The sequence below is a fragment of the Nostoc sp. genome, from assembly GCF_036918015.1.
GTDB lineage: Bacteria > Cyanobacteriota > Cyanobacteriia > Cyanobacteriales > Nostocaceae > Nostoc.
Genome location: NZ_JBALEO010000069.1, coordinates 173014 through 263271, shown reverse-complemented (window position 1 = coordinate 263271; position 90258 = coordinate 173014). Strand labels below are relative to the sequence as shown.

Sequence of the window (90258 nt, the reverse complement as noted above, 5' to 3'; positions counted from 1 at the left end):
CTGCTTGATTTCTGATTTTTGAATTTTTTGGCTTTGCTTGTTTTCAACTCAGCTTCCCTGAGTCATTTTCTGCTTTTTAGTCTAAAGTCCAGTCAATAGTGAGATTACGATTATTGATATCGGACTAACGCCACGTCAAATAATCGCTACTAAGCGCGGAATGTTCATTCAATCCTCTCCAGAGTCAGCACAAGCAGCTAAACAATTACCTGAAGAAATACGTCAAAGTTTATCTGCTGAAGAATTAGCATGGTTAGAATCTGGAAAGTTTGTGGAATTGGAATCTTTTACTCCTCAAAGAATAATTAAAGTTCTGCAAAAGGGTATTGCTGGCAGCCAAAATTTAGAAAGTGATGACAGTAGCTTGCTTTTAGTCGGCAATACAGGAAATGATATGTACGTTGTTGAAAGTTTTGGTTAGTATTCAATACAGTTCAGATAAAACCAAAAAACTTGTAGAGACGGCGATTTATCGCGTCTCAAAAACCTATTTAATTTTACAGATTAGATTTATTCAATTTGTTGGTTTAACCAAGCTTCTAAATCAGAAATAGCTGAAAAGTCTAACAAAGCCTCTCCTAACGCCTCCAATTGTTCAATAGATAATCCTTTAACTCGCTCAATAGTAGATGAATCAATCTCACCCAAACGGCGATTTAGTAGACGTATAATTAAACGTTGTTCACCTTGTTGTACAGCTTGTTCCCGATCTTGTTGATAAAGTGGTTTTAATCGCATAATTAACTCCCGATCGTCTTCTTCTGAATTTTGATTAACTTGCAAGTTTTGCCGCAAGTTATAAAGTAATTCTAGCGTTGCTCTGCGAAATGGATGATTTGATGATAGTGCTTCTAATTCATCTATTGCTTGTTTTTGTACTGTTCCTCGACCGAGAATTCTTAACCACAGAGTTTCTTGGGTGCGCGGTAACTGGTGAATCGCAACGATCGCAGTCCGCAAATACTCTGCGATAAAATGTACTCCAGGTAGCCAATCTACCTTTTGAGTAGCACCGAATCCTGACAGCAGCGTTGTAGATGCTGTTGGGGTGAGTATCCATAATTTGGGAAGTTCTAATTCTGGAATGGAAGTTTTATTGCGATTTGCTTGACGTTGTAATCCACCCCTTACTTCTAATAATTTTAACAGACAATCACAAATTTCTTCTTTTGATGCAGGGTTGCGGAAGGGTTCAAAAATGGCTGCTGTAGCGGCAAATCTTCCTAATAATCCTAGTGTTTCTAAATTCGTGCTTTGTTTTGTTAAAGGAGAAAATAAAACATCGATTTCTCGAACTTCTCCCGCCACACGGCTAGAACCTTGCACTTCTCCATAAGGTTTTAATAATTCTTCCAAATAATCTTTTGCAAATTGGTCATGGATAAATCTAGTCATTCAACCAAAAAAGATTTAGGCAATAGTGAAGTATGGTACTTATATTACCGTCAACTTAGAAGTAAGAATATCTCTAATATGTATAATTTGTAATTTATCTTAAACTTCTTTCCATCAGCATTTGAGGTTCGGCATTCTCAACATTAGCGATCGCTTCTAACTGAGAAATCCCAACCGTCGTTAAATTGTAAAATTGCTCCTGCTGGCACGGTGCTGGGTTGATTGTAATGTACTGCATAGTACCCAGGTTTACGAGTGTAAGCTGATGTGCAGCTAAATTGCATAACACGAAAACGTAAAATTATTGTAGTGCGGGCATCTTGCCCGCATCGCATATAGCGTTTCCTAATCACACGAGGTACATCATAGTCCCCTCCTCGCTTGCGGGGAGGGGGTTGGGGGTGGGGTTCTTGTACCTCACTAAACTGATAACCGCTATATACAAATTAAATACGCAACAGCTTAGGATACGATTTCCCAATTCCCAATTTTCAAAACATTTAGGAGATTAAACAATGGTTCAAGTTCGCTATGGTGGACAGAACGGCCAACAGTATGAATTTGCTATCAGTAACGACCACGTTGTAGTGCGTACCGAAAGCCGTAGCACTATTGTTGGTGCCAGATCCTTTGAAGTTGCACCTGTATCACCCATTGCTCGTAGTATCCTCAATCAATTTGAGTTAAAAACACGGTTTCGCCAAGCGGGTGTAGAAATTTTGCAAGCGAAAATTCCAAATCAGGGTGTCGCTTTGCGCGATCGCGCCCGTGAAATTCTCAACAATGAGTCTGAAGTTCAATTTGCCGGACGCGTCTTAATCGATCCAGTATCCCAACAACCTGTAGTCTACACTGAAAACCTTTTTGTTAAATTTGATAGCGAAGAAGAGTCAAGGGTTTGCCAAGAAGTTTTAAGACGTTACAACTTAACAATTAAACGCCAACTTGAATACGCACGAAATGCTTATTTTGTCAGTGCCCCTGCAAATACTGGTATAGCCGTCTTTGACATCGCCGAGAGACTTCTAAATGAGGAATCAGTTGAACTGTGTCATCCCGAACTAGCGCGTGAGTCACGCCAACGTCAGGTTTTCCCGCAACAGTGGCACTTAAAGCAAACAACAATTAATGGTAAGACAATCAACGCCCATGCCAACGTTGAAGCAGCTTGGAAGTTGAGCAATGGCACTGGGACAATTATTGCAATTATTGACGATGGTGTGGATCTCGATCATGAAGAGTTCCGTTCTTCTGGCAAGATTGTCGCCCCGCGTGATATCACACGTAAAACGAACAATCCCAGACCGGGAAATGATAATAACCACGGTACATCGTGTGCAGGAGTAGCTTGTGGAAACGGCAACTTTGGGGCATCTGGTGTAGCACCAGGTGCAAAACTCATGCCGATTCGTTTAGCTTCAGCGTTGGGGTCGCAGGATGAAGCAGATGCTTTTATTTGGGCGGCTCAAAATGGTGCTGATGTTATTTCTTGTAGCTGGGGCCCAGCAGATGGGACTTGGTTTGAGCCAGACGATCCTGCACACAAGCAAAAAGTACCTTTGCCTGATTCCACACGACTTGCTATAGACTTTGCAATCAATAAAGGGCGCAACGGCAAGGGCTGTGTAATTTTATTTGCAGCTGGCAATGGTAACGAAAGCGTTGATAATGACGGCTATGCCAGCTATCAAAAGGTGATTGCGGTGGCAGCTTGTAACGACTACGGCACAAGAAGCGCTTACAGTGACTTTGGTCAGGCGGTTTGGTGTGCCTTCCCCAGCAACAATGGTGACAGTTCTCAAACTACTGGAATTTGGACAACCGATCGCTCTGGTGTACTTGGTTATAATTCCGGTAATCGAAATCTGGGTGAGGCTTTAGGCAATTATACCAACGAATTTGGCGGAACTTCTAGTTCCTGTCCAGGTGCAGCAGGTGTAGCAGCCTTGATTCTTGCCAGAAACCCAAATCTGCGTTGGGATGAAGTGCGAGATATTTTTAAACGCTCGTGCGATCGCATTGATTCAGCCGGAGGTAAATATGATGCCAATGGTCGCAGCCCCTTTTACGGTTACGGTCGAATCAATGCTCTGAAAGCTGTAGAATTAGCCAAGCCCGCGCAAACATCACCCATCAGCAGATTCCAAGCAGTGCAAGATGTGCCAATTAACGATCTACAAACATCAACATTATCGGTGGCGATCGCTAATACCACCCTCCTAAAATCCATCAAAGTTAATGTAGATATCGAGCATACTTATATTGGGGATCTTATAGTTACTCTCCTTCCCCCGGTGCAAATAGGCATACTTCCCATAAATCTGCACGATCGCCAAGGCGGAGCTACAGATAATATTAAAACAACTTATGACGAGGTAAACACCCCTAAACTTGCTGCCTTTAAAGGTAAAAGTCCCCAAGGAACCTGGACTCTGGAAGTTGCAGATAAAGCTGAAGGAGATACAGGAAAGATTCGCAGCTTGACTATTGAAATTGGATTTTAAGTAGGAGGGAAGGGTTTTTGGGTTTCTGCATAGATTCGGGAATCATAACTAATTAGCCAGACTTGATATTACCCCCCTTAATCCCCCCTTATAAAGGGGGGAAACAAGAAAGAAATCTAGTTCCCTCCCCTTTCCAAGGGGAGGGTTAGGGTGGGGTAATTCGATAACTTGTGTGTACACCGTAGCTTGTAAAGGGGGGAAACAAGAAAATCTAGTTCCCTCCCCAATACATACGGGGAGGGTTAGGGTGGGGTATTTTTAATGCTCTGTTAAATAACCACATATTACTGAGCAAAAATCAAAATATTTTTCCCTGTAAGAACTTCCGCTTTGACGTTTCCGTGTTTCGCGCAGCCTGTAGCAGCTTCCGCTTTCCCTGTAGGAACTTCCGCTTTAACGTTTCCGTGTTACGCGCAACCTGTAGCAGCTTCCGCTTTGACGTTTCCGTGTTTTGCGCAGCCTGTAGCAGCTTCCGCTTTGACGTTTCCGTGTTTTGCGCAGCCTGTAGCAGCTTCCACCTTCACGTGAAGCAAAACCATTTTGTCTCATTCCCAGTCTCCGACTGGGAACAAGGTTTTAAAAGAGTTTTAACTTAAAGTTGATACCAGTTACAGCGGTTTTTCGACTTTTGCAAGAGGTCTAATCTGTTAGCTTTGAGTCACCGCCTCTTTCGCCAAGAACTTCTCTAATTCTGTCAGCGCATCAGCATCAACCTTAGTTTGCATCGGGCAGAACTTCGGCCCACACATCGAACAAAACTCAGCAGTTTTATAGATATCTGCTGGCAAGGTTTCATCGTGATATTCCTTAGCTCTTTCTGGATCGAGCGATAATTCAAACTGACGGTTCCAATCGAAGTTGTAACGCGCCTTAGAAAGTTCATCATCTCTATCCCTTGCACCAGGGCGATGTCTAGCAATATCAGCCGCATGAGCCGCTATCTTATAGGCAATCAACCCATTCCGCACATCTTCGGCATCTGGTAAACCTAAATGTTCTTTAGGTGTTACATAACACAACATCGCAGTACCGTACCATCCAGCCATTGCGGCTCCAATGGCTGAAGTGATGTGGTCATAACCGGGAGCAATGTCTGTCACCAATGGCCCCAAAACATAGAAAGGTGCTTCCGAACACTCTTCCATCTGCTTACGGACGTTGAACTCAATTTGATCCATTGGTACGTGTCCAGGCCCTTCCACCATCACCTGTATATCATCTTCCCAGGCTTTGCGAGTTAGCTGTCCGAGGGTTTTCAATTCAGCTAATTGTGCTTCATCTGAGGCATCATGGGTACAACCGGGACGCAGGGAATCTCCTAAACTGAAAGAGACATCATACCTTTTGAAAATCTCAATAATATCTTGGAAGTGAGTATAAAGCGGGTTTTGTTTGTGGTGATGTAGCATCCATCGCGCCAAAATACCGCCGCCGCGAGAGACAATACCAGTGAGCCGGTTTCTCACCAAAGGCAAATGCTCAAGCAAAATCCCAGCGTGGATAGTTTGATAGTCTACTCCTTGCTGGGCGTGCTTTTCGATGATATGGAGAAAATCATCAGCAGTCAGATTCTCGATTGTGCCGTGGACACTTTCTAAAGCTTGGTAAACTGGCACTGTACCAATGGGAACAGGTGAAGCCTTGATGATGGCGGTACGAATTTCATCTAAATTACCGCCGCCTGTGGATAAATCCATCACGGTATCAGCACCATACTTCACCGCGAGATTTAGCTTATCAACTTCTTCCTGAAGATTAGAAGAATTGGGGGAAGCGCCGATATTAGCATTTACCTTACATTTAGAGGCGATGCCAATAGCCATCGGCTCTAGGTTAGTGTGATTAATATTCGCGGGGATAATCATTCGTCCCCGTGCTACTTCCTCACGAATGAGATCGGCCGGGAGATTTTCCCGTTTGGCGACGTAGTGCATTTCTTCGGTGATAACACCTTGGCGGGCGTAGTGCATTTGAGATACATTAACCTGCCCACGTCGTTTAGCAACCCATTCAGTCCGCATATTGTAATTCCTCAATAAACAGCTTCCCTCCGCTGGTATTACCCAGACTCAGGTGTTAAGGGTTTGATCTCAGCCTCGTTATGTAGGCACCCCTAGCATGGATGTAGTGTAGCACCTTGGTTATATCTGGGAGCAAAGGTGTTAACAATTTATGAGGTAATACAATTTTGGATTTTAGGGTTTAGGCGCGAATTTCATTTGCACAAGGACGACCCTGTTCAATATCGGTAATATTAGCAAAAGTTGTTTCGGCAATATTGTAGAGAGCTTCTGCTGTAAAAAAGGCTTGATGTCCGGTAATCAGTACATTGGGGAAGGTTGTCAAACGCTGGAAAACATCATCTTGAATAATTTCCTCAGACAAATCCTCAAAGAACAATTCCGATTCTTGTTCGTAGACATCTACACCAAGATAGCCAATTTTACCAGACTTCAACCCCTCAATCACAGCTTGGGTATCAATCAGCGCTCCTCGGCTAGTATTAATTAGCATCACACCTGGCTTAATCTTTTCTATAGCCTCAGTATTAATTAAGTGATGGGTTTCAGGAGTTAGGGGGCAATGCAGGGAGATAATATCAGAATTGGCAAATAGCTCAGGTAGTTCTACATACTTTCCACCTAGCGCCTCCAATTCTGGATTGCGATAAACATCATAGGCGAGTAGGTTGCAGCCAAACCCCTTCATAATCTGTCCTAAAATCAGACCGATTTTGCCGGTACCGACAATCCCCACTGTGCGCTCATGCAAATTAAATCCCAACAGTCCATCTAAAGAAAAATTGCCTTCTCGGACACGGTTGTAGGCACGATGAATTTTGCGATTTAGGCTTAAAATTAATCCTACGGCGTGTTCTGCAACCCCATAAGGTGAATAGGCGGGAACACGCACAACGGTAATTCCTAAGTCTGCTGCGGCTTGTAAGTCTACATTATTAAACCCTGCACAGCGAAGGACAACCAGACGAGTTCCCCGTGAGGCAAGAAGTTCTAAAGTTGTGGCATCAACCTGATCGTGGACAAATACGCAAACCGCCGGAAATTCGGCAGCCAGGATAGCTGTATCCCGATTTAAACGGGGTTCAAAAAATACTAACTCGTGTTGGATGGGAGAATTTGCAGCTGACAAAAACTGCCGATCGTAGGCTTTTGTACTGAAAACTGCTACTTTCATGCAAAACCTCAGATTTTATGTATGCTGCACGGTGTTCGAGTACATAATACCTTGACGTTTAGAAAAGCGATGTCTACAACGAGCGTAGCTGCGGCATTTTTGAAGCAAGGGATTTCAGAATTAAATCATTAAAGCAAAAATTTAATTCCGAGTTATTTATCTTGGTTGAAGCGGAAAATAAACAGCAATGTTCAGCATTGCATAAGTTTTATGCAGCAGCAAGGGTGTTCACAATTCATCAAGAAGAAATGGGGTCAAAAAATGATGAAGAGAGAGGGCTTATGTAGTCCAGAGGACTTACGCAAAAACTCTCTCTCTTATTTCGTCAGTATTCTCTGTGCCTCTGTGCTTCGTTTTTCTGTTACTTATGCGTAGAACTAGACAACAACGAAATTGGTTGCGCTTAGTGACAACCCAGCGTTTAGTTGCGCGAATTGTACCTGACCAAAGGCACCAGCACTACCATCTTTGTCAAAGAACAGTCCACCTGTACCACTGTTGTAAATAAATCTTTCAGCGCCCGTTGTTGCGGCTGAACCGATGCTAAAGGCACTAGCTGAGAGTGTACCTACTGCTAAGGAGCCGCCGAAACCAGTAGCCGATACCTGAATAAGTTCACCATTAGTGTCGAAGTCATAAAGACTATCAACGCCTTCATTGTAATTATTGAAGGCAAAGCTATCAGTGCCACCATACCCGTACAGAAAATCATTGCCTTTCCCTCCATTCAGGAGATCATTGCCATCGTTCCCATAGAGGTAATCATTGCCATTGCTTCCCACAATACTGTCAGCGTAGGCTGTACCATTGATATCTAATCGTTCAATATTCTTGTAGCTCACTCGATACGTGTCAGCCGTAATCGAGCCTTGCTTAGTAGTTGCATTAAAAGTCGAGGCAATTCCCGCAGTAGCAGAGCCGTAATCGACGGACAAATAATCGTCACCCGTACCTCCATCTACCGTTTGAGTCACTAAAACAGAGGGGGCAGTATATGGGGCGCTCAAATAGAAGGAGTCATTGTCACTACCACCATTTAGGGTATTGTTCCCAGTGCTGTAGCTAGCATAAAATGCATCATTCCCAGAGCCTCCGTCTAAGAGGTTATTCCCAGAAGAATAATAAAGCTGGAAATTATCATTCCCAGTTCCTCCCTTGAGGGTGTTGTTGCCAGTGGTGCTGTAAGCATAAAATGAATTGTTTTCAGAGCCGCCGTCTACGAGGTTATTCCCAGAAGAATAATAAAGCTGGAAATAATCACTCCCAGTTCCTCCCTTGAAGGTGTTGTTGCCAGTGCTGGAGTTAGCATAAAACGAATCATTCCCAGAGCCTCCGTCTAAGAGGTTTTTCCCAGTAGCTAAAGAAATATCTAGAGAATCATCCCCAGTTCCTCCCATAAGGGTGTTGTTGCCAGTGCTGTAGTAAGCATTAAAATAATCATTCTCAGAGCCACCGTCTAAAAGGTTATTTCCAGAAGAAGAAGAAATATTGAAATTATCATCCCCATTTCCTCCTTTGAGGGTGTTGTTGCCAGTGGTGTTGCTAGCATAAAATGAATCATTTCCAGAGCCACCGTCTAAGAGGTTTTTCCCAGTAGCTGAAGAAATATTGAAATTATCATCCCCATTTCCTCCTTTGAGGGTGTTGTTGCCAGTGGTGTTGCTAGCATAAAATGAATCATTCCCAGAGCCACCGTCTAAGAGGTTTTTCCCAGAAGAACCGCTAATATAAAGGACATCGTTACCTACATCACCATATAGGCTATTATCTCCCTCGCCACCGGAGAGGCTGTCATTACCCTCACCACCATAGAGTTTGTCGTTTCCAGCATCTCCAGTGAGAGTATCGTCTCCCTCAAGACCATAAAGGGTGTCATTACCATCTCCCCCAGAAAGGTAATTATTGGCAGTATTGCCTGTAATGATGTTATTTAGCCCATTTCCAATGCCATTTATGGCTGTAGTACCAGTTAGGATCAGGTTTTCGATATAGCTACCCAATGTCCAGTCAACAGAAGATTTAACTGTATCAATACCACCCGCATCGCTGCCTGAGCCATTCCCCTCACTGACAATATCCCCAACGCTATTAACGATGTAAGTATCGTTACCCGCTCCACCTGTCAATGTATTGTTACCAATGCCACCATCTAGTGTGTCGTTACCTGCTCCACCATTGAGGAAGTCATCGCCCTCAAAGCCATAGATGATGTCACTGCTAGCGGTGCCATTGAGGAGGTCATTAAGGTTAGTACCCTTGATAGTTGCCATAAGTTCTGCCTACCTAAATTAATTGTTTTAAAAACTTGAGATATTAACCTGCTGGTATTGCTGTTTTCAGGCACACTAAGTTAGCCGATAGTTGGAACTCTCGGTATAATTTAGACACATTTAGCAAAACTAATTTTTCACTGTAATCACGCTTTTGAGAAGCTTACAAGCGGTGAGCAGCTAGTATAGTTACATAGCAACTTTGGTTAACTTAATCACTGTAATGTTTGTTTAGTTAATTGTCACTACTTTAAGTGTATTTTTTTTTACTTTGGTTTTGTTTATATCTTTATGTATTCTTAAGTATTAAAACTGAGTTCTACTAAGTAATATGCAAAATGTAATTTACGGAGATAAGCGATCGCAATACTCAAAGCGATCCTGGGTTGGGCTACACCTATGCAGCCCTCACATCCTTCAACCAAAAGCTTTTAACGACCAGGTATGACGGGGCGATCGCCTTTCTGAAACCTGCTCCATGATTGTTGTAAAGCAGCAGGAGCAGGATTTTTCGCATCATAAACAACAATCACATTAGTTAATGGGCGTCCGGCGGGGACTAAAATTTTACCGTTAGCAGCAAAAGCTTTCGATGCACCACCATCTAAATTCATTGCTTCATGACAACCGATTGCTTTCATTGCTTGCGCTTCTTGCTGTAAAGTTAATCCACTATCGAAATTGATCAAAAATAGCTTTTTACCGTCAGCAGGAAACCCGATCGCAGTTCGTGCGCCAGTACCTAAAACACCAGGATCTTTGAATCCTTCAACATCCGGCTTCAGCCAAATTTGTCCTTGTCTCAATAGTCGAGGGCCGCAGGTAATAGACAACCAATGTTGATTCCATTCCGGTTTACCGTCAACCCGTGCTGTCACCATTTCCGGTTTATTGCCAACTCGCAACCCCAAAGTAGTGCCAAAATTTTCCCACTGGCTGTATTTGATAAATCTTCCTGCCGCTACCATGTTACCCATCACTGTTTTCTGGCTATTCTTGGCAAAAAAAGTACCATTAGCAACAACAGCAGCGCGATGACGAGCCACTAGATTGTTAAATTCTTCATCACCACTAGTTTTTTGATTAGTATTAGCTAAAGTTGCATTATTCGCTAAACCAATAGTAATAAAGGTTTTGGGGTCAGTGAGGTCAATAATAGTTTGATAAAAAGACAAACCATTTACCTTACCCCTCTTCACTTGTACAGTTTGAGCGGTTGCGGGGAGTGCCAATGTTAATCCTTGTGCCAAGACAGCACCTCCTAAAAACAAGAAAGACCGTCGGCAGATTTTAGAACTTGGCATAATCAACTCTTCACTATATTGTTCTTATTAGGATGCCCAAATTTTTGGATAATTTTGCCCAGTGTGATGGAGAGCAGAGGTGCGGGGGAGCAGGGGAGCAGAGGAGCAGAGGAGCAGGGGAGCAGAGGAGCAGGGGAGCAGAGGAGAAGTTGTAGTAAGTTTTTCTGGTCTGCACCTGTGCCTTTTATACGCAGTGACCAATGACCAATGACCAATGACAAATGACAAATGACCAATCATTATCGATATATTATTTTTTACAAACCATACGGCGTTCTCAGCCAGTTTACAAAAGATGCGCCCACACATAGCACCCTAAAAGATTATATTGATGTGTCTGATGTGTATCCTGTGGGACGCTTAGATTGGGATAGTGAAGGATTGCTGCTGTTAACGAACGATGGACAATTGCAACATCGCCTCGCCCATCCGCGTTTTGGTCATAACCGTACTTACTGGGTACAGGTAGAGCGAATTCCAGATGCAGAAGCTATCAAAAGGTTGCAAACAGGTGTAGAAATTCAAGATTACCGCACTCAACCAGCAGAAGTTAAGCTCTTACCAGAAGAACCAGAGCTACCTGAACGCACTCCACCGATTAGATTTCGCAAAAATGTACCGACAGCTTGGCTGGAAATGACTTTGACAGAGGGAAAAAACCGTCAAGTCCGGCGTATGACTGCGGCTGTTGGGTTTCCGACTTTGCGACTGGTCAGGGTCAGCATCGCTCATCTACAATTAGATGACTTACAATTGGGTCAATGGCGCGACCTCACCGTTTCTGAAATCCATGATTTTAGTAAATCGAAAAGTTTTCCCCCAAAAGCCGCCCCATAAAAGGAATTCGGTAATAATTCCAAATACTCAATACGCTAGGGATTTCCAACATTACTAAATTTCTTTATACCGCGAATTACCAGCCAAGCTCCTCCAGAGGAGATCAATAACAACGGTGTTAACCAATCACCCCAACGCACATATAGAGTTTGTGTCTGTCGCCGATAAATTGTTTCAGCATGAGTTTCGTAGGTATTATATCCAGACATCCACAAGGTTCTGCCATGAGGATCTACAAAGGCTGAATATCCGGTATTAGTTGCCCGTGCTGACCAGCGATCGCTTTCAATTGCCCGCATGATATCCTGTGCATGATGCTGGAATGGCATGGATGCAGTGTAATGGGCATCATTAGAAGAACTGAGGATAAACTGCCCACCCGCCGCCGCTTGACGGCGAAATTGTTCGGGAAAAGCTGATTCATAACATATACTAGCGATCGCACGACCAAAAGGAGTATCAAATATTTGATTTGCTGAACCAGGAACTTGGTGTGCTTCCAAAGGCGACAAGCGTTGAACTATTCCGCCTAAAATCCCTTCAAAGGGAATATATTCTCCCAAAGGTACTAGTTTGGACTTATCGTAGCGGCTGACAATTTCACCTTTACTATTGAAAGTAAACAAGCTAATTGTATAACTGTCTCCCCGTTCGCCAAAAGCCCCAATCCAAGCAACTACGCCTTTTTTCTTCACGGCTGCAACTAAGGCCGTTTCTAGCAAATTACGCTGGAAAATAGGTAAGGCTCCTTCTGGGGTAAGGACTGCATCTACACCTTGGTTTGCTAAAGTTATATACCCACTGGTGTAATTTTCTTGAGCGCGACGAAACCCTTCGGAACTTCGTAAAAGTCGGTTCGGGATATTACCTTGAATAATCCCCACCTTCAAGGCTGCTTCTGGTAACTGGGCGATGGGACGGCTATATAAGATAAAACCGATGAAGTGTAAGGTAATTAATAATCCTGTGGCGATAACCCAATATTTATTAACGAACCGCCTTCGCGCAGCGTCTCGTAGAGAAGGCGCAGAGGACGCAGAGAAAATCTTGGCGTTCTTGGCGTCTTGGCGGTTCGTCCATCCTTCAGCAATTAACCCATTCACAGCAACGATCGCAGCTGTAACAGTATTAGGCCCAGACAGTTGACCCAGATGTACAATTACGAGATTATGCGGACTTTGGGTGTAAGCAAGGGAACTCCACCACAAAGGGCCAGCACTCCATAGACTCTCTAAGCCGCACCAGACGGCTGTACCAATAAGTATACGTAGCCACGGTTTTTGTCCGCCCAAGCGAATCATTACAGCCGCCCAAATACTAACGAATACCCCTCCCAAGACACTGATAAATCCCCAACAAAAAAGCGTGATTGCCAAACTCGGCAACCAAGGAACGCCCAACCAAGTCATCGGATGAATTCCAGTAATCCAGAATAGGGCCACACCGTGAAAACCAATACCCCACAGGAAAGCAGGGGGGAATTTGTTTTTACCCTTGGCTGAAGTGACAACTAGCACCCATAAAGGAACCACGGCAATCCAAGCCAAGAACCATGCACCTACTGGGGCTACAGTTAGCCCCATTAAAATGCCGCTAGCTAAGGCAATCAAGTAAGGCAGTAAAGAGGTTAACCTCTCCCCCTGCCTCCCCTGCCTCCCCTGCTCCCCCTGCTTTTTACTCTGCTTCTTCTGCATCGACAGCATCAGGTGGAACTATTGCTACTCCGGTAATAGCGTCATCTTCGTCTAAACGCTGCACTCTGACTCCAGTTGCCGATCGCGATTGGATAGAAATCGCATTCACTGCTTGACGAATGATAATACCGCGATTTGTCACCATCATGATTTCATCATCATCGTTGTTGACAATGCGTAGGGTTGCTAGCTTGTCTTTGGTTTTGCGGTTTTTGAACTTGGTTGCCATTAAACCCTGACCAGCACGATTTTGCAGCCGGAACTGGGCTACTGGTACACGCTTACCATATCCACCCATTGTAATTACCAACACCCAAGGGCCAACTACGCCACTGCTAGGCACTTCCGCAGATTCTTCAGTAATTTCGGTAATTTCGATATCTTCTGTTTCGATTGTTTCGATATCTTCTGTTTCTGCTTCTGTAACATCCAAAGTTTCCAGAATTGCTGCGGGTAGAATATCCATACCCACGAGTTCATCTTTATTTTTGAGCTTCATGGCTTTTACCCCACGAGTCGCCCTACTTAAAGGACGCAGTTGTTCGTGGTTGCACCGGAAGTTAATCGCCATCCCGTTACGAGAACCAATGATTACGCTGTCCTCTACTTTAGCGCGTCGTACCCAGCGCAGTTGGTCGCCTTCTTCTAAGGAAATGGCAATCAAACCATTGGCGCGAATATGACTAAAGGCTGCCAATTCGGTTTTCTTGATATTGCCGCCCTTAGTGAGCATAACCAAGTATTCTTCGTTGCTAAACTCGTCAACCGGCACAATGGAGGTGATTTTTTCCTCTTTGGGAATCGGTAGCATTTGCACAATTGGTGTGCCGCGACTGGTACGCGAACTCGCTGGAATTTGATAAGCTCTCAGGCAATAAACAACACCACGCTCGCTAAAGAATAAAATACTGTCATGATCGCAGCAAGTCAAAAAATGCTCAATGGTATCATCATCTTTCACCTTGGCTGCGGCTTTGCCTCTGGTAGCACGGCTTTGGGCTTCAAAGGTGTTAACTGGCATCCGTTTGATGTAGCCTTGCTCTGTCACCAGAATTATCGCTTTTTCATTGGCAATGAGGTCGCGATCGTCTAATTCCCCTTCCCCTGGTAAAATCACCGTGCGGCGGGGTGTGGCGAAGTTAGTTTTGAGTTGCCCGACTTCAGTTTCAATGATTTCTAGCACTCTCTCCCGACGTGCCAAAATATCTTGCAAGTCGGTAATCTTCGTTTGTAATTCTTCGTGTTCCAGACGAATTTTATCTGCTTCTAAGGCAGTCAAGCGGCGCAATTGCATCTGCAAAATCGCATCTGCTTGCACTTCTGAGAGTCCGTAAGTTGTGATTAATTCGCCTTTAGCTGTGGGTGCATCGGGCGCATGGCGAATCAAGACAATAATCGGATCTAACTGAGATAGGGCAATTAATAACCCTTGGAGGAGATGATCGCGTTCCTCGGCTTTCCGCAATTCGTAGCGGGTGCGTCTGGCAATGGATTCGATGCGGAAATCCAAGAAGACGGTTAAGAACTGCTTGAGGGTGAGTACTTGGGGTTCGCTATTCACCAACGCCAGCATATTCGCGCCGAAGTTGGCTTGCAGTGGCGTTTGCTTGTAGAGGTTGTTCAGCACGACGCGGGGATAAGCATCACGCTTGAGTTCGATGACAACTCGCATCCCGTCGCGATCGCTTTCATCCCGAATATCTGCAATCCCTTCTAGACGCTTCTCGTTCACCATTTCGGCGATTTTTTCAATCAGCGCCGCTTTGTTGGTTTGATAGGGCAATTCGGTGATAATAATTGCTTCTCTATCTGGGCGTCCCCGTTGTTCAACGGTTTCAATGTTGGCGACACCACGCATGGTGATGGAACCACGCCCGGTGGTGTAAGCTTCTCGAATGGCAGATGTCCCCAAAATTTGCGCCCCAGTCGGAAAGTCTGGGCCGTGGACATACTGCATTAATTCGAGATCGGTGATTTCTGGATTGTGGATTACAGCCACCAAAGCATCGATCAATTCGCCCAAGTTGTGGGGCGGAATGTTGGTAGCCATGCCCACGGCAATCCCAGAGGAACCGTTAAGTAGTAACTGGGGAATCCGTGCTGGTAAAACTGTGGGTTCTTGCTGGGAACCGTCGAAGTTATCGGCAAAGTCTACGGTTTCATACTCAATGTCGTGGAGTAAACCAGCGCTAGTTAAAGCTTGCAACCGACATTCGGTGTACCGCATGGCGGCTGGCGGATCGTTGTCTACCGAACCAAAGTTACCATGCCCGTTAACTAGGGGCGATCGCATGGAAAAATCCTGTGCCATCCGCACCAAGGCATCATACACAGCTGTGTCACCGTGGGGGTGATATTTACCCAATACTTCCCCCACTACACGGGCGCATTTCTTAAAGGGGCGATCGTGGAGCAGACCTAGCTCGTGCATTGCGTAGAGAATGCGACGATGCACAGGTTTTAGACCATCCCTGGCATCTGGCAACGCCCGACCCACTATCACGCTCATGGCGTATTCCAGATAAGACTGCGACATTTCGGTTCGCAAGTCAATCGGGATAATCCTCTCCTGTGAGGTTGTCATAACCTAAAAATCTCCAAAAATCGTAGATTTTAGCTTTTTTACTCAACAAAGCGCAAAATTATTCTAAATTGCTCTTGAATAATTGCTATAATTTGATACAATCTTAGCATATATTGCTTTTTATTGCCTGGGCAGCTAACTCAGCCGCTTGTCAATCCTTTCTAAGTGATACTGAGGAAAATGCCAAGTGGGGGCAATACCCAAATGTGTAATTGCTGCAAACACCAGATAGTTAGGGATCTGCGGGTTAATAATGTCCCAACCAGGCGGGTTTCGACTGCGCTCAACCCTCAGATGTCGAGAGTTGAGCGCAGTCGTACCACTTCGTGGAAGCAAGCTACGCGGAGCGTCTCGTTGGCGCAGCCTCTCGTAGAAAAGAGAAGTGTCGAAACTCAGTTTGTTGGTACTTTATATTCTTTAAAAACTGCACCCTGTATTAATTAGTCATTAGTCATTGTTAATTTCACAAAGGACAAATGACTAATGACTAATGACAAATTAATAAGCTTTTGTTGGCAGTTGTTGCTCTAATTTCAGCAATGCTGCAACTCGCATTTCTGTGGCAGGGTGACTAGAAAATAAGTTACCCAAAAATTGCCCAGAGATGGAATTAATAATTAATAACGGCTCATAAGCTGGATTAGCATTTAAAGGTACTTGCTTTGCTGAAGCTTCTAAGCGTTGCAATGCCCTAGCTAAGGCGCGGGGATTGCCAGTTAATCTCGCAGAACCTGCATCAGCGGAAAATTCTCGTGTGCGCGAAATTGCTAGCTGAATGATTGTCGCAGCCACTGGCGCAAGCATGACTGTCAATAAAACTCCTATTGGATTTCCACCTCTGTTGTCATCTCGCGAACCACCGCCAAACCATAGGCTGTAACTAACCATTTGGGCTAGAAATGAGATCGCACCAGCCACAGTAGCAGCAACGGCTTGTGTCAGGGTGTCACGATTAATAATATGGGTTAGTTCGTGGGCAATAACGCCTTCGAGTTCATCATCTGGCAATATATTTAAAATACCTTCAGTGACAGCCACAGCAGCGTGTTCGGGATCGCGCCCTGTTGCGAAGGCGTTAGCGCCTTGGCTGGGAACAATATAAACTCTAGGCATAGGAATGTTAGCGCGATCGCTCAATCTCTGCACCATCCGATAAAGTCCTGGTGCTTCCCTTTCACTTACAGGTTGCGCTTGGTATACTGCTAGGGCAATTTTATCTGATTGATACCAGGAAAACAGGTTGGTTGCTGCTGCCAAGCCAATGCCGATAATCAAACCACTAGAACCGCCAATTACCCAGTAACTAATTGCTATCAAAAGACCACTTAGTGCAGCAAGCATTGCAGCCGTTTTCAATTGATTTGTCATATTTTTGCTCTCCTGCTAATGCTGTGTAAATGTTTGAGAAAACAGCATTACTTCAGCTACATTTTGATTTTATCCAGCTAAACTTAGATATATGGTACAGAAAACCTATCAGATAAGTACGGTTTTCCTACTTAAGTTTTAGTCATATAATTAATATCTATAGATACTAAAAACGCATCTATCTATAGGAATAAATTGTTTATCTAGGCAGAAATTACAAGTGTGATGCTTAGATTAAGCTATGCCTAACTATTAGTTAAGATCCATTTACTTATAAAGATTCTGAGTCTATTCCTTGTGCTTGATATATTTGTTGGGAAAATAGCTGAAAATCTAATTCGCACGCCTTCAAAGCTTCAGTGGCTTGTGAGTATTTTGGAGTATCAAACAAATCGCGATCGCGGATTTTTGGCAACCAAGAACGCAGTTTCATTAGTTCCGCCTCATTCTCTTCTAGTTCTGCAAAAGTGAGGTTACTTATTTTCCGTTCCTCGCTCAATTCGCTATGGAAATCTTGACATTGCCCCAAAAACTCTTGATATTCTTGGTCTGCCTGCTGTTGAAAACGCTCTATTAACATAGCATTTTGCTCAGGTTCGTCAATGCAAATAGTTAACAAATCTGCTTCACCGCTACCTGCTATAATGTCCGCTTTCAATTCTTCCAAATGGCTCTGCAAGTCTTCTCGCTGTGGTAGCAAGCACACCGACTGCTGTAAGTAAAGTGCGCCCAATCCCTTAAGTTTACGCCAAACATACACCCGCTGCGTTGAAGGCTGTGCGGGTACTTTGTACACTAATAGATTCCAAGATTTTCTATCCATAGAGGTATTGTAACAAGTGTTGCATTCAATTTAAGATTGCTATCTGAGTTTATGAAACATCTGTTGCATTGAGAAAAATAAATTATGAATCTGAACTATAAAGCTGGCAGCATTGACTGGAGTTCGATTATCCAAAAGATGGAACCTCTGGGGAATTGTCACTTACCCACATATCCAGGGGATTTGAAAACTGTTTTACTGAATCATGCTGGTTTGGCTCAACATCCTCAAGGCGAGAAAGCCTATCAGATGGCAAGAGAAATTGCCCGATTGACTACCTTCAGCGATGCAGAAATTACTTATTGGTTCTCAAGAATTATAGAACTGATGTAGTATTTTCAAAAATCTTTGCAGCCAATAAATTTGCTGTAGAAGTGTACATATCTATCACTATCAATATAGATGTAGCAGAAACAAGCAATATGCAGCTACAAGATAAATTCGTCCAGAAAATTCCTCGGACTGTTTGGGTTTTGGGGTTTGTCAGTCTGCTGACAGATATTAGTTCCGAGATGATTAATTCTGTATTGCCTTTATTTCTAGTGTCAGTATTAGGGGCGAATATCTGGACTGTGGGCATCATTGAAGGTATTGCAGAAGCAACAGCTTCAATTTTAAAAGTCTTTTCGGGAGTATTGAGTGATTATTTAGGACATCGTAAAGGATTAGCGGTGTTTGGGTACGGATTATCAACCTTTGTGAAACCTCTATTTGCTGTAGCTACTAGTCCAACTGGGGTGTTAATAGCTCGATTTGGCGATCGCATTGGTAAAGGTATCCGGGTAGCGCCCCGTGATGCTTTAGTTGCCGATTCTACTAACGCAGAGGTACGCGGTGCAGCTTATGGATTGCGTCAATCCCTCGATACTATCGGAGCATTTTTGGGGCCTTTGGCAGCATTTGCCCTGATGGCTGCTTCCCAAAATAACTTCCGCCTGGTTTTTTGGCTAGCACTCATCCCTGGATTCTTCGCGGTGGCTTTATTAGCAGTGGGAGTGCGCGAACCAAAAACAACTAAAACTCAAGGAAACCGAAGCAATCCTCTGCAATGGGAAGCTTTACGCAGTTTGGGTAAAGGATACTGGGTACTTGTAGTAGTGGCGTTGCTATTCAATTTAGGCAACTCCAGCGATGCTTTTTTATTGCTGCGAGCAGAACAAACAGGTATTTCTGCTTCACTCATCCCATTAACATTAGTGGTGATGAACATCGCCTATTCATTCAGCGCCTACCCAATAGGAATACTTTCCGATCGCGTAGGTAAATTTGGGCTACTAGTAGGCGGATTTCTCCTATACGCTCTAGTGTATCTGGGTTTTGCTTTCGTGCAGACACCTTGGCAAGTCTGGGGATTGTTCGCCCTTTATGGTTTGCATTTGGGTATGAGTAAAGGATTGCTGTTGGCGCTAGTGGCAAATAGTATACCTGCAAATTTGCGCGGCACTGCTTTTGGATTCTTCAACTTGGCTGTGGGATTAGCGCTTTTACCCGCTAGTCTGCTAGCCGGTGGATTGTGGCAAACACTGGGAGCAGAAGCAACATTTCTCGCTGGAAGCTTGTTTGCGATCGCTGCTGTCTTATTATTGATAATTAATAGAAAAAAATATTTGCAAATATAACTAGAACTTAGAGGTTGTTTTAAAAGTCATGATTGATGTAAGCTGTTGCGTATTTAATTTGTATATGCGATGCGGGCAAGATGCCCGCGCTACAATAATTTTACGTTTTCGTGTTATACAATTTAGCTGCACATCAGCTTATCAAATATTTTTTACCCCACCCTAACCCTCCCCTTATAAAGGGGAGGGAACCAGATTTTCTTGTTTCCCCCCTTTATAAGGGGGGATTAAGGGGGGTAATAATTCGATTAAAATCACAACATACAACTTTTAAAACAACCTCTTAGATAAGATATCCTTCAAACTCTCATTTCTCTGTGTTCTCTGCGCCTCTGCGGTTAGTTATTCTAATAAAATTTTAATTCTCAACAAGCGGCTTCACCCTGGCTGTAACTCTTAATTTACTAAGTCTTCGCACCAGTAACAGAGCTTGTTGTTTATATAATGCTCTTGGTAACTGTGCAGGCAAATTATGCATCAACTCTCTAGCTGTGCCAATATTACATCCCGATATTATACTTATTTCATTTGCACCATCAAAAATAGCATCTTGAGCTAAAACTTTCTCAACCTGCACTTGCCAATTGCGAGGAAACATTTCACCTCGCTCAATCCGCTGGAGGCTATTGCTATTTGCCAGAACAATCAGGCGATCGCCAACAGCAAGTTGTGTATGATCGGCAGGCATTAACTTAACAGGCGATCGCTTCAGGCTTTGGTATAAAATTGGTACAACTCCATAACCATAAGCAACCTCAGCCAATAGTAATCCATTCAGTGTATCTCCAGCCTCAATCGTGTACTCTACTACCAAAATAGTTTGAGTATCGAAGTTAAACAAACTAAGAATATTTTCTCCAAAAGCCGCAGCAGCAAATACTTCTGCTGAAATAGCAGATGTACAAATAACTTGAGCATAAGGAAACAAGCGTGCGACGTTATCACGAAAGTATTGGTCGTAAGTCCGAATAATCACACGAGTGTTAGGACTCTTAGCGTATGCCATCAAAGCTATTTCCAGATTCTCCATGTCATCATCTGTAACGACAACAACACTTTTACTATTAGCGAGATTCACTTTGCCTAGAGCATCAGCAATATTATCAATAATCAGAGGTATTTTGTTGAGAAAGTCGGCATTTAGTGCTGTGCTGCTAATACCTACCAAAGGTTGCTTGAATTCTTGTAATAAAGCCGCTACTCGCTGACCAACTCGATTTAATCCAATCAGAACAACATGGTCTTTTTGAGGGATTGATGGCTGAAAACTATTGAAAAACTTAAACCTTGAACTTAACAAAGCATCAGTTAGCAATGCATATAAAACCCCAACAAAACCTATACCCGTTAAAGTTAATGCGAGACTAAACAATCGCAACCACCCTGGCATATTTTCCGCCGCCTCTGGTGGCGTTTTAAAATTTACACCGCCAAATATATCTCCGTATCCTCCCAAAAGCAAGACAGCAATAGCATAAAATGCTTCTATTATGTTGCTTTTAGGATAATTTAAGATATAGATAATTGTTCCAAAAAACCAAAGAAAAAGTACTGTAATTCCACAGATAATTGCCACCCGCAAACTCTGATAACGAGAGAATGTTCGCGCTAAATATGCCATTTTATCTTTGAAATTATTCCAAGCTCTGCCTAATACAATTTCTTGCCATAACTGCTGCCAGTTGTATTTACGCACAGTAGCAAGTTCCTTCAAACTTTTAACTTGCTCTGTAACTTCAATATAAATAATCGTATCACCTGGGTATAACGTCGCTTCTGGTTCCCACTGATGAAATTCTTTAGGCAAGGGAGATGAATCATTAGCGTGATTTAATACCCGACGATATAAGGTATTCAGTTCGTGTATACGCCATTTATTGCCCCAGTTATCACTCATTTTAACCTGACGCTTTACTACCCGAAATTGGCGTTCCTCCAGTTGGAAATATCCGAGATTATCATCTCCAAGAGCTGCAACGGCAAAGCCAGAAGCGGAAATTTGATTCGGTTCAAAGGCAATAAAGTTACCAAGGGTTTGACTTAAAAGTTCATTGAGATTTTGTTTGTCAGAACGTACAACCAAGCGAACTTGAGGATTTAAAAGCCTTGCGGCAAAAGCAGCTTCTATATTTACCCGTTCATTACCAGTGACTAAAAGTACAGTTCGGCACTGAGAAATATTTGCCTGTTCTAAAATACTGGTTTGACGGCAATCTCCGATTAATAAATGTTCTAATAAACTTGATAAATTTGATACCTGCAAATTTTTGGGTTGTTCTCGATCGATAGCATTGACAATAGCACCATACTCTTTCAGAACTGCAACACAATGCTGACCCAAACTTCCTAGCCCACAAACTAAAAACCGATCTAGTTTTGTTTGAGAATCTTTAACAGGCTGATAATTAGTTTTTGATGATGGCAGCATATAATACCGCCAATTATACGCATTATTGATCTATATCTTAGAATACCAAAGATATTGACCTAGAGCAAAAATGGTACTATTAATTAGATAATTAACGGCGATGGAGCTCGCCAAAACCGCCTTTCCAGCGCGATGAACTCTCTTCTGGAAGGCTGATGGCTCCTACTTTCCTTGCTGACTGCGGGAGAGTAGGGCTTGGCTAAATGCATTACCTGACTCTCCTGTAGAAAGTATTTGTCTACAAATCGCACTTCAAGGAGTCATGGTATGAAACACTTTCGTCAGTTTGAACCATTTATTGCCTTACCTCATCTAATAAAGTGGTTGCCTATTTCCTTTGTGGTTGGCATTCTTGCTGGAACGGCTTCTGCGGCTCTTTTAGCATCATTAGAATGGGCAACTGATTGGCGGGAATCACATCGGTGGATTATCGCCTTGCTTCCTCTTGGTGGCTTCTTGAGTGGTTGGATTTATCATCAATTTGGTCGGACTGTAGAAGCCGGAAATAATCTTTTACTGGAAGAAATTCATAACCCCAAAAAGGTTATTCCCTTCCGTATGGCTCCCCTTGTTTTACTAGGAACAGACCTCACACATTTTTTTGGTGGTTCAGCCGGTCGTGAAGGTACAGCATTACAAATGGGTGCTTCTTTGGCAGACCAGTTGACTAAAATATTGCATTTTCAAGGAGCTAATCGGCGAATTTTGTTAACAGCAGGTATCAGTGGGGGATTCGCTTCAGTTTTCGGTACTCCCTTAGCTGGAACCGTATTTGGTCTAGAAGTTTTAGCAATTGGTAAAATTCATTATGACGCTCTTTTTCCTTCTTTAATTGCTGCGATCGTTGGAAATCAAGTCACCTTACTATTAGGTTTACATCATACCGCATACCGACACGCTCCGTTAATACCGCCACTCACAATTTGGGGACTAATTTCTGCAATTATTGCAGGTGTAATCTTTGGAATAGTCGCAAGATTTTTTGCTAAAGTAACTCACAAAATCAGCCATTTGTTTAAAGCAAAGATATCTTATCCTCCAATGCGTCCTCTGATAGGTGGTGCGATAATAGCAGCAATTGTTGGATTGAGTGGAACAACCAAGTATATCGGGCTTGGTATCCCAACAATCGTTGATTCTTTCTACAATCAGCTACCTCCTTGGGATTTTGCTGCTAAATTGGGTTTGACTGCTCTAACTTTAGGAGCAGGTTTTAAAGGAGGAGAAGTGACACCTTTATTTTTTATTGGTGCTACTTTAGGTAATGCTTTATCGTTGCTTTTAGCATTACCTGCACCACTGTTAGCAGGAATGGGATTTGTGGGTGTATTTGCGGGTGCAGCAAATACACCTTTGGCATCAACTTTAATGGGAATTGAACTATTTGGTCTGGAATCAGGGGTATTTATTGCTATTGGCTGTGTAGTCAGCTATTTATTTTCAGGACATTCTGGAATTTACTCGGCACAGCGTATTGGGTTGAGTAAATACTCTGCTGTATTTTTAGAAGAAGGGGTGACTTTGGCTAATTATGGGCAACCTAAAATTGATTTACCTGATGATAGTGAAGAAAGAAGAAGTAATTCTCAGGAATAATTTATGGATGCAATTAATGGATACTCATGAATAATCATGGATTTGGCAAACTAGTTACTTTTCTAAATCAATTGGAACAAGAGAAAATTAGTTACACCTTAGCCCATAATATGACTTTCCACATCCCGTGAAAAGTCAGAAAATTGCTACGGACAAGAAACAGACATAAAGTCAAGTATGCAAATGGAGATTGAGAAGCAACGGGCATTATTTTTAAAACAATTGGTAACTTTTCTGGCAGTATTTTGGCAGGGGAAACGCATCTAATTTGTTTTGACAAAATGTAACTTATATGAATGCAGAAAAAGGAAGTATTATTAGGTTGATATCAATGTAATAGTTGCTTATTCTGTCCGTCGGTCATACAACCTAAATTCAAACTAGAGGAATTTGAGGATGCTAGAAATTGTTTCAGTGACGCTGACTCAAACGAATTCACACTCTGCGAGATGGGCTGATAGGTGCATGTTCCAGCTGACAGTAAGGGCGACTATAGCTTAGTGGTGACTCTAAAGCGTGCCCAAGCAAGAACTCTGGGTTGCTCATTACCTGCTGAGTTTTGCCATCATACACGACCTGACCTTGACTCAGAACAATTGTGCGATCGCACAAATCTAAAGCTAAATCTAAATCATGGGTTGCAATCAGTTGTGTTATCGGTAAGGTTTGTAACAATTCAATGAACTGACGACGAGAACGGGGATCTAATTGAGCAGAGGGTTCATCCAACACTAATATCTGTGGGTTCATTGCTAAGACTCCAGCGATCGCAATTCGTTTTTTTTCACCTCCAGATAAATTACCGATATAGCGTTGCCCATACCATTGGGGATCAATATCAACTGCTGCCATCGCTTGCAGAACTCGTTGTGTTAATTCCTCGCCTTGTACACCCAAATTCATCGGGCCAAAAGCAATATCTTCCCAAACTGTTGGCATGAATAACTGATTATCTGGATTCTGGAATACCAACCCCACAAAATTCCGAATATTTCGCAAATTTTCAACAGTTAAAGTCCATTCTCCAATCGTTACCTGTCCTGACTGAGGCCTGAGAATTCCGTTGAGATGTAATAGCAACGTGGATTTTCCCGAACCATTTGCTCCGATTAATGCCACTCGCTCAGTTGCTTTGATAGACAAATTAATTTCCCTCAAAGCTTGAGTTCCGTCAGGGTAGGTATAGTTAAGATTTTGAATTGATATTGGATTATGGTGCATTGAGACAACGTGAACAAAAGTTATTTCCGCCAGTAAATAGCCTGACCCAACAGCGCTAAAATTACAGTCAAACTCAAAGCTACAAAGTCTCGCCGTCCCCCTGAAGAAACTTTTTCCATCATCGGTGGTACTCCTTGATAACCGCGTGACAGCATTGCCTGATAAACTAGATTTCCTCGGTCATAAGTGCGGATAAACAGCGCTCCAATCATGTTGCCAACAATTAAACGGATCGAGCGATTGCTGTTCATCAGGTTTCGGGACTCGGCTGCTCGACGCATAGCATTAAACTCGCCAATCAACACACTGATATAGCGATACATTGATGCCAAAATCGCTACTAATAGTGGTGGAGTTCTTAATTCCAGCAGGGCGTGCAGCAGTGCCGTTACCGAAGTTGTTAAAGTCAGTAAATTCAATATCAGCAGTGATAGTAATGCTTTGAGTGTTACACTACCCAAGATAGTTAGCCCCACTGTCGTAATCTGTAATGGCCCCCAAGACCATAAGACTTCGCCACCACCCCGAAACAAAGTACCCAGGAGAACGACACCAATAAATGTGAACTCAACTGCTAATCGTTTCAGTAGTACTGGTAGGGTAACTCGACTCAGCAATAGCAGACTAAAGAGAGCTAATCCATAAATACCCCAAGTCCACCAATGCCCATTTGGTGTTAGGACAATGGCAAACACGAACAACAATGTACACAGTATCCGAGTCCGGGGAGCAAGTTTGTGCCAAGGAGTAACCTGTTTGCTATCGACATCCAGCACAAATGCCCCAACGTGTAGCAGCATTCTGTTAAGTTCCTATCTGTATTTAACAAATTCTGTGGGTTTAAGGGAACTCCAATTACGAATTACGAATTACGAATTACGAATTACGAATTACGAATTACTTTAATCTGGAGCATCTGAGTCTGAATAAGCATCATGCTGTGTGGAAGGTGAACCAGAACCACGAACAACTAATTTGCCGATTCCCCAAGCTAAACCAAAAGTTACTAAGGTTCCGACTAAACCAGCCAATGGTGTGGCGATCGCTTCTGGTACACCTCTAAGAGCATACTCATCAAAAATACTGTAAAAGGGTAATTTCTGAGCAGGTTTCTGTTCTAGTTCTTTGCTGTCAAACTTCAGGTCTTTTGAGACTCTATCTAGCCCATCGGGATTTTTGCTAGCCAGTGGCGAAAGAAAAATTGCAATCAGCAGAGCAATACCTAAGCCAGCGATGACAAAAGCACGGTTGCGCGATCGCGAGAGGTTGCTACTCATAAAGGTTAAGTCCTGATTCCATAAATATCTTTTAATACCGGGAGATGGGGCGAGAGGCAGGTGATTTTGTCTGACGGGGCGGATCGTAAAATAAGTCAGGTCGAGTCCGCCAAATGAAACTGAGTGCTACTACAGTAATCAGCGCCTCGCCAATGCCGATTAGGATGTGCCAAGAAGCCATCGCTGTTAAAGCCACCGCTAGAGGAATCGTTCCCGACAAAGCAAGTTCCAAAGCACACACAACTGAAGCAACCACTACGCTTGTCCAAGCTGCGATCGCTGCGCCAATTACTACTCCTCGCAAGGTATCGCGCCCAGTAGCAAATCTAACTGCGCGATAGAGATAGTAACCACCAAACGTACCGATCAATCCCATGTTAAAGATGTTGGCCCCTAATACCGTCAGTCCACCATCCTGAAACATAACACCCTGGACGATGAACACTGCAACCATCACTAGTGACCCAGCCCAAGGTCCTAATAAAGCTCCTGCTAGCGTTCCGCCCAAAAGGTGTCCAGAAGTGCCTCCAGGAATCGGAAAATTAATCATTTGTGCTGCAAAGATAAATGCTGCACAAACTCCCATTAAAGGTACAGCTCGTTCTTGGTATTCTGTTTGCGATCGCCTAATAGCTAGTGCAATTAGACCAATGGCGATTATCCAGGTGATCGCGATAACGGGTAAGCTCAAGAAGCCATCTGGAATATGCATAGCTAAGTGCGGCTGTATTACCCAGTACAGCCAGCCGAAGGACGAAATACCTGTGAACGCTACCGTGTTCATATTTAAGAAGTGTCCTTTGCAGCCAAATTATTTAAGGGTCTAGTTGTTCAGTAGACCATGTATTTCGTATAAACTTCAATCCGGTAGGGGGGCATAAAAAGTGTAAATCGATCGTGTTATGCTGCTTTTTGCAACCGCACACAATACTACGTCGTGGCTTCAACTACTGTAAGAATTCAGGAGTCAGAATCCAGGAGCCAGAAGGGTTAAAAAATAAGGAGAAATATTTGATGAATGAATTTACTAATTCTATAGATACTTTATTATTCTGACTTCTGACTCCTGGGTACTGAATTCTTACCAACTACTCGCGTGGATATGACAAATCTGGGCAGTTGGATATAGGATTGCTGTTTGTTTGTTTTTTCGAGTCAGATTTTTGTTCACTATTTTATACTTCTATCAACCTTTTGTTCTACAGAATTAGATGGGAAGAAACTACCATCTTGGACTTTGGACAAAGATCAACAATCATTTCTCAAATTGGTGTCACCTATTCTCCATAAGATGTTTGTAGTTCTCCTTCAGTTTTTAAGATGAGATAGGTGGAGCCAATCAATACATAACCCTGGATTAATGTCAAGGCAACTAGGAGCGATCGCCAATCGAACCAATCCCACATACTGCCGATAAAGTGACCCGCTTCATCCACCTTAATGCCTTCTAAAATGGTGCCCAAGGCAAGTATGTAATTAAATGTACTCTTGTAATTGCTGGGCGAGTGTTGTATTACAGGGGGGAAGCATGATGGTAAAATGGTTGCCATCTAATATTTTTGTGTGAGTTGCGTTGATAGTATATTGACTCCAGTTGGTACGAGGTAATTTAGGTGTGAGTTGTTGTGCAGCCCACCAGATGGAGATTTGAGCTTGGATTTGAGGTGGTTGGTGGTTTTTTAAGAGTTTTTGGTGAATTTCGGTTAGTTCTAGTTGTTTTTGCAATATTTCAATTGATACTTCTGATAGTTCTTTTGAAAGTAAATTTTGTGATTGTCCCCAATTCATCATTAATTGCAGACGTTCAACACAAGTTAAACTTATGAGTTGCTCTCGTAGTTGCTGCTGTTGAACAGTATCTAGCGTCATCAAAGCATCAACAAAAGTACCACCAAACACTAATGCTAATTCATATAAAGGATCGGGTGTAAAAGTTGGTGTACTATCTGGAAATAAGAACGCATCTACAAGTCCCAGAAAATCAACTTTACATCCTTGCTGTTCTAATTCTTTGGTAACACTAACAGCAATGACTCCACCCATAGACCAACCCATGAGATGATAAGCACCATGAGGTTGATGTTGGCGAATGATTTTGGCGTATTCGACAGCCATATTTTCAATGCTATTATGCTCATCAAGTGAGTTGTTGAGAGCGCGAGACTGGAGAGCGTATACAGGTTGATCTGTTCCTAAATAGGTGGCAAGATGTTGATACACCATTACTTGTCCCCCTGTGGGATGAATACAGAATAATGGTGGTTGAGTTCCCTGTAGTTGAATGGGGACTAAAGATACAGGTATTGGGGAAGCGTGATGATTTTGGATGAGAAAATTTCCTAATTCGGCTACCGTTGGATAGTGAAAAAGTGTACTGAGAGGTATACTTGTGTGAAATTTATGATTGATTTTTGAGATTAATTGTAGTGCTAAAAATGAGTGCCCACCTAATGCAAAGAAGTCGTCATAAATGCTGATTTGCGGAAGTTTAAATAATTCCGTCCAAGTTGTAATTAATAGTTCTTCTACTTGGTTACGAGGCGGGGTAAAAGTTTGTGTTAATTCTGGTTGCGTACCTTCAGGAATAGGTAGCGCCTGACGATCCACTTTACCATTTGCTGTGAGCGGGAAAGATGCTAACAATACAAAAGTAGAGGGGATCATGTATGCTGGTAATTTGGTTTGGAGAAAAGAACGTATTTCTTGAGTGGTGATATTTGACTCTAGTTGTGGAACAATATAAGCGATTAGTTGTTGTGTTTTTGGGATTGTTGTAACGACAACTTCTTTAACGCTGAGATGCTGTTTTAATGTTGCTTCAATTTCACCAAGTTCAATGCGATAACCGTTGATTTTGACTTGAAAATCTTCTCTTCCTAAAAATTCAATATTGCCGTCGGGTAAATAACGTCCCAAGTCACCTGTTTTATATAATTTTTCTTTGGTAACTGGATGAATAATGAAACTAGCATTTGTCTTTTCTTCGTCTTGCCAATAACCTTTTGCTAATCCGATACCGCCAATATATAATTCTCCTGTCACCCAAACAGGACATTTTTTCAGAGATGTATTTAAAACATAAATATATTGATTTTTAAGTGGTTTTCCGTAGGGAATACTTTTCCAGTTGGGGTCAAGTTGGGTAATTGGATAATAAATTGACCAGATGGCGGCTTCTGTTGCTCCTCCTAAACTAATGATTTCGGCTTGTGGAGATAATGCTTGGATCTGAGTGGGTAAATTTAGGGGTATCCAATCACCACTCAATAAAACTAGTCTGAGAGTATTAAATGTAACTTTAAAATAATTTAAATTATACTCAATTAACATCTGCATAAAAGCGGGAACTGAGTTCCAAATTGTGATTTGGTGTGTGGTAATTAATTCACTCCAATGAGATGGATCTTTACTGTTTGCAGCATCAGGAATGACTATTGTTCCTCCTGCTGCTAAGATGCCGAAGATGTCGTAAATTGAGAGGTCAAAGCTGAAAGCGGAAATAGCTAAGATGCGATCGCCTGAATTGATCCGAAAGCGTTCGTTGATATCTAAAATCGTGTTGACTGCACTTTCATGCGTAATCATCACACCTTTGGGTGTTCCTGTAGAACCAGAGGTGTAGATGATATAAGCTAAGTCTGTGGGTTTTGGGATTTGCTGGAATGGCTGGTGAGATGCTGAAGTTGGGAATGAATCTATACACAAAGTCGGGATGTTCTCTGGATATTCCAGACTATGAACAAGGCAAGTTTCAGTCAGTACCAGTTTAACTTCTGCTTGTTGTAAACAATACCATATACGTTCCTGTGGTAATCCTGGATCGATGGGGACATAGATACCACCAGCAGCAAGGATAGCCAAAGCAGCAACAACCTGTTTCCAGCCTTTTTCCATAATGATAGCGATCGCCACCTGAGAACGATCGCCTAGTTGTCGTGCTAATTCAGTGACGCGATCGCTTAACTCTTGATAGGTGAGAATGCGATCGCTGCTAATTACAGCTTGTTGTTGTGGACGTTGAGATACTTGTTCAAAAAACAAAGTGTGGAGTAAAGCTGTTTGTGGGATTGGTGGATGAGGATGAATTGGGATTGGTGGTAATAATTCTATGGGTTCTGTCCACAATTCATCTTCTTGGGCTAAACGCTCCAGCAAATTGCAGTAAACTGTAAACATTTCATCCAACATCCCCACAGGGAAGAGTGCTTCTACTGCATCCCAGTTAAAAATTAAGCTTCCATTGTGTTCTGCAACTTGATGTTCTAAGGAAACTTGCGGGGTTTGGCTAATACCATACACTACCTCTCCTAAAAAGTTATATTCTAAATCTCCCTGAGCAAAAGTACCCAAACCTAAAACACTACTAAATACTATAGGCATAGCTGCGGTTAATTCTGTTTGCTTTTGATTGAGCAATTTCCGCAATACTTCTACTCCACTAATATAAATATGATCTAAGTCTTGGAGCAATTGTTGTTGTATTTTTAGAGCTACATTTGTAAATGTATTTGGGGATGAATTGTCTATTGCTAAGAGATTTGTATTGGTAAAATCGCCAATAATTTGATTAATTTGAGGATGGAGGGGTAGACGTTCCAGGACAGTTAAATTGAGAGTGAAGTGAGGATTTTTATTCCACAAAGTTAAAATTTCTGCAAAAGCGGTTAACAAGATGATAGAAGGAGTTAAACCAGCTTTTTGACCTCGCTGTTTTAATTTTTGCCATATATGGGGTTCTAGTTTTCCAGCATAGCGTTTGAATGTATACTCTTTTAATTCACTAGGAAAACAAGCTAGGGGTAGTTCTGGTGCTGGTGCTAGAGTATCTAAACGATTGAACCAGTAAGTTTGCGATCGCTTGACTAATTCTGAGTCTTGGAGAGAATTTTTGGCAATGACGTAATCTCGAAATGATAATTCTAATGGTGGTAATGATAATTCGAGATTTTGATAAAGTTGATTCCATTCGTGAAATAAAATCCGAATACTCGCAGCATCTATCAGTAATAAATCCATGCTGAGATGCAGCCGAATTTGTTCTTGATTTAAATAAGTGGCTCGAATATCAAACCAAGGCCATTGGTGTGAAGGTAAGTTTTGCTGAGATAATTTTTCGCGGATTGCTATTAATTCAGTTTCGAGTTTTGAGGTTTCTGATTCTCGCAAGTCTAAGATGGTAATTTGATAATCGGGAACTTTATCTAAGATTTGTTGCTCTCCTGTGGGTAATACTATCGCCCGTAGCATATCATGACGTTGAATGAGTTTTTGCCAAGCTGCTGTCAGGCGGGATATGTCTAAATTATTAGTTTCAAATTCTATGTAAACATGGTTGCTGACATGGCTTAATTCAAATACTTGATTGCGTCCTAACCAATGTGCTTGTTGGATGTCGGTGAGTGTAAATGGTTGGTGACGTTGCTGAATATTTGGTTTGATGATTGGTAAGGAGGTTGTTTTTATATTGCTGAGATTTAGTAGTTTGATAATTTCTGGTTTATGTTCTTTGAGGGAATCGCGTAGTTCTGGTGTTAATGTTCCTTTTGGTGCTTCGATGTTTAATAGGTCATTTTCTAACCAGAGTTTGATTCCTCGTTTTTCGAGTTCAATTAAAAGTTGGTTTTTGTTCATAATGTTTTTATTCATTTTTGATTAACGAACACCGATGGCACGGATAATAATATAGATGTATTTTGCTTTTTAGCATCCCAACTTTTAAAAAATTCACTTGATCATGCAAAAACCCTTTTAAATTCTCTTAACTTTGCGTACTTTGCGTACTTTGTGGTTCGTTTATTTATAGCGTTTCCTAGTCTGCTGATGTGCAAATCTCTGCGTACCTCTGCGCTTTACTTTGCGTTCCTTTGCGTTTTAAAATATTATCTGTACCTCACGTAACTGGGAATTGCTATAAACCAATAGGGTTCAGTTAAGGCTAAAACTCTTGGTCAAAGTCAATTTTTTGAACGAACCGCAAAGAACGCAAAGGACACAAAGAGAAGAAAGAAAGGCTTAACTCAACTGTATTACGCTATAAACATCAATACACACAAATAAGTAGATCGACATTGAAAAACGTAAAATAGAGTCTTGGCGATTACTTGACTTCACTGCGTTCCGCTCGTAATGACATTTTACGTTTAATTAAGTTAAACTACTTAATACATTCAAATTTGAATTATTTCCTTCTCATCGTCTTGTCCTGTAGATAAAGGTTTTTGTGTAATTTTAGCGATAATTAACTGCTCATCAATTGCTAATGCTAGTTGTTGAATATTTGTTGTTTCCACTAATAGTTGGCGCATGGGAATGTTGACTCGGAGTTGATTTTGTAAGTGATTCTTCAACTGCACGAGTTTGAGCGAATCTATTCCTAATTCAAAGAAATTATTCTGTATTCCCACTACTTCAATTTCCAGTATCTGTTGGACAAACTCAGCGATTGTTTTTTCGGTTTCAGTTTGCGGAGAAACTAAAGTTGCTGATTTGGCTGTTGCGATATTGGGAGTTGGTAAAGCTTTTTTATCTATTTTCCCGTTGGGGGTTAGAGGTAAGGTGTCAATGAGAATATATTCAGCAGGTATCATGTATTGTGGAAGTTTCTGCTGTAGATATTCTCGGAATTTGGTAGAATTTGATTTGGCAGTTTGAGGATTTTTAACTAATGACCATTGCTGAGAATCTGTTTGATCTATTTTCCCACCAACAAAGCTATAAAGGAGAATGTGATTTGCTTCTAGTTTAAATAAATCTTGAATTGGTGGAAATTCTAAATAACCAAGGGGACAAAGACCAATTTCTTGAGTCGGTGCGCTGTTCATGAGTAGTTGTCCGATGTGTCCTGCTTCTAAAAGACAGAAGTCTCTAGCGAATTCTCCATACATCGGTGCGATCGCACTCAGTTTCCCAATCAAATATATCGCAAAAGCAGATTGTTCAAAAAATGGTTGATTCTCAAGGTAAACGCTGCTGTCTATTTCGTTGGTGCTGTGGAGTAAGATTAAATTGTGGTCGCTGGGATGATAATAATATATTCCTGCGGGAAGGGTTTCGATGCTGTTGGGTTTGATGAATAAGTAAGTTTGTACGGGATAAAGACTCCCAGCAGAAGGATAGCGATATTTGGGGATGGGATAATCACCCAGTTGCATTTGCTGGAGACAGTTGAGAAATTTGCTAAATTGTTCTAGGGATATCTGTTGCGGTAGAAATTGTCTGTAACTTTGGCGTTCTAGATAAGGTGTTTGCTCAAGTTCAGATTTGGGTAAGTGAATAGTAATTGGCGATGATTCTGATTTGCGGATTCCTGGTTGCTGGAGTTTAAATTCGATGCGTTCTCCAGCATCGCTTAATACTCCTGGTTGTTGAGTTGGTTGGTAAGCTTCCCCTAAATTGGGAGTTGGTGTATCGCTAATAATATAAGCAACTAATTGTTGTGTTTGTTCTACTGTGGTGACTACTGCTTGTTTGACAGTGGGATGCTGTTTTAATATTTCTTCAATTTCACCAAGTTCAATGCGATAACCGTTGATTTTGACTTGAAAATCTTCTCTTCCTAAAAATTCTATATTCCCATCGGGTAAATAACGTCCCAAGTCACCTGTTTTATATAATTTTTCTTTGGTAACTGGATGAGTAATAAAGCTAGAGTTTGTCTTTTCTGCGTCTTTCCAGTAACCTTTTGCTAAACCGATACCGCTAATATATAGTTGTCCCGTCACCCAAACAGGAGTTTGCTGCAAATTATGATTTAATACATATACTTGTTGATTATCGAGTGGTTTTCCGTAGGGAATACTTTTCCAGTTAGAATCGACTTGGGTAATTGGATAGTAAATTGACCAAATTGAAGCTTCTGTTGCTCCTCCCAAACTCACAACTTGGATATTTGACCACAATTTTTGAATTTGATTTGGTAAATTTAGAGGTAGCCAATCTCCACTCAACAAAGCTAAACGCAGAGATGAAGGTTGTTGTGGTTGGTTGGCGATATATTCTACCAACATTTGCATTAAAGCCGGAACTGAATTCCACAGGGTAATTTGCTGAGATACTATTAACTCTAACCAGTGTGCGGGATCTTTGGTTTTATCTGCTGAGGGAATAACTATTGTTCCTCCCGCCGCTAATATGCCGAAGATGTCGTAAACTGAGAGGTCGAAGTTTAATGCTGATAAAGCTAAGATGCGATCGCCTGATTTAATTCCAAAGCGTCGATTGATATCCAAAATGGTATTCACCGCACCCCGATGAGCGATCATCACGCCTTTGGGTAAACCTGTAGAACCGGAAGTGTAGATAATATAAGCTAAATCATCGGGAGTTTGGACTAGTTTGATATCTTTCCCATCTCCTCTGAGTTGACTTTCCACACATACTTGTTGAACACCTGATGGTAAAGATAGGTGAAGATGAGGTTGAGTGACAATTAATTTAACTTGTCCTTGGGTGAGTAAATACCATTGTCGCTCTGCTGGTAATTCGGGATCGATGGGGAGATAAGCCGCACCAGCGATTAAAATTCCTAGTACAGCGACAACTTGCTCCCAACCTTTTTCCATGACAATAGCGATCGCCTCTGGCACAGCGCTCCGCGCTATCGCATTGTTGCTGGTTGCTCCCAATTCTCGCAGATGAGATGCTAATTGCAGAGCTTGTTGGTACAATTCCTGATAAGTTAGGGTACGCTCTGGGGTGATGACTGCTGGAGAATCAGCTTGGATTTGCACTTGCTTAATAAACAAACTGTGCAAAGTATCCTCAGAAATGGGTGCGGTGGGATAATTTGCAATTGTAGGTTGTTGTAGTTCTTGCTGACTTGCGCTCCAAATGGTATCTGAGGTAATTAATCGTTGAAGCAAATTGCAGTAAGCAGCAAACATCTCATCCAGCAAACCTGCGGGGAAAAGTTCTTCCACCGCATCCCAGTTAAATATTAAAGTTCCGTTCTGCTCTCTCAGTTGATTATCTAACCAAACTTGCGGGGTTTGACTGATACTGTAAACGAGTTCGCCTAACTGACTTAATATTGATGTATCCTGACCAAGTGATTCTAAACCTAGTGTACTAGTAAATATCACTGGCATAAATTGGTAACTTTGACGTTGACGGCTAAGTTCTCGCTGTACCTGCAAACCACTGACATAACCGTGATCTAAATCTTGCCACAGTTGTTGCTGTAATTGTTGAGCGTGGTTGCTAAAGCTTTGAGAAACTGAGCGATCGACTTCCAAAAGTGTCAAAGATGTAAAGTCTCCCATAATCTCATTGACTTGCGGATGTAAAGGTAAACGCTTAAATAGGGTGAGATTAATAGTAAACTTAGGATTTTTGCTCCATTGACTGAGAACTTCTGCAAAAGCAGCTAGTAAAACTCCAGAAGGAGTTAAGTTAAATTGTTGAGCGCGATTTTGTAATTTGCGCCATTGTTCTGGAGACAGTTGAGAACTGCGACGTTGAAACCGAGGATTGGCGATCGCATTGGGATTTTTCGCTAGGGGTAATTCTGGTGCTGGTGGTAAGGTATCTAGTCGGTTAAACCAATATTCTTGAGAACGTTGATATTGGGGTGTATTTTTTAAAGTTGATTCCCCAAGCACATAATCGCGGAAGGAAAGTTCTAAGGGTGGTAATACAAATTCAGGATGATTATATAAATCTAACCACTCCCGCATCAGCATAAACACACTCCAAGCATCAGCAATCAAAGCATCAAAACTCAGGTGGAGTCTGGTTCGCTGTTCATCTATGGGTGTAGCTCGAATTCTAAATAAAGGCCATTGATCCGCAGGTAAGACTTCATGGGACATCTGCTCACGCATCACCTCTAAATCTTGCAAATCCAAAACTTCTATTTCATAAGCCGGTACTGTTGTCAGAATTTGCTGTTGACCATCTGGTAAAATAACAGCACGCAGCATATCGTGACGCAAAATGAGTTTTTGCCAAGCTTGATTTAATCTTGTTAAATTTAGGCGATCGCAATCTAATTCTAAATAACCATGAGCAGCAATATTTCCTAATTCAAAAGCTTCATTGCGTCCTAACCAATAAGCTTGTTGAATATCGGTGAGGGGAAAAGGTTGATATAGCTGTTCTGGATTTGGGACAATTGTTGGTAAATCAACTGAAGATTCTGTCTTTGTAAAAGATGTCAGTGCTTCACTCAATCCAGCCACTGTGGGAGATGTTAACAAAGAGCGTAGCGGTAACTCAATATTTAAGGTTTGTTGTAATCGCGCAATAACTTGAGTCGCAAGTAGGGAATGTCCCCCCAATTCAAAAAAGTTATCGTGAATCCCTACTTGTTTGAGTCCCAAAACAGCAGCGATAATATTAGCGATCGCTTCTTCCGTTGCGGTGCGCGGTGGAACAAACTCTATTTCTCGACTCTGTTCCATATCTGGAATTGGTAAAGCACGCCGATCTACTTTCCCGTTGGGTGTTAAAGGTAAAGTTTCCAGAATGGCGATCGCAGCAGGAATCATATAATCAGGTAACTTCTGTTTGAGAAAGTTACGCAATTCACTAGTTGTTAATGACTGTTGTCCAGAAACAATATATGCAACTATAGATTTATTGTCGGTTTGCAGTTCTCGAAGCATCACCACTGCTGCTTGTACTTGCGGATGACTACTCAAAACAGCTTCAATTTCCCCTAGTTCAATTCGGAAACCCCGAATCTTCACTTGATCGTCAATTCGACCGAGTAATTCAATATTACCGTCAGGAAGATAACGCGCTAAATCTCCCGTTTTGTACAAAATAGGGTTGTGTGGGTAGAAGGAATTAGGGATAAATTTCTCTTTGGTTAAATCGTCCCGATGCAAATAACCTTGAGCTAAACCAGCACCACCAATATATAATTCACCCGCAACCCCAATGGGAACTAATTGCAGATATCGATCTAAAATATAAACTTGCGTGTTCGCAAATGGACGACCAATAGGAACCAACCCACTTCCTAATTTCCCAATCCCCAATTCAAAATACGTGCTATCAATACACGCTTCCGTTACCCCATAGGAATTAATCAAACGTGTCTGTTCGCCACAAAAACGCTGAAATTCTTGATATTCTTGCACATACAAGCTATCTGAACCGACTACCAACAATTTCATAAAGTGGAGATTTTGCTGAGTTCTTTGTAAATACTCAACCAAGTTTCTCAACACAGCTGGAACAAACTCCGCGCTATCAATTTTCTCCACAAGCATCAGTTTATACAGCTTGTCTGGTTCTAACAGCCACTCACGGGGACATAAAACCAACTTAGCACCACTACAAAGAGCGCGAATTACATCCCCTGAAAACACATCAAAAGCAAAACTCGCCATTTGTAGATGACTAGTCAAAGACTGGAGTTGATAAGCTTTTTCCCAAGCGTAAAACGCATTTACTAAACTACGATGAGCGATCGCCACTCCCTTAGATTTACCTGTAGAACCTGATGTGTAAATCACGTAGGCTAAATCTTCAGATGTAGTATTGATTACTAAATTATCTTCACTTTCCTGGGAAATATCTTCCCAATCTCGATCTAAACAAACTACAGCTAATTCCTCAATTGCTAAACTCGCTACTAATTTTTGTTGCGTCAGCAATATCGATACTTGAGAATCACGCAGCATGAAGCTCAAACGTTCTTCGGGATACGCAGGATCTAAAGGTAGATAAGCTCCACCTGCTTTCAGAACTGCCAATAATGCAATAATCATTTCTAGGGAACGTTCCACACAAATTCCCACAAGCTGATTTTTACCTATTCCCAAAGAACGCAGGTAGCGTGCCAGTTGATTGGCTTTGTTGTTTAATTGTTGATAAGTTAGTTGCTGTTCTTGAAATACCACCGCAACAGCGTTTGGTTCCTGCTTCACACAGTTCTCAAACAACTGATGAATGACTCTATCTTGAGGATAATCAACTTGATTGTTGTTCCACTCCCACAACAAATGATTTGCTTCAACTTCCGTTAGCAGAGATAACGAAGCAATTTGCTGTTGGGGATTAGCAATAATTCCTGCGAGTAAAGTTTGAAAATGATTCGCTATCCTGCTAATTGTCGTGGCATCAAATAAATCAATATTGTATCTTAAGATACCAATTAATGATCCAGTCGTTTCCATCATGTCGAAAACTAAATCATTCTGTCCTTCCTGCTGGGGAATCACAAAAGGTTCGAGAGTTAACCCACCCCAATCTTCTCTGGTTTTAGTTTTATCAGATACAGATAATTCATAATCTTGAGCAATTTCACTTACCTTAAACAAATTAAAGGAAACGCGAAACAAACCAGGAAGACTTGGATCGCGGTTGAGTTGCGATCGCTCAATTAGTAAAGTAGAGGGATAATCTTGATGAGCGATCGCATCTAATACAGTTTGGCGGACTTGAGTTAAAAGCTGAGAAAATGTGGGATTACCAGCCAAATTTACCCGCAAAGCCAGCATATTCACGAAAAAACCCACAGTTTCCGCAAATTCCGGCTGACTTCTCCCCTCAATAGGCGCACCCACGATGATATCTTCCTGACCTGACAAGCGGTAAAGTAACACTTGAAAGGCGGTTAACAAAGTCATATAAAGGGTTGCTCCTTGAGCTTTCGCCATTCCTCGCAGCTGAGAAGTCAACTCTTGATTCAACTCAAAAGTATGGGAAGCTCCCCGATAGCTTTGAATTGGTGGTCGCGGTCGATCTGTTGGTAATTTTAAGATGGGTAACTCACCCGCTAATTGTTCGCGCCAGTAATTCCATAGTTCATCGCCCACAGAACTTGCTAAAGTATTTCTCTGCCACTGTACAAAGTCTTGATATTGGTACTTAATAGCAGGTAAAGATATGACTCGACCTGTATTTTCTGCTTCGTAGAGCGATCGCAACTCATCAAGAATAATTCCCAGAGAAAAACCATCAATAACAATATGATGTATTGTTAGTAATATTACATAATTATCTTCAGAACAAGTAAATAAATTTACCCGCAATAAATTACCTTTTTCCAAATTAAATGGACGCTGATATGCTGCTATTACTTGGCTTGTCAACTCATCTTCATTCCAAACTGAAGCGTCAATATTTTCAAAATCAACTTCTTGGTATTCATGAACCTGTTGAAAAGGTTCGCCATCTTTTTGTGCAAATGTTGTGCGGAGAGTTGGATGACGATTTACTAACTTCTGAAACGCTCGTTGTAAAGCCGGAATATTTAAATGAGAGCAGATGCGAGCTGTAAAAGCAACATTATAAGCTGCACTTGTGGGTGCAAGTTTATACAAAAACCATAGACCTTGCTGACCATGAGTCAGGGGATAGGATTTAGAGGTGTGAAAACCTTGGCGCAGCAAATCGATAATTTCTGTTTTATGCTGCTTAATTTGATTTAAAACTGTGGAAGTTAATACTTCTTTACGACCACGATAACGTAGTTTATTATCTTCAACCCACAATTCTATATTCTGTTGCGAGAGTTGTGTGATAAACTCAACTAAATTCATAATTCTCCTTCCAACCACTCATCATCATTTTCTATTTTTGAGTCAGCATTTGCACTCAATTCATTGACTAATATTGCTAAACTTGCAACATTAGTATCCTCTAGAAATTTTACTGCTGGAATATCTAATTCCAAGTCTTTTCTAAACTTATTTCTGAGTTTGACAGCAATTAATGAATCAAGCCCTAAATAATTTAAAGACATTTCCACATCCAATTCAGATGTGTCTATCCCAATTGCTTTAGATATTTCGTCTTGAATATAAGTTGTGAAAAATGCGATTTTAGACATGCTAATTAAGCAAGAAAAGTTGAGTGATTACTATTAATATGGTGATTCGATTTGCTATAGCAATTCTAAATCATTTGTGAAAATTACATATTTCTTTCTTCTTTCTTCCCTTTGAGTCCTTCGCGTCCTTTGCGGTTCGTTTCCTTATCTATATTTTTCACGATTCATTTAGGACTGCTATATTCAATATGGCGATCGTAACTTCATTTTCAGACCAACCACCATTATCATCAAAGGCGTAAAATAGATTAATTCGAGTTAAACTATCCCGGAGAATTTACAATAACTAATTTCACATTACCACTGCAATTACCATCTTTATCATCCCAATAACGACATTTAGTAACTATATACATCATCCCAGATTTTATCCGAATATTAGTAAACTCAATTTCACCCCAAAACTGAGAAGACTGCATAGCACGTCGAAAGGAACTTTCAAAATTCACAATATAGACATCCGGTAGCTGTTTATTCCAATAATCTGCCATAGTCCACGACTTAAATGATGCCATCAGTCCTTCTTTTACAGATTTAGCTATGACATAATACATCATTTGGTTATAGCAAATATTGAACTCCACCGAATTAAAATGACCAGTGTCATCGATATAACATGATTCTAGAATTGAGAATTCGCATCGTCCGATTACACGTCCCCCATGCTGAGGATCGCCCTCTTTAATTACTTCAGCAGATTTAAGATATTGACAATTAGCTTTATAAGGCTTGAGTACTTGTGCCAATAAGATATCATCATTATTGATGTGGATACTATTTTGTTTGACGCTTTGTTGACTTGAATCCTGAAATTTTAACATTATATTTTATCCTGATTAAATGAATGAATAAGGCAAATTATTTTTTACTACACTGTTACCCTTAATTCCCCCTCAAGGGGCTACAGTGTATACACAAGTCGAATTACCCCCCTTAATCCCCCCTTGGAAAGGGGGGAAACAAGAGAATCCAGTTCCCTCCCCTTTACAAGGGGAGGGTTAGGGTGGGGTAAAAATATTTGATACATCAATCGTCACTTTTTAAACATCCTCTTAAACGCAGTGAGAATACAATTGCTCTATATTTGATAAAATGGATAGCTATCGTGCAAGGTCAATCGAAATGTAATCGCTGGTTCTGAATTTCCAGAATAGTGAGCGCAATGGACTAAAGATCGATTATCCCAAATCCGCACATCTCCTAATTCAAATTCATGATGTTCGATTAATGGATATTTAAAACTTTTGTCTAGCTGACCGGAATGAGTCAACAAAGTTTGGAGAATATTTATATCTTGCGGTTTTCCCTCTAAATCATCTATGCGATAAGTAAACCCCTCGGTAATGTAGAGGATGGTTTCTCCTGTAACGGGATGAGTAAAAGTCGTTGGATGCTTTGCGGGAGGTGTGACTCGTTCAATCTCGTCCAATATTTCCGAAATCGGACGATAAACATCTTCAGGACGAATTTTAAAAAAACGTCTGACACTATGATAACAACTCGACTGATTGGCAATGGATTTCAGGTCATCTGGTAAACTTTGATATACTTTGGACATATTAATAAAGTAAGTGCCACGCTCCTTAGTAGGAAGGATCTGAGGATATACCATTGAAAATGCAAATGGCCTCGGCATAAATGCATAATCAGCGTGCCAAAATTTCCCAGTCTTGGGAACTCCCACTTGCTGACCATTGTCAGAAACATTGGAGGAAACAAAAATCTCTTCCCTTTCTGGATGGTGATACATTGGCTGATAGTATTTTTCTACCTCCCCAAGACGATACCCAAAATCGCAATACTCATCAGGTGATAAATCTTGCTCTTTGATTACAACAATTTTGTATTCATATATCAGTTGTTTAAGATCCTCAATATCTCCATCTGAAGCAGTTTTGTAATTAAAGTCATAAATAACGACTCCCATTCGCTGATTGTCTTGATATTGAACTTTCATAGTTTTCTCACTCGCTTCACGGGAAAATTAATAAATCAAACTGGATTTATATAGTTAATTAATCTTACGTACTGATGGATTTGCTGCCAAGCAAAGACTTGTAATTAGCATGATGCTACCCGCAACACTAAACATAATTGTCAGATTTAAATTAACTAAAAAACCAGCTAAAGCAAAGGAAACAGGAGCAACACCAAAAGCAGAAAACATTCCCAAACTCATAACTCTTCCTAACATTTCAGGTTGGGTTTGTTTCTGAATCCAAGTAATTCCTACCACAGTAAAAATACAACTGCAAAATCCCAGCACTGCAATTGTGATACTAGCTAGTGCTATATTGCCAATAAAGCCAAGTAAAAACAAACCAAAGCCTTGAACACTCGCAATAGTCAGCAGTAAAACTCCGATGTTGGGAAGATTTTTGACAAATTGAGGTGTGAGTGTCCCAATTAACCCACCACCACCCCAAGCTGATTGCAATATTCCTAAAGCTACTGCACCACCTGGGAAGCGACTATGAGCTAGTGAAGTCATCCCAACTTGTAATGGCCCAATAAATAGAAAATTGAGGATTACCATTACCAGCAAAAAGATTCTCAGAGGCTGATTGTGCCATGCGTAGTAAAATCCCTCACGCATACCAGCAATCAAATTCATAGTTTTTTTAGTTGAAGCAAAATTTTGATTTAATTCCCCATTCAATGCTGTTGCTTTTGCTTTTGTTCCCTTCATGAGCAAAAGCGTGATAGTTGTGATGGCGAAAGTTATCCCATCAATGACAAATGCTACTTCAATCCCAGCAGTTGCAATCAGTAAACCACCCAAAGCCGGCCCAATTAGCAAAATTAGTTGGGAAGTTCCTTGGCTCAAGGTATTACTTGCTATTAACTGTTCTTTTGATACCAGACTGGGGATAATTGATTTAGATGCAGGTATAAAAAAGCCATCAAATATGCCGAAGCCCGCAGCAAAAAAGTAAATATGCCATAGTTGAGTCATTTTCAACGCAACGATGGTTGCAAATAAAACGACTAGTAACCCACGTAAAGCATTGGAAACCAACATCACTAATCGTGGTGAAAAGCGATCGCTCACCACACCACCAAACAGCATCAAAACAGCACGGGGAATCGCCGCACTCATTAACACTGTACCTAACGTGATCCCAGAGTTAGTTAACTGTATTGTTAACCAAGGCAATGCAACGATATAAAATTGATCGCCTAGAAGTGAAACAGTTTCACCGATGTACAGAAGTAAGAAGTTGCGTACAGTTAGTGGTTTCCAAAGCGGAACTTTAGAATTGGTCATTTGTCATTTGTCATTTGTCATTTGTCATTTGTCATTTGTCATTTCTTCCTCTGCTTTCTCTGCTCCCTTGTCCCCATTTTCAATTCACACGACGTTCATAGCCTTGCCAATATTTCTCCCGAATCTTGGCCTTTTGTAATTTACCACTAGGCGTTCTGGGCAAAGATTCAGTAAATTCAACGCTTCTAGGTAACTTAAAATCAGCAATTTTACCCCGAACAAAATTAATAATATCTAATGCGGTTGCTTTCATTCCTGTTTTTAAAACCACGATCGCTTTGATTGCTTCTCCAAAATCTTCATCTGGAACACCAATGACTGCTACCTCCCTAATTGCTGGATGTTCGTATAAAATATTTTCAATTTCTGCTGGATAGACATTTTCACCACCATAAAGAATCATGTCTTTAAAGCGATCGCAAATGTAAATGTAACCTTCTTCGTCAAAATAACCAGCATCACCAGTATGAATCCAGCCATCTACTAAGGTTTTTGCTGTAGCTTCAGGTAATTTCCAATAACCAATCATATTTGCAGGAGATTTGATACAAACTTCACCCACTTGAGGGCAAGATAGTTCTTTACCTTCACTGTTGATGATGGCTACCGATACACCAGGAAAGGCTTTACCCGCAGCTTTGAGGATGTTTTTATTTGCAGATGTATGAGCTTGTGCAGGTAAAGAGACAGCACAATTACCAGTTTCGGTCATTCCATATATCTGCACAAAATTACAACCAAATGTAGCGATCGCACTTTTGAGTGATGATTCAGCTATGGGAGAACCGCCATAAATAATGTATTCTAGTGATGAAAAATCTGTTTTTTGGCATAATGGTTCGTTCAACAGAGCTTGAATCATGGCTGGAACCATAAATGTCTTAGTGATGCGGTACTTTTCAATCGCTTCGAGAACTTCAACGCCGATAAAATTTTCTAAGACAATATTTTCTGCTCCGGCTGCTAAACCACGAATAGCCCACCAGAGACTCCCGATATGGAATAAAGATAAGGTAAGCAAACTTTTGTCAGTTGCGTTCCAATTTATCCAGGTTTCGCCTCGTTGAGCAAATTCTTTGGCGATCGCAAAAAAACTGTAATGTCCTAGTTGGACACCTTTAGGTCTTCCAGTAGTGCCACTAGTATACATTTGTACGGCTACATCATTGGCTGCAACAGCAACATTTGGTGGAGCGTCACTATGTTCCTGAGACCAGATATCGTAACTCAGGCAATTTCCGTCAATTTTTTCTAAGGCAATAATGGTTTTAACACCATCAATCTCATTTCTAATCGATTCTACTAACTGATAAAATTCAGCCCCAACAAAAAGAATTTCAACATTAGCATCCCTGAGAATATAGCTGATTTCAGTAGCAGCTAAACGCCAATTAATTGGTACAAAAACAGCTTTTATTTTGCAACAAGCAAATAAAATTTCATAACTCTTAAGTGAATCTTTAGCTAAAAATGCTACTCGCGCATCTGGTTGAGATCCTTGGCTTAATAGTGAATTTGCGATCTGATTACTTCGCCGATCTAATTGTATATAGGTAAGTGACTTATCCTTGAATATCAATGCCCTAGTGTCTGGAAGTTGACGTGCTTGCACGCGCGGTAAATCTGCCAACGTTATTATTTCACTGTTATACATCATCGACGTTTCTCAGAAAATTGCTCAGGTTTTTTTGTGCAGTCGTAACAAGCTATGTGAATCTATTACTAGCAGCCATATAAAGTAAAAATTTTGCTTTTTTTATTCAGATACTCAACTAAGTTCCGCAAATCGGCTGGGAGAAATTCTGGATTTTTAACTTTCTTTTACTGCATTATTTTATACATTTTTTGGGGTTTTAAAAAGTTTGTATTACCTATTTTTATGGTTAAGTTTCATCAATTAATTTGAAATACCTTGAAAGTTTTTATTTAAAAAAATAAGTACTAGGGCTTAAGCTAATACAGATTTTAGAGTATTGTCAATCTAAAATCTGCCTGTCTTAATGAGTATAAAATACTACATATTAGCTTTGACTATTTAATTTTTTTTCTTCCAATTAATTAGAAGTTAAAAAATATACTCTCATCAGGTATCAAGTCCAACGCATCTAAAGTATAATAATCCCTTAATAGCAAGGTTTTGTGTGGTTCAAAAATTAGGTTATTTTTTCATCAATATCCTTATCCAGCAAAAGTTTCAGAGATTAAGTGTGTTGTTTATAATCTGTTTTCAAAATTCGATACGTACAAAAAAAACTACAGTAGTAAATGCTACTATTTATTGTTAGCGTATTTATTGACAATTAATCTTATATATTTTTATTTTGCTATAGAATAATTTTGGTATTTGACAATAAGTCAAATTAATCTTAAATGCTTGTTGATTAAGAGTTTTAAAAGTATATCAATCAACTGGTTTCGACCATAAGAATAATTAATCAATCAATCAGTAATTTTCCAGCTATAGGAATCCGGTTTGATTTCTGAAAAAAATTAAGTATTTGTAGGGTGCGTTATGACTTTAGTCTAACGCACCAAACCCTTTAAAATGGTGCGTTACGCTTCGCTATAACACACCCTACGTGTTGTTCAAAAATCAAATAGTAATCCTATAGAACGCGATTTAGAAGTTTGACAGTTTGTCATTTGACACATTTACCACAAAGCCAAACAATTTAGTACATAAATGCTTTAGTCTATTTGCTACTAATAGCTTTGATTTTGTCAACTTTTATTGACAATTTGAGATTACTTTTTTGGTGTGAGGATTAAATGAGGAAACTGTATCTACTGGGAAATTTAGGACTAGCTATCATACTTGCCATATTTATAAATCAACAAGCTTTAGCTGTCACAAAAGAAGATCAAATTCCCCAACTTTCAGATATTAAGCTTCCTCACACAAGTGTCAAGGAGTTGCTAGCTCAACAAGAGCAGTCTAATATTCTAGTAACAGGGATAAAGTTGAATCAGACGGCTAGTGGATTGGAAGTGATTTTAGAAACATCTGCATCTGACAAGCTGCAAGCCACAACTAAAATAGAAGGTAATAGCTTTATTGCAAATATTCCCAATGCACAACTGCGTTTCGCAAGTGGTAATACCTTCCGTCAAGAAAAACCAGTTGCGGGAATTACGGAAGTATTGGCGGCAAACCAGGATGCAAATAGTATCCAGATTACTGTAGTGGGGACAACACAAGCTCCAAAAGTCGAACTATTTGACAGCGATGAAGGTTTAGTTTTAGGGGTGACACCAACAACACCTGAAACTCAACCATCAGCCGATAGCCAAAAACCTAATGAACCAGATATTGAACTAACTGTTACCGCCCAAAAACGACCGGAAAATGCACAGAATGTACCCATTAGTGTTACGGTAATCCCTCGTCAGGAAATAGAAGATGCTCAAATTGGTTCTTTGATTGATATTGCCAATCAAACGCCCAACTTTAACTTTCTTCCCACATCTTCCGGCGGTACAGAGTTTAGTAATTACAGTTTGCGGGGTTTGAACAATCAAAATTTCCTTACCGCTCAGGATAGCGTAGCCTTTTACATCGATGATATTCCCATTGACTATAACGGCTTTCTAGACTTGGCTTTACTCGATCTAGAACAAATAGAAGTGCTAAGAGGCCCTCAAAGTACGCTATACGGCCGAAATAGTTCTGGTGGAGTCGTCAATATCATTTCTAGACAAGCAACGCCAGAACCAGAAACACGAGTTAGTGCAAGTTACGGTAGATATAACAGCCGCGAATTCCAATTCTCTCTCAACGATGCTTTGGTTGACGATAAACTATCACTGCGAATTGCGGGAGCTTACAGAGGACAGGATGGATTTATTAGGAACCTAGCCACAGGTAATGAAATAGGCGAGCGATCGCGCCTAGCTGCAAGAGCGCAACTTTTGTGGACACCTACACCGGATTGGACAGTATCTTTTAATAGCTATAACAGCTTTACAGATGATGGTAATCCAACCTACAACAAGTTAAATCCTTCTGACCCATTCGAGGTTAATTTACAAACTGAAGGATACAATAAGCTAGATACAAATACCCAAGCTTTAAAAATCGGTTACAACGGCGAGGGTTTCCGAGCCACATCCATCACGGCACGTCGTTTTACCCATCAAGAAAACGTTGTTCCAGGAAGCACAGGAGCGGTACAAATTATTGATGGTATTGACTCCACATTATTGACGCAAGAATTACGTTTCCAATCTCCAGAAACGGCAAAGCGTTTTCAATGGTTATTAGGTGGTTACTACGAATCTCGTGACTTTAACGTTGGCGATGCTGAAACCGACTTTCCTGGATTTGGAAGATTTAGACGTACTGGAGACGATTATCGTCAAACCTACGCGGTATTTGGACAAGTAGATTATCAGCTTATAGAACCATTAACTGTATTTGCTGGTTTACGTTACGAATCTAGTGATGCATCTTCAGATAGTACTTATGAGTCAGTAAACGCTGATGGAACGCTAACTCCACTGCGTCCGGCATTTAATAATGAAAAAGTCAGTAATAATGCCTTGATTCCCCGCTTCGGTTTGAAATATCAATTCAATCCTAATTTAATGGGATACGTGACTATTGCCGAAGGTTACAGACCGGGTGGATTGAACTACCGCGCCAATAGCGAAGCAGAACTTCGATTTGGAGAAGAAAAAACCTGGAGTTATGAAGTGGGTTTGAAATCTTCTTGGCTGGATAATCGTTTAATTGCTAACCTATCAATCTTTCACAACGATGTAAATAACTATCAAGTTTTGCAATATGACGCAAGTGGTTTTTTTGGCAGAGTTAACAACATTGACCTTAAAGCCACTGGAGTAGAATTTGAACTGAAAGCCAAACCAGCTAAAGGATTCGATTTAACTGCATCAGTTGGTTATGTAGATAGTATATACAAAAACTACTTCAATTCCGATACAGGTGTAGACTTAAGCAATAATCAAGTTCCCCTTTCCCCACAATTTACCTATAATTTAGCTGCTCAATATCGCAGTCCGGGAGGCTTATTTGCTCGTGCAGAATTGCGTGGTTATGGGATTACTTATTTTGATGATGCGAACCAAATCAAGCAAGAACCTTATGCCTTAGTTAATGCTCGTATCGGTTACGAAGCTGAGAAATATGGCATTTACTTATATGCAAATAACTTGTTTGATACTCGCTACATCACCTCTGGATACTTATTCCCAGTACCAGATGGAACCGCAGGATTTGGCGATCCCGTGACCTATGGCGTGCAAATTAAAGCTAATTTCTAATTTAATTGTTGTAGCGATGTTAAATATAGCGGTTCTCGCGTGGATGCAATACACTCTGACCTCTCTCCAAACCTCTCTCCTAAAAGGAGAGAGGCTTTGAATCTTGCTCCCCTTCCCTTGTAGGGAAGGGGCTGGGGGTTAGGTCTGTATTGGACTCAACCGAGAAGCGCCATAATTCTTAATTCGTAATTCGTAACTAAGTTTTGTAATGGGGATTTAACCCCAACACAAAACTTACTGGTTATAGAACTGGGGGACTTAAACCCACGGAACTTGCTAAAAATTATCTTTACTGTCGCTATTTTTGATTTTTTATCCTCTGCATATTGCTATGCTTGCTAAATTAATCCTGCTCGCCGCACTTTATACTACTCAATTCATTCCGACAACCTTTTTTATCCAAACCGTACCTATTTTTATGCGACAACAAAATATGTCGCTGGATGCTATCGGGTTGTTAAGTTTTCTCATTCTTCCCTCAGCGTTAAAATTTCTGTGGTCGCCTTTTATTGATCGCTACAGTTGGCCAAAGTTAGGACATTATCGCGGTTGGATTATCTGTTTTCAAGTTTTGTTAGCACTTGTAACATTTGGATGTGGATTTATTGATATTCGAGAGAATTTCAATATCTTAGTTTTTTGTATGTTTCTCGCTTTTTTATTCTCTTCCAGCCAAGACATTGCGACTGATGCGTTAGCAGTCAATTTACTCGAACCGCGAGAAAGAGGATTAGGAAACGCTATTCAAGCTGGGGGAAATGTTTTTGGCGCTATTATTGGTGGAGGTGGAGCGCTGATTTTACTAGATAGAATCGGCTGGCGGTATAGCTTGATAATCATGTCAGTTGTAATTTTGCTGACTTTAATTCCAGTACTATTGCATCAAGAAAAAGTTAGTAAGAAATCTCAAAAATCAAAGTTTTTCAAATCTTATTTTCAACCTTTTATCAACTTTCTCTCGCGTCCCAAAGCATTAGCGTGGCTTTTCGTAGTATTGCTATATATGGGAGGCGAAATGATGTCAGGTACAATGCTTCGTCCACTTTTTGTTGATAGAGGTTTGTCGCTCTCAGATATTGGCTTAATGTTGGGTATTGTCAGTTACAGTGTCCGTATTGTTAGTGCTTTGATTGCAGGAGTTTTGATTACCCACTTGGGAAGATTACGTTCTCTAACTCTATTTGGTTTTGCTGCAAGCATGGTGACACTTTTGTATATCATACCTGCAATTGGTATCAGTAGTTTACCTGTGCTGTATGCTGTTAGTATCACAGTCAATGCAGCCCAAAGTATGGCATATACTGCATTACTAAGTGCCATGATGGATAAATGCGAACCTGCAACAGCAGCTACTGATTATACATTTCAGGTGTCAGTAGTATACATTGGTGGAATTGCTGCTTCAGTTCTGAGTGGTGCGATCGCCAGTGCTACGGGATATACGTTTATGTTTATCATTAGTGCAGCCTTGAGTTTATTGAGTGTATTACTAATAACCAACTTGCGGGCATAGAAGCAACACATTCACAAGGTATACAGCCCTCTCGCTACATCGGATTGGTTAAAAACCCTGACCAAAGTCCTACTAATCATGTTCTTTAATATTGTCAGAGGCGATTCTCCCACAAGGGAGACGCTACGCGAAGGTTACGGTATCTTCGATTTTTTTAGTACGGATAACCGTCATTTTTATTCGTGTCAAGCACTTGCAAAAAATATTTACATATTGTTATGTTTAGTTACACAAGCAAGTAAAGGAAAAAAGACATGACAAGCAAAGGCTTTAGCATGAACGAACTCGGTCAACTCAACAACTTTGCAATTGAACCAAAGATTTATGTAGATCAAACCCCAAGAGCAGGTTTTACTGAGTACGCCGAGAAACTCAACGGGCGTTTAGCGATGATTGGTTTTGTCTCACTCATAGCTGTAGAAGTTGTCACAGGACACGGCTTGATTGGATGGCTGACAAACCTGTAACTAAATCTGAATATTTAAGAATTTCACTCAATTAACCGATAGAAAATTACCAGAGGATTGCTATGAAAACTGATTTTGATTTCCCTAAAAAAGATTTAATTGGCCCCGTTGTTTTTCGCCCCGATTTCAACAACTTTGAAACAATTAATGTTAACCAAGCCTGGTCATTATTTTTCAGTGCAGGTCAAGATGATAAAGTACTGGGAGAATCAACTGAATTAGGCAAGTTTTTCACTAACCTTTTAATTGCTGTGGGAGTAACAGGAACCCTTTGGGCAATCTATTTCAGCAATTTGGGATAAAAAATTGGCTTCAGGTTTTAAGTTGAATAAATATATCCGAAGTCTTGGTGGACATAACCAAGACTTCTTTTAAATTGCAGGAATCAATTATTAGTAACTGTGCATTTAGCGGGACTTAAACATTTTTGAGAGAAAAGCAAGCCTCAAACCCATGCAGGGTAAGAGAAATACACCAAATGCTCAAAAATAGCCCAAACCTCAGATCACATTGACCCAACCACGCCGGCGTTGACCAGTAAGATTTTTGCGTTTTCCTCGCCTACCTTGTTCAGCTTCACGAGCTATTTGCTGAAATTCTTTATCGAGAAATTCGTGGGGACGTTCCCAATTGATTAATGCTGCTGTTTGGGGGAAGAAAAATTGCATTGCTTGGGGAAAGTAAGCTTCTAAAATTTCTTTCCACGGACTATCATTATCTGCTCTTTCAAGTTCCTCGGTCATCAGTTGATTGGTAGATGGTGGACTGACAAATGAATTAAGCTTTTTAACAATTTTTGCGTAAGTTATGAAAATGGTCTAAGGAATAATGCCAGCGCTATGTCAGCAAACGCTGGCAACCCGAAAAAGTTTGTTGGGTTGAAAAATTTCTAGAAGAATTGCCCAATAAAAATCCAGAGCAAGCTTTGGTAAAGAATGAGACTTGCCCCGATTAATGACGAATGCCAGTATAGATCGACCATTGATTTTTATGCAAGCAAATCACAGTTGTGTTAGTATTCAGATGAATCTCGGTTCTAGTGGGGAACAGCCGCTAGAGGAAACGGGGAAAGTCCGGTGTAAATCCGGCGCTGTCCCGCAGCTGTAATCAAGGCTTGCCTTGTGAGTCAGAATGCCCGCCGAAGTGAACTGGTAAATTTTGTACATCTGCGAGGCACAGATAAGTATTCTTATGAAGATTTATGCAACTACTCAGCTTTACGTTCTCATAGCTCCACATATCAAGACGCTACAGATTACGGCTTTCTATGAGAGGGTAAGCGATTAATTTCCGGTACAAGTTGTGTCTTGAGATGCAGCGATCGCAATTACTACTCCAGATGAGAGTATCGCTTGCAAATAGTCACAGCAACAACGAAATGCTGTATTACCTAACAGGTGGAAGTTGTTAAAAAACAGGTAGTAAATGGCGTGTATGACGTACATAGTCCTGTTCCACATTACCCATAGAAATTGCTAATTTACTAGACTAATACTTCAGTTAATCATCATGCCGAAATTCTATCTTCACCGAACTGGGAAGATTCCTACTGCTATTCATCCCTTTGTCAAACAAACGGCTCTCCTCCAAGATAAACACAAGCCCAGTCTACTTCAAGGGAAAATTATTCCAGATGTTCAAAATATTGCAATGTCGATGTATCGGATGATTTATATTGCGATTGCCTCTGTGGGGCGGTTACGACATCGCTCGTCTGATTCGGGACGAGCACTAATGAGTAAACCGTTAAATCCACTCAAATAGGTGTATAGGAGCATTCAAAAAAATGTCAACTTTATTATATCCTGTAATTGGTTTTCTTCTGTTTTTAGTAATTGGAATTGCGGCTTATTTCCTAACTGCCCGCAAGTATCAATCCTCATCCACAGTCGCCAATTCTTATGATGAATGGACGCTTGACGGCATCCTAGAATTTTATTGGGGGGAACACATTCACCTCGGTCATTACGGTTCGCCGCCACGAAGTAAGGATTTTTTGGCTGCTAAATCTGATTTTGTCCATGAAATGGTTAAATGGGGTGGAATAGAAAAATTACCTCCTGGTACTACTGTCTTAGATGTTGGCTGTGGGATTGGGGGTAGCAGCCGGATTTTAGCGCGAGATTATGGGTTTGCTGTCACAGGGATTACCATCAGTCCACAGCAGGTGAAACGCGCCCAGGAGTTAACACCCCAAGGGCTAAACGCCCAGTTTGCAGTTGATGATGCAATGGCATTGTCGTTTCCAGATGCCAGTTTTGATGTGGTCTGGTCAATCGAAGCAGGCCCCCACATGCCAGATAAAACCGTTTTTGCTAGAGAATTAATGCGGGTGCTAAAGCCTGGTGGGGTGTTGGTTGTAGCTGACTGGAATCAGAGGGATGACCGCCAAAAGCCGCTAAATTTTTGGGAGAAACCAGTAATGCGGCAACTGCTCGAACAGTGGTCTCATCCAGCTTTTTCCAGCATTGAAGGCTTTTCTGAGCTTTTGGCGGGGACAGAATTAGTTGAGGGGGAGGTAATTACGGCAGACTGGACGCAAGAAACCCTTCCTTCTTGGTTCGATTCGATTTGGCAAGGGATAGCTCGACCAGAGGGATTGGTGCGTTTTGGACTGTCTGGTTTTGTCAAGTCTGTGCGCGAAGTACCGACGCTTTTACTAATGCGTTTGGCGTTTGGTGCAGGGTTGTGTCGATTTGGAATGTTCCGCGCTGTGCGGGGGAACGGGAGTACAGAATTGATGGACAGAAACTTTGTCAACCAAAATCCCTCAAGTTTGGTTAGGTAGCTAATCTGGCATAACTTTAACTAAGTACTACTTTGGGTAAAATCGTGGGAAATTGAGGATTGAAATTTAAACGCAAAGGGACGCAGAGGAAAGCGCAGAGGTACGCAGAGGATTCGCTACGAAGTTGTGAAATCCTGTACTAGGAACGAATTTAAGTTTTGTTGCAGCTAGTTATGAATATTTGGATTTTAACGCTGGCAACATTGCATGATATCTGCGGTTAAAACTTCTTTCTTGTGAAAAGCAAAATTAATCAACAAACGACACACTTTTATATGCAAAAAATTCCCGTCACAGTAATTACAGGATTTCTAGGCGCAGGCAAAACGACGTTAATTCGACATTTACTGCAAAATAATGAGGGACGACGCATTGCTGTTTTGGTGAATGAATTTGGGGAAATCGGAATTGATGGCGAACTTTTGCGTGATTGCCGAGTTTGTGACGATGAAGAAGATTCCAACAGTAATATTGTTGAACTCACCAATGGTTGTCTGTGCTGTACAGTGCAAGAGGAATTTCTCCCAGCGATGCAAGAATTACTGAAGCGACGCGATCGCCTTGACTGTATGTTAATTGAAACCTCTGGACTAGCACTACCAAAACCATTGGTACAAGCATTTCGCTGGCCGGAGATTCGCACAGGCGCGACAGTTGACAGCGTAATTACTGTGGTGGACTGTGAAGCGTTGGCAACTAATCAATATGTAGGCGATTTAGCAGCCCTCTTAGCACAGCGACAAGCCGACTCTAGCATAGAACACGAAACACCCATTGAGGAACTGTTTGAAGATCAGCTGGCTTGTGCTGATCTAGTATTGCTGACTAAGAGCGATCGCGTTGATTTCCCAACACAAGTTAGGGTGCAAGAATGGCTAAAGCAGAACTTATCCCCTGGTGTAAAAGTCATTCCTTGCCAGGATGGTAAAATTAGTGGCGATTTGTTACTCGGTTTCAACGCTGCGGTAGAAGACAACTTGGATAGTCGCCCCAGTCACCACGATACTGAAGAAGAACACGAACATGATGAAGGGATTAATGCAGTACAACTACTCTTAGACCAAGCATTTGAGCCGACTGTCTTAGTAAAACGCTTGCAAACATTGGTGCAACAGCAAGAAATTTATCGAATTAAGGGATTTGTAGCAGTTCCAAACAAAGCTATGCGTCTGGTATTACAGGGTGTTGGTAATCGATTTGACTACTTTTACGATCGTCCTTGGCAACCTCAGGAACCCCGTCAAACGCGATTAGTATTGATTGGACGAGAGCTTGAGCAGGTTCGCATTGAATCATTGGTGTTGGGGGAGGAAGTCAATGCGACCATCTAATAGTGTTTGGCAAGGAAATTTCGGCTACTGGCAAAACAGCTTTATTCATAATAATCTGCTGGTAATCGGTTATACAGGATGGAAAGGATTTCAGTCATTTGGGCGGGGAGTTGTTATTTGTGATGTGGATACTAAAGTTACTCACCCTACAAATACAAGTCTTGATACAGTTCCCTTTACGCTCCAATTTCTACCCTCCGATCTGATTGGGTTTTACTTGCGTTCTTTTCAGGATGGCGCAGCTATATCGCAATCAATCTGCTCATCCATGATTTCATCAATTTTCCCCGCGATCGCAACATACAATCCCCATCAAGATATTCTTCTGGTGCTAAAGGCTGAACCTCAGATTGAGGTTAATTTTTTACACCAACTAAAAATTACTCCACCCGATTGCTACGAACAAGTTTGCAAGCGATGGTCAGAATTTGAACCAAGTTTAATGCCCTAAAACTTACTTTATTCCTCAATGCTCAAGCCAAAATCAAGCAATATTCCAAAACCTACTCGCTACCAAAATGCAGCGATAGATTATTACATGGGACTCACAAATTCTTCACGGGCAATTTTTTAAAGCTATTTATGTTATGAAATCCAACTCTGGCAGTTATTAAAAGGAGTTTAATCGAAATGACCCCAGAAATAAACACCCAAGATTGGCAACAAGCTTTTATCGCTACCAATCTATTAGCAATTGGTTACAACGCTTGGATCGGTTATTTAGGAGGAGAACGTGGTGTCGTAATTTGCAGCACTAATTCTCCGCATTTAAGTATGGCTGGCGAAACATTTAAAGCGCATTTTATCCCGCGTAAAAATCTTGCAGCTTTCTTAAATGCTTGGTTAGTAGCACCCGATACCGTACTGTTACAAAGACACTTCATGAATGCTCATATTCTCGAAGCTGTAGATAAGTATAATCCCCAAAAAGATGTTGTATTTTTATTGGAGTCCGGTCATCAAGCTGGGTTTTTCTATTTAACTAATTTACCAATTACACCACCCCAATGTTACCAAACTGTATGCAAGGAATGGGCAGAATTCCAACCTCAGTATACCATCCCAATAGGAGCAACAATACACTGAAAAAAAGAGCTAAAAATCAACAATAATGTATAGTTACAACACAAATGCCTGTGACATCATCTGTATTCGCTACCGAACGCCTGCTTTTTACCCCCGCAACTCCCAACACAGACGCCATCCCCACCATCTTCGCTTTTCCCAATGATTATACGGTGGGGATAACAAGCCTTGGCTATCAAGTGGTGTGGGCAACTTTAGCGATGCGTTCTGATATGCAGGTGAGTCGCCTGTTTACCGATACCCACGAACAACTTCCGCGAGAACCAGAAATACTCGGCTTTTCCATGTCTTGGGAACTGGATTATGTCAATATTTTGAACTTATTGGAATCTTTAGAAATTCCTATCAGGGCAGCTTACCGTGGCGATCGTCATCCCATAGTTTTTGGTGGCGGTCCCGTACTCACTGCTAACCCCGAACCTTTCGCAGATTTTTTTGATGTCATAATGATGCGCTCTGTGAAAAAAACTGTGCCAGGATTGCGCTTAACATTTGGCTGTAGCACCTTTGTTCCCAAAGCACACACGCCATTTCAGTGGTTTGGAGTCAATCGGCAAGCAGAAAAGCGGTTGCAACTTTTACAGAAACAACTTAAGCCGCAAGGTATAGATTTTCGACCGGAAAGTTATAATTGGTCAATCATTCAAGCTTTGTTATCTAGGGGCGATCGCAGACTATCCCACCTTTTGGAACTTACCCGTAATTATGGCGACTCCTTGGGCAGTTATCGTCGTGCTTTCAAACAACTTAAAGGACAAATACCTAACCTAGATTTCTACGTTCATGATAACTGGTCAACAGATATTGTATTAGCTTGGAATCACTTGCAAGGACCTTTACCACAATCCACACTAATAAAGCATCTGGCTGATGCTACCAGTTATTTCAACTTACCCCAAACAGAACTTCAGCCGCTAGGAGAAAGTTTTATTTAATGGAAACCACAGTGAAAAAGTCGGATTTTGTCCTGACTCCTTACATGAACAGCAGCGACTTGCGGGCAACTTATCAAATCCTGAATACGGTTGTGCCTTATGTGGTTTTATGGTTTTTAGCATACAAAGCAGCTGCTATTTCTTTTTGGTTGCTTGCGCCTACTATAGTTTTGATGACGCTGTTTTCAGCGCGTTGTTTTTCTTTAATGCATGATTGCGGACACTATTCACTCTTTCGTTCAAAAAGGGTTAATCAGATTATCGGTTTTATTCTGGGGGTGATCAACGCGATCCCTCAATATCCGTGGTCAAGAGGACATGCCTATCACCACAAAACCAACGGTGATTGGCAACGCTATCGCGGTCCTAGTGCATTAATCTCTACTGAGGAGTTTGCTCGCCTCAGTCCATCTGCCCAAAGGCGTTATGAACTACTGAGGCACCCATTCATGATCTTTCCGGGAGGTTTTTTCTATGTCGCGATTAAGCCAAGACTCGCCCTGATTGCCGGAACATATGATTTTATCACTCATCTACTGACTTGCTTGCAGCAAGATCCTTTTATGGATTTACCTCGAATCATCTCTTCTCATAAGTCTAGAAATTGGTACACTGCGGCTGAGTTTTGGCATCTGTTGTTCAACAACATTTGTGTAGTCGGCAGCTGGATTTTTCTGGGGTATTTACTTGGATTTGGTTTTTTCGTGAGCGTTTACTCAATCACGCTAACTTGTTCTGCGGCAATCCTCATCTGCGTCTTCTTTGTTCAGCACAACTTTGATGGCTCTTACGCCCACAAAACTGAAGGGTGGGACTATCTCGAAGCAGCAATTAAGGGCAGCAGTTATCTGGAGTTCCCCACCGTTTTAAAGTGGTTTTCCGCCGATATCGGCTACCATAACATTCATCATCTTTGCGACAGAATCCCGAATTACAACCTCCAAGCTTGCCACAATCAAAATATTCACCTGCTTAAGAGTGCAAAAACGCTCCGAATGGTAGATATTCCTGATTGCTTCAAATACATTCTGTGGGATTGTCCCTCCAATCGCCTCACGTCGATAGCATCGTTTCGTGAAGCTGCACAATCCATCGACCTAGAGAGAGCCAACGAGGCGTAAAGAATACCGTTGTTTGAAACAACGGGAGCATTCCAATTTGGCAAAAATAAAAAAATAAAGATTATTCGCGAGTAAACATCGCGAATAATCTGGGGATTCAATCAAGTGGTTCTTCGTTGGAGTTGAAGGTGAGTATCTTTCACCAGCAGAGAAAATCACACCCTGTACAGATAAAAAGACACAGAATGATTCTCAATCAACTAATACTCAATAGTAAAATCCCAAGTTAATCGGTGCTTCTAGAGTAATTTGGGAAAGCTTTGTCCACCCGTTTTTTTAACGGGTGTGAATTTAATTATACTGACTTTCATCAAGCCGAATCTATATTCACTGTATCAGCTTTCATTTACTATCTAAAATCCTTGACATTTTATATTTTCTTGCTTATGATTCTCAATCAGTTATGACTTGATTTACTTCCCGGAAAATCTCTCTAAGTAAATTCAATATTCTCCTCACTATACTGTATGAAATTACGCTGGTTATTGCTGAACTTAATTAGTATTTTACTGCTATCTTCTCCTGCAAGAGCAACTCAATTAGAATCCTGGCACTTTGACCCCAATCAGAATCAGCTTGACCTAACCACTGACTCAGGTATTCAACCGAGAGTTTTTTTAATTGATAACCCTAAAAGACTGGTTATTGACTTATCGGGAACTACTTTGAGCTACCCTACAACCAAACAAAACTTTGGCTCAAAGATTCGAGAAATTCGGGCAGCACAGCTTGACCCCCAGACGACCCGACTTGTAATTGAATTAGCACCCGGTTACACTGTCTCTCCGCAAAGTGTAATAGTCAGAAGAGATTCTAACTTTCATTGGGTCGTAAAACTATCATCAATTGAAAAAATACCTGCGACGGGAATTTTGGAATGGGGAATAGGGGCTGGGGAAGAATCCTCCCAAACACCAATTTCCATTACTCCTAATCTCCAGCAAAAACGCCAAGTTCTCTTATTCCAAAGTAAAGCGCCTTTACAAGATATTGCAACTATTAATAAACTGAGTCCACCAGATATACTCACTAAACCAATAAATGCTTCTATGTTTGCTGGGGTAGTTCCTTTAGGTGAGGAAATACTACAACTAAAATCTCAAATTAATGCATTAATGGCTCGTTACAGTTTCCTTAAACCAGGGATGTTTTTTGTGGATTTAGAGACGGGTAACTATTTGGATATTAGTGGCGACAAAGTATTTCCCGCTGCAAGTACAATTAAGTTCCCAGTTCTGATTGCTTTATTTGAGAGAATAGACGCTGGCACAGTCAAACTAAATGACACCTTGGTAATGCGGCGAGACTTGGTTGCAAGTGGCTCTGGAGACTTGCAGTATCAACGTGTGGGAACCAAGTTGACTGTGCTGCAAACCATAAATAAAATGATTACTATCAGCGATAATACCGCCACAAACATGATTATTGACCGTTTGGGTGGTAAGGCAAAATTAAATCAGCGGTTTCACAGTTGGGGATTGAAAAATACTGTAATTCGTCATTTACTGGGAGATTTTAAGGGAACTAATACAACCAGTCCCGCTGACTTAGTAAAATTGTCAGCATTGATTCAGTATCATAAGTTAATTTCAGATGCGAGTCGCTCCCAGGCAATAGATATTTTAAATCATTGCCATAACAGAAAGTTGCTGGCAGCTGGTTTGGGTTCGGGAGCAATAATTGCTCATAAAACAGGTGATATTGGGTTTGTGATTGGGGATGCAGGTATTATTGAGATGCCCAATGGCAAGCGTTACTTAGCAGGAATTTTTGTGAGAAGACCTTACAACGACACCAGAGGTAGGGATTTTGTTCGTCAAGTTTCTCAGTTGGTATATACATACTTAGACCAACCAAAATTAACTCAGTTACCTTAAAAAATGACGATTAAACGAAATGCAAAACTTCAGTTTTGTAGCCTCCAAAAAAATACGTTAGGAACGTAATACACCTGACGAAATTAAATCTAAAATGTCCGCAAAGTCCCCTTTACTAATAGTTAGGGGATTTACTTTATGCGTGTTAACTGTAGCACAAGTATAATTCTATATCCAGTAATTAATATGGAGAATAAAAATTGTTATCGACTGAATTTACATATACACAATAACTATGGTAATCTGACACATAACTGTCGGTTCTGATGGGGAGCAGCCATCAGGCGCAAGGGGGAAAGTTCGGTGTAAATCCGGCGCTGTCCCGCAGCTGTAAACCGATTTTAGATTTTAGATTTTAGATTTTGGATTGGGAAGCTACCCGATAATCCAAAATCCAAAATCCAAAATCCAAAATTGTCTAAGTCAGAATGCCCGCCGACTCACTCTAGACACAAAACATTTATCTGCGAGGCACAGATGATACATTTGATTAATAGATTTCATGGGTACAGATACTATTTTAAGACAGTACCCTCTACAAGTTTTACTAATTCGCTTCGCTGTTAGTAACGACACTCAATTTTGGGTTGTCCTATAGGAATTTGGGTATCCATAAGGAATACCACAAAGTCTTTTTTGCTATCCAAATAGTATCCACCATGATTTAGGTATGGCAATGCTTTGTAGCAAGCTAATTGAAGCCTAAATCTTAAAAACTCATAGCACAAATAAATACTTGCATTTACTGAAAACGAGGAGTTTCATGTCCACTTCCCGTATAGTTACTTATTGTGAATTTTTCTCACAAATCTTTGTTTTTACCACAATCTATGGGATGATCTGCGGAAGAAATGTAGTGATTGCTAATCAAGTTCCACAAATATCTGAGTTTCCCAAGCACCAAGGTTCAGCCAAAGACTTACAACCAGTTGCACAAGCAACGCCTGAAAATACTCCAGCATCCACAGAAGAACCCGATATTGAATTAACAGTCATCGACAAGCTATTGAATGAACCCGTTTACTCACCCTTTCGCCGCGAGGGGACAGTAAAAGATTCCACCCGCCCGGTTTACGTGATTACGGGTGAAGAGATGGAAGGGCAGGGTGCTAGAACTGTCAGAGAAGCGCTAAAATTTCTTCCAGGTATCTTACCTGATGGTACAGTTGGCACAGAAGTGAACGCCTTAAGCGGTCAATTTATCCGGGGTTCTAACTCTGCACAAGTCTTGATTTTGCTTGATGGTAGACCGATTAACGATTTAGGTTCTGGTGGTTTTGACCTTTCAGAATTTACCACCAATATAGTTGAAAGAGTCGAAGTATTACCAGGTGGTGGTTCTACCCTTTATGGTTCCGATGCAATTGGGGGAGTGATTAACATTATCACTCGTCGTCCCACAGAAAAAGTGACGACACAAGCGGGAGTCACCCTTGGCGCGTATGGGTTAAATCAGCAGACTATCAACAGTAGCGGGAAAGTCGGCGATATTGGTTGGGTTGTAGGTTACAACCGTACCCAAGCCGAAAATAACTATCCTTTTTCTATCCCATCCGCGAACTTCAAGGGAATTAGGGAAAATAATGATGTTCTCTACAATAACTTTAATGTCAAGCTAGAGGCGGATTTAGGAAAACGCAACACCCTAACCCTTTCAACCCTATATTTAGGTAAAGACCAAGGAGTACCAGGAGGAGTCCCCATTCCTGAACCATTGTATGGTCAAGGTTATTTTAACTCATTGACGAATAGCGATCGCAAATACACAGACCAAGTTCTCACTGATTTAACCTGGAACTCAAAATTAGGAGGTGGGGATGATTCACTGCTAACAGCAAGAGTTTACGCAGATTTCCTCAACACTCGTTATGATAGTCGCAATTCATCCCAAGCGCGGTATGATAACGGGCAGACTTCTTATGGATTGCAAACACAACACAGTTGGAAATTTGCTCATAATCAAACCCTAGTTTATGGCTTTGATTATCGCAATGTATCAGCTACTAACAGTACATTCGACTTTTCTGCTAATACAAAAACAGTTACTTACGACGATAGTATTAGTCAAGGAGCGCTATTTGCTAGATATGAAATTAACTTTACCCCTAGTTTCACTGCCAACTTAGGTTTACGCCAGGATTTTAGCAGCTTGACAAATGGCTCTTTTACATCACCGAGCGTAGGAGCAAAATTTGCACTTACAGATTCTACCACTCTCAGAGCTAACTATATCAAGAATTTCCGTGCGCCGAATCTTTTCAGCTTATATGCGAATGGTAGTAGTTACGTTGGTAATCCTAACCTCCGTCCAGAGAAAGGCGATAGTTATGATATCGGAATTGACCAAAAGCTAGGCGATTTTGGTTTATTGCGCTTGACCTATTTCAACAATACAATATCAGATTTAATCGCCTATAACTTTGCTGTTCCGGTAGCTACTTATGAAAATATTGGTAAGGTTCGTACTACGGGAATCGAAGCAGTTTTAAATTTGCAGCTAGCAAAGAATATCTACGCTTCTGTTAGTTATACAACAAATGACCCACGGATTTTGAAAAGTACAAATTCTGCCGAAGTTGATAAAGAATTACGATTCGCAGGTGCAGATAGTTTGAATGCAGGACTTTCTTATGAAACTTCTCAAGGCTTATATGCTGGAATACTGATGCATTCTTTGGGTGCATATCCCATAAATAATACTAATACGGAATCTTTGTCTGGTTATACTACTTTTGATTTCAAAATGCGGGTTTCTCTAAGTAATACATTAGTATTAACAGGCAGTCTGGATAATATCTTTAACCAGAGATACCAATTATTTCCTGGTTATCCTGATGGGGGGAGGGTTTTTCAAGTTGGGTTGAGTTCTACGTTTTGAAGTCAAGAGTTTTTTCACGCAGAGAGGAGTTTTGAATGACTGAATTTAATTGTTGGGTGACACCAGTAAATAAGGTTGTGATTGAGGCTTTATCTACTGAGGGGTCTATTGAATATGAATATTTTGATTGTAGTACCGATGTTTTGTCGTCGCTACTTTACACTTTATTTCAGCAAAATTGGCAGCAGGTAGGGGTAGGGCATATTGTTCAAGGAGGTGTATTAGAATTAGAATTTAATGCTCCACCGAAAATTTGTATCCTCTATGATGGATATCTCACAGTAGTCACAGAAAGCTGGCATTTGCACCTATGTATTGAGGCTAATTTAGGTGGGCCTCATTGTAAGACTCCTTTAGAATTAAGGCAACAACGTCAAGTAAATCGTGCTGCATTTTATCGACGGTTTAATGCAGATGGTATCCCTAGAAGTTGGGGAATTGATTTTTGGAATGGTGCAGATGAAAACCTCATGACGATTTTCTTGCCAAATCCGTATGTAGAAGGTGAGAATTTATTACCAGAAGGTAAGCCGAATTTATCAAAGTTAGCTCTTTATGAGGAACTACGAGATATTTATGTATTGGGAAACCAGCCTATACCGTTTACTAAAAACCCCCTCAAACATTCTTATATCTCAGTTTGCACTTCTACTCGCTGTCTTCCTTCACGCAAATGGCAACCCACATTTGATGCTTTAAAATCCGCAGTTGAAAATGCAGGTTTAGACATAGAAGTGAGAACATCTGGCTGTTTGGAAGTTTGCCAACAAGGGCCAGTAGTATTTTATTCTGATGATAGAACTTGGTACACTCGCGTTAACTCAAATATAGCTGAAACTATTGTCAATGAACATTTGGTAAAAGGTAACAAAGTTATTGAACATTGCTATCCACCGAAGTCTGTTTAAATTAGAACTGCGGTTAAAAATCTTCATCTAATTCGCTGAGTACATCTGCCAAATCTCTTGCTCCATGAAATACCCGAAGAATCTCAACAGTAGCATCCTGAATCCGATAAAAAATCAGGTAATCCTTAAAATCTTTGATGCGCCATTGCCTGATTTCGCCCAATTTAGATACAACCAACTGCGTCACCTTTCCTATACTGGGAGTTTTTGCCAACTGAGCAAACGTCATTTCTGCCGCCAGAAGAAATTTCATCGCTACATCTGCATTTCCATTGACCAATATGTAATTTGCCTGCTGCCGCAAATCTTGCGTTGCTTGGTTTCTGACAACTAACTTATAGCTCATGCGTCGCTTTGTGTTGCTGTACTATTTTCATCTAAAACCGCAGAACGCAAATTTTGCCAATATTCTGGTGTTACTTCCTGAGTGTCCGAGTTAATACCTTCAAGTAAAAGCATTTCTAACTTCGCTTGCGCCTGACGTTTTTTGTCTTGCTGCACCAAGTCTAGAAAATACTCGCCGATGCTGTTGTAAGCACCTGTCATCAATTGTGCCTCGACATAAACGCGCATCTCATCAGGTATATCAATATTGATATTCATTAGCTTTTAAGTATAACTACATCTATTATTTTAGCGTGCAAGCCTTCATTCAACCTACAAATGAACATTTCTTGAAAAGGAATAAAGTTATTGAACACCACTACCCACCGACAGACAAAAAATTAGATAATATGAAGTTTTTCAAATTGTCTCATTCCAAAATTATTTTTTTGTGCCAGTTTTTTCTCATTGCAGCTTTAGTAATTGCTTGCCATAGTACGGCAATTAACACATCTACAAATACTAATAATAACGGCTGTATTCAAAAATATGACCCCAATACTGATTACTTCCCTAATAAAATCAAGATTACTCATGCAACAGGCTTGGCAGTAGAGTATCATAAACACTACAAAACCGTCACTATAAAAAATCCTTGGCAGAATGCCAACACAAAGTTTCAATATGTTTTAGTCCAATGTGGAACTCCCACGCCAAAAGGATTTAATCAAGCACGGGTAATTACAGTTCCCATTAATTCCATAGTTTCTCTATCTACTACTCATTTACCCCACCTAGCCAAATTAGGTGTAGTTGATAAGCTGATTGGTATTAGTAATAGCAAGCAAGTAAATACACCTGATGTTGTAGAGAGAATTAAAGCCGGAAAGGTAGCACAAGTAGGTGATAATTCCAATGTGGATATAGAGAAATTACTAGAATTAAATCCTGACTTGGTAACAACTTTTGGTACTGGAAATTCCCAAACTGATAGTTATGCCAAACTCACAGAGGCGGGTTTGAAAGTGGGTATAAATTCTGAATATATGGAAGACACACCACTGGGAAGAAGCGAATGGTTAAAATTTACTGCTCTGTTTTTTAATAAAGACGAGCAAGCAGAAAAAATATTTAGTGAAATTGCCAATAAATATGAACAAGTAGCTGAAAAAGCTAAAGCTGTAAAAAATCGTCCAACTATATTTGTTGGGTTCAATTTTAAAGGTACTTGGTATATGCCTGGAGGTAAAAGTTACTTAGCCAAATATCTAGCTGACGCAGGAGCAAATTATCTCTGGAGTGATGATAAATCCTCTGGTAGTTTACCTTTATCTTTTGAAGTTGTTTTGGAACGTGCAGCCAATGCTGACTACTGGTTGAATTTTAGTCAATCTTGGAAGAAATTAAAGGATTTAGTAGCTGAAGATAATCGCTATGCTGATTTTAAGGCTGTGAAAACAGGCAATCTTTACAATAATAATGCCCGTCTCAATGAAAGTGGAGGTAATGATTACTGGGAAGGCGGAATTAGTAACCCAGATATGGTTTTATCTGATTTGATTAAAATACTGCATCCAGAGATATTACCTAACCATAAACTATTTTATTACCACAAAATTAATTAATAATGTTCAGCGAAAAATATCAATTTAAAACTTCCCTAATAACCCAAAAAGCTCTGGTTTTCAAAACCATTATTTTCTTAATTATACTTATAAGTTTAATCTTGGCTTTTTTATTAGATTTGGCTTTAGGTTCAGTTGATATTCCTGTTAATGAAGTAATAAAAATTTTACTCGGGCAAGAAGCAGAAAAAGTGACATGGACTCATATTATTCTCAAATTTCGCCTACCTAAAGCTTTAACTGCAACTTTAGCGGGTGCGGCTTTAGGTGTGAGTGGCTTGCAAATGCAAACCCTATTTAAAAATCCCTTGGCGGGGCCTTTTGTGTTGGGTATTAGTTCTGGCGCAAGTTTGGGTGTAGCGTTAGTTGTGCTGACAGCAAGTGCTACGACACCAACATTATTAGCAGATTTGGGAATCATTAGTGATTTTGCTTTAGTCATAGCCGCAAGTCTCGGTGCAGCATCAGTTTTAGGGATGATGTTAGTTGTTTCTCGCCGAGTGCAAGATACGATGACACTATTAATTTTAGGTTTATTATTTGGCTATGCTACCAGTGCAATTGTTAGTATTTTGTTGCAGTTTAGTTCAAAGGAACAGATTCAAAGTTATGTTATGTGGACTTTTGGGAGTTTTGCTGGGGTGACTTGGAGACAGTTAGTTGTTTTAATTCCTGTGATAGTTTTGAGTTTATTGGGAGCAGTGTTGCAATCAAAATCTTTGAATGCACTTTTACTTGGTGAATCTTATGCACGTAGTTTAGGTTTAACGGTGCAGAAAACTAGATTTTCTATTATTACTAGTGCATCTATATTAGCTGGGGCAATTACCGCTTTTTGTGGCCCCATCGCATTTTTAGGTGTAGCAATTCCCCATCTTTGTCGTAGTCTGTTCAATACTTCCGACCATCGGATATTAATTCCTAGTGTAACAATGATGGGTGCAATTTTAGCATTGTTTGCAGATTTGTTTTCCCAACTTGCGGTAAGTCAGATGGTTTTACCTTTAAATGCTGTTACTGCTTTAATTGGAACTCCTGTTGTTACTTGGGTAATTCTGCGGCGTAATTCTCAGAAGTCTTTTCCGTCATGAATGATGCGATTTTAACAACTCACAATTTGACTATCGGTTATAAAACATCCCGAAAAACTTTTCGGTGTGTTGCATCGGATATTTCGGTATCTCTGCAAGCTGGGGAACTGGTTTGTTTACTTGGCCCTAATGGTGCAGGTAAATCTACATTACTGCGATCGCTCGCCGGAATGCAACCCCCAATCGATGGTGAAGTGCGACTCTTGGGAGAAAATATTTACAAGTTAGCACCACAAGAATTAGCCAAACGTCTGAGTTTGGTACTCACCGAGAAAGTTGATGTGGGAATGCTATCAGCCTACACCTTGGTGAGTATGGGGCGATATCCTTACACTGATTGGTGGGGAAATTTGACACCCGAAGATGAAACTATAGTAACTTGGGCAATAAAATCTGTAGGAGCAGTACACTTAGCACAACGCCAAGTTAGTGAATTAAGTGACGGTGAACGCCAAAAAATTATGATTGCGCGTGCTTTGGCTCAGTCGCCTATTGTCATGTTACTTGATGAGCCAACAGCATTTTTAGATTTACCGCGACGGGTGGAAATTATGCAGTTGTTGCGTCAGTTAGCACGAGAAACCAATCAGGCAATTCTCCTTTCTACTCACGATTTAGATTTGGCTTTGCGTCTGGCTGATAAAGTTTGGCTATTATCAACTAATGGTATTTTAAATGTTGGCGCACCGGAAGATTTAGTGTTGAGTGGTGCATTTGCTGATACTTTTGAGAGTGAAGGTGTAGAGTTCGATGTTGCTTCTGGGGAATTTCATCTCCATACATCCCACAAAGGAGAAATTAATTTGATAGGTGAGGGGATTGCAACTATATGGACTATTCGTGCTTTAAAACGTGCAGGCTTCAAAGTTAATCAAAGTCAAAATAGCTTATCAATCTCAGTAGAAGTGATATCAAACTCTAAACAAGTTTTGTGGCGAATCACACAAAGCAAGACTGTATATACTTATTATTCATTGTATGAACTGATTAAATTTTTGAATTATTTATAAAAGCATTGTCCCTAATTTCTTGAGATTCTCTAACTGTATAATCAGAAAAAATTACGAAATCGCTCTAATATCCGTTGTCGCACTCGTTCTATAACTACTCCTTCCTCAGCAGATAGCCCATCAAATAACATCTCATATATCAATGGTACGCCCAACTCTAACTCTTCTAAAAGTGTACGCTGGCTAAATACATCTTGTGGTTTACCTTCTAGCATCAGCCGCCCTTGATCCATGACAAAAACCCAATCTGCCCACCGATAGACTAAATCTAAATCATGGGTTGCCATTAATAAAGTAGTTCCATCTCCATGAATTTTTTTCATGGTTGCTATCAAATTACGAGTATGTTTTATATCTAAATATGCAGTTGGCTCATCCAACACCAACAGTTCTGGTTGCAACACCATCACATCAGCTATTGAAACTCGCTTTTTTTGTCCTAAACTCAGATGATGGACTGGTCTTTCTGCTAAAGTAGTCAGTTCAAATTCAACTAATGCTTGTTCTACTCGGTCTTTAATTTCTGGTTCTGGTAAACCTAAATTACACAACCCATAAGATATATCTTCTTCAACAGTAGAAGCTACTAATTGTTGTTCTGGGTCTTGAAATACTAGTCCAACTTTCTGCCTTAAATTACCTAGATAATTACGATTGTAACTTAACGCTTCACCACGCCAACGGACAACGCCAGAATCAGGTTTATATAAACCGTTAGCTAATAAAAATAGCGTCGTTTTACCACAACCATTCTGACCAATTAACGCACATCTTTTGCCAGATGGAATCTTCAGTGTTAGACCATTCAAAGCTGATTGCTGTGCGCCTGAATAGGTGTAATATACCTGCTCAAATTCTAGTAAATATTCCTGCATTTCGCCAAAACTCTAATCCTATTAATCCTACACAACCGCAAATCGCTTCGATGATATATCGTGCTTGGGGACGATAGCGACGAGGATGCCAAACTCGAAATTCACTTACAAAACCCCGTGATTGTAGTCCGAGAGAGAACTGAGTATATCGTTGTAAGGTTCGCTGTAATAGTTGTCCGATTAGTAGTGCTAAACTTTTCATCCCACTGCGCCAAGTACGGTAGCCACCACGGGAATTTTGCGCTGTCCACAATTCATCGGCTGTGTTCAGGAGAATGAAAATAAACCGATACATTAATAATAATAAATCGGTTAAAAGCACTGGAAATCCTAAGTAACGCAGAGTTTGTAAAGTTTCCGTGAAAGGAACAGTTAACATGAGAAAATATAGGCAAGAAACAGAGGCTAATGCTCTGGTTAAAATTCCTAATGCTTGGATAGTTCCACTATGGCTGATATAAATATAGAAGTGTCCGAGAGTGAGTCCATACCATGAGTCTAATTTGACACTTTGTAAATCATTAATTGCGATTCCATTCACCATCAAGGCTGGTAAACTTGTCAAACAAAAAACTATGGTGAACATTAACAACCGAAAATAAACACCAGCCGGAATTCTTGCATAAATAACTGTCCAAACACCCATCCAAAGCGCCATCAATATTTGCACTAGCGGATGGGTAGCAAGGGAAATAGCAAGAGTAGTAAATGCAAAAATTAGTTTATGTTCTGGTGGCAATCTTCGGAGTTGATTAGTGTAAGCTAAAGTGTCTATTTGCAGGCTCATTCTTCACGTTTTTGTTGTTGGGAACGTCCTTTATACAACCCAATTGCATAACCGACTACTCCAGCACCTAAAGCTGCTTGCGAAGCAAATAATAAACTTTCTATTTCACCACTAGCGGGTTCAAAAAATGATTTAAACCAGGGTTTATATCCAGGTTGTATTTCAGTAATTGCTTTTTCTGCTTTGTCATCGGAACCGGCAAATTCGCCACCACGCACAAATATTAACGGTGCAACTGCTAAGGCTAATACAGCTACTACCAACAGCCAGTTACTCAATCCTTTTTTAGATTGACTCATTTCCTTGGGGTTCCCGTTTGATTAATTTCAGCAATTCTAATTCTTGAGGATTATAAGATTGCAGCCAGTTCCACACCAACACAGTTAGCAATCCTTCACTAATTGCTAAGGGTACTTGAGTTATAGCAAAAATTCCGGCGAACTTGGTGAATGAAGCGATAAACCCACCAACAGGTGCAGGGAAAGCTAGGGCGAGTTGGATGGAAGTGATAACGTAAGTGAGTAAATCTGCGATCGCAGATGCTAGAAATATGGCGATTTTTTGCTTACCACCCAACTTTATTGTCAGATTATATATCCAGTAAGCTGCAAATGGCCCAGCGATCGCCATCGAAAAAGCATTTGCCCCCAACGTCGTCAAACCGCCATGCGCCAGTAACAAAGCTTGAAACAACAATACTAAGCTACCTAAAACCGTCATCGTAAGGGGGCCAAATAGCACCGCACCTAATCCCGTCCCTGTTGGGTGAGAACAGCTACCTGTGACGGAAGGGATTTTCAACGCTGACAGCACGAAAGTAAAAGCACCAGCCAAGCCCAGGAGTAGTTTCAGTTCCGGGTTAGCTTGGGTAATGCGAGTCAGACTACGCAATCCTAGTAGAAAAAATGGTAATGCTACAATCCACCAAAAAACTGCCCACTGCACAGGTAAAAAACCTTCCATAATGTGCATAGCGTAGGCGGGTTTTGGTAAACCAACTACTAGATAAAAACTGATAACTCCCATCAGGGTTAGACTGACTAACGCCTGTTTTTTTCTTTTCATAATCTGTACCTCGCAGATTCATGTAAACGCATTGATTCTAACCGGCGGGCATCCTGACTCACCAATTTTGGTTCACAGTTGCGGGACAGCGCCGGATTTACACCGGACTTTCCCCCTTGCGTCCGATGGCTGCTTCCCACCAGAACCGATTGGAGTAACTATATCATCATTACTAATTTTGAGCAGCGATTTTTTACCAGGTATTCACAAAGCGTAGTTTATTGAGGCAGTTTAACTCTAAATAGCCGCATTCCATTCGCCGTTACCAACAAGAAACTTCCGGTATCAGCTAAAACTGCAACTGCTAACCCGACAAATACGAATGTTTTGTTGAGAATTGGACGGCAGAATTTGGTCTTTTAGCAGGGGAGTGGGAGCAAGAAAGCCAGAGAGGTCTTTTTGCCAATATGCGATCGCTTGATTTTTATCTTGCTGCTGCAACCAAACAATATAATTACTATAAGGATGAGTTGGCGGTAAATATAAATCTTTCCTTATTTTCAGAGCTTCGTAAAAGGCAAAAACCTCTTTGTAGATGATGGGTAAACACCAACCATCCGTCAGGATATGATGAGAACTATCAATAAATTTGTAAGTCCCTTCGGCTAGCTTAATCAGAGTACAGCGAATTAGCGGTGCTTTATCCAGGGCAAAACCTTTATTTCTATCTGATAGGACTAGCCCTTTCAAGGTGACTCGAAAAATCTCTTTTTTTTCTCTGTGTTCTCTGTGACTCTGCGGTTTAAAAGTAATTTATCTAACCACAGAGACGCAGAGAACACAGAGGTAAGAGATGAAAGAGAAATTTTTTGAACAAAATTTTTACCTACCTTGAAAGGGCTAGTCCTAACTTATATATTTAGCCGTATTATCTCGTACTCTTTTTCAAAAATCAAATAGGATTCCTATAGTTGCATCTCAGTGGGTTGATAAAGCTAGTAATATTATTCTCAATAATAAAATAGCTCTTGATGCTGCTGGAGTCAAACAAATTTCCGAAATGCGATCGCACCTTCTAGTGGATTATTTTTACTGCATATACTGGCATAATTGCAATATCATAATTTGTCAGTAACTAACAATGAGCGATGCCTATTTTATCATTTACTAAATCATTGCTTCCAATTCTTCTAAAGCTTGAAAACTTCCTACTTGCCAACTACGCTCCACAGCAGCAGGGATAATCTGAGCAATAGCTATATCTTCAAAATTAGGACTTGTGTTAGATTTTATATATTTACCGTCTTTCAGCAAATAAATAGAAAGGCTCCCGCTATCGTAAACCCATAATTCTGGGACTCCAATGGCTTCATAAGCATCAAGGGTAGTTTTTGATGTGACATCAGTCTCAATCGCTAAATCTGGTGGCGGATCGTTAGGTTGTAAGCGGCGACGGCCAATCATTTGTTGATAATTCTGAATATAAAAGCAAGCATCAGGTTCAACTCCTGCTACACCTTGGCTTTTAAAGGTTGTGGAACCAAAAGGTTGATATCTGATATCTTTAGCTTTCAGCAATATTTTGACAATATCAGAAATTAAATCTTTGGGTATTTCATGTTCTGGTAAAGGAGCCATAATTTCTAAAGCACCCTGGCTATAGGCAATTCGGGTAGTTCTTTTTTCTCCCAATTCTTCTAAAATAGATTCAAATTCTTCCCAGCTAACATCAGGAATAGTCACTGTGCTGCCAGGTGCTAACTGCATCCGGCTAACAGCTTTGAAAACGGGGATAGCAACAGTCATAACCAAAATATCAATAAGCTGAATCTCAATAATTATCTATCAGGTTGCGGTGGATAATACAGCCCACCGTAACCTTTAGATTAATAGATTGAGTTTAACAAAAGCGATCACTCTACACTTTAAACTTCTCGGCAATCCGCTTCATCGCCTCTTCGACATTCTCCCGGCTGTTAAACGCTGAAATGCGGAAGTAACCTTCACCCGCAGCACCAAAGCCAGAACCGGGTGTTCCCACAACGTTGACAGTTTGCAGCAATTTATCGAAGAATTCCCAACTGGATAAACCATTAGGCGTTTTTACCCAAACATAAGGTGCATTCACGCCACCATAGACAGCTAGTCCTGCGGCTGTGAGTTTCTCGCGGATAATTTTGGCGTTTTCGAGATAGAAACTAACCAATCCTTTGATTTGCGCTTGTCCTTCTTCAGAATAAACCGCCTCGGCTCCCCGTTGGATGATATAGGAAACGCCGTTGAATTTGGTAGACTGGCGACGATTCCAGAGTTTCCATAGTTCGACATTGGAACCATCAGCGGCTTTTGCTGTGAGTGTCTTCGGGACTACTGTTAACGCGCAACGGGTTCCTGTAAAACCTGCGTTCTTGGAAAAAGAACGAAATTCGATCGCAACTTCTCTTGCACCTTCAATTTCATAAATTGAGTGGGGAATCGACGGATCGGTAATATAAGCTTCGTAGGCTGCATCAAAGAAAATAATCGAGTTATTAGCTTTGGCATAGTCTACCCATGCTTTGAGATATTCCTTGGTAGCAGTTGCGCCAGTGGGGTTATTGGGAAAGCAGAGATAAATTAAATCGACTTTCTTTGAGGGAATTTCGGCGGTGAAGTTGTTATCAGCCGTAATTGGTAGATAAACTAAACCCTCAAATTCACCTTTATCGTTAGCATCCCCAGTATTTCCCACCATTACGTTAGTGTCTACATATACGGGATAAACGGGGTCAGTAACGGCGATGATGTTATCATGACCAAAGATTTCCAGAATATTGCCCGTGTCGCACTTGGAACCATCAGAGATAAAGATTTCTGAAGCATCTATATCGGCTCCCCGTGCTTGGAAATCATGAGTAGCAATTTTCTCCCGCAACCAAGCGTAGCCTTGCTCAGGGCCATAGCCTTTGAAGGTATTGCGATCGCCCATTTCTTCCACAGCTTTAATCATCGCTGTGCGGCAAGCCTCCGGCAGAGGTTCGGTGACATCGCCAATGCCCAAGCGGATGATTTTAGCATTAGGATTCGCTTCTGCAAAGACATTCACCCGCCGAGCAATTTCTGGAAACAGATAACCCGCTTTCAGTTTCAGGTAGTTGTCGTTAATAGTTGCCATTATGTAGATTATGAAAAACGCCCTCAAATAGCTTACTGCTAATTTATGAGGGCGGGGAATGGGGAGTGGGGATGAGGGAGCAGGGGAAGCAGGGGAAGCAGGGGGAGAATAACTAATGACAAATGACAAATGACAAATTAGACATTTACCGTTTGTTTATTGTCGGCTGAATAATTGTTGCGATCGCTAACTACAAACTCCGTAATTGATTCTCTCCCTGTAATTAATCTTGCTCCACGATTACGGGTGAAATAGCTCCATGCCCACTGAATCATTACTACTAATTTGTTGTTAAATTCAATTAAGAAGTAGATGTGAATAAATAGCCAAAACAGCCATGCAACGAAACCTTTCAGCTTGGTAAAGCCCAAATCTACCACAGCAGAATTGTGCCCAATCATTGCTAAACTACCATGATCGGTATAAGCAAAGGGTGGCAAAGTGTTACCTGCAAGCCGCTTTTGGACTAATGCTGCTACATATTCACCTTCTTGCTTCGCCACAGGTGCAACACCAGGTAGGGGTTTACCATTTTGATGAGAAAAATTTGCTAAGTCGCCAACTACAAAAATATTGGGATGTCCCTTAATACTCAAATCAGGTTCAACCATAATCCGTCCAGCGCGATCGCACTCTGCACCTGTGCGTTCTGCTAGCACTTTGCCCATTGCCGAAGCTTTCACACCTGCTGCCCATAATACCGTTTTTGAGGCAATTTCTTTAACTTCATCGCCTTGTTTGAGGGTAACAGTATCATTTTCAATATTCGTTACCAGTGTTTTTGTCTGGACAACCACACCCAACCGCGTTAAGGATGCTTCTGCTTCTTGTGATAACTCTGGTGCAAAGGGTGGCAAAATCCGATCCAACCCTTCTAATAGCAAAATTTTGGCTTCTGAGGTGTCGATGTTGCGGAAATCTTCTTTGAGAGTTTGGTTTGCCAATTCTGCGATCGCACCTGCCAACTCTACACCTGTTGGGCCACCACCCACAATTACAAAAGTTAACCAAGCACGGCGTTTTTCTGGATCGGTTTCATTTTCTGCGGCTTCAAAGGCCGAAAAAATCCGGCTACGCATTTCTATGGCATCTTCTACAGTTTTCAAGCCTGGGGCGAATTCTTCCCAGTTATCTTTGCCAAAGTAGGAATGCTTTGCACCTGTGGCGACAATTAACGTATCGTAAGCTATTGCTTCGTCGCCCACAATCACTTTTTGCGCTTCTGGATCGATATTATTCACCTCTCCCAGCAGTACTTTCGTATTCTTGCTCTTGCTGAGGACTGAACGCAACGGTGAGGAGATATCAGCAGGAGATAGCGCACCTGTGGCGACTTGATATAAAAGGGGTTGAAATAGATGAAAGTTACGTTTATCGATTAGAGTAACGTTTACTGCCGCCTTGGCGAGTGTTTTTGCCGCATAAAGTCCACCAAAACCACCGCCAACAATAACTACTTGATGGGGTGGATTATTGTCAAGTGAATTTACCATAAGAAATATTATCCAGTATGCCGACTATTGTAACTATTCTTAACAAATTTGTATCAAAAATGTCATCATATATTTTGTATTGCTCTTTACATTTGAAAAAGTATTAAAGTGATCGAGGCTACAGGATCAAGAAGATTTTTGAAGAGAAAGGTACAGACAATAAGAGGTTGGAATATTTGAATCCCTATTTATCTGTGTAGATTTATCAAAGGTAGATGTAGCATTTATGGGAGTTTACTCAGAACTAGTTGACTCTGGTGTTTGTGTCAAACGTGGTGAATGAGTTCGCTGCCAACGCCTAAAGCCGTAGATAAGAGCAACAAAAATTAACAAATAGGGACTGTAAACAATTAACCAAATACCCAGCTTGAGTAAGCCAACGGAAAATGCACTCAAAGAATGGGTAGAGTTGTTCCAAGTTTCCTGAACTTGCAAACCGAAAGCAGGTTGGGGACTGGTGGTAGAAACTGCTGCTTCTAAGTTCAGCGTAATAGTGGAATAAGCAACTTGATTTTTGAGGTTTTTCAGTTGGGCATCAATTTGTTCTATAGTTTGGCGGACATTACTCAGTTCTTGGGAAACACTAAGCACATCTCTCACAGAAGCAGCCCGATCCATAATTTTTTGCAAATTGGCTTCAGTCTTTTGCAAATTAGTTAATCTAGCTTGGAAATCTACTAAGCGATCGCCCACATCTTCGGCAGTGATATTACGACTCTCGACAGTGCCCAATTTAGCTAGTTCTTCTAGGGTAGGTTCCAGCCGATTCTCTGGTATCCGCAATTGTATCGTTGCTGTGTAACGCGGGTTGTCTTTTTTGGGTTGTTGTTCTTTCAACCCGATTAAATCCCCTTGCTGTTGATTGATAATTTGCGAAACAGCATCAACAGTCTTATCTACAGAGTTGACAGTCAAAGAGATTGCTGCCTTTTTGATGAGTTGGGGACGAGAACGGGCTATTGGTGCAGCATCCGCCTTTTGGGAAATACTGTTTTCACGGGCAGTTAATTGATTTACCGCGCCATTGGCAGCAATTTGAGGTGCAGACTGAGTGGTTGACCGATCCGAAGAGGCGCAACTAGTGAAAATCACCCCTCCCAATAACGCACTTATAAATAAAGCAGATGTGCGCGGTAATTTAGTCGAAGTATACATAATCTACCCCCAGATAGATGAAGTTAACCCCAGTATTACTGAAGAAAAACTCAAAGACTGTATTGTTGCGATTTATGTAACAGGGTTAGTCATTTTTATTTACAGAGAATGAAAATTCATCTTGATGAGATATCTCAAAAAGATTATTAGCAAGTCATTTGACGATTATTTCAAAAAATATCTGCAACAAGTCTGTTTGCCAGTAGGGTCGTGAAGTTGCTTTCTGGTAGGTGATATTTTTGAAATTGTTTGATTTTGAAAACAAGTTGGATCTGCGATCGCTGCTTGCAAATCTGCCTTTATACCAATTCAAAATAGCCTACAGTATCTTGTCGGTCAAAATTCCCTGGCACTTTCAGCAGCCTGTCTCAATGCCAAAAAAGCTTCTTTTAGAGGTTGGTTAACGGCACTGTCTGGTTCTGTTAGCACTAGCTGTTGGTAGAAGGATAGCTGCTGGGGTTGTGGACATGGAGCGATTTCTTCAACAGGAAGTGTGGAGGAGGCTTGAGGGTCATAATTGAGCCAAAGTACTTCTTGCCGTAACTGCTTGATGGAATGGCAATGCTTCAGGGGCGCTTTAATGCAGTTCCAGTCACCGTAAAGTTCCTGCATCAACGAACAATCATAGCCTGAAAGGGCAACTTTACCTTTGACTGAACGCAAAACATCCGCTAGTTGCCGATGCTGGTCGTCGGTCATTTCATAAGCGTAAGCCTTGCTATCCCCACGGGAATCGTGCGGGTAGGGAGGGTCACAGTAAAATAATGTTTCTGGACTATCGTACCGTCGAATAATATCAATTGCTCGGTCGTTCTCAATTTGCACGCGTAGCAACCGTTGCACAATTTCGGGCAGATCCTCAACACTACCAAGCCACCGGGAAACTGCACCAGCCATTCCAGCGCGGCTAGTAAGTTTGCAGTGCGCCCATCGTCCAACACTGGCGGTTTGTGCCAAGCCTGTTCTCACTTGTCGCGCCCGGACGAAAAACCGTCTAGCCCTTTCCAGGTCAGACAAACTTTCTTCTTCTTTGGTAATAGCAATCCGAAATTCTTCACGCGAAAACGGCGTTAACCCAATCGCCTCGATGAGTTGGTCTTTTTGGTCGCGTAGTACACGAAAGAAGTTGACTAGCTGGCCATCAATATCATTGTAGGTTTCCACAGGTGAAGGCTCCCGGTTCAACAACACGGCTGCTGAACCGCCAAAGGGTTCGCAGTAGTGGGTCGTTTTTGACAACAAGGGTAAAAGCCAGTCTAAATGACTGTACTTGCCGCCATACCAACCAAATGCAATTTTCTTTGCCATGAAAGCCAACCTCAAAGGGATTGCTTTACCCGAAACCGAGGATAAGGGTAAAACGCAATTTATTATATAGTGTTGAGAAATAAAGTATAAACAAACAAAAATACTTACATTATTTTTTCAGAGAATAATCTATTATTCTTTTTCGGTAAAGCGATCGCCAACAGTATTTAGATATCGCTCATCAACTTGACATAATGCTGAAACTAGGCCACTATCCAATTGTCAGAATCAAGTTTCAACTGCCTTGGTGTGAAGTCCAATCCAGTCACCATTTTCAGTTTGACCAATAATATACATTTCAATTTCTCCAGCAGTTAATCGATAAAGTCTTAAATTGGTTAGGTTTGAATGAACTAACTCAGCCTGAGTCTCGCTAGCAAAAGGATTTTCGACCTCATTTGTGGTAACAATCCCAACAGTATCTAGCACATTGTGGATAAGTGCGCTTTTTTGCTCTGCTATTTCCCAAACAAAGTTTTTTATGTATTCAGAAGCAAAACTGACTTCTGCAATTTCATTTTCCAAAGTCACAATCAGTTCTTGATTTTCTAGTTTGGCGACTGCTGAATCTCTAAACCGAAAAATTTGAGAAGAATAATGCTGTTGTTCCAAGTAAGACGAGACTTTAGTTGAGATACCTAGCCAATCTTCTGAAGGTGTATTACCGATAACAATATAAAGGTCTTGTGCAGGAACCGCTAATCGATAAACTTGTAGATTAGTTAAAAATGGCTCTAACTGCAATAATAATGTTCGGAAAGACTGAATTACCTGTTTATTTTCTGGCAATAATCTAGAGCTATTAGCCGAAGACTGTAACCACTGTAAATTATCAAAATTTCCATTGCGAAAATCATCACAAGGAATTTCTCTTAAGAATCCAAAAACTTCTAGTAATCCTTCTAAGGTAAACTCTCCCCGATTTGCAACTTCCCATAAGAAAACCTCATAGGGATAATCTGCTTCACTACCGTAATACAGTCCTTTAGAAGCCTGTCGAATCTGCTCAAGCAGTCCTAGATTAGGGTTATTTGGCGAATTAGAGAAAATCGAAGCTGAACCAGAGGTATTGCGGGTATTTGTCAAATTAGTGCCGAACAGTCTAGTACCAGTTAAATCAGCACCAGTCAAATCTGCATCTGTAAAATCAGCACCTTCTAAATTAGCATCTGTCAAATTAGCATTGTATAAAGTTGCATTTTGCAGTCTTGCTTGTTCTAAATTTGTACCGAGTAGATTAGCTTGGTTTAAGTTAGCTTGATTAAGATTAGCACTATTCAATTTAGCCCCGGTAAAATCAACTTGGCTGAGATTTGCACTTTCTAAATTAGCATTACTTAAGTAAGCATTTTTAAGATTTGCACTACTAAGATCGGCATGGCTAAAATTGGCTTTGGTTAGGTTAGCTCTCTGGAAATTTACACCTCTTAAATCAAGTCCACTCAAATTGACATTTTGAAGATTGGCACAGCTAAGGTCAATACCAGCCAAATTTATGTTTTCAGCTTCTTGATTAATAATGTGCCAGATAAGATATATTTTTGGATCTAGGTTAATGGCTCCTTCAATTTGAGTATTTCGCAAATTAGCATAAGTTAAATCTGCATTTTCAAGGTTAGTGTTACGTAGGTCTGCTCCTTCAAGATTAGTGCTTTTAAGATTTGTATTCACTAAATTAGAACCATTGAGATTGACACCCCTCATCTCAAGAGTATAAAAATTTTGTCCACTTAGGTCTAATTGGCTGAGATTAGCACGACTAAGATTAGCTCGATACCAGTAGAGGTTTTGGTGACGAAAAATAGCATTTCTTAAGTTTGCACCTTGAAACTTTGCTTCAATTAAATCACACGTTAACTTTGTATTTGTGCAATTTGCATTTGCAAAGTCAATATTGGTGTTACCTAACCCATTAGCACCGAAATCAACATTCGTTAAATTAGCTCCTCTGAATTTAGCCCCATTAATTCGAGAAGCGCCTATATGAGCATTCGTCAGATCGGCTCCACTAAAATCAGTATTATTAATTTTGCCATTCATTCGGACTTCTTTAAGATTGGTATGACTGAAATTAGCATTATCAAGATTGACATGGCTCAAAATAGCACCTTCTAAGTTAGCTCCACTGAAATTAGCACCACTCAAATCAATCTCTTTACCTTGTGAACCATAGAGTTTGATGCCTCGTAAATCAGCGCCAGAAAAATCTCTTTCTCCATTTGCATAACGCTTGAGTAGTTCAGAACTGCTCACCATTATTAATATCTCCTTGTATTGATTAGTGAAAGGATAATGACAGTTTTAAATAGCCTGTCCAGGATGAAAGTCCTAAATCAAAGCTAGGTGTTAGACAAATCCACACCTTTTAAATTGGTATCTGTAAAATCTACTTCATATAAATTGGAGTTGAGCAAGTTAGCGTTACTTAAATCAGCTTGGCTAAGATTTGCCCGACTGAGATTTGCACCACTCAAATTAGCTCCTTTTAAGTTAGCTCGACTGAGATTGACACCGCTCAAATCAGTTCCGCTTAAATCGGCTCCGCTCAAATTTCGACTAACTGCATCTTGATTGACAATTTGCCAAACTAAACGCCATTTCTCTGGTGCGGTTTCCTCATCTAGTTTGGCTCCTCGTAAATTTGCACTACTGACCTCAGCTTGAGTGAGATTTGCTCTCGTTAGGTCAGCCCCAGCTAAATTAGTAAAGGTGAGGTTAGCTTGACTCAGATTCGCGCCCTTTAAGTTTGCAAGGGTAAGGTTTGCTTGTGTTAAATTAGCTTCTGTGAGATTGGCAGTGCTTAAATTCGCTAGCGTAAGATTAGCACCTTTGCGATCGCAGCTGTATCTGGCACCGTCGAGGTTCGCTCGGCTCAAATCCGCTCCACTTAAATTAGCTTGGCTGAAATTAACTTGATTAAGTTTTGCACCGCTTAAGTTGGCATTGCTCAAATTCGCTTTGCTCATGTTAGCGCCATCGCACTGAGTATCTTTGAGATTCGCCCCGCTCAAGTCACATTCTCTCAAATTAACAACTGTCAGGTCAGCACCACTTAAATTTGCACCTCTGAAATCAGCCCCTCTAAGATTCGATACATTTAGCTTGGCAAAGTGTAAGTTAAATCCCCGTAAATTACAGCCTTGCAGGTTAACACATCGTAAATCTACATTTTCTAGAGTTGTACCGTTTAGATTTGCACCTTTTAAAATCGCTCCTTCTAAAATGACACCCCGTAGTTTTGCATTCTGCAAGTTAGCATTTGTTAAATTTGCTTGTTTCAAGCTAGCAGATTGCAAATCCGCATTGGTTAAATTTGCATCAGTGAGATTAGCACCATATAAGTAAGCGGTACTTAAATTTGCGTCATTCAGGTTTGCACCACTTAGGTTTGTTTCTCCAAAAGCTGACCCTCTAAGGTCTGCATTACTTAAATTAGAATTACTCAAGTCAGCCTTATCCAAGTTAACCAAAACTAGGATGATACCCCCTAGATTGGCATTGCTTAAATCTAGACTACTAAAATTAGGTCTTTGCGAATAAACGCTCCTACTAACATTAGAATTACTGTTTGCTGTAGTTAAGTGAGCATATTTCACATCTATTTGAGAAAAATTTCTTTCACCTGCTGCGTATCGTGAGATTAATTCATTGCGATTCATAGAACCCCATGCTGAGGAGAAGCTAAAGGACAAAGATTATCTTGAACTTTGACAAGTTTTTATATAGTTTACCCAAAGATTGTTTTGAGCTAACTCAACGTTTTCAAATGAATCTATGAAGTAGCCATTACCGCGCAAGGAAGTTACAACGCACTGGCAGCCCTAAACCTTTACTACAAGTGATTGCTAACCTTTACTTTAGAGCGTTGCTTAACTGCCTTTTTTACATCAGGGTGGCTTGTTAGTGAAGAGTATATCCTCTTTTTTAGACTTGAACAAAAGTGTATCACAGGCTACTATTATTTGGCGATCGCTACGCCCACCGTTCGCGGAGCGTCTCGTATAGCAGGCATCGCAAAACTTTTCGGTCTACTGAAACTGAGTAACTTTACTTGCTTGAGATAAAGAAATTAGGGGATTATTGCCGTCGTAAACACTCCCCCTGAGTTCAAGCGGATAAATTCAATGATTGATAATTCATCTGTGTTACTCAATTTGAGGTACAATCGTAAGCCTGCCAATAAATGACGATGCTTGCTGACAGGAGATGCTTCTATGGCCCGGATGTATTATGACGAAGATGCCAATTTAGACCTTTTGGCTGGAAAAACTATTGCTATCATTGGCTATGGTTCCCAAGGTCATGCCCACGCTCTCAATCTCAAAGATAGTGGTTTGAATGTGATTGTGGGACTATATCCGGGTAGTAAGTCAGTTGCAAAAGCTGAAGCATCTGGGTTGACTGTGAAAAATGTTGCAGATGCCGCTAATGCTGCTGACTTCATCATGATTTTGTTACCTGATGAAGTCCAAAAAACGATTTACAAAAACGAGATTGAACCCAATTTAGAAGAAGGTAATGTATTAGCCTTTGCCCACGGTTTCAATATTCACTTTGGGCAAGTTGTACCACCAGATAACGTAGACGTGGTGATGGTTGCACCAAAAGGGCCGGGGCATTTGGTACGGCGGACTTATGAAGGTGGGGAAGGCGTACCAGCGCTGTTTGCAGTTTATCAAGATGCCAGTGGTCAGGCACGCGATCGCGCCATGTCTTATGCTAAAGGTATCGGTGGGACTCGCGCCGGTGTTCTCGAAACGACTTTCCGCGAAGAAACTGAAACCGATTTATTTGGCGAACAAGCGGTATTGTGCGGTGGTTTGAGTGCTTTAATCAAAGCCGGATTTGAAACTTTGGTAGAAGCTGGCTATCAACCAGAATTGGCTTATTTTGAATGTCTGCATGAAGTCAAGTTGATTGTAGACTTGGTTGTGGAAGGTGGTTTAGCCAAAATGCGCGACAGCATTTCTAACACCGCTGAATATGGCGATTATACCCGTGGCCCGCGGATTGTTACCGAACAAACCAAAGCTGAAATGCAGAAGATTCTCAGCGAAATTCAATCTGGACAATTTGCACGAGAATTCGTTCTAGAAAACCAAGCTGGTAAACCAGGATTTACCGCCATGCGTCGCAAAGAGGCTGAACACAAAATTGAGGAAGTTGGTAAAGATTTACGCGCTATGTTTAGCTGGTTGAAAAAAGCTTAAGGGAGTTACAAATAAATTATCCAATCTTGTAGGGTGGGCATCTTGCCCGCCTTTGCCTACGGGCGGGTGAGACAATCTACCCCACAGTAAGTAGTTGAGTATTTTTTTCTATTTCCCACCTCTTGCAAAAGTTACTTTTGCAAGAGATTCAATCGATAGATAAATACATCACTAAACATCATTTACTTTGAGTTTTGAGATAATCTGCAATGTACTCTCCATAAGTATCGCGCAAGATTTGTTCTCGGAATTTGAATCCTAATGTTTTTCCTCGACACGATAGAGATTCGCACAAGCATCGGCGGATAGCAATTGATTCATATTCAGTAGTTTCGTAGTCCCAGCTAATTTCCTCACCTGCTTCTATATCGTCCAATGCAACAAAGTCATATCCTCCAAACTGATTGTTTTTTACCCCAGTATTTGGGGAGCAAGAATGGTTAATTACGACAGCAGGCTCATCTAGATTGACATACAAATTAAAATCTATCTGAAAGGAATAAATTGTTCGTTCGGGAACTTCTTCAATTGGAATACCCACCACAACAGTTTCCCCTTGGGCAAATTTTTTTGTGGCAAACACTCCTCGTCCTTTTGGTGTTTCCTGAATCGTGATATGAGAATTGAGCTTGACAGTTGAAATCGACTCTATTGTAGTCATAGATAAAGATCCACTGGATTTAAATTTCTTGCAGCTTCCAAGTTTCAAACTTGGCTTAGTTAGATTTCACTTTTAAGCTAAGAGTCCGTTAACTACTCTGTACCTCAACTTTTGCTTCCGGCTCAATCTTTTGAGGGCTTTGACTTAGAACCAGAGCAACTAACACAAGAATCGCGCCAATTAGACCGCGTATTCCCAGATGTTCGCCAAGTAGCCAAAACGAGAAAATTGTGGCAAACAATGGCTCAAGTGTAAAAAGTAAAGCAGCTTCGTCAGATGAAACCCATTGCTGTGCCATTGTTTGAAGCCAGATAACAGCAGCCGTCGCCAACAGCCCTAAGTAGAGAATCGCTCCCCAGTGCTGGCGAATTACCTCAAATTGGCTAAAGATTTGTGTGTTACTCCAGAGTACCCCTATCGTTGCAATGAACAAAAGTTGAACGCTAGTGAGTGTTAAAGTGGGGTGACGGGAGGCTACTCGCTCTAGGAAAAGTATGTAGGCTGCATAGACAAAAGCATCAACGAACATTAATACATCGCCAATTCCTAGTTCTCCCCCTTCCCAAAACATCACACCAATACCGATGACAGCGACTCCAGCAGCGAGGAAAGTTTTCAACGGTACGCGCTGACCACTCAGCCATCCCAGCAGCGGGACAATCAGGGCATTCAAACTGCCAATGAATGCTGCCCGGTTTGCTGGTATAGTTTTGAGTGCAATTGTTTCGATAGCTAAGAAAAAGAAAAGCAAAAGCCCTAGAAATATACCATCACGAACTAAAAGTGCATTAAGATTACGTAAATTTAGGGTAAAAACCCCTGCCGCTATGACAAAACGGCTGGCAATCAATGTACTTGGTGAAAGGTCACTAACGATGTCTTTAGTCAATGGAAAAGTTGTAGCGCTAATTACATTAACAAGGATAAGTAGCATTATTCCTTTTAAATGTAAGGTGTTTTTAATTTCCATTAAACTAATTGATTGAATAATGTTTCTTTACATCCATAGAAAATGCGATCGCATAGAGAATGTTGATTTTGTCCCGTCCTGTCAGTGCCTTTAGAATCTAGGATTTTTAGTTGGCAAAGTTCTACTAATCCGGTTAGCATAATTTCATATCTTTTTCCATACTGCAATTAAAAGGTAAAGGAAGTTCAGATTAATCCAATCTAAACTGTACCATTAACTGTGTTATGTTTGGAATTTATGATTATGTAAAATCCGTAGTAAGAAAAATCCTATCATTAGGTGGGTAGCGATAATATAATTCCAAACGTAAGGAAGTATCTCGATCGGGGCGTTCGATAATATCATTAGTTTGCCATTTTGGGAGGCATCCCAAAGACAAAACTTAGTTGATTGCCTAATTTACCTAAATCTGCTAATAATGCTGTAATTACTCAACTCCAGATATCTGCATGAGAACCTTGAGGCAATACTGTTCGGTTAAGACAAGAGACGCGATGAATCGCCGTCTTGACAATGATTATATTTTTTCGGTGTCATTATTCATAGATGACTGAATAGTTATATACTCGATAAAACTCACAGGAAACATAATTCCTTGCTTCTTGTTAGGAGGATTCAGTGTGTTGAATATTCTGTCCCAAAATCCCTGAATGCCATAGTTTCCATTAAAGCAAGTGTGATGAAGATCGTGGAAATCTGATGGAATGAAAAATATTGACAAAGAACTATGACCTTCTAGGTTGTAAGCATTGCCTATAATGCTCCATGCAAGCAGTTGAGTGATGTCATATCCAAATATAAAAATAGGTAAAATGTCAGCGATCGCAACAATAACATATTCGACCAAACTCTTGTGTCCAGCAACAAAACTTGATGAGTCACGAAACTCATGATGTTTAAGATGGATTTTCTGTAAGAATCTTGTGTGCAAGAGGCGATGAGCAACATAAAAACAGAAATCAGCAGCAACTATTCTCATCAAGAACCATCCAAAGTTTAAGAGTAAGCTATTTCCTCTATGAACCTCTGGAGCTAAATATAGAATAATTAATGCTGATAGAAAAGCTTTAATTTCTCCTGTAATGATGCCTTGGACAGTAAAGGAAGGAAATGGTTGATTTTTAACTGTCTTGACTCTTGCAGTCAGCTTATCCCTTAAAACATCTTTGCTTTTAATTCCTTTTTCAATGAGGATGCCAATACTATAAAATGAGATAGAACCAAGGAGCCAGTACAATAGCACCTGCGTTATTAAGTCGATCTCGATATTGTTTAACAGCAAATAAAATACTTGCTGAACAATCGTACAACTAATAGCGATCTTTAGATAAAATTCGATCTCAGAACAAAAATTCAAAAACTTTTGCATCTCTGTAACCTTATAGTATGTGAATGAGGCATATTCTGTTAATCTTTAATATCTTGAATAATCCGAAAACCAGCGTGCTGATAAAAATTGGGACGGAACCAGTTGCGGTAATATTTTAAAGCTTCTGTACCATTAGTTATCCAACATCCTCCTAACATCATTTGATGTTGATCGTCAAAGAATATTGCAGAATTATCTTCATAAAGAAAATGAGGTTGATATCCTGGAATAGGGTTTAAGTTATTACTCAACCATTCCCAAACATTACCACGTAAATCATACAATCCCGAAGAGCTTTTGGCTGTTTCTAACATCCCAACGGGACTAGGTGAGCCAAATTTTAAATTGAGATTATAATTTTCTACATCATCCAATAAACTATTACCATAAGTTGCTAAATGGTATTCTGCTTCACTCATCAAGCGAGTATCTTTTCCTTGCCAACGACAATAAGCCATTGCTTCATAATAATTAACTTCCACAGGCCAATCTAGGGGGAAGTCAATTTCATTAAACATGGCTCGATATTTGTAGCTACCATTTTCATGTAACCAAAATTTGGGACACTGAATATTGTATCGAGTTTTCCAATTCCAAGATTCTTCATCCCAATAGTCTTGATTTTCGTAACCACCAGCTTTGACAAAATAGATAAATTCGCCATTAGTAATCAAATATTTGCTGGCGAAAAAGGGTGCAACTTTAACAGTGCGATCGCCATAATCAATATCCCATCCATAAGTGGAGTCATCTAAGGCTTTTCCGAGTTTTACTACTCCACCAGCGACTTCGATCATTTCGTTCTGAGGAGTGTAACCATTAAAAGGAGCATATTGCCAATTTTGAGGACGTTTCACTCTCTCAATTGGTAGTTGGCGAATTAACATCGAAGAAGTTTCAATGTGAATACGCTGGTGTTCAATCCCCATCATTAAAGCCCAAAGAGGATGATTGGGATGAATTGGCAGAGTAATTGGGGTTGTTTTAATTAGTTCGTAAATTACGGAATATGCTTGTTCTCGATACTCCCAAGTTTGTGAAACTTGCGGCCATTCCAGATGAGCGATCGCTGCATTCAACTCTTCTGGTTTTTCTGGATCTACTCCAATTTCAAATAAAATTTCATACTCTGGATTGAGGCGTTTTTCTAAGAACCCCACCTGAATTAATTTATTGATGTAGAAAATTGCCGAATGTCCCAGATAAAAAATTAGAGGATTTCTCAAAGGGTCAGGATTGAGATAAAATGTCTCTTCCCCAACTAGACTTTTCAATAACATATCTTCCAGCTGCCAAGCATTCTCAAAGTAATTGAGGATAACTTGGTTATTACAACTATCAAGTTTTGGAGGTTGAGCAGATTGCAGACTATTCATGGTGTAACTAAGTTGTTGTAAAAGAACAATGAAAAAAATTAATTATCTAGAAATCCGATTTGATTCCTGAACTGACTTGCATTGGTAGGGAACACGGAATAAAAAAATCGATGTGTACTGAATTTTGTGAAAAATCAAATATAAGTCCTAGAAAATGTGTTAAACACAATAGGATTGAATGAAGTATTAAATAAGATAAGATTCTTAAATATGACAGATTTAATATTTAATAGCAATACTTATCGTTCAATAATTAGTTTTTCAAATAGTACTAAATCTTTATCGGCTTAGTGTAGTAATACAGCATATTTGACTAATTTAATATTTGTTGAATAATTAACCTATCAGCTAACAAGTAATTCAGTGAGAATAAACATAACTATATGATTAAAAGAAAGGCTCTTTAAACTCTTACCAATGCAAAATTACAACCCTCTTTAGACAGTTTTATTTGTCTTGACTTATTTAGAGCTAAGTTAAAAATAATTGTAATAATTCAGGAGTCAGAACTCAGGATTCAGAATAGTTAAAGAATCAACAGAGCATTTGATGAATAAATATTTTAATTGTTTACATCGTCGTACTTAGGTGAGTAAAGTAATGACTACAACTTTGCAAGAAACATCTCCAATAATCATTGCACATCGAGGCGCTAGCGGCTATCGTCCAGAACATACTTTAGCTGCTTATGAATTAGCGATCGCACTTGGGGCTGATTATATTGAACCTGATTTAGTTTCCACCAAAGATGGTGTTTTAATTGCTCGTCACGAAAATGAGATTTCTGAAACTACCGACGTTGCAAGCCATGCAGAATTTGCTCATCTTCAAACCACTAAAATAATTGATGGCGAATCAAAAACTGGCTGGTTTACTGAAGACTTTACCCTAACAGAACTGAAAACACTACGAGCCAAAGAGCGAATTCCTCAAGTGCGATCGCAAAATACCGCCTATGATGGACTTTTTGAAATCCCCACGCTGCAAGAAATAATCGATTTAGTCAAGGTTAAAAGTGGCGAAATTAATCGGACAATTGGCATTTACCCAGAAACTAAGCACCCAACTTACTTTCAATCTATTGGGTTAGCTTTAGAAGCACCTCTACTTGCAACTTTAACAGCCAACGGTTATCAGGGAGCTAACGCACCTATTTTTATTCAGTCTTTTGAAGTAGGTAATTTACAAGATTTATCTACAAAGACTGATTTACCTTTAGTGCAATTGCTGAATGACAGTGGTAAACCTTATGATTTTGTTGTTAGTGGTTGCGTAGGCGTTGGCGTAGCCTCTCCAAGAGTTGCCCGCCGTAGGCATCGCACCTATACAGATTTAGTCACAGCATCAGGTTTAAAAGAAATTGCCAAATATGCAAAAGCGATTGGAATTCATAAAAATTTACTGGTTCCTAGAGACAACAATGGTAAATTGCGTAGATGCGGAGCGGCTTGTCGCCAGATATCGCCTACATCTTTAGTCATAGATGCTCATGCGGCTGGTTTGTTGGTTCATGTCTGGACTTTCCGTAATGAAGACTGTTTTTTGCCACTGGACTTTCAAGGAAATCCCCAAGGTGAATATGAACTATTTTTCAACTTAGGTGTTGATGGCGTATTTAGCGATTACCCAGATACGGCAGCTTGCCACTCTACTCTTCAGTGGTAATTTGGTAGGGTAATACAAAATCACAGAAAAGTAACATGGTTTTACTTAAGTGGAAATCCTGTATAGCAGCAATTTCCTTCACCGCAATCAGTCTTGCTATATCTAAGTCAGCATTAGCGGTATCTTTATACTCGCTCACTGACTTAGGCGCTCTTACGGGAGAAGCCTACAGTTACGCTACAGATATTAATGACTCAGGTGAGGTAGCCATTAATACTTTGGGTAGGTCTTTTTTTTACAGCAATGGTTCGCTCAAAACAATTAGTCCGTTGCCTGGTGATAATCAACTTGGAGTGACTGGTATCAATAACTTGGGGCAAGTAGTTGGTAATTCGGTTAATAGTAATAACTTTACTGGAAATAACCCTTTCCTGTACAGCAATGGCCTCACCCAACCTCTCCCAATTCAAAATGCTATTCCTTATGCAATTAACGATCGCACCCAAGTAGTAGGGGGAGCGATCGGAGGGCCTTTTTTGTACAGCGATGGTGTAGCAACCACCATAGGAACTCCTGGTACAGTTGCTTCCGGTTTAAATAACTTGGGACAAGCAGTAGGTAGTCTCAATTTTTCAGCAAGAGCTTTTCTGTATGAAAACGGACAAACTACTAACTTGGGAACTTTGCCAGGTGACAGCTACAGTCAAGCAAACGATGTTAATGACTCAGGACAAGTAGTTGGTAGTTCGGGACTCACTGGCATAAATGATAGTCGTGCTTTTCTGTACAGTTCCAGCACAGGATTCCAAAACCTTGGTAGGTTAAGTCCTACAGATTTGTTCAGTATTGGTTTGGGGATCAATAATTTGGGTCAAGTAGTCGGGTTTTCTGGCACTAACAATAACTTTTATGCAGCAGTTGGCAACGGTTTGCGGGCTTTCCTTTATAGTGATAAGACTCTGTACGACTTAAATAACCTGATTGCTCCTAGTTCAGAGGGTGGCTTTACCTTGACAGCGGCATCTGCCATTAATAATAATGGGCAAATTGTCGGTCGTGGTGCAATTAATGGTGAATTACACGCCTTCTTGTTGACGCCAATCTCATCTGTCTCTGTAGCTGAACCAAATTCAGGTGTTCCTATTTTGTCGTTTGGCACTGGTGTAATTTTATTTGCAGCACTTAAGCGCAAACCTCACTCTAAAAGTGCAGCCATACAACAAAAAAGTTAATGCAATAACTTCAGGCAGACAAAATGATTACTTGGGAATATGGATTATAAAAATGCTCGTTGAAAATCTTTGAGGATATGTCTCGAAGCGTGGCTTAGAGACACATCTGTACTTTAGGCAAGAGATGACATCACTTAAGTTGTTCTTGATTTTCACAAACTAGTCATCACCTGAGCTAATTGATTAGATAAATCAATTACAGACTCCTGGCATTTTTTAAATAAAACACCAGCTAAAAAATAATAATTACCAGAATAAAATGCCATCTGGTTTTTTCGGAGTTCTTCTATGTGGTTCTTTACCTTGGGGTCAGAGCTATAGTAGCCAAACTGTAAAGGTAACACCATGAAATTTTGAACATAATAACCATTTTGTTTTGCTATGTTCAACGTATTTATGGGATTAGAAAAGCTAGATATTAAAACCAACACATTTTCATAATCTAGCGATAAAAGCTCATTGGTAATTGTGGCTCCATCTACACCCCCAAATAAAAGTGGCATATAAATATCGTTATCTGGTGCCGGCAGATAGGGCGGATTAGCTACAAGATACTCGGCTTCGGGTTGAGAAGAATTAAACAAAGATGAATTATGGATGATGTATTTATTAGTGAGATTGTATTCATCAATGGTTGAATTGGCGACTTTCCATGCAG

General features: G+C 40.6%; 69 protein-coding genes, 5 pseudogenes and 5 riboswitches (1 of these 79 only partly in view). Of the genes and pseudogenes, 27 read left to right on the top strand and 47 right to left on the bottom strand.

Annotation, left to right across the window (positions count from 1 at the left end; genetic code table 11):
• Window positions 1-160: 160 nt before the first annotated feature.
• Complete coding sequence (locus V7K61_RS18270) at window positions 161-421, top strand: hypothetical protein (protein ID WP_335055299.1); 261 nt, start codon at window positions 161-163, stop codon at window positions 419-421.
• 89 nt (window positions 422-510) lie between these two features.
• Here the strand turns inward: V7K61_RS18270 and V7K61_RS18265 are convergent, their stop codons facing one another.
• On the bottom strand, window positions 511-1395 hold the full coding sequence (locus V7K61_RS18265; protein ID WP_335055297.1) for a DUF4351 domain-containing protein: 885 nt from the start codon (window positions 1393-1395) through the stop codon (window positions 511-513).
• 94 nt (window positions 1396-1489) lie between these two features.
• Entirely contained in the window at window positions 1490-1633 is a 144-nt protein-coding gene (locus tag V7K61_RS18260) for a hypothetical protein (RefSeq protein ID WP_335055295.1), read from the bottom strand.
• Window positions 1634-1910: 277 nt separating this feature from the next.
• Here V7K61_RS18260 and V7K61_RS18255 point away from each other — a divergent pair, with 277 nt between their 5' ends.
• Window positions 1911-3899: a S8 family serine peptidase gene (locus tag V7K61_RS18255; protein ID WP_335055293.1), complete on the top strand. Its 1989-nt coding sequence runs from the start codon at window positions 1911-1913 to the stop codon at window positions 3897-3899.
• A gap of 647 nt (window positions 3900-4546) precedes the next feature.
• On the opposite strand, the gene thiC is transcribed toward V7K61_RS18255, so the two are convergent.
• A complete protein-coding gene (thiC, locus tag V7K61_RS18250) occupies window positions 4547-5920 on the bottom strand; it encodes a phosphomethylpyrimidine synthase (RefSeq protein WP_292818366.1) in 1374 nt (457 codons plus the stop codon).
• 7 nt (window positions 5921-5927) lie between these two features.
• A riboswitch (TPP riboswitch) is annotated at window positions 5928-6024 on the bottom strand.
• A 77-nt stretch (window positions 6025-6101) separates the two neighbouring features.
• Entirely contained in the window at window positions 6102-7094 is a 993-nt protein-coding gene (locus tag V7K61_RS18245) for a 2-hydroxyacid dehydrogenase (RefSeq protein WP_335055291.1), read from the bottom strand.
• A 161-nt stretch (window positions 7095-7255) separates the two neighbouring features.
• Between V7K61_RS18245 and V7K61_RS18240 the strand changes: the two genes are divergently transcribed.
• Window positions 7256-7381 (top strand): hypothetical protein, encoded by a 126-nt coding sequence (locus tag V7K61_RS18240; RefSeq protein ID WP_335055289.1) that lies wholly within the window; start codon window positions 7256-7258, stop codon window positions 7379-7381.
• A 90-nt stretch (window positions 7382-7471) separates the two neighbouring features.
• Here the strand turns inward: V7K61_RS18240 and V7K61_RS18235 are convergent, their stop codons facing one another.
• Window positions 7472-9364: a calcium-binding protein gene (locus V7K61_RS18235; protein WP_335055287.1), complete on the bottom strand. Its 1893-nt coding sequence runs from the start codon at window positions 9362-9364 to the stop codon at window positions 7472-7474.
• Between the two features lie 431 nt (window positions 9365-9795).
• Window positions 9796-10668: a phosphodiester glycosidase family protein gene (locus V7K61_RS18230; RefSeq protein ID WP_335055285.1), complete on the bottom strand. Its 873-nt coding sequence runs from the start codon at window positions 10666-10668 to the stop codon at window positions 9796-9798.
• Window positions 10669-10896: 228 nt separating this feature from the next.
• Here V7K61_RS18230 and V7K61_RS18225 point away from each other — a divergent pair, with 228 nt between their 5' ends.
• Window positions 10897-11505, top strand: a complete 609-nt coding sequence (locus V7K61_RS18225) for a pseudouridine synthase (protein WP_335055284.1) — start codon at window positions 10897-10899, stop codon at window positions 11503-11505.
• Between the two features lie 35 nt (window positions 11506-11540).
• Here V7K61_RS18225 and lnt read toward each other — a convergent pair whose 3' ends face one another.
• The 4 genes from lnt to V7K61_RS18205 form a co-directional block, all read right to left on the bottom strand.
• Complete coding sequence (lnt, locus tag V7K61_RS18220) at window positions 11541-13199, bottom strand: apolipoprotein N-acyltransferase (protein WP_335055282.1); 1659 nt, start codon at window positions 13197-13199, stop codon at window positions 11541-11543.
• Complete coding sequence (gyrA, locus tag V7K61_RS18215; RefSeq protein ID WP_335055280.1) at window positions 13180-15783, bottom strand: DNA topoisomerase (ATP-hydrolyzing) subunit A; 2604 nt, start codon at window positions 15781-15783, stop codon at window positions 13180-13182. The genes lnt and gyrA overlap by 20 nt, the downstream gene beginning before the upstream one ends.
• A gap of 498 nt (window positions 15784-16281) precedes the next feature.
• Complete coding sequence (locus tag V7K61_RS18210) at window positions 16282-17151, bottom strand: zinc metalloprotease HtpX (RefSeq protein WP_335055278.1); 870 nt, start codon at window positions 17149-17151, stop codon at window positions 16282-16284.
• A gap of 271 nt (window positions 17152-17422) precedes the next feature.
• On the bottom strand, window positions 17423-17974 hold the full coding sequence (locus V7K61_RS18205) for a Chromate resistance protein ChrB (protein WP_335055276.1): 552 nt from the start codon (window positions 17972-17974) through the stop codon (window positions 17423-17425).
• An 84-nt stretch (window positions 17975-18058) separates the two neighbouring features.
• Here V7K61_RS18205 and V7K61_RS18200 point away from each other — a divergent pair, with 84 nt between their 5' ends.
• Together V7K61_RS18200 and V7K61_RS18195 are read left to right on the top strand one after the other, a co-directional pair.
• Window positions 18059-18307, top strand: a complete 249-nt coding sequence (locus tag V7K61_RS18200; RefSeq protein WP_335055274.1) for a hypothetical protein — start codon at window positions 18059-18061, stop codon at window positions 18305-18307.
• 89 nt (window positions 18308-18396) lie between these two features.
• Window positions 18397-19593 (top strand): MFS transporter, encoded by a 1197-nt coding sequence (locus V7K61_RS18195; protein ID WP_335055272.1) that lies wholly within the window; start codon window positions 18397-18399, stop codon window positions 19591-19593.
• 358 nt (window positions 19594-19951) lie between these two features.
• On the opposite strand, the gene V7K61_RS18190 is transcribed toward V7K61_RS18195, so the two are convergent.
• On the bottom strand, window positions 19952-22021 hold the full coding sequence (locus tag V7K61_RS18190) for a potassium channel family protein (protein ID WP_335055270.1): 2070 nt from the start codon (window positions 22019-22021) through the stop codon (window positions 19952-19954).
• 87 nt (window positions 22022-22108) lie between these two features.
• Window positions 22109-22193: riboswitch (Fluoride riboswitch) on the top strand.
• 95 nt (window positions 22194-22288) lie between these two features.
• On the opposite strand from V7K61_RS18190, the gene V7K61_RS18185 reads away from it, so the two are divergent.
• Entirely contained in the window at window positions 22289-23617 is a 1329-nt protein-coding gene (locus V7K61_RS18185) for a voltage-gated chloride channel family protein (RefSeq protein ID WP_335055268.1), read from the top strand.
• A 435-nt stretch (window positions 23618-24052) separates the two neighbouring features.
• Here V7K61_RS18185 and V7K61_RS18180 read toward each other — a convergent pair whose 3' ends face one another.
• The 14 genes and pseudogenes from V7K61_RS18180 to V7K61_RS18125 form a co-directional block, all read right to left on the bottom strand.
• Complete coding sequence (locus tag V7K61_RS18180; RefSeq protein WP_335055266.1) at window positions 24053-24838, bottom strand: energy-coupling factor ABC transporter ATP-binding protein; 786 nt, start codon at window positions 24836-24838, stop codon at window positions 24053-24055.
• Between the two features lie 20 nt (window positions 24839-24858).
• Window positions 24859-25638, bottom strand: a complete 780-nt coding sequence (gene cbiQ, locus V7K61_RS18175) for a cobalt ECF transporter T component CbiQ (protein ID WP_335055264.1) — start codon at window positions 25636-25638, stop codon at window positions 24859-24861.
• Window positions 25639-25740: 102 nt separating this feature from the next.
• Complete coding sequence (locus V7K61_RS18170; protein ID WP_335055262.1) at window positions 25741-26115, bottom strand: PDGLE domain-containing protein; 375 nt, start codon at window positions 26113-26115, stop codon at window positions 25741-25743.
• 31 nt (window positions 26116-26146) lie between these two features.
• Complete coding sequence (cbiM, locus tag V7K61_RS18165) at window positions 26147-26899, bottom strand: cobalt transporter CbiM (RefSeq protein ID WP_335055260.1); 753 nt, start codon at window positions 26897-26899, stop codon at window positions 26147-26149.
• 502 nt (window positions 26900-27401) lie between these two features.
• Window positions 27402-27581 (bottom strand): annotated as a pseudogene (locus V7K61_RS18160) (cytochrome d ubiquinol oxidase subunit II); the annotation flags it as partial.
• A 10-nt stretch (window positions 27582-27591) separates the two neighbouring features.
• On the bottom strand, window positions 27592-31746 hold the full coding sequence (locus tag V7K61_RS18155) for a non-ribosomal peptide synthetase (RefSeq protein ID WP_335055258.1): 4155 nt from the start codon (window positions 31744-31746) through the stop codon (window positions 27592-27594).
• A gap of 536 nt (window positions 31747-32282) precedes the next feature.
• Window positions 32283-33335 (bottom strand): annotated as a pseudogene (locus V7K61_RS34160) (SagB family peptide dehydrogenase); the annotation flags it as partial.
• A gap of 243 nt (window positions 33336-33578) precedes the next feature.
• Window positions 33579-34790: pseudogene (locus tag V7K61_RS34155) on the bottom strand (amino acid adenylation domain-containing protein); the annotation flags it as partial.
• Between the two features lie 225 nt (window positions 34791-35015).
• Window positions 35016-39608: pseudogene (locus V7K61_RS34150) on the bottom strand (non-ribosomal peptide synthetase); the annotation flags it as partial.
• Window positions 39605-39898, bottom strand: coding sequence for an acyl carrier protein (locus V7K61_RS18145; RefSeq protein WP_335055254.1), 294 nt, complete (start codon window positions 39896-39898; stop codon window positions 39605-39607). The pseudogene V7K61_RS34150 and the gene V7K61_RS18145, both read right to left, overlap by 4 nt.
• 263 nt (window positions 39899-40161) lie before the next feature.
• Window positions 40162-40719, bottom strand: a complete 558-nt coding sequence (locus tag V7K61_RS18140) for an FcoT family thioesterase (protein WP_335055252.1) — start codon at window positions 40717-40719, stop codon at window positions 40162-40164.
• A gap of 257 nt (window positions 40720-40976) precedes the next feature.
• Window positions 40977-41855 carry a (3R)-3-[(carboxymethyl)amino]fatty acid oxygenase/decarboxylase gene (gene scoE / locus V7K61_RS18135; RefSeq protein WP_335055250.1) on the bottom strand — a complete coding sequence of 293 codons (879 nt, stop codon included), beginning with the start codon at window positions 41853-41855 and terminating at the stop codon, window positions 40977-40979.
• 54 nt (window positions 41856-41909) lie between these two features.
• The gene (locus tag V7K61_RS18130) at window positions 41910-43166 is read right to left on the bottom strand and encodes an MFS transporter (RefSeq protein ID WP_335055248.1); all 1257 of its coding nucleotides are present in this window, start codon (window positions 43164-43166) and stop codon (window positions 41910-41912) included.
• Window positions 43167-43245: 79 nt separating this feature from the next.
• A complete protein-coding gene (locus V7K61_RS18125; RefSeq protein ID WP_335055246.1) occupies window positions 43246-44823 on the bottom strand; it encodes a long-chain-fatty-acid--CoA ligase in 1578 nt (525 codons plus the stop codon).
• Window positions 44824-45935: 1112 nt separating this feature from the next.
• Here V7K61_RS18125 and V7K61_RS18120 point away from each other — a divergent pair.
• The 4 genes from V7K61_RS18120 (at window position 45936) to V7K61_RS18105 (ending at window position 50728) form a co-directional block, all read left to right on the top strand.
• Window positions 45936-48446, top strand: coding sequence for a TonB-dependent receptor domain-containing protein (locus V7K61_RS18120; protein ID WP_335055244.1), 2511 nt, complete (start codon window positions 45936-45938; stop codon window positions 48444-48446).
• A 331-nt stretch (window positions 48447-48777) separates the two neighbouring features.
• On the top strand, window positions 48778-49959 hold the full coding sequence (locus V7K61_RS18115; protein WP_335055242.1) for an MFS transporter: 1182 nt from the start codon (window positions 48778-48780) through the stop codon (window positions 49957-49959).
• Window positions 49960-50213: 254 nt separating this feature from the next.
• Window positions 50214-50426, top strand: coding sequence for a high light inducible protein (locus tag V7K61_RS18110; protein WP_335055240.1), 213 nt, complete (start codon window positions 50214-50216; stop codon window positions 50424-50426).
• A 62-nt stretch (window positions 50427-50488) separates the two neighbouring features.
• Complete coding sequence (locus V7K61_RS18105) at window positions 50489-50728, top strand: hypothetical protein (protein WP_191761063.1); 240 nt, start codon at window positions 50489-50491, stop codon at window positions 50726-50728.
• A 255-nt stretch (window positions 50729-50983) separates the two neighbouring features.
• On the opposite strand, the pseudogene V7K61_RS18100 reads toward V7K61_RS18105, so the two are convergent.
• A pseudogene (locus V7K61_RS18100) lies at window positions 50984-51169 on the bottom strand (hypothetical protein); the annotation flags it as partial.
• A gap of 271 nt (window positions 51170-51440) precedes the next feature.
• Window positions 51441-51583, top strand: a riboswitch (cobalamin riboswitch).
• A gap of 126 nt (window positions 51584-51709) precedes the next feature.
• Complete coding sequence (locus V7K61_RS18095; RefSeq protein ID WP_335055236.1) at window positions 51710-51871, bottom strand: hypothetical protein; 162 nt, start codon at window positions 51869-51871, stop codon at window positions 51710-51712.
• A 64-nt stretch (window positions 51872-51935) separates the two neighbouring features.
• Here V7K61_RS18095 and V7K61_RS18090 point away from each other — a divergent pair, with 64 nt between their 5' ends.
• From V7K61_RS18090 to V7K61_RS18045, 10 genes are all read left to right on the top strand, one after another.
• On the top strand, window positions 51936-52190 hold the full coding sequence (locus V7K61_RS18090) for a hypothetical protein (RefSeq protein ID WP_335055234.1): 255 nt from the start codon (window positions 51936-51938) through the stop codon (window positions 52188-52190).
• Between the two features lie 22 nt (window positions 52191-52212).
• Window positions 52213-53214, top strand: a complete 1002-nt coding sequence (locus tag V7K61_RS18085) for a methyltransferase domain-containing protein (RefSeq protein ID WP_335055232.1) — start codon at window positions 52213-52215, stop codon at window positions 53212-53214.
• 275 nt (window positions 53215-53489) lie between these two features.
• Window positions 53490-54545 carry a cobalamin biosynthesis protein CobW gene (gene cobW, locus V7K61_RS18080; RefSeq protein WP_335055314.1) on the top strand — a complete coding sequence of 352 codons (1056 nt, stop codon included), beginning with the start codon at window positions 53490-53492 and terminating at the stop codon, window positions 54543-54545.
• On the top strand, window positions 54532-54996 hold the full coding sequence (locus V7K61_RS18075) for a hypothetical protein (protein ID WP_335055230.1): 465 nt from the start codon (window positions 54532-54534) through the stop codon (window positions 54994-54996). The genes cobW and V7K61_RS18075 overlap by 14 nt, the downstream gene beginning before the upstream one ends.
• 179 nt (window positions 54997-55175) lie before the next feature.
• Window positions 55176-55631: a hypothetical protein gene (locus V7K61_RS18070; protein ID WP_335055228.1), complete on the top strand. Its 456-nt coding sequence runs from the start codon at window positions 55176-55178 to the stop codon at window positions 55629-55631.
• A 50-nt stretch (window positions 55632-55681) separates the two neighbouring features.
• Window positions 55682-56566 carry a hypothetical protein gene (locus V7K61_RS18065; RefSeq protein WP_335055227.1) on the top strand — a complete coding sequence of 295 codons (885 nt, stop codon included), beginning with the start codon at window positions 55682-55684 and terminating at the stop codon, window positions 56564-56566.
• Complete coding sequence (locus V7K61_RS18060) at window positions 56566-57687, top strand: fatty acid desaturase (protein ID WP_335055225.1); 1122 nt, start codon at window positions 56566-56568, stop codon at window positions 57685-57687. Before V7K61_RS18065 ends, V7K61_RS18060 begins: the two co-directional genes overlap by 1 nt.
• Before the next feature lie 467 nt (window positions 57688-58154).
• Window positions 58155-59564 carry a serine hydrolase gene (locus V7K61_RS18055; protein ID WP_335055223.1) on the top strand — a complete coding sequence of 470 codons (1410 nt, stop codon included), beginning with the start codon at window positions 58155-58157 and terminating at the stop codon, window positions 59562-59564.
• 241 nt (window positions 59565-59805) lie between these two features.
• A riboswitch (cobalamin riboswitch) is annotated at window positions 59806-60018 on the top strand.
• Between the two features lie 309 nt (window positions 60019-60327).
• Window positions 60328-62442, top strand: coding sequence for a TonB-dependent receptor (locus tag V7K61_RS18050; RefSeq protein ID WP_442936328.1), 2115 nt, complete (start codon window positions 60328-60330; stop codon window positions 62440-62442).
• A gap of 35 nt (window positions 62443-62477) precedes the next feature.
• Entirely contained in the window at window positions 62478-63350 is an 873-nt protein-coding gene (locus tag V7K61_RS18045) for a (2Fe-2S) ferredoxin domain-containing protein (protein WP_335055221.1), read from the top strand.
• A gap of 13 nt (window positions 63351-63363) precedes the next feature.
• Here V7K61_RS18045 and V7K61_RS18040 read toward each other — a convergent pair whose 3' ends face one another.
• Both V7K61_RS18040 and V7K61_RS18035 read right to left on the bottom strand, forming a co-directional pair.
• Window positions 63364-63696 carry a type II toxin-antitoxin system RelE/ParE family toxin gene (locus tag V7K61_RS18040; RefSeq protein WP_335055219.1) on the bottom strand — a complete coding sequence of 111 codons (333 nt, stop codon included), beginning with the start codon at window positions 63694-63696 and terminating at the stop codon, window positions 63364-63366.
• Entirely contained in the window at window positions 63693-63953 is a 261-nt protein-coding gene (locus V7K61_RS18035; RefSeq protein WP_094333411.1) for a ribbon-helix-helix domain-containing protein, read from the bottom strand. Before V7K61_RS18035 ends, V7K61_RS18040 begins: the two co-directional genes overlap by 4 nt.
• 131 nt (window positions 63954-64084) lie before the next feature.
• Between V7K61_RS18035 and V7K61_RS18030 the strand changes: the two genes are divergently transcribed.
• Genes V7K61_RS18030 through V7K61_RS18020 form a run of 3 tightly spaced genes read left to right on the top strand, consistent with a single transcriptional unit; the run spans window position 64085 to window position 67400 of the window.
• Complete coding sequence (locus tag V7K61_RS18030) at window positions 64085-65299, top strand: ABC transporter substrate-binding protein (RefSeq protein WP_335055217.1); 1215 nt, start codon at window positions 64085-64087, stop codon at window positions 65297-65299.
• A gap of 2 nt (window positions 65300-65301) precedes the next feature.
• Complete coding sequence (locus tag V7K61_RS18025) at window positions 65302-66390, top strand: iron ABC transporter permease (RefSeq protein ID WP_335055215.1); 1089 nt, start codon at window positions 65302-65304, stop codon at window positions 66388-66390.
• Window positions 66387-67400, top strand: a complete 1014-nt coding sequence (locus tag V7K61_RS18020; RefSeq protein ID WP_335055213.1) for an ABC transporter ATP-binding protein — start codon at window positions 66387-66389, stop codon at window positions 67398-67400. Before V7K61_RS18025 ends, V7K61_RS18020 begins: the two co-directional genes overlap by 4 nt.
• A gap of 41 nt (window positions 67401-67441) precedes the next feature.
• Here V7K61_RS18020 and V7K61_RS18015 read toward each other — a convergent pair whose 3' ends face one another.
• From V7K61_RS18015 to V7K61_RS17960, 12 genes are all read right to left on the bottom strand, one after another.
• On the bottom strand, window positions 67442-68275 hold the full coding sequence (locus V7K61_RS18015; protein WP_335055211.1) for an energy-coupling factor ABC transporter ATP-binding protein: 834 nt from the start codon (window positions 68273-68275) through the stop codon (window positions 67442-67444).
• Window positions 68250-69062 carry a cobalt ECF transporter T component CbiQ gene (gene cbiQ, locus V7K61_RS18010; protein WP_335055209.1) on the bottom strand — a complete coding sequence of 271 codons (813 nt, stop codon included), beginning with the start codon at window positions 69060-69062 and terminating at the stop codon, window positions 68250-68252. Before cbiQ (V7K61_RS18010) ends, V7K61_RS18015 begins: the two co-directional genes overlap by 26 nt.
• On the bottom strand, window positions 69059-69361 hold the full coding sequence (locus V7K61_RS18005; protein WP_322677886.1) for an energy-coupling factor ABC transporter substrate-binding protein: 303 nt from the start codon (window positions 69359-69361) through the stop codon (window positions 69059-69061). Before V7K61_RS18005 ends, cbiQ (V7K61_RS18010) begins: the two co-directional genes overlap by 4 nt.
• Window positions 69348-70127, bottom strand: a complete 780-nt coding sequence (locus tag V7K61_RS18000) for an energy-coupling factor ABC transporter permease (protein ID WP_335055207.1) — start codon at window positions 70125-70127, stop codon at window positions 69348-69350. The genes V7K61_RS18005 and V7K61_RS18000 overlap by 14 nt, the downstream gene beginning before the upstream one ends.
• A gap of 26 nt (window positions 70128-70153) precedes the next feature.
• Window positions 70154-70292: riboswitch (cobalamin riboswitch) on the bottom strand.
• A gap of 120 nt (window positions 70293-70412) precedes the next feature.
• Window positions 70413-70817 (bottom strand): condensation domain-containing protein, encoded by a 405-nt coding sequence (locus V7K61_RS17995; protein WP_335055205.1) that lies wholly within the window; start codon window positions 70815-70817, stop codon window positions 70413-70415.
• 417 nt (window positions 70818-71234) lie between these two features.
• On the bottom strand, window positions 71235-71873 hold the full coding sequence (locus tag V7K61_RS17990; RefSeq protein WP_335055203.1) for a Uma2 family endonuclease: 639 nt from the start codon (window positions 71871-71873) through the stop codon (window positions 71235-71237).
• A gap of 112 nt (window positions 71874-71985) precedes the next feature.
• Window positions 71986-73221, bottom strand: coding sequence for an LL-diaminopimelate aminotransferase (locus V7K61_RS17985; RefSeq protein ID WP_335055201.1), 1236 nt, complete (start codon window positions 73219-73221; stop codon window positions 71986-71988).
• Between the two features lie 137 nt (window positions 73222-73358).
• A complete protein-coding gene (locus V7K61_RS17980; RefSeq protein WP_335055199.1) occupies window positions 73359-74714 on the bottom strand; it encodes an NAD(P)/FAD-dependent oxidoreductase in 1356 nt (451 codons plus the stop codon).
• Window positions 74715-74948: 234 nt separating this feature from the next.
• On the bottom strand, window positions 74949-75869 hold the full coding sequence (locus V7K61_RS17975) for a DUF4349 domain-containing protein (RefSeq protein WP_335055197.1): 921 nt from the start codon (window positions 75867-75869) through the stop codon (window positions 74949-74951).
• A 336-nt stretch (window positions 75870-76205) separates the two neighbouring features.
• Window positions 76206-77177, bottom strand: coding sequence for a DNA adenine methylase (locus V7K61_RS17970; protein WP_335055195.1), 972 nt, complete (start codon window positions 77175-77177; stop codon window positions 76206-76208).
• 228 nt (window positions 77178-77405) lie between these two features.
• Complete coding sequence (locus V7K61_RS17965; protein ID WP_335055193.1) at window positions 77406-79433, bottom strand: pentapeptide repeat-containing protein; 2028 nt, start codon at window positions 79431-79433, stop codon at window positions 77406-77408.
• An 83-nt stretch (window positions 79434-79516) separates the two neighbouring features.
• The gene (locus tag V7K61_RS17960) at window positions 79517-80836 is read right to left on the bottom strand and encodes a pentapeptide repeat-containing protein (RefSeq protein ID WP_335055191.1); all 1320 of its coding nucleotides are present in this window, start codon (window positions 80834-80836) and stop codon (window positions 79517-79519) included.
• 555 nt (window positions 80837-81391) lie between these two features.
• Here V7K61_RS17960 and ilvC point away from each other — a divergent pair.
• The gene (gene ilvC, locus V7K61_RS17955; RefSeq protein WP_335055189.1) at window positions 81392-82387 is read left to right on the top strand and encodes a ketol-acid reductoisomerase; all 996 of its coding nucleotides are present in this window, start codon (window positions 81392-81394) and stop codon (window positions 82385-82387) included.
• Window positions 82388-82565: 178 nt separating this feature from the next.
• Here the strand turns inward: ilvC and V7K61_RS17950 are convergent, their stop codons facing one another.
• The 5 genes from V7K61_RS17950 to ovoA form a co-directional block, all read right to left on the bottom strand.
• Window positions 82566-83048 carry an SET domain-containing protein gene (locus tag V7K61_RS17950; protein WP_335055187.1) on the bottom strand — a complete coding sequence of 161 codons (483 nt, stop codon included), beginning with the start codon at window positions 83046-83048 and terminating at the stop codon, window positions 82566-82568.
• 88 nt (window positions 83049-83136) lie between these two features.
• Window positions 83137-83982: a DMT family transporter gene (locus V7K61_RS17945; RefSeq protein ID WP_335055185.1), complete on the bottom strand. Its 846-nt coding sequence runs from the start codon at window positions 83980-83982 to the stop codon at window positions 83137-83139.
• Window positions 83983-84017: 35 nt separating this feature from the next.
• The gene (locus tag V7K61_RS17940; protein WP_335055183.1) at window positions 84018-84158 is read right to left on the bottom strand and encodes a hypothetical protein; all 141 of its coding nucleotides are present in this window, start codon (window positions 84156-84158) and stop codon (window positions 84018-84020) included.
• Window positions 84159-84535: 377 nt separating this feature from the next.
• Entirely contained in the window at window positions 84536-85261 is a 726-nt protein-coding gene (locus V7K61_RS17935; protein ID WP_335055181.1) for a sterol desaturase family protein, read from the bottom strand.
• 164 nt (window positions 85262-85425) lie between these two features.
• A complete protein-coding gene (ovoA, locus tag V7K61_RS17930; RefSeq protein ID WP_335055179.1) occupies window positions 85426-86763 on the bottom strand; it encodes a 5-histidylcysteine sulfoxide synthase in 1338 nt (445 codons plus the stop codon).
• Between the two features lie 600 nt (window positions 86764-87363).
• Between ovoA and V7K61_RS17925 the strand changes: the two genes are divergently transcribed.
• Together V7K61_RS17925 and V7K61_RS17920 are read left to right on the top strand one after the other, a co-directional pair.
• Window positions 87364-88428 (top strand): glycerophosphodiester phosphodiesterase, encoded by a 1065-nt coding sequence (locus V7K61_RS17925; RefSeq protein WP_335055177.1) that lies wholly within the window; start codon window positions 87364-87366, stop codon window positions 88426-88428.
• A gap of 35 nt (window positions 88429-88463) precedes the next feature.
• The gene (locus V7K61_RS17920) at window positions 88464-89600 is read left to right on the top strand and encodes a DUF3466 family protein (RefSeq protein ID WP_335055175.1); all 1137 of its coding nucleotides are present in this window, start codon (window positions 88464-88466) and stop codon (window positions 89598-89600) included.
• 152 nt (window positions 89601-89752) lie between these two features.
• Here V7K61_RS17920 and V7K61_RS17915 read toward each other — a convergent pair whose 3' ends face one another.
• Window positions 89753-90258: the 3' portion of an SAM-dependent methyltransferase gene (locus tag V7K61_RS17915; RefSeq protein WP_335055173.1), read on the bottom strand. Its footprint extends 190 nt past the window's final position; the window shows 506 of its 696 coding nt (coding positions 191-696); its start codon lies off the right edge, out of view — the gene reads right to left on this strand; the stop codon is at window positions 89753-89755.

What these genes read in the sequence shown, in the direction of transcription:
- V7K61_RS18125 (WP_335055246.1), bottom strand. Translation starts at nt 44,823, where the DNA reads ATGATGTATAACAGTGAAATAATAACGTTGGCAGATTTACCGCGCGTG.
- V7K61_RS18170 (WP_335055262.1), bottom strand. Translation starts at nt 26,115, where the DNA reads ATGAGTAGCAACCTCTCGCGATCGCGCAACCGTGCTTTTGTCATCGCT.
- V7K61_RS18045 (WP_335055221.1), top strand. Translation starts at nt 62,478, where the DNA reads ATGACTGAATTTAATTGTTGGGTGACACCAGTAAATAAGGTTGTGATT.
- V7K61_RS18155 (WP_335055258.1), bottom strand. Translation starts at nt 31,746, where the DNA reads ATGAACAAAAACCAACTTTTAATTGAACTCGAAAAACGAGGAATCAAA.
- V7K61_RS18120 (WP_335055244.1), top strand. Translation starts at nt 45,936, where the DNA reads ATGAGGAAACTGTATCTACTGGGAAATTTAGGACTAGCTATCATACTT.
- V7K61_RS18140 (WP_335055252.1), bottom strand. Translation starts at nt 40,719, where the DNA reads ATGTTAAAATTTCAGGATTCAAGTCAACAAAGCGTCAAACAAAATAGT.
- cbiQ (WP_335055264.1), bottom strand. Translation starts at nt 25,638, where the DNA reads ATGCTGCTACACGTTGGGGCATTTGTGCTGGATGTCGATAGCAAACAG.
- V7K61_RS18185 (WP_335055268.1), top strand. Translation starts at nt 22,289, where the DNA reads ATGAAACACTTTCGTCAGTTTGAACCATTTATTGCCTTACCTCATCTA.
- V7K61_RS18195 (WP_335055272.1), top strand. Translation starts at nt 18,397, where the DNA reads ATGCAGCTACAAGATAAATTCGTCCAGAAAATTCCTCGGACTGTTTGG.
- V7K61_RS17990 (WP_335055203.1), bottom strand. Translation starts at nt 71,873, where the DNA reads ATGACTGTTGCTATCCCCGTTTTCAAAGCTGTTAGCCGGATGCAGTTA.
- V7K61_RS18030 (WP_335055217.1), top strand. Translation starts at nt 64,085, where the DNA reads ATGAAGTTTTTCAAATTGTCTCATTCCAAAATTATTTTTTTGTGCCAG.
- lnt (WP_335055282.1), bottom strand. Translation starts at nt 13,199, where the DNA reads ATGCAGAAGAAGCAGAGTAAAAAGCAGGGGGAGCAGGGGAGGCAGGGG.
- V7K61_RS17975 (WP_335055197.1), bottom strand. Translation starts at nt 75,869, where the DNA reads ATGTATACTTCGACTAAATTACCGCGCACATCTGCTTTATTTATAAGT.
- scoE (WP_335055250.1), bottom strand. Translation starts at nt 41,855, where the DNA reads ATGAAAGTTCAATATCAAGACAATCAGCGAATGGGAGTCGTTATTTAT.
- V7K61_RS17950 (WP_335055187.1), bottom strand. Translation starts at nt 83,048, where the DNA reads ATGACTACAATAGAGTCGATTTCAACTGTCAAGCTCAATTCTCATATC.
- V7K61_RS18235 (WP_335055287.1), bottom strand. Translation starts at nt 9,364, where the DNA reads ATGGCAACTATCAAGGGTACTAACCTTAATGACCTCCTCAATGGCACC.
- V7K61_RS18210 (WP_335055278.1), bottom strand. Translation starts at nt 17,151, where the DNA reads ATGACAAATCAATTGAAAACGGCTGCAATGCTTGCTGCACTAAGTGGT.
- V7K61_RS18145 (WP_335055254.1), bottom strand. Translation starts at nt 39,898, where the DNA reads ATGTCTAAAATCGCATTTTTCACAACTTATATTCAAGACGAAATATCT.
- V7K61_RS18190 (WP_335055270.1), bottom strand. Translation starts at nt 22,021, where the DNA reads ATGCTGCCATCATCAAAAACTAATTATCAGCCTGTTAAAGATTCTCAA.
- V7K61_RS18040 (WP_335055219.1), bottom strand. Translation starts at nt 63,696, where the DNA reads ATGAGCTATAAGTTAGTTGTCAGAAACCAAGCAACGCAAGATTTGCGG.
- V7K61_RS18070 (WP_335055228.1), top strand. Translation starts at nt 55,176, where the DNA reads ATGACCCCAGAAATAAACACCCAAGATTGGCAACAAGCTTTTATCGCT.
- V7K61_RS18110 (WP_335055240.1), top strand. Translation starts at nt 50,214, where the DNA reads ATGACAAGCAAAGGCTTTAGCATGAACGAACTCGGTCAACTCAACAAC.
- V7K61_RS17980 (WP_335055199.1), bottom strand. Translation starts at nt 74,714, where the DNA reads ATGGTAAATTCACTTGACAATAATCCACCCCATCAAGTAGTTATTGTT.
- V7K61_RS17970 (WP_335055195.1), bottom strand. Translation starts at nt 77,177, where the DNA reads ATGGCAAAGAAAATTGCATTTGGTTGGTATGGCGGCAAGTACAGTCAT.
- cobW (WP_335055314.1), top strand. Translation starts at nt 53,490, where the DNA reads ATGCAAAAAATTCCCGTCACAGTAATTACAGGATTTCTAGGCGCAGGC.
- V7K61_RS18055 (WP_335055223.1), top strand. Translation starts at nt 58,155, where the DNA reads ATGAAATTACGCTGGTTATTGCTGAACTTAATTAGTATTTTACTGCTA.
- V7K61_RS18180 (WP_335055266.1), bottom strand. Translation starts at nt 24,838, where the DNA reads ATGCACCATAATCCAATATCAATTCAAAATCTTAACTATACCTACCCT.
- V7K61_RS18230 (WP_335055285.1), bottom strand. Translation starts at nt 10,668, where the DNA reads ATGCCAAGTTCTAAAATCTGCCGACGGTCTTTCTTGTTTTTAGGAGGT.
- V7K61_RS18260 (WP_335055295.1), bottom strand. Translation starts at nt 1,633, where the DNA reads ATGCAGTACATTACAATCAACCCAGCACCGTGCCAGCAGGAGCAATTT.
- cbiQ (WP_335055209.1), bottom strand. Translation starts at nt 69,062, where the DNA reads ATGAGCCTGCAAATAGACACTTTAGCTTACACTAATCAACTCCGAAGA.
- V7K61_RS18115 (WP_335055242.1), top strand. Translation starts at nt 48,778, where the DNA reads ATGCTTGCTAAATTAATCCTGCTCGCCGCACTTTATACTACTCAATTC.
- V7K61_RS17945 (WP_335055185.1), bottom strand. Translation starts at nt 83,982, where the DNA reads ATGCTACTTATCCTTGTTAATGTAATTAGCGCTACAACTTTTCCATTG.
- V7K61_RS18060 (WP_335055225.1), top strand. Translation starts at nt 56,566, where the DNA reads ATGGAAACCACAGTGAAAAAGTCGGATTTTGTCCTGACTCCTTACATG.
- V7K61_RS18200 (WP_335055274.1), top strand. Translation starts at nt 18,059, where the DNA reads ATGAATCTGAACTATAAAGCTGGCAGCATTGACTGGAGTTCGATTATC.
- V7K61_RS17925 (WP_335055177.1), top strand. Translation starts at nt 87,364, where the DNA reads ATGACTACAACTTTGCAAGAAACATCTCCAATAATCATTGCACATCGA.
- cbiM (WP_335055260.1), bottom strand. Translation starts at nt 26,899, where the DNA reads ATGAACACGGTAGCGTTCACAGGTATTTCGTCCTTCGGCTGGCTGTAC.
- V7K61_RS18245 (WP_335055291.1), bottom strand. Translation starts at nt 7,094, where the DNA reads ATGAAAGTAGCAGTTTTCAGTACAAAAGCCTACGATCGGCAGTTTTTG.
- ovoA (WP_335055179.1), bottom strand. Translation starts at nt 86,763, where the DNA reads ATGAATAGTCTGCAATCTGCTCAACCTCCAAAACTTGATAGTTGTAAT.
- V7K61_RS18130 (WP_335055248.1), bottom strand. Translation starts at nt 43,166, where the DNA reads ATGACCAATTCTAAAGTTCCGCTTTGGAAACCACTAACTGTACGCAAC.
- V7K61_RS18005 (WP_322677886.1), bottom strand. Translation starts at nt 69,361, where the DNA reads ATGAGTCAATCTAAAAAAGGATTGAGTAACTGGCTGTTGGTAGTAGCT.
- ilvC (WP_335055189.1), top strand. Translation starts at nt 81,392, where the DNA reads ATGGCCCGGATGTATTATGACGAAGATGCCAATTTAGACCTTTTGGCT.
- V7K61_RS17960 (WP_335055191.1), bottom strand. Translation starts at nt 80,836, where the DNA reads ATGAATCGCAATGAATTAATCTCACGATACGCAGCAGGTGAAAGAAAT.
- V7K61_RS18085 (WP_335055232.1), top strand. Translation starts at nt 52,213, where the DNA reads ATGTCAACTTTATTATATCCTGTAATTGGTTTTCTTCTGTTTTTAGTA.
- V7K61_RS18225 (WP_335055284.1), top strand. Translation starts at nt 10,897, where the DNA reads ATGACCAATCATTATCGATATATTATTTTTTACAAACCATACGGCGTT.
- V7K61_RS18000 (WP_335055207.1), bottom strand. Translation starts at nt 70,127, where the DNA reads ATGAAAAGAAAAAAACAGGCGTTAGTCAGTCTAACCCTGATGGGAGTT.
- V7K61_RS17985 (WP_335055201.1), bottom strand. Translation starts at nt 73,221, where the DNA reads ATGGCAACTATTAACGACAACTACCTGAAACTGAAAGCGGGTTATCTG.
- V7K61_RS18105 (WP_191761063.1), top strand. Translation starts at nt 50,489, where the DNA reads ATGAAAACTGATTTTGATTTCCCTAAAAAAGATTTAATTGGCCCCGTT.
- V7K61_RS18020 (WP_335055213.1), top strand. Translation starts at nt 66,387, where the DNA reads ATGAATGATGCGATTTTAACAACTCACAATTTGACTATCGGTTATAAA.
- V7K61_RS18035 (WP_094333411.1), bottom strand. Translation starts at nt 63,953, where the DNA reads ATGAATATCAATATTGATATACCTGATGAGATGCGCGTTTATGTCGAG.
- V7K61_RS18090 (WP_335055234.1), top strand. Translation starts at nt 51,936, where the DNA reads ATGCCGAAATTCTATCTTCACCGAACTGGGAAGATTCCTACTGCTATT.
- thiC (WP_292818366.1), bottom strand. Translation starts at nt 5,920, where the DNA reads ATGCGGACTGAATGGGTTGCTAAACGACGTGGGCAGGTTAATGTATCT.
- V7K61_RS18050 (WP_442936328.1), top strand. Translation starts at nt 60,328, where the DNA reads ATGTCCACTTCCCGTATAGTTACTTATTGTGAATTTTTCTCACAAATC.
- V7K61_RS18095 (WP_335055236.1), bottom strand. Translation starts at nt 51,871, where the DNA reads ATGTACGTCATACACGCCATTTACTACCTGTTTTTTAACAACTTCCAC.
- V7K61_RS17920 (WP_335055175.1), top strand. Translation starts at nt 88,464, where the DNA reads ATGGTTTTACTTAAGTGGAAATCCTGTATAGCAGCAATTTCCTTCACC.
- V7K61_RS18255 (WP_335055293.1), top strand. Translation starts at nt 1,911, where the DNA reads ATGGTTCAAGTTCGCTATGGTGGACAGAACGGCCAACAGTATGAATTT.
- V7K61_RS18025 (WP_335055215.1), top strand. Translation starts at nt 65,302, where the DNA reads ATGTTCAGCGAAAAATATCAATTTAAAACTTCCCTAATAACCCAAAAA.
- gyrA (WP_335055280.1), bottom strand. Translation starts at nt 15,783, where the DNA reads ATGACAACCTCACAGGAGAGGATTATCCCGATTGACTTGCGAACCGAA.
- V7K61_RS17940 (WP_335055183.1), bottom strand. Translation starts at nt 84,158, where the DNA reads ATGCTAACCGGATTAGTAGAACTTTGCCAACTAAAAATCCTAGATTCT.
- V7K61_RS18075 (WP_335055230.1), top strand. Translation starts at nt 54,532, where the DNA reads ATGCGACCATCTAATAGTGTTTGGCAAGGAAATTTCGGCTACTGGCAA.
- V7K61_RS18205 (WP_335055276.1), bottom strand. Translation starts at nt 17,974, where the DNA reads ATGGATAGAAAATCTTGGAATCTATTAGTGTACAAAGTACCCGCACAG.
- V7K61_RS18015 (WP_335055211.1), bottom strand. Translation starts at nt 68,275, where the DNA reads ATGCAGGAATATTTACTAGAATTTGAGCAGGTATATTACACCTATTCA.
- V7K61_RS18265 (WP_335055297.1), bottom strand. Translation starts at nt 1,395, where the DNA reads ATGACTAGATTTATCCATGACCAATTTGCAAAAGATTATTTGGAAGAA.
- V7K61_RS18270 (WP_335055299.1), top strand. Translation starts at nt 161, where the DNA reads ATGTTCATTCAATCCTCTCCAGAGTCAGCACAAGCAGCTAAACAATTA.
- V7K61_RS17965 (WP_335055193.1), bottom strand. Translation starts at nt 79,433, where the DNA reads ATGGTGAGCAGTTCTGAACTACTCAAGCGTTATGCAAATGGAGAAAGA.